The sequence below is a fragment of the Streptomyces sp. NPDC048565 genome (assembly GCF_040650935.1).
Lineage (GTDB): Bacteria > Actinomycetota > Actinomycetes > Streptomycetales > Streptomycetaceae > Streptomyces.
Window position 1 is genome coordinate 108,074 of the sequence record NZ_JBEZIH010000013.1, and the last position, 88,205, is coordinate 196,278.

Annotated in this window: 84 protein-coding genes, 2 pseudogenes and 1 riboswitch (1 of these 87 cut by a window edge); of the genes and pseudogenes, 35 read left to right on the forward strand and 51 right to left on the reverse strand. The window is 70.9% G+C overall.

Annotated elements, in window-relative coordinates:
• A protein-coding gene (locus AB0C75_RS17800; RefSeq protein ID WP_362891743.1) for an ATP-binding cassette domain-containing protein crosses the window boundary here: on the reverse strand, window positions 1–441 show its beginning. The gene continues 492 nt to the left of window position 1, outside the view; the window shows 441 of its 933 coding nt (coding positions 1–441); it begins with the start codon at window positions 439–441; the stop codon falls past the left edge of the window.
• Window positions 442–548: 107 nt separating this feature from the next.
• Between AB0C75_RS17800 and AB0C75_RS17805 the strand changes: the two genes are divergently transcribed.
• The 3 genes from AB0C75_RS17805 to AB0C75_RS17815 all read left to right on the forward strand — a co-directional run bounded on the left by AB0C75_RS17805 (window position 549) and on the right by AB0C75_RS17815 (window position 3,671).
• Window positions 549–1,727, forward strand: coding sequence for a histidine kinase (locus AB0C75_RS17805; protein WP_362891745.1), 1,179 nt, complete (start codon window positions 549–551; stop codon window positions 1,725–1,727).
• 4 nt (window positions 1,728–1,731) lie between these two features.
• On the forward strand, window positions 1,732–2,382 hold the full coding sequence (locus tag AB0C75_RS17810) for a response regulator transcription factor (protein ID WP_362891747.1): 651 nt from the start codon (window positions 1,732–1,734) through the stop codon (window positions 2,380–2,382).
• A gap of 131 nt (window positions 2,383–2,513) precedes the next feature.
• Window positions 2,514–3,671, forward strand: coding sequence for an ROK family transcriptional regulator (locus tag AB0C75_RS17815; RefSeq protein ID WP_362891749.1), 1,158 nt, complete (start codon window positions 2,514–2,516; stop codon window positions 3,669–3,671).
• Between the two features lie 68 nt (window positions 3,672–3,739).
• Here the strand turns inward: AB0C75_RS17815 and AB0C75_RS17820 are convergent, their stop codons facing one another.
• The 3 genes from AB0C75_RS17820 to AB0C75_RS17830 form a co-directional block, all read right to left on the reverse strand.
• On the reverse strand, window positions 3,740–4,507 hold the full coding sequence (locus AB0C75_RS17820) for a GntR family transcriptional regulator (protein WP_362891751.1): 768 nt from the start codon (window positions 4,505–4,507) through the stop codon (window positions 3,740–3,742).
• A gap of 279 nt (window positions 4,508–4,786) precedes the next feature.
• Entirely contained in the window at window positions 4,787–5,671 is an 885-nt protein-coding gene (locus AB0C75_RS17825) for an RNA polymerase sigma-70 factor (RefSeq protein ID WP_362891753.1), read from the reverse strand.
• Between the two features lie 67 nt (window positions 5,672–5,738).
• Window positions 5,739–6,683, reverse strand: coding sequence for a DMT family transporter (locus tag AB0C75_RS17830; RefSeq protein WP_362891755.1), 945 nt, complete (start codon window positions 6,681–6,683; stop codon window positions 5,739–5,741).
• A gap of 47 nt (window positions 6,684–6,730) precedes the next feature.
• Between AB0C75_RS17830 and AB0C75_RS17835 the strand changes: the two genes are divergently transcribed.
• From AB0C75_RS17835 to AB0C75_RS17845, 3 genes are all read left to right on the forward strand, one after another.
• Window positions 6,731–8,215 carry a PLP-dependent aminotransferase family protein gene (locus AB0C75_RS17835; RefSeq protein ID WP_362891757.1) on the forward strand — a complete coding sequence of 495 codons (1,485 nt, stop codon included), beginning with the start codon at window positions 6,731–6,733 and terminating at the stop codon, window positions 8,213–8,215.
• Between the two features lie 198 nt (window positions 8,216–8,413).
• On the forward strand, window positions 8,414–9,985 hold the full coding sequence (locus AB0C75_RS17840) for an alkaline phosphatase D family protein (protein WP_362891759.1): 1,572 nt from the start codon (window positions 8,414–8,416) through the stop codon (window positions 9,983–9,985).
• Between the two features lie 108 nt (window positions 9,986–10,093).
• Window positions 10,094–11,524, forward strand: coding sequence for a GNAT family N-acetyltransferase (locus tag AB0C75_RS17845; RefSeq protein ID WP_362891900.1), 1,431 nt, complete (start codon window positions 10,094–10,096; stop codon window positions 11,522–11,524).
• Here the strand turns inward: AB0C75_RS17845 and AB0C75_RS17850 are convergent.
• On the reverse strand, window positions 11,442–12,674 hold the full coding sequence (locus AB0C75_RS17850) for a PLP-dependent transferase (RefSeq protein ID WP_362891761.1): 1,233 nt from the start codon (window positions 12,672–12,674) through the stop codon (window positions 11,442–11,444). The genes AB0C75_RS17845 and AB0C75_RS17850 overlap by 83 nt on opposite strands.
• A 59-nt stretch (window positions 12,675–12,733) precedes the next feature.
• On the opposite strand from AB0C75_RS17850, the gene AB0C75_RS17855 reads away from it, so the two are divergent.
• The 3 genes from AB0C75_RS17855 to AB0C75_RS17865 all read left to right on the forward strand — a co-directional run bounded on the left by AB0C75_RS17855 (window position 12,734) and on the right by AB0C75_RS17865 (window position 15,978).
• Window positions 12,734–13,237 carry an Lrp/AsnC family transcriptional regulator gene (locus AB0C75_RS17855; protein WP_362891763.1) on the forward strand — a complete coding sequence of 168 codons (504 nt, stop codon included), beginning with the start codon at window positions 12,734–12,736 and terminating at the stop codon, window positions 13,235–13,237.
• A gap of 93 nt (window positions 13,238–13,330) precedes the next feature.
• Window positions 13,331–15,019: a DUF885 domain-containing protein gene (locus AB0C75_RS17860; RefSeq protein ID WP_362891765.1), complete on the forward strand. Its 1,689-nt coding sequence runs from the start codon at window positions 13,331–13,333 to the stop codon at window positions 15,017–15,019.
• Between the two features lie 89 nt (window positions 15,020–15,108).
• The gene (locus AB0C75_RS17865; protein ID WP_362891767.1) at window positions 15,109–15,978 is read left to right on the forward strand and encodes an ATP-grasp domain-containing protein; all 870 of its coding nucleotides are present in this window, start codon (window positions 15,109–15,111) and stop codon (window positions 15,976–15,978) included.
• A gap of 66 nt (window positions 15,979–16,044) precedes the next feature.
• Here the strand turns inward: AB0C75_RS17865 and AB0C75_RS17870 are convergent, their stop codons facing one another.
• From AB0C75_RS17870 to AB0C75_RS17880, 3 genes are read right to left on the reverse strand one after another with little or no spacing between them, the layout of a single operon-like run.
• Entirely contained in the window at window positions 16,045–19,176 is a 3,132-nt protein-coding gene (locus tag AB0C75_RS17870) for an SMC family ATPase (protein WP_362891769.1), read from the reverse strand.
• On the reverse strand, window positions 19,173–20,339 hold the full coding sequence (locus AB0C75_RS17875) for an exonuclease SbcCD subunit D (RefSeq protein ID WP_362891771.1): 1,167 nt from the start codon (window positions 20,337–20,339) through the stop codon (window positions 19,173–19,175). The genes AB0C75_RS17870 and AB0C75_RS17875 overlap by 4 nt, the downstream gene beginning before the upstream one ends.
• Before the next feature lie 40 nt (window positions 20,340–20,379).
• On the reverse strand, window positions 20,380–21,015 hold the full coding sequence (locus tag AB0C75_RS17880) for a YigZ family protein (RefSeq protein ID WP_362891773.1): 636 nt from the start codon (window positions 21,013–21,015) through the stop codon (window positions 20,380–20,382).
• Between the two features lie 82 nt (window positions 21,016–21,097).
• Between AB0C75_RS17880 and AB0C75_RS17885 the strand changes: the two genes are divergently transcribed.
• Window positions 21,098–21,514, forward strand: a complete 417-nt coding sequence (locus tag AB0C75_RS17885; protein ID WP_362891775.1) for a CoA-binding protein — start codon at window positions 21,098–21,100, stop codon at window positions 21,512–21,514.
• A 55-nt stretch (window positions 21,515–21,569) separates the two neighbouring features.
• Window positions 21,570–22,394, forward strand: a complete 825-nt coding sequence (locus tag AB0C75_RS17890) for an AAC(3) family N-acetyltransferase (RefSeq protein ID WP_362891777.1) — start codon at window positions 21,570–21,572, stop codon at window positions 22,392–22,394.
• Between the two features lie 54 nt (window positions 22,395–22,448).
• Here AB0C75_RS17890 and AB0C75_RS17895 read toward each other — a convergent pair whose 3' ends face one another.
• The gene (locus AB0C75_RS17895; RefSeq protein ID WP_362891779.1) at window positions 22,449–23,033 is read right to left on the reverse strand and encodes an XRE family transcriptional regulator; all 585 of its coding nucleotides are present in this window, start codon (window positions 23,031–23,033) and stop codon (window positions 22,449–22,451) included.
• A gap of 93 nt (window positions 23,034–23,126) precedes the next feature.
• Here AB0C75_RS17895 and AB0C75_RS17900 point away from each other — a divergent pair, with 93 nt between their 5' ends.
• Window positions 23,127–23,993: an EamA family transporter gene (locus tag AB0C75_RS17900; RefSeq protein WP_362891781.1), complete on the forward strand. Its 867-nt coding sequence runs from the start codon at window positions 23,127–23,129 to the stop codon at window positions 23,991–23,993.
• 33 nt (window positions 23,994–24,026) lie between these two features.
• On the opposite strand, the gene AB0C75_RS17905 is transcribed toward AB0C75_RS17900, so the two are convergent.
• Window positions 24,027–24,779: a DapH/DapD/GlmU-related protein gene (locus AB0C75_RS17905; protein ID WP_362891782.1), complete on the reverse strand. Its 753-nt coding sequence runs from the start codon at window positions 24,777–24,779 to the stop codon at window positions 24,027–24,029.
• Window positions 24,780–24,963: 184 nt separating this feature from the next.
• Here AB0C75_RS17905 and AB0C75_RS17910 point away from each other — a divergent pair, with 184 nt between their 5' ends.
• Window positions 24,964–25,497 (forward strand): gamma carbonic anhydrase family protein, encoded by a 534-nt coding sequence (locus tag AB0C75_RS17910; RefSeq protein ID WP_362891784.1) that lies wholly within the window; start codon window positions 24,964–24,966, stop codon window positions 25,495–25,497.
• On the opposite strand, the gene AB0C75_RS17915 is transcribed toward AB0C75_RS17910, so the two are convergent.
• Window positions 25,498–26,175 (reverse strand): DedA family protein, encoded by a 678-nt coding sequence (locus tag AB0C75_RS17915; protein ID WP_362891786.1) that lies wholly within the window; start codon window positions 26,173–26,175, stop codon window positions 25,498–25,500.
• Window positions 26,176–26,304: 129 nt separating this feature from the next.
• On the reverse strand, window positions 26,305–26,742 hold the full coding sequence (locus AB0C75_RS17920) for a DUF4442 domain-containing protein (RefSeq protein WP_362891902.1): 438 nt from the start codon (window positions 26,740–26,742) through the stop codon (window positions 26,305–26,307).
• Between the two features lie 109 nt (window positions 26,743–26,851).
• On the opposite strand from AB0C75_RS17920, the gene AB0C75_RS17925 reads away from it, so the two are divergent.
• Together AB0C75_RS17925 and AB0C75_RS17930 are read left to right on the forward strand one after the other, a co-directional pair.
• Window positions 26,852–27,883 carry a hypothetical protein gene (locus AB0C75_RS17925; protein ID WP_362891788.1) on the forward strand — a complete coding sequence of 344 codons (1,032 nt, stop codon included), beginning with the start codon at window positions 26,852–26,854 and terminating at the stop codon, window positions 27,881–27,883.
• A gap of 66 nt (window positions 27,884–27,949) precedes the next feature.
• Window positions 27,950–29,260: an MFS transporter gene (locus AB0C75_RS17930; RefSeq protein ID WP_362891790.1), complete on the forward strand. Its 1,311-nt coding sequence runs from the start codon at window positions 27,950–27,952 to the stop codon at window positions 29,258–29,260.
• Here the strand turns inward: AB0C75_RS17930 and AB0C75_RS17935 are convergent.
• The 4 genes from AB0C75_RS17935 to AB0C75_RS17950 all read right to left on the reverse strand — a co-directional run bounded on the left by AB0C75_RS17935 (window position 29,222) and on the right by AB0C75_RS17950 (window position 33,555).
• Entirely contained in the window at window positions 29,222–30,067 is an 846-nt protein-coding gene (locus AB0C75_RS17935) for a fused MFS/spermidine synthase (protein WP_362891791.1), read from the reverse strand. The two genes, AB0C75_RS17930 and AB0C75_RS17935, sit on opposite strands and share 39 nt — an antisense overlap.
• 68 nt (window positions 30,068–30,135) lie before the next feature.
• The gene (locus AB0C75_RS17940; RefSeq protein ID WP_362891792.1) at window positions 30,136–30,987 is read right to left on the reverse strand and encodes a patatin-like phospholipase family protein; all 852 of its coding nucleotides are present in this window, start codon (window positions 30,985–30,987) and stop codon (window positions 30,136–30,138) included.
• A gap of 71 nt (window positions 30,988–31,058) precedes the next feature.
• Entirely contained in the window at window positions 31,059–32,228 is a 1,170-nt protein-coding gene (gene tuf / locus AB0C75_RS17945) for an elongation factor Tu (protein ID WP_362891794.1), read from the reverse strand.
• Window positions 32,229–32,871: 643 nt separating this feature from the next.
• Window positions 32,872–33,555 (reverse strand): siderophore-interacting protein, encoded by a 684-nt coding sequence (locus AB0C75_RS17950; RefSeq protein ID WP_362891796.1) that lies wholly within the window; start codon window positions 33,553–33,555, stop codon window positions 32,872–32,874.
• Between the two features lie 452 nt (window positions 33,556–34,007).
• Between AB0C75_RS17950 and AB0C75_RS17955 the strand changes: the two genes are divergently transcribed.
• The 4 genes from AB0C75_RS17955 to AB0C75_RS17970 all read left to right on the forward strand — a co-directional run bounded on the left by AB0C75_RS17955 (window position 34,008) and on the right by AB0C75_RS17970 (window position 37,439).
• The gene (locus AB0C75_RS17955) at window positions 34,008–34,580 is read left to right on the forward strand and encodes a helix-turn-helix domain-containing protein (RefSeq protein ID WP_362891798.1); all 573 of its coding nucleotides are present in this window, start codon (window positions 34,008–34,010) and stop codon (window positions 34,578–34,580) included.
• 158 nt (window positions 34,581–34,738) lie between these two features.
• A complete protein-coding gene (locus AB0C75_RS17960; RefSeq protein ID WP_362891800.1) occupies window positions 34,739–35,410 on the forward strand; it encodes an alpha/beta hydrolase family protein in 672 nt (223 codons plus the stop codon).
• Window positions 35,411–35,608: 198 nt separating this feature from the next.
• Window positions 35,609–36,397, forward strand: coding sequence for a VTT domain-containing protein (locus AB0C75_RS17965; RefSeq protein WP_362891802.1), 789 nt, complete (start codon window positions 35,609–35,611; stop codon window positions 36,395–36,397).
• Window positions 36,398–36,566: 169 nt separating this feature from the next.
• Window positions 36,567–37,439: an undecaprenyl-diphosphate phosphatase gene (locus AB0C75_RS17970; protein WP_362891804.1), complete on the forward strand. Its 873-nt coding sequence runs from the start codon at window positions 36,567–36,569 to the stop codon at window positions 37,437–37,439.
• Window positions 37,440–37,449: 10 nt separating this feature from the next.
• On the opposite strand, the gene AB0C75_RS17975 is transcribed toward AB0C75_RS17970, so the two are convergent.
• Together AB0C75_RS17975 and AB0C75_RS17980 are read right to left on the reverse strand one after the other, a co-directional pair.
• Window positions 37,450–37,839, reverse strand: a complete 390-nt coding sequence (locus tag AB0C75_RS17975; RefSeq protein ID WP_362891806.1) for a VOC family protein — start codon at window positions 37,837–37,839, stop codon at window positions 37,450–37,452.
• Window positions 37,836–37,997, reverse strand: a pseudogene (locus AB0C75_RS17980) (helix-turn-helix domain-containing protein); the annotation flags it as partial. The pseudogene AB0C75_RS17980 and the gene AB0C75_RS17975, both read right to left, overlap by 4 nt.
• A gap of 73 nt (window positions 37,998–38,070) precedes the next feature.
• Here AB0C75_RS17980 and AB0C75_RS17985 point away from each other — a divergent pair.
• The 3 genes from AB0C75_RS17985 (at window position 38,071) to lnt (ending at window position 41,336) form a co-directional block, all read left to right on the forward strand.
• Entirely contained in the window at window positions 38,071–38,994 is a 924-nt protein-coding gene (locus AB0C75_RS17985; protein ID WP_362891808.1) for an LLM class F420-dependent oxidoreductase, read from the forward strand.
• Window positions 38,995–39,168: 174 nt separating this feature from the next.
• Window positions 39,169–39,639: a nuclear transport factor 2 family protein gene (locus AB0C75_RS17990; protein WP_362891810.1), complete on the forward strand. Its 471-nt coding sequence runs from the start codon at window positions 39,169–39,171 to the stop codon at window positions 39,637–39,639.
• A 101-nt stretch (window positions 39,640–39,740) separates the two neighbouring features.
• A complete protein-coding gene (lnt, locus tag AB0C75_RS17995) occupies window positions 39,741–41,336 on the forward strand; it encodes an apolipoprotein N-acyltransferase (RefSeq protein WP_362891812.1) in 1,596 nt (531 codons plus the stop codon).
• Here lnt and AB0C75_RS18000 read toward each other — a convergent pair.
• Both AB0C75_RS18000 and AB0C75_RS18005 read right to left on the reverse strand, forming a co-directional pair.
• On the reverse strand, window positions 41,260–42,165 hold the full coding sequence (locus AB0C75_RS18000; RefSeq protein ID WP_362891814.1) for a Gfo/Idh/MocA family oxidoreductase: 906 nt from the start codon (window positions 42,163–42,165) through the stop codon (window positions 41,260–41,262). The two genes, lnt and AB0C75_RS18000, sit on opposite strands and share 77 nt — an antisense overlap.
• Before the next feature lie 33 nt (window positions 42,166–42,198).
• Complete coding sequence (locus AB0C75_RS18005; protein WP_362891904.1) at window positions 42,199–43,410, reverse strand: FAD-dependent monooxygenase; 1,212 nt, start codon at window positions 43,408–43,410, stop codon at window positions 42,199–42,201.
• A 91-nt stretch (window positions 43,411–43,501) separates the two neighbouring features.
• Here AB0C75_RS18005 and AB0C75_RS18010 point away from each other — a divergent pair, with 91 nt between their 5' ends.
• Together AB0C75_RS18010 and AB0C75_RS18015 are read left to right on the forward strand one after the other, a co-directional pair.
• Window positions 43,502–44,203, forward strand: coding sequence for a TetR family transcriptional regulator (locus tag AB0C75_RS18010; protein WP_362891816.1), 702 nt, complete (start codon window positions 43,502–43,504; stop codon window positions 44,201–44,203).
• A 5-nt stretch (window positions 44,204–44,208) separates the two neighbouring features.
• Entirely contained in the window at window positions 44,209–44,721 is a 513-nt protein-coding gene (locus AB0C75_RS18015) for a DinB family protein (protein WP_362891818.1), read from the forward strand.
• Between the two features lie 122 nt (window positions 44,722–44,843).
• Here AB0C75_RS18015 and AB0C75_RS18020 read toward each other — a convergent pair whose 3' ends face one another.
• From AB0C75_RS18020 to AB0C75_RS18075, 12 genes and pseudogenes are all read right to left on the reverse strand, one after another.
• Complete coding sequence (locus AB0C75_RS18020; protein ID WP_362891820.1) at window positions 44,844–45,395, reverse strand: hypothetical protein; 552 nt, start codon at window positions 45,393–45,395, stop codon at window positions 44,844–44,846.
• 74 nt (window positions 45,396–45,469) lie between these two features.
• Window positions 45,470–46,189, reverse strand: coding sequence for a uracil-DNA glycosylase (locus AB0C75_RS18025; protein WP_362891822.1), 720 nt, complete (start codon window positions 46,187–46,189; stop codon window positions 45,470–45,472).
• 68 nt (window positions 46,190–46,257) lie between these two features.
• Window positions 46,258–47,838, reverse strand: coding sequence for an ABC transporter substrate-binding protein (locus AB0C75_RS18030; protein WP_362891906.1), 1,581 nt, complete (start codon window positions 47,836–47,838; stop codon window positions 46,258–46,260).
• 118 nt (window positions 47,839–47,956) lie between these two features.
• Window positions 47,957–48,712 carry an SDR family oxidoreductase gene (locus AB0C75_RS18035; protein WP_362891824.1) on the reverse strand — a complete coding sequence of 252 codons (756 nt, stop codon included), beginning with the start codon at window positions 48,710–48,712 and terminating at the stop codon, window positions 47,957–47,959.
• 22 nt (window positions 48,713–48,734) lie between these two features.
• Window positions 48,735–49,496, reverse strand: a complete 762-nt coding sequence (gene fabG / locus AB0C75_RS18040; protein ID WP_362891826.1) for a 3-oxoacyl-ACP reductase FabG — start codon at window positions 49,494–49,496, stop codon at window positions 48,735–48,737.
• Between the two features lie 156 nt (window positions 49,497–49,652).
• The gene (locus AB0C75_RS18045; RefSeq protein ID WP_362891828.1) at window positions 49,653–50,036 is read right to left on the reverse strand and encodes a DUF3037 domain-containing protein; all 384 of its coding nucleotides are present in this window, start codon (window positions 50,034–50,036) and stop codon (window positions 49,653–49,655) included.
• Entirely contained in the window at window positions 50,033–50,917 is an 885-nt protein-coding gene (locus tag AB0C75_RS18050) for a HipA family kinase (protein WP_362891830.1), read from the reverse strand. Before AB0C75_RS18050 ends, AB0C75_RS18045 begins: the two co-directional genes overlap by 4 nt.
• Before the next feature lie 76 nt (window positions 50,918–50,993).
• Window positions 50,994–51,155, reverse strand: a pseudogene (locus AB0C75_RS18055) (site-specific integrase); the annotation flags it as partial.
• A gap of 159 nt (window positions 51,156–51,314) precedes the next feature.
• A complete protein-coding gene (locus AB0C75_RS18060) occupies window positions 51,315–52,232 on the reverse strand; it encodes an AraC family transcriptional regulator (protein WP_362891832.1) in 918 nt (305 codons plus the stop codon).
• 69 nt (window positions 52,233–52,301) lie between these two features.
• The gene (locus AB0C75_RS18065) at window positions 52,302–53,210 is read right to left on the reverse strand and encodes a zinc-binding dehydrogenase (RefSeq protein WP_362891834.1); all 909 of its coding nucleotides are present in this window, start codon (window positions 53,208–53,210) and stop codon (window positions 52,302–52,304) included.
• Between the two features lie 366 nt (window positions 53,211–53,576).
• Window positions 53,577–54,269, reverse strand: a complete 693-nt coding sequence (locus AB0C75_RS18070; RefSeq protein WP_362891836.1) for a response regulator — start codon at window positions 54,267–54,269, stop codon at window positions 53,577–53,579.
• A complete protein-coding gene (locus tag AB0C75_RS18075; RefSeq protein WP_362891838.1) occupies window positions 54,266–55,954 on the reverse strand; it encodes a sensor histidine kinase in 1,689 nt (562 codons plus the stop codon). Before AB0C75_RS18075 ends, AB0C75_RS18070 begins: the two co-directional genes overlap by 4 nt.
• A 212-nt stretch (window positions 55,955–56,166) precedes the next feature.
• On the opposite strand from AB0C75_RS18075, the gene AB0C75_RS18080 reads away from it, so the two are divergent.
• The 4 genes from AB0C75_RS18080 to AB0C75_RS18095 all read left to right on the forward strand — a co-directional run bounded on the left by AB0C75_RS18080 (window position 56,167) and on the right by AB0C75_RS18095 (window position 60,306).
• Window positions 56,167–56,982 (forward strand): ABC transporter ATP-binding protein, encoded by an 816-nt coding sequence (locus AB0C75_RS18080; protein WP_362891840.1) that lies wholly within the window; start codon window positions 56,167–56,169, stop codon window positions 56,980–56,982.
• Window positions 56,972–57,874 carry an ABC transporter permease gene (locus tag AB0C75_RS18085; protein ID WP_362891841.1) on the forward strand — a complete coding sequence of 301 codons (903 nt, stop codon included), beginning with the start codon at window positions 56,972–56,974 and terminating at the stop codon, window positions 57,872–57,874. The genes AB0C75_RS18080 and AB0C75_RS18085 overlap by 11 nt, the downstream gene beginning before the upstream one ends.
• Window positions 57,875–57,939: 65 nt before the next feature.
• Entirely contained in the window at window positions 57,940–58,968 is a 1,029-nt protein-coding gene (locus AB0C75_RS18090; protein ID WP_362891843.1) for an ABC transporter substrate-binding protein, read from the forward strand.
• 132 nt (window positions 58,969–59,100) lie between these two features.
• Window positions 59,101–60,306: a cytochrome P450 gene (locus tag AB0C75_RS18095; RefSeq protein ID WP_362891908.1), complete on the forward strand. Its 1,206-nt coding sequence runs from the start codon at window positions 59,101–59,103 to the stop codon at window positions 60,304–60,306.
• Here AB0C75_RS18095 and AB0C75_RS18100 read toward each other — a convergent pair whose 3' ends face one another.
• Complete coding sequence (locus AB0C75_RS18100; protein ID WP_362891845.1) at window positions 60,307–61,233, reverse strand: LysR substrate-binding domain-containing protein; 927 nt, start codon at window positions 61,231–61,233, stop codon at window positions 60,307–60,309. It lies immediately after the preceding gene.
• Window positions 61,234–61,306: 73 nt separating this feature from the next.
• Between AB0C75_RS18100 and AB0C75_RS18105 the strand changes: the two genes are divergently transcribed.
• The gene (locus AB0C75_RS18105) at window positions 61,307–62,266 is read left to right on the forward strand and encodes a DMT family transporter (protein WP_362891847.1); all 960 of its coding nucleotides are present in this window, start codon (window positions 61,307–61,309) and stop codon (window positions 62,264–62,266) included.
• On the opposite strand, the gene AB0C75_RS18110 is transcribed toward AB0C75_RS18105, so the two are convergent.
• Window positions 62,257–63,588, reverse strand: a complete 1,332-nt coding sequence (locus tag AB0C75_RS18110; RefSeq protein ID WP_362891849.1) for an aminotransferase class I/II-fold pyridoxal phosphate-dependent enzyme — start codon at window positions 63,586–63,588, stop codon at window positions 62,257–62,259. The genes AB0C75_RS18105 and AB0C75_RS18110 overlap by 10 nt on opposite strands.
• Before the next feature lie 35 nt (window positions 63,589–63,623).
• Between AB0C75_RS18110 and AB0C75_RS18115 the strand changes: the two genes are divergently transcribed.
• Window positions 63,624–64,322: a pyridoxamine 5'-phosphate oxidase family protein gene (locus AB0C75_RS18115; RefSeq protein ID WP_362891851.1), complete on the forward strand. Its 699-nt coding sequence runs from the start codon at window positions 63,624–63,626 to the stop codon at window positions 64,320–64,322.
• Between the two features lie 37 nt (window positions 64,323–64,359).
• On the opposite strand, the gene AB0C75_RS18120 is transcribed toward AB0C75_RS18115, so the two are convergent.
• From AB0C75_RS18120 to AB0C75_RS18135, 4 genes are all read right to left on the reverse strand, one after another.
• Window positions 64,360–65,316 carry a DMT family transporter gene (locus tag AB0C75_RS18120; protein WP_362891853.1) on the reverse strand — a complete coding sequence of 319 codons (957 nt, stop codon included), beginning with the start codon at window positions 65,314–65,316 and terminating at the stop codon, window positions 64,360–64,362.
• A gap of 154 nt (window positions 65,317–65,470) precedes the next feature.
• Window positions 65,471–66,496: an EamA family transporter gene (locus AB0C75_RS18125; RefSeq protein WP_362891855.1), complete on the reverse strand. Its 1,026-nt coding sequence runs from the start codon at window positions 66,494–66,496 to the stop codon at window positions 65,471–65,473.
• A gap of 67 nt (window positions 66,497–66,563) precedes the next feature.
• A complete protein-coding gene (locus AB0C75_RS18130; protein WP_362891857.1) occupies window positions 66,564–67,109 on the reverse strand; it encodes a Clp protease N-terminal domain-containing protein in 546 nt (181 codons plus the stop codon).
• Between the two features lie 224 nt (window positions 67,110–67,333).
• On the reverse strand, window positions 67,334–67,933 hold the full coding sequence (locus AB0C75_RS18135; RefSeq protein WP_362891859.1) for a PadR family transcriptional regulator: 600 nt from the start codon (window positions 67,931–67,933) through the stop codon (window positions 67,334–67,336).
• A 359-nt stretch (window positions 67,934–68,292) separates the two neighbouring features.
• On the opposite strand from AB0C75_RS18135, the gene AB0C75_RS18140 reads away from it, so the two are divergent.
• Window positions 68,293–69,297: an SDR family NAD(P)-dependent oxidoreductase gene (locus tag AB0C75_RS18140; RefSeq protein WP_362891861.1), complete on the forward strand. Its 1,005-nt coding sequence runs from the start codon at window positions 68,293–68,295 to the stop codon at window positions 69,295–69,297.
• A gap of 78 nt (window positions 69,298–69,375) precedes the next feature.
• Complete coding sequence (locus tag AB0C75_RS18145; RefSeq protein ID WP_362891863.1) at window positions 69,376–70,242, forward strand: PhzF family phenazine biosynthesis protein; 867 nt, start codon at window positions 69,376–69,378, stop codon at window positions 70,240–70,242.
• Window positions 70,243–70,266: 24 nt separating this feature from the next.
• Here the strand turns inward: AB0C75_RS18145 and AB0C75_RS18150 are convergent, their stop codons facing one another.
• Complete coding sequence (locus tag AB0C75_RS18150) at window positions 70,267–71,046, reverse strand: type II CAAX endopeptidase family protein (protein ID WP_362891865.1); 780 nt, start codon at window positions 71,044–71,046, stop codon at window positions 70,267–70,269.
• A 103-nt stretch (window positions 71,047–71,149) separates the two neighbouring features.
• A complete protein-coding gene (locus AB0C75_RS18155; RefSeq protein ID WP_362891867.1) occupies window positions 71,150–72,655 on the reverse strand; it encodes a glutamate-cysteine ligase family protein in 1,506 nt (501 codons plus the stop codon).
• A 501-nt stretch (window positions 72,656–73,156) separates the two neighbouring features.
• Between AB0C75_RS18155 and AB0C75_RS18160 the strand changes: the two genes are divergently transcribed.
• Complete coding sequence (locus AB0C75_RS18160; protein ID WP_362891869.1) at window positions 73,157–73,762, forward strand: hypothetical protein; 606 nt, start codon at window positions 73,157–73,159, stop codon at window positions 73,760–73,762.
• A gap of 289 nt (window positions 73,763–74,051) precedes the next feature.
• Entirely contained in the window at window positions 74,052–74,258 is a 207-nt protein-coding gene (locus AB0C75_RS18165; protein WP_362891871.1) for a DUF5999 family protein, read from the forward strand.
• Window positions 74,259–74,354: 96 nt separating this feature from the next.
• On the opposite strand, the gene gcvP is transcribed toward AB0C75_RS18165, so the two are convergent.
• Window positions 74,355–77,240 carry an aminomethyl-transferring glycine dehydrogenase gene (gene gcvP / locus AB0C75_RS18170; RefSeq protein WP_362891873.1) on the reverse strand — a complete coding sequence of 962 codons (2,886 nt, stop codon included), beginning with the start codon at window positions 77,238–77,240 and terminating at the stop codon, window positions 74,355–74,357.
• Between the two features lie 192 nt (window positions 77,241–77,432).
• Window positions 77,433–77,528, reverse strand: a riboswitch (glycine riboswitch).
• Between the two features lie 133 nt (window positions 77,529–77,661).
• Here gcvP and AB0C75_RS18175 point away from each other — a divergent pair.
• Window positions 77,662–78,033 carry a PRC-barrel domain-containing protein gene (locus tag AB0C75_RS18175; RefSeq protein WP_362891875.1) on the forward strand — a complete coding sequence of 124 codons (372 nt, stop codon included), beginning with the start codon at window positions 77,662–77,664 and terminating at the stop codon, window positions 78,031–78,033.
• Here AB0C75_RS18175 and AB0C75_RS18180 read toward each other — a convergent pair.
• The 10 genes from AB0C75_RS18180 to AB0C75_RS18225 form a co-directional block, all read right to left on the reverse strand.
• Complete coding sequence (locus tag AB0C75_RS18180; RefSeq protein WP_362891876.1) at window positions 77,955–79,436, reverse strand: DNA polymerase IV; 1,482 nt, start codon at window positions 79,434–79,436, stop codon at window positions 77,955–77,957. The two genes, AB0C75_RS18175 and AB0C75_RS18180, sit on opposite strands and share 79 nt — an antisense overlap.
• Window positions 79,437–79,511: 75 nt before the next feature.
• Window positions 79,512–80,129 carry a MerR family transcriptional regulator gene (locus AB0C75_RS18185; RefSeq protein ID WP_362891878.1) on the reverse strand — a complete coding sequence of 206 codons (618 nt, stop codon included), beginning with the start codon at window positions 80,127–80,129 and terminating at the stop codon, window positions 79,512–79,514.
• Window positions 80,130–80,298: 169 nt separating this feature from the next.
• Window positions 80,299–80,772, reverse strand: a complete 474-nt coding sequence (locus AB0C75_RS18190; protein ID WP_006123076.1) for a bifunctional nuclease family protein — start codon at window positions 80,770–80,772, stop codon at window positions 80,299–80,301.
• A gap of 53 nt (window positions 80,773–80,825) precedes the next feature.
• Window positions 80,826–81,569: a MerR family transcriptional regulator gene (locus AB0C75_RS18195; protein ID WP_362891880.1), complete on the reverse strand. Its 744-nt coding sequence runs from the start codon at window positions 81,567–81,569 to the stop codon at window positions 80,826–80,828.
• Window positions 81,570–81,611: 42 nt separating this feature from the next.
• A complete protein-coding gene (locus AB0C75_RS18200) occupies window positions 81,612–82,388 on the reverse strand; it encodes an FHA domain-containing protein (protein ID WP_362891882.1) in 777 nt (258 codons plus the stop codon).
• Window positions 82,389–82,578: 190 nt separating this feature from the next.
• Window positions 82,579–83,442 (reverse strand): DUF881 domain-containing protein, encoded by an 864-nt coding sequence (locus tag AB0C75_RS18205; RefSeq protein WP_362891884.1) that lies wholly within the window; start codon window positions 83,440–83,442, stop codon window positions 82,579–82,581.
• Window positions 83,443–83,447: 5 nt separating this feature from the next.
• Window positions 83,448–83,780 (reverse strand): small basic family protein, encoded by a 333-nt coding sequence (locus AB0C75_RS18210; RefSeq protein ID WP_003970459.1) that lies wholly within the window; start codon window positions 83,778–83,780, stop codon window positions 83,448–83,450.
• Window positions 83,777–84,697, reverse strand: coding sequence for a DUF881 domain-containing protein (locus AB0C75_RS18215; RefSeq protein ID WP_362891886.1), 921 nt, complete (start codon window positions 84,695–84,697; stop codon window positions 83,777–83,779). The genes AB0C75_RS18210 and AB0C75_RS18215 overlap by 4 nt, the downstream gene beginning before the upstream one ends.
• 96 nt (window positions 84,698–84,793) lie before the next feature.
• Entirely contained in the window at window positions 84,794–87,289 is a 2,496-nt protein-coding gene (locus tag AB0C75_RS18220; protein ID WP_362891888.1) for a mannose-1-phosphate guanyltransferase, read from the reverse strand.
• A gap of 113 nt (window positions 87,290–87,402) precedes the next feature.
• Complete coding sequence (locus AB0C75_RS18225; RefSeq protein ID WP_362891890.1) at window positions 87,403–88,011, reverse strand: CDP-alcohol phosphatidyltransferase family protein; 609 nt, start codon at window positions 88,009–88,011, stop codon at window positions 87,403–87,405.
• Between the last annotated feature and the right edge of the window lie 194 nt (window positions 88,012–88,205).

Below are 88,205 nucleotides of genomic sequence, written 5' to 3' on the forward strand. Positions count from 1 at the left end.
CTCCCCCAGCAGCACCGCCGCGATTCCGAGGCGTTGCCGCATCCCGAGCGAGAACGTCTTGATCCTCCGCCCGGCGACCGCCACGAGGCCGGTCTCCTCCAGGACCTCGTCGGCCCTGCGGCCAGCTATACCGTTACTCACCGCGAGAGCGAGCAGGTGGTCACGCGCCGTGCGTGAGCCATGAGCCGCCTGCGGATCGAGCAGGGCCCCGACCCTGTGCAACGGGGCTCCCAATGTGGCGTACGGGTGCCCGCCGACGGTGGCGGTGCCGGCTGTGGGCCTGTCCAGGCCGAGGACGAGTCTCATGGTGGTGGACTTTCCCGCGCCGTTGGGACCGAGAAAGCCCGTCACGCGACCGGGTCTCACACTGAACGTGAGCCGGTCCACGGCCCTCGTGGGCCCGTAGTCCTTGGTCAGTTCGTCGACGTCGATGCTGGTCATGACCCAAGCCTGGCTCCCGGCCACCGTTGGGGTCCTCCCCCGTCAGGGTGGTTCGGCTCCCTCGCTCGGGGGAGCCGTCCGTGCCCCTGCGCTGAGACGATGGCGGCATGCGCCACTTCCTCGGGCCGCTGACCGCGCCCGTCACGTACAGCCGCTGGCTGCATCTGCTCATTCCGGCCGCTGTTGTCAGTGTGTGGATGTTCATCGCCCTCGACACCGCGTGGGTGCCTATGCCGTTCGTCTTCGCGATTCCGATCGGCCTGCTGCCCACGGTCCGCCTAGTCGAAGGTGCACAGGCGCGGTTCCTCCTCACACCCGGGGAACGCGGCCGGGCCGACCCCTCGATATCCGCCGCGCCTGCGGCCACGTGGGCGGACCGCTGGCGCACCGTGGCATGGCTGGAGGTCAGGCTGCTCCTCACAGCCGCGGCGGGCTTCGCCACCGTCTGGCTGCCTGTCACGACGCTCGACCTCATCCGGACCTCGGCTGGTGCGGACCCGAGCCTGGGGTGGCTGACCGGCCTCCTCGAAGTGCGGTGGCTGTGCGCGCTGCTCGCGCCCCTGCCGATCCTCGTACTTCTCGGATGGATCGTCCTGTGCGGTGAAGTGGCCACGGCAGCGGCCCGCGGGCTGCTGGGGCCGTCGCCGACCGAGCGGATGACCGCCCTTGAGGAGCGCACCGAGCAGTTGCTGGAGCGTAATCGGATAGCGCGTGAGCTCCATGATTCGATCGGGCATGCGCTGACGGTCGCGGTGGTACAGGCGGGCGCCGCCCGGACAGCGGGCAGTCCGGAGTTCACCGCGCGCGCACTGGCCGCCATCGAGGAGACGGGCCGGCACGCGTTGGACGATCTGGAGCGAGTCCTGCGCGTGCTGAGGGAATCGGACCTTCCCGTAGGGGCGCACCCCACCTTGGCCGAGGCCGACCGGCTGCTGGACTCGGCACGCGGCTCCGGCGTGAAGATGGACGTGGAGATGACCGGGCCGTTGGGCCTGGTCCCCGGCCCTGTGTCACGCGAGGGCTACCGGATTCTGCAGGAGTCGCTCACCAATGTGCTGCGTCACGCCGGCGCCGTTCCCGTACGGGTGAGGATCTCTGTGGCGAAGGAGAGGCTGGAGCTGGAGGTGGCCAATCCACTCGGGGCATCGACCCGCGGCCCGGGAAGCGGCAGCGGGCTGCGAGGCATACGGGAGCGGGCCGCTCTGCTGGGGGGCAAGGCCCGAACCGGCCCGCACGAAGGGGAATGGCTCGTGCGCGCGACCCTTCCGCTGGACCGCATACGCTGACCGGATGCCGGTTACCGTACTTCTGGTCGACGACGAACCCCTGGTGCGCGCAGGGCTCCGCGCGGTCCTGGAAGCGCAGGGCGACATCGAGGTGGTGGGCGAGGCGGCCGACGGTGCGGCCGTGATCCCACTCGTCAGCCGGCTTCGGCCCGATGTCGTGGCCATGGATGTGCGCATGCCCCTGATGGACGGCATCGAGGCGACTCGGGCGGTGCTGCGCACCGTTGCCGATCCACCGAAGATCCTGATGGTGACCACCTTCGAGAACGACGAGTACGTGTATGAGGCGCTGCGCGCGGGGGCGGACGGTTTCCTGCTCAAGCGAGCACGGCCCGCGGAGATCGTTCACGCGGTGAGGCTCGTGGCCGAGGGCGAGTCGCTGCTGTTTCCCGCCGCGGTCCGGCAGCTCGCCGCGGACTATGGCACAAGCAGGGCGCGCGACGCCATGGACCGGGCAGCGCTCACCGAGCGCGAAGCGGCAGTGCTACGCCTGATGGCACGGGGCCGGTCCAACGCGGAGATCGCCGCCGAGCTGATCGTGGGAGTGGAGACCGTGAAGACACATGTCAGTGCGGTCCTCGCGAAGTTGGGTGCCAGGGATCGCACACAGGCGGTGATCGCGGCCTACGAGTCCGGCTTCGTGTCTCCACGCTGACATGCGGTGGCAGAGGCGCGTGACAGGCGGCCGGGAGCGGTTCCGGTTGGCTCTCCGTGCCTGCTGGTCGCCGAGGTCGGGGTCAGCGAGTACGATCCGGCAGACATGGGCACGACCTGGGAGGACACACGGTGAGCCGGCTGACCGGTGGGGACCCGTCCCTGCTGCGGAGGATCAATTCCGCAGTGGTGCTGCACGCTCTGCGCGGGGCGGATTCGCCCACGCTCACGGACCTGACCCGGATCACAGGCCTGTCGCGTCCCACGGTCGAAGGCGTCGTCGAAGGGCTCTTCGCGGCCGGACTGGTGGTGGAGGCCCTGCCCGACGAGAGCGGGGCCAGGCGCCAGGGCCGGCCCGCGCGGCGTTTCAGGTTCCGTGCGGAGGCCGGGCACCTGCTGGGCATCGAGATCGGCCCGCACCGGATATCCGCCCTGCTGTCCGGGCTCGACGGCCGTATCGTCGGCGCAGGATCGCGGGACGTCTCCGAGACGGCGTGCGCGGACGACAGACTCGACCAGGTCAGAGGCATGATCGCCGATGTGCTGCGGCGCACCGGGGTGCAGCGCAGCAGCTTGCGCGCGGTGGGCGTGGGCAGTCCCGGCATCGTGGAGGCGGATGGCACCGTGCGGCTGGGCACGGCGCTGCCGGGCTGGACCGGTCTCGCGCTCGGCGAAAGGCTGCGGCGTTCCTTCCGGTGCCCCGTCCTGGTGGAGAACGACGCCAACGCGGCGGCCGTGGCCGAACACTGGAAGGGCGCGGCGACGGAGTCCGACGACATCGTCTTCGTTCTGGCGGGCTTGAGCCCCGGTGCCGGGTCACTCATCGGAGGGCGCCTGCACCGTGGGTTCGGCGGGGCCGCCGGGGAGATCGGGGCACTGCATCTTCTCGGCCGTGATGTCACTCCGGAGCATCTGCTCTCCACGACGGACACCCCTCTGGACCCTCTGGACGAGCAGGCCGTCGCCGAGGTCTTCGCCAAGGCCAGGCTCGGCGACGCCGGGGCGCAGGCCGCCGTCGCGCGGTTCATACAGCGGCTGGTGCACGATGTCGCGGCTCTGGTGCTGGCGCTCGATCCGGAGCTCGTGGTGATCGGCGGGTGGGCCGCCGGTCTTGACGGTGTCCTCGACCCGCTCCGCGACGAGCTCGCCCGCTACTGTCTGCGGCCGCCCCGGGTGACCCTGTCGCTCCTCGGCGAGGCGGCCGTCGCCACCGGCGCGCTGCGACTGGCGCTGGACCACGTGGAGGAGCAACTCTTCGCCGTGGAGGGGACGGTGACGGCCCGCCGCTGAGAGCGACGGGCCGGAGGCAGGGCCGCGCGAGCCCATGGATGTTACGAGCCCGCAGCGTCAGGAGGCCGTCAGGAGGCCTTGCGCTCCTGCTCCTCGTGGCTGATCTCCAACGCACCTGACTCCCCGAAGGTGAGCCGGCAGGTGTCCGCCCTGTACGTGGCGACGGAAACCGCTGCCGTGCCGGCGGCGGCGAGATACCGGGTGGTGACCACGAGGACCGGTGCGCCGGGCAGCCGATCGAGCTCCCTGGCGTCGTCCGCCCGCGCCGAGCCGAGTTCGACCGAGCGGTCCTGGCCGTCGAGGTCGAGGCGGTGCAGTTCCCGCAGGACGCTCCGCGCCCGGACAGACCCGGACGGCGCTTCGATGGCGGAGAGTTCGGGCACGGACGCCGTCGGTACGTACAGCAGCTCGGCCGCCACGGCCTGCCCCTGGGCGACACGGATACGGCGCACCACATGCACGGGCTCGTCGGCTTCCACGCCCAGCAGCACGGCGACCGAGGCGGGAACGGGGTCCATGGCGCAGTCGAGGGGCTGCCATGCCTCGTCAGGGTCGCTGCTCAGCCAGCCGTGCTGTGCGGTGGCGACGGCCACCTTGACCCGGGGCGGGGCGACGGTCGTGCCCACACCGCGCCGTCGCTGAAGCCGCCCTTCGAGCTCCAGCTGCTCCAGCGCCTGGCGGAGCGTGGCCCTGGCGACACCGAAACGCGCCGCGAGGTCCCGCTCGTTGGGCAGTACCTCACCCACCGCGAAGTCCGAGTCGAGCGCCTCACTGAGCACGGTCTTGAGGTGCCAGTACTTCGGCTCCTGCACCGATTCCAGCTGCGTGGTCCCCACCCTGTCCTCCGCATCCGCCCGGTGGCTTGTTTTCCCCGACGTTATTTATTAAAGGTTCCTGCCTTATCGTTCAGACCTTAGGACGGCGAACCACCTTGGTCAAGACCAATCCTCGCCCCGTCACCCAGCGGAACGGCGTGCTGCCGCAGAGCGTTCACGGGACGTTCGTGCCGCCGTGAGCCACGGCTACACGGATCACCCGGGGAACGGATCACCCGGGAACGGATCACCCCGGGAGGGGGCCCGGGGTGGTCCGAAGGTGATCCGAACGGAAGAGCCTCAAGCCGGGCGCACGCCGGCCAGCTTGTCCGGGTTGCGGATGACGTAGACGCATCGGATCGCTCCGTCGGCGACCTCGGTCTGGAAGACGGTGTCCACCTTCCCGTCGACGCTGAACACCAGGGCGGGGCCGCCGTTGAGCTCGACGATCCCGACCTGCGTGCCGGCCGGCCATTCCTTGCCCACGGCGAGGAGGAAGCGGCCGACCTTGTCGGCGGTCTCGATGATCCGCCGCGGCGCCTTCGCCTTGCCCCCGCTGTCACCGACCAGGCGCACGTCGGGCGCCAACAGTGCGAGCAGCCGCTCCAGGTCCCCGCCCGAAGCTGCGGCGAGGAAGCGCTCGGTGAGATCGCGCCGCACGGCAGGGTCCACGTCGTAGCGCGGTTTGCGCTCCTCCACGTGGAGCTTGGCACGGCCGGCGAGCTGTCGTACCGCGGCCTCGGACCGGTCGAGGGCCGCGCCGATCTCCGCGTACGGGAAGCCGAAGGCCTCGCGCAGGACGAAGACCGCGCGTTCCAGCGGGGAGAGGGTTTCGAGGACGACCAGTACGGCCAGTGACACGGAGTCGGCGAGCACCGCGCGCTCCGCCGAGTCGGGCACGGCCGGGCCGAATTCGGTGACCACCGGTTCGGGCAGCCATGGTCCGACGTACGCCTCCCGCCGGGAGTGCAGATGGCGCAGCCGGTCGATGGACAGACGGGTCGTGATCCGCACGAGATAGGCCCTCGGCTCCCGCACGTCCTCCCGGTCCGCCGACGACCAGCGCAGCCACGCCTCCTGCACCACGTCCTCCGCGTCGGCGACGCGGCCGAGCATGCGATAGGCGACCCCGGTGAGGAAGGGCCGGTGTTCTTCGAAGAGTTCGGTCACGGTCTCGGCAGTCACTTGCCCATCCCAGCCGACGGGCCTGGGGGTGTCCAGCGGGAAACGCGCTCGCGCCTTGAACTGGGTGCTACCCCACGGTAGTCACTACTGACACGGCGTCTCGTCTGCCGCCGGCACCCGGCCCCAGCACACCTGAGCCCAGGACCACCCCGAGACCCACCAGAAGGCTTCCCACGCCCTGCCCCGGGCCGTACGTCCCCGTGCCGACCAGCGGCGCGGTCAGCGCGGCCGATACGGGGATCAGCCCGGAGAAGAGCGTGGCACGCTCGGCCCCGATGCGCCGCATACCGCTGTACCAGCACACGAAGCCGATGACGGTGACCACGGCCGCCTGCCACAGCAACGCCAGTGCCTCCCCCGTGGTGGGCACCCGCAGAAGGCCTCCCCCGCCGGACAGGACGTCGAAGAGCACGCCGAGCAACGCGGATTCCACGGCCGCCACGGCGCACACCACCGCCGAGAGCAGCTTCGGTCCGAGGGGGCGCAGCACGGGTACGGCGAGGACGGCGAAACCGACCTCGCCGCCCAACGCGCCCACCGAGTAGAGGAGACCCGCCAGGTCGGTCCGGCCCCAGCCCTGGACGGTGAACGCGCCGACCGCCACGAGTCCCGCCGCGCACAGGACGGCCCGGGCCGGCCGGCGCCCTTCCAGGACGGGCACCAGAACGCCGACGACGATCGGCGCGCAGCCGACGAGCACTCCAGGCACCGCCGGTTCCGCGGTGCGTTCCGCGGCCAGTACCGCCAGGTTGAAGCCGACCATTCCGATGGCCGCGAGTGCCCCCAGCCGACCCCAATGCCTGCGGGTGAGCGTCTTCAGGACCGCCGAGGGCGCGGGGCCGCCGCCCGAGCGCAGGAGCGGCAGGAGCAGCAGCGCGGCCAGGCCGTACCGCAGTGCCTGGCCGCCCGCGTACGGAAAGTCTCCGAGGACGCTGTTCGCTGTGAACGAGGCGCCCACGAGGGTGCAGGCGAAGGCCGCGAGAAGGGCTCCGCGCAGGGAAGTCGCTTTCATGGGGTCGACGTTAGATTTCGCGGCGGTCCGGATTAAGGTCCACTTCCATGACGTCTTCGGGGACCAATCCACCACCGTCTCCGGCGTCCCCGGGCGGCGGAGGAAGCGCCTCCGCCGCCTGGGAACTGCTGCTCCCCGCCGTGTCGGCCCCCGCACGCCGCCGAGGTCGCGCCCTGCAGTCGGCCCTGCGCGATGCCGTGCGTTCGGGCCGGCTGCCGGCCGGGACCCGTCTGCCGGCCAGCCGTGAGCTCGCCGCCGATCTCGGGGTGTCGCGCGGCCTGGTGACCGAGGCGTACGAGCAGCTGACGGCGGAGAGTTACCTGCGCGCCGGACGGGGCGCGGGCACCTGGGTGAGCGGCGCTGTGCGGCCCGCCGCGCGAGTGGCGCGGGATCTGTCACCGCGCGGGCCCGGCGCGCGGGTGGACTTCCGGCCGGGCACCCCGGATCTCTCGCTCTTCCCGCGGAGCGCCTGGGCCTCGGCTCACCGCACGGTCCTGGACCGGCTGCCGCACAGCTCCCTCGGCTACCCGGATCCGCGCGGCCTGCCGGAACTTCGCGTGGCGCTGGCCTCCCTGCTCACCAGGCGCCGTGGCGTGGTGGCCGACCCGGAGCGGGTGGTGGTGTGCTCGGGAGTGGCCCAGGCGACGACCCTGCTCGGTTTCGTCCTGCGCGAGCGCGGGGCGACGTCGGTCGGTGTCGAGGACCCCGGCAGCCCTGAGCACACCTCGCTGTTCGCCTCCACCGGCCTGACCACGGTTCCGCTGCCGCTCGACGACGACGGTCTGGCGGTGGACCCGTTGCTGCGCTCCGGCGTGCGCGCCGTGGTCACGACCCCGGCGCACCAGTTCCCCACCGGCATCGCCTACTCCTCCGGGCGACGTGGTGAGCTGCTCGACTGGGCCCGGCGCACCTCGGGCGTGATCATGGAGGACGACTACGACGGCGACTTCCGCTACGACCGGGCGCCGGTCGGGGCGCTCCAGGGTCTGGACCCGGAACATGTCGTGTACACCGGCTCGGTGAGCAAGTCCCTTGCTCCCGGCCTTCGGCTCGGCTGGCTCATCGCCCCCGAGTCGATGACCGACGCCGTCGTCGCCCGCAAGCGCACGATGGACCTCGGCAACCCGGCCGTCGACCAGGCCGTACTGGCGGACTTCGTGGCCGGCGGCGGTTACGACCGGCAGCTTCGCCGCTGTCAGCGCGCGTACCGGGAGCGCCGTGACGCCATGACGGGAGCACTGGCCGCTCACTTCCCCGGGACGCGGGTCAGCGGGATCTCCGCGGGTCTGCACATCATCGCCCGGCTGCCCGAACGGTGGGGTCCGCAGGACGAGTTCCTGCGGCGGGCGACGGCCGCCGGGATCGCGCTGCGTCCGCTGAGCGACTGCACGGCGGGCGGTGCGAAGGACAGCACCATCCGTCTGGTGCTCGGTTACGCGCATATGGCGCCCTCCGCCATCGAGCACGGCGTACGTCTCCTGGCCGGGGCGGCACGACGCGGCCCGGCGCCCGGGCCCCGGCGGGGGGCGTAGGGAGCGGGTCGTAGCAAGCGGGTCGTAGGGAGCGGGTCGTAGCAAGCGGGTCGAGGGGCGGGGAGCAGGAGCGGACCGAACCGGTTGTTCATCTGCGGTTGGCGTACCGGCCGCTGCCGGGGACTAGGTATGGGTCTGCATCCAGCCCTGCACGACCCCGCTGTTCCGGCAGCCGCATCCGCCCCTGGAGGCGCATCGATGTCCAACCGTCCCCTCGTCCCCGGCCGTCGCACCGTACTGCGCGGCTCGCTCCTGGCCTCGGCGGCCGTCGCCGTGCCCGTAACGGCCGCCGCCCCCGCGTTCGCACGGTCGGGCCGGCCGAGCGCGTCCTGGGGCGTGCAGGTCGGTGATGTCACGGCGTCGTCCGCCCTGGTGTGGGTACGTTCCGACCGCCCCGCCCGGATGATGGTGGAGACGTCGGCGACCGAGTCCTTCCGTCGCGCCCGCACCTGGCACGGCCCGCTGATCGGCGCCTCCACGGACTACACGGGCACCACCCCGCTGCACGGACTGCCGGCCGGCGAGCAGGTGCACTACCGCGTCACGCTCGCCGACCCGGACGACCCCCGCCGCTCCGGCAAGCCGGTGTACGGCACCTTCCGCACGGCCCCGGCCCGCCGCCGTGACGGGGTGCGGTTCCTCTGGTCCGGCGACATCGCTGGACAGGGCTGGGGCATCAACCCCGACATCGGCGGCTACCGGGTGTACGACGAGATGCGCCGTCTGGACCCGGACTTCTTCCTGTGCAGCGGCGACAACATCTACGCGGACGGGGTGCTCGAACCCAGCGTGACGCTGCCCGACGGGCGGGTCTGGCGCAACATCACGACCCCGGAGAAGTCGAAGGTCGCCGAGACCCTGGACGAGTACCGCGGGAACTTCCGGTACAACCTCCTCGACGACAACCTGCGGACGTTCAACGCGCAGGTTCCCGCCATCATCCAGTGGGACGACCACGAGGTGCGCAACAACTGGTACCCGGGGCAGATCCTCGACGACGTCCGCTACACCGAGAAGAACGTGGATCTGCTGGCCTCGCGCTCGATGCGGGCGTTCCGCGAGTACTTCCCCGTCCCGACGCTCCAGGTGCCGCCGCAGGAGCGGCGCATGCACCGTGTCGTGCGGCACGGTCCGCTGCTCGATGTGTTCGTCCTGGACATGAGGTCCTACCGCAACGCCAACTCCCCCGGCCGGCAGCCCGACGACACCACGGGCATCCTCGGCGCCGAGCAGCTGACCTGGCTGAAGCGCGAGCTGTCGCGGTCGCGTGCGGTGTGGAAGGTGATCGCCGCCGACATGCCGCTGGGCCTGGTGGTCACGGACGGCGACACCGACTTCGAAGCGGTCGCCCAGGGCGACCCGGGCGCACCGCTGGGGCGCGAGCTGCAGATCGCGGAGCTGCTGCGCCACATCAAGCACCGGCGTATCACGGGCACCGTCTGGCTGACGGCCGATGTGCACTACACCTCCGCCCAGCACTACGCTCCCGAGCGCGCGGCCTTCAAGGACTTCGCGCCGTTCTGGGAATTCGTCTCGGGCCCGTTGGCCGCGGGCAGTTTCCCCGCCAACGCGCTGGACGGCACGTTCGGCCCCGACCGGGTGTTCGTCCGGGCACCGGACCGGGAGAACGTGTCCCCGATGGAGCAGCCGCAGTTCTTCGGAGAGGTCGACATCGACGGCGGGAGCGGGGAGCTGACCGTGCGGCTCCGGGCGCAGGGCGGCGCGGTCCTGTTCACCAAGGTGCTCCAGCCCGGGCGCGTCGGGCAGTGATCCATGCAATAACGCCCTGAAGGCGACCAGATCCACACGTAACCCATCAGTCACAGTGCGTTCGTGATCAGGCAACACCATTCGGTCAGAGTGGAAGACATGACTGATGTGACATCCGCGAAGAGTGCCCGCCGTCCGCACCACTGGCGGCGGGACCTGATCGAGCTGGCCGCGCTCTTCACCGCCGTGGCGGTGGCCGACGCGGTCGCCAACCTGATCGGGCACCAGCCCGACGGGCCTTATCTGCTCATGGCATCGGCCGTGGCCCTCGTCGCCACGGCCGCCTTCCACACATGGTGGGCAAGGCGGCACAGCCACGCGCCGCCCCCGGATACGGGGACCGGGCCCGAAGCGGCCGATGCCGTCGATGCCGTCGATGCCGTCGATGCCGTCGATGCCGTCGAAGGGACCGACGCCGAGGAGCCCGGCGAAACGGTGCTCTGGCGGATGCGGACGACGGTGCGGGACGCTCCCGGCACCCTGGCCGCCCTCTGCATCGCCCTGGCCGGGCACCGGATAGACATCCTGACCCTGCAGACGCACCCGCTGGCCGACGGCACCGTCGACGAGTTCCTGCTGCGCGCGCCCGCGGCACTGCCGGCCCAGCAGCTCACCCGGGAGATCTCAGCCGCCGGCGGGTCGTCGACCTGGATCGAGCGCGCCGACGCCCACGATCTGGTGGACACGCCCACCCGGGTCCTGGGGCTCGCCACCCGCACGGCGCTGGACGCGGCCGAACTCCCGCTCGCCCTGCGTCAGCTCCTTGGCCGGTGCACCATCCACTCGCTGCCCGCCCTGTCGATCACCGGCCGCCCGACCGGGGAGAGCTCACCGGTGGAGGGTGTCCTGGAGGACACCGTGATGCGGTTGCGCGATCCGTCGGGCGGTGTCATCACCGTCGAGCGCCCGAACCTCCCCTTCACCCCGACCGAGTTCGCCCGCGCCAGGGCCCTGGTCGAGCTGGACGCACGGCTCGGCCCGCGCGTACCGCGCAGCGAGGACGTCCTCACCCTGCCCGAGGGCAACGAGATCACCGTGCGCCGCGCGGACCGGGGTGACCTCGACGCGGCCCTCGCCATGCACGGCCGCTGCTCGGAGAGCACACTCGGCCTGCGCTACCACGGTCCGGTCCGTGACGCCGACCGGTATCTGGAGCACCTGCTGAGCCCCCGCTTCGGCCGCACCCTCGCCGTGCAGACGGCCTCGGGCCGACTGGTGGCGCTCGGCCATCTGCTGTGGGACGGCGACGAGACCGAGGTAGCCCTCATCGTCGAGGACGACTGGCAGCGCAGGGGCATCGGTTCCGAGCTCCTCGCCCGGCTGGTGGCCCTGGCCGTCGAGGCGGGCTGCGAGAGCGTCTACGCGGTGACACAGGCCCACAACACGGGGATGGTCGCCGCCATGCGGGCGCTCTCGCTGCCCCTCGACTACCAGATCGAGGAGGGCACCCTGGTCGTCACCGCCCGGCTCGCCGCGGCTCCTGCCCGGCAGTCCGCCCCGCCGGTGACGGAACCGGCAGATCAGCGCTTCCGGCGCTGAGCGCCTGGCACAGATCCGCCCAGAGGTCCTCGACGTCCTCCAGGCCCACCGACATCCGCAGCAGACGGTCACCGACCCCGGCGGCCCTCCGGTCTCCCTCACCCACGACGCGGTGGCTGATGGAGGCCGGATGCTGGATGAGGGTGTCCACACTGCCGAGGCTCACGGCGGGCGTGATCAGACGGACTCCCGCGATAATGCCGTGGGGATCCCCGAACACCTCGAAGGACACCATCGCGCCGCCCACCTCCGGGTAGTGCACCCGGGCGATACGAGGGTCGGCCGAGAGCCTGCGGGCCAGTTCCGCCGCGGCGGCCGAGGCGGCCCGTACGCGTACCGGCAGGGTGGCGAGACCGCGCAGCAGCAGATAGCCGGCCATCGGATGCAGCACTCCCCCGGTGGCGAAGCGCACCTGCCGCAGCGTCGCGGCGAACTCCTCGTCGCAGGCGACGACTCCGCCCATCACATCACCGTGACCGCCGAGGTACTTGGTGGCGCTGTGCAGCACGATCCGCGCCCCGTCCTCGATCGGCCGTTGCAGCACGGGCGTGGCGAACGTGTTGTCGACGAGGAGTGGCACGGAGCCGCAGGAGTGCGCCACGGCCCTGATGTCGATCTCGGCGAGGGTGGGGTTGGCGGGCGTCTCGACCATCACCAGACCGGTGTCCGGGCGGATCGCGTCGGCGATGCCCGCGGGATCCGTCCAGGTCACCTCGGTGCCCAGCAGTCCGGCGCCCAGCAGGTGGTCACTGCAGCCGTAGAGCGGGCGTACCGCGACGACATGGCGCAGCCCCAGGCTCGCGCGGGCCAGCAGGACCGCGGTGAGCGCCGCCATTCCGCTGGCGAAGGCGACGGCGCTGTCCGCGCCCTCGAGCCGGGCCAGCGCCGTCTCGAAGCGGGCCGTCGTCGGGTTGTCGAGGCGTGCGTACACGGGCGGGCCGTCGGGCCTGGCCCCGGTGGTGGCGAAGGCGTCGATGCGCGCGGCCTCACCCCTGGAGTCGTACGAGGGATAGGTGGTGGACAGATCGATCGGCGCGGCGTGCAGTCCGAGAGAGGCGAGATCGTCGCGTCCGGCGTGCACGGCTTCGGTGGCGAGCGCCCTGGACCGGAAGGAGGGCTGGGATGTCAGCGAGGAGGCTTCGGTGTCCATGTCACCAGCCTGAACAGCGACCGGGCGGTGGTGTCCATCGGCCGTGCTACGTTCGCCCGATGGCTGAATCCGTCGTTCTCGATCCGGTTGATCTGCACATTTTGCGTCTCCTGCAGAACGATGCGCGGACCACGTACCGGGAGCTCGCGGCGGAAGTCGGAGTGGCGCCGTCCACATGCCTGGACCGCGTGGCGCGACTGCGCAGGTCCGGTGTGATCCTCGGGCACCGGCTCCGGCTCGATCCGGCGCGTCTCGGCCGGGGCCTGGAGGCGCTGCTGCTGGTGCAGGTGCGGCCGCACCGCAGGGAGCTCATCGGCCCGTTCGTCGAACGGATCAGGGCGCTGCCGGAGTCCCTGGCCTTCTTCCACCTCACCGGTCCTGACGACTACCTGGTGCATGTGGCCGTCGCCGACCCGACGGATCTGCAACGCCTGGTGCTGGACGAATTCACCTCACGCCGCGAGGTGGCCCGTGTGGAGACCCGGCTGATCTTCCAGCAGTGGGAGTGCGGCCCCCTGATGCCGCCCGCCACGGGCACCTCGGACCAGGCCCGGCGCCCCTGAGCTGCCCGGCGTCTCCGCGCCACGAAGGATCTTCCTCCGGCCGAATCCTGTTCCCCCGTGACGTGGAGGCCCTCGCCGTACGAGGATGTCCCCATGTCAGACACATCGAGCAGCGCACTGCCGCGCCAGGTCGCCGACGCCTACGTCGACGCGTACATCGAACTCGACCCGATCACCGGTACCTATCTCGGTGTCGCGGAAAGCTCCCGCCGGCTGCCCGATTTCTCGCCCGCAGGCCAGGACGCCATGGCCGGACTCATCCGCGACACCCTCGCGCGACTCGACGCCGCCGAGCAGGTGCCGGGCGCGGAGACCGACGAGGAGAGGCGTTGCGCGCGACTCCTCAGGGAGCGCCTGACGGCCGAACTCGCCGTCCACGAGGCCGAGGAGGGCCTGCGCGCCGTCTCCAACATCCACTCCCCGGCGCACAGCCTCCGGGATGTGTTCTCGGCGACGCCGACGGCGACGGACGAGGACTGGGCCGCGGTCGTGGACCGGCTGCGGGCGGTCCCCGCGGCGCTGGAGGGCTACCGCGCCTCGCTGGCCCTCGGTCTGGAACGCGAGCTGTACGGCGGCCCGCGCCCGGCAGCGACGTTCATCGGTCAGCTGGGGGCCTGGGCCGGGGAGGACGGAGACCCCGGCTTCTTCCAGGACTTCGTGGCCGAGGGGCCCGGATCACTGCGCCTGGAGCTGGACGAAGCAGCGGAGCGGGCCGCCGCGTCCCTCGTCTCGCTCCGGGACTGGATGCGGGACGTGTACGCCCCCGCGATCGAGGGCGCCCCCGACACGGTGGGCCGGGAGCGCTACGCCCGCTGGGCGCGCCAGTTCAACGGCACGGACCTGGATCTCGACGAGGCGTACGCCTACGGCTGGTCCGAATACCGCCGGCTGCTGGCCGAGATGAAGACCGAGGCCGACAAGATCCTCCCGGGTGCGGGTCCCTGGGAGGCGCTCGCGCATCTCGATGTGCACGGCAAGCACATCGAGGGCGTGGACGAGGTCCGGGTCTGGCTGCAGAGCCTGATGGACGAGGCCATCGAGGCGCTCGACGGCACCCACTTCGAACTCGCCGAGCGGGTCCGGAAGGTGGAGTCCCGGATCGCTCCCGCGGGCGGCGCCGCCGCTCCGTACTACACCGGGCCCTCGGAGGACTTCTCGCGGCCCGGCCGCACCTGGCTCCCCACCATGGGCGAGACGCGCTTCCCCGTCTACGACCTGGTGTCCACCTGGTACCACGAGGGCGTGCCCGGCCACCACCTGCAGATCGCGCAGTGGACGCATGTCGCCGACAGCCTCTCCCGCTACCAGGCCTCGGTCGGCCAGGTCAGCGCCAACGCCGAGGGCTGGGCGCTGTACGCCGAGCGCCTCATGGACGAGTTGGGCTTCCTGCCGGACGCGGAGCGCCGCCTCGGCTATCTGGACGCACAGATGATGCGTGCCTGCCGGGTGATCGTCGACATCGGCATGCATCTGGAGCTGGAGATCCCCGCGGACTCCCCGTTCCATCCCGGTGAGCGGTGGACCCCGGCACTGGCGCAGGAGTTCTTCGGCAGCCACAGCGGACGGCCCGCCGACTTCGTGGAGAGCGAGCTGACCCGCTATCTGTCGATGCCGGGGCAGGCCATCGGCTACAAGCTGGGCGAGCGCGCCTGGCTGCTGGGCCGGGAGAACGCCAGGAAGGCCCACGGCGACGCGTTCGACCTCAAGGCCTGGCACATGGCGGCCCTCTCGCAGGGTTCGCTCGGCCTGGACGACCTGGTGGACGAGCTCTCCAAGCTCTGACCCGGCAGCGCGGGGCCGGTGCCCGTCACCGGCCCCGCGCCACCGGCGCGCCTGTGCCCTCCGCCGACCGTCCGAAGGACGAGATCCGTATGACTCGACCCGGCTTGCTCTTCTGCTGCGACCCGCTGCGGCCGCGGCATCCCGATTCCGAGTTCGCCCAGGAGGCGTCCGCGGCGCGGCGCGCCGGTGCGCGGACCGTCCTGATCGATCACGACGCGCTGCTCGCCGGGGAACCGGAGGCCGCCGTGGGCCGCGTCCCACGGGACTCCGGGCCGTACTGGTACCGGGGCTGGATGATTCCGCCCCTTCGCTACGCGGAACTGGAGCGCGCGCTCGCCGCCCGGGGCTGCTCGCTGCTCACCGACTCCGCCGCGTACCGCAGCGCCCATGAACTCCCCGGCTGGTACGCGGCGTTCACCGCGGTCACCCCGCACAGCGTCTGGCGCGTCCTGCCGGCGGGAGAGCCTGTGCCGGATCCGTCCGTGTGGTCGGGTCTCGCCGGGGATCTCGGCCCGGGCCCCGGCATCGTCAAGGACTTCGTGAAGTCCCGTAAGCACGAATGGCACGAGGCGTGCTTCGTGCCGGAGCTGAGGGACATGGAGCGGCTCACCGGAGTCGTCGGACGGTTCCTCGAACTGCAGGGGAATTACCTGGCCGGCGGAGTGGTGCTGCGCGCCTACGAGCCGTTCGTGCCCGGAGGTGAGGCACGGGTGTGGTGGCTGGACGGCCGGGCGGTGCGGGTGACAGCCCATCCGGACACACCCGGCCTGCTCCCGGTGCCCGAACTCGACGCCGTCGGCGAGGCCGTGCGCGCGCTCGGCTGCCGGTGGGTGACCACCGACATGGCCCTGCGGGAGGACGGCGCGTGGCGGGTGGTGGAGGTGGGTGACGGTCAGGTCAGCGGCCTGCCCGCCGGCGACGACGGTGAGGGCCTGTTCGCGGCGCTTCTCGGCGCGTGAACCGGCCTCCCCTGTTCGGCAGCCGCACCCGTGCGGTCTGCTCCTCGCCCCTCCCTCGTCGGGCGATCAGCCGCTGAGCGTGCCCGTGCCCGCGGCCCGATGGACCACCGCCGAACCGTGCCGTTCCTTGACCACTTCCAGCTGGGCGGGGATGCGGCGACGCAGGTCGGCCACGTGGCTGACTATGCCGACGCTGCGGTCGCGTTCGCGCAGGGAGTCCAGGACGTCCAGCACCTCGTCCAGTGTCTGGTCGTCCAGGCTGCCGAAGCCCTCGTCGATGAAGAGCGTGTCCAGACGCACCCCGCCCGCCTCGTCCGTCACCACATCGGCGAGGCCGAGTGCAAGCGCGAGCGAGGCGAAGAAGGTCTCGCCCCCGGACAGTGTCGCGGTGTCGCGCTCCCGGCCGGTCCAGGCGTCCACGACGTGCAGGCCGAGGCCCGCCCTGCGGCCGCCGCTGCGCTCGTCGGAGTGGACCAGCGTGTAGCGGCCGGCCGACATCCGCTGGAGGCGGGCCGTCGCCGCGGCGGCCACCTGTTCGAGGCGGGCGGCCAGTACGTACGCCTCCAGCCGCATCTTGCGCTCGTTGTCCGCGGAGGTGCCCGCGGTCAGCCCGGCGAGGCGGGCCACCCTCTCGTACTCCTGGCGCAGCGGGCCCAGGTCGCGCACCTGCGCCTCGGCACGACGTGACAGCCGGGCGAGTTCCGCACCGCGCTCCTGTGCGGCGGCATGCGCGGCGGCGCCCTCGCGCAGCGCCTGCACGGAGCGGTCGTACGCCTCCTGCGCGGCGTCCGGTGTCGCGGCCGGCTGGTCGGCGGCGGCCCCGGCGTCCTCCTCCGCGAGCCGGTCGGCGACCGTGGCGGCCTCCCTCTGCCAGGCGTCGATCCGGTGCTGGAGCTCCCGCTGCGCGGCGTCGTCGAGGAGCTCGGCTGCGGCCGCCTCAGGCGTGCCGAATCCGGCCCGGAAAGCGGCGTCGGCCAGTCTGCCGTCGGCCTCCTTGAGCCGCTCGGCCGCGCTCTGCTCGGCGCGCAGCGCCTCGGCGGCGTCGGCGAGCAACCCGGCGCGGCGCTCCAGCAGCGCGGCGTGCTCGGCCACGGAGGCGCAGGCGCCGCGGGCCTTCTCCAACTCGGCTTCCAGCGTAACCTGTTCGCGGTCAAGCGCTTCTCGTTGCGAGGTGCGGGCAGCCGCGCGCCGCTCGGCCTGCTGCCGGTCGTCGATGCGGCCCAGATGCTCACGCTCGGCGGCGGCGAGTGCTTCCCTCGCTGCGTGCGTTCCCGCGGCCAGTCGATGCGCCTGCGCGTGTTCCCTGCCCAGGCGGTCGACGGCCTCCTGCAACGCGGCCACCGAGGCGGGCGCCGGGGCGGGCGCGCCGGTCACGCCCTGCCGGCCCGCCGTGCCGGGGGCTGCTGCTCGGTCCTCCGTACCCACCGTGCCGGGGGCGGCTGCTCCGTCCTCCGGGTCCTCCGGGTCCGCCGCGTCCGCACGGGCCGCCGCGAGTCGCTCGCGCAGGACCCCGAGCTCCCGCTCCGCGTCCGCGCGTGCCCTGTCGGCCTGCTGGTGGGCGGCGAGCGCCGCCTCCTCCGTGGCCCGGTCGACATGGCCGGACTCCGCGCGGGCCGGCTCCGGGTGCTCCGCCGAGCCGCACACCGTACAGGCGACACCGTCGACGAGCTGCCCGGCCAACTCCGCGGCGATACCGCGCAGTCGCTGCTCCCGCAGCTCCAGCCACCTCTCGTGCGCGTCCATGGCACGCTCTCGGGCCGCGGTCAGAACTGCCGCCGCCGTCTCCTCCCGGGCGCCGAGAGCGTCACGGCGGCGCGCCGCCTCCAGCCTTCTGCGCGCGGGGGCGAGCCGGCCGGCCAGCTGTTCCGCGCGGGTCGCTGCGTCCCGGGCGGTCTCGATGCGTTCCGTGAGGTCGCGGTGGGTGACGTCCCAGCCCGCCAGCCACTGCGACGTCTCCTGGATCAGTTCGTCGTCGGCACGGGACTGCCTTTCCAGGCGGGACCGTTCGGCGTCGATGTCCCGGCTGCGGTGTTCGGCCCGGCGTGCGGCGTCGAGTGCGCCCAGCTCCGCCCGCAGCCTGCGTTCCGTTCCGGCCAGTTGCTCGAAGCCCGCTTCGGCCAGTTCGGGGGGCAGCCCGGCGCGGGAGCGTTCGCGGGCCTCGGCAGCCGTGCGGTGGGCCCGCCCGGCCTCCTCGCGCAGATCCAGTGCCGGGGCGACCAGGTCCGCCTTGCGCGCACGGGCCAGCTGTTCGTGGCAGCGGTCGCGTTCCGCGCGGCGGTCCTCGAGGCCCTCGGCACGGCGACGGGTCTCCTCGTACCGCTGCTGGAGCCGGGCGAGTTCACGCTGGGCTTCGAGCAGGTGGCCGGCGGCGGCGTTCCGGCCCTCGGCCGCGGTCAGGACGCACCGGGCGATGTCGAGCCGTTCATGGGCCGCGCCGCGCGCGACGGCGGCCCACTGCAGGACCCCTTCGGCGAGGCCGGGCTCTCCCGGCCTCTCCTCGGGAAGCGCCGCCTCCCCGGCGGCGGGACCGGCCGCCTGGGCGATGCGCTGGGCCAGGGCGAGGATCTGCTCGTCCGCCGCCCTGACCCGGGCCTCGGCCGTCCGTCGCAGCTCGGCAAGGCGCTCCTCGACGGCCGCGAACCGCCGGGTGTCGAAGAGCCTGCCGAGCAGCTTTCCGCGTGCCTCCGCGTCGGCGCGCAGGAACCGCGCGAAGTCGCCCTGCGGCAGGAGCACCACCTGGCAGAACTGGTCCCGGCTCATCCCGACGAGCCCGCCGATCTCCTCGCCGATCTCCTGGTGGGAGCGGCTGAGCGCCTTCCAGCCGTGCTCGGGGTCGTACTCCCGCAGCCAGCTCTGCGCCTTCTCGGTCGTGAAGCCGCCGCCCCTCTTCTTGGGGCGGGGCTGGGCGGGCCGTCGGGTGACCTCCAGACGGCGCCCCCCGACGGTCAGCTCCAGGCGCACCTCGGTCGGCCGGTCCACCTGGGCGTGGTCACTTCGCAGGGAGGTGCCGGGGCTCTGCCGGGCTCCGGGCACCGCCCCGTACAGGCCGTAGCAGACGGCGTCGAGCACGGAGGTCTTGCCCGCTCCGGTGGGACCGTGCAGCAGGAAGATCCCCGCCGACGACAGCGTGTCGAAGTCGACCTCCTGTGCGCCGCCGAACGGTCCGAACGCGGTCAGGGTCAGCTTGTGCAGCCTCAACGCGACACCTCGTCCACTCCGTCGCTCACCCGTACGTCGTCGAAGGCGGCGCGCAGCACCGTCCGTTCCTGTGCGCTGGGTCCGCTGCCGCCGCGTACATGGGCCACGAAATCCTCCGCCACCTGCTGGTCGTCACGCCCCTTCAGCCGCTCCGCGTACGACGCGAGGGGATCCTGCGGAGAACGCTCGGGATCGAAGACCAGGCTGAGCGTGTGCGGGAAGCGCTCGGTCAGCCGGGCCATCGGCTCGTCCGGCCGCGCCGGGTCGGTGAGGGTGGCTTCCACCCAGGATTCCCGGTGCCGTTCGAGGGCCGGGTCGTCGAGCAGCGTGCCGAGGTGTCCGCGGAGCCGGGCGAGCGGACGCGGCGCCGGACAGTCGACGCGCTCAGCGGCGAGGTCCTGGCCCGGGCCGAGGTCGATCAGCCACATCGTCTTGCGGTGCGCGTGCTCGGAGAAGGAGTACGCGAGCGGCGAGCCGGAGTAGCGCACGCGCTCCGTGACCGTCTGGCAGCCGTGCAGGTGGCCGAGTGCCGCGTAGTCGACGCCGTCGAAGACACCTGCGGGCACTGCGGCGACACCTCCGACGGTGATGTCGCGTTCGCTGTCGCTGGGTTCCCCGCCCGCTACGAACGCGTGCGCGAGCACGACGGACCGGGTGACTTCGGGCCGGGTGGCGAGATCCGCCCGTACCCGGTCCATGGCCGCCGTCAGGACGGCTTCGTGCCCGGCCTTCGCCGCACCGAGGCTGTCCTTGACGAGTGCGGGCTCCAGATAGGGCAGTCCGTAGAAGGCCACGTCGCCGTGTGCATCGTGCAGCACGACCGGGGTCGCGCAGTCCGCGGGGTCGGTACGCAGATGGATCCCGGCCCGTGCGATCAGCCCGGCTCCGACGCCGAGTCTGCGGGCCGAGTCGTGGTTCCCGGAGATCATGACCGTCGGCACTCCGGCGGCGGCGAGGCGGTGCAGCGCGTCGTCGAAGAGCTGGACGGCCGACAGCGGGGGCACGGCCCGGTCGTAGACGTCGCCCGCCACCACGACCACGTCGACCGCGTGTTCCTGGACGGTTCTCACGAGGTGGTCGAGGTAGGCGGCCTGGGCGTCGAGCATCGAGACTCGGTGGAAGGACCGCCCCAGGTGCCAGTCCGAGGTGTGCAGAATCCTCACGGTGTCACTCCGACCATGGCCACGGTCCGCATGTTCCCCTTCATCCGCCCGCGACCTCCCCGTACGCCTCGCCGCCCAGTTCGAGCGTCGCGGAGCCGGCGGTCGCGTCGGCAAGCCAGGCCCTGAAGTCCTCGACCTCGGCGTCCGGCAGCCCGATCGCGAGGGTCACGGCCTCCGCGTAGGTCACCTCGTGAACGGCCCGGCCCGTTGCGCGCAGATCGTTCTCCAGCTTGCCTGCCCGCTGGTGGTCCACGGTGATCGTCGCGAGGCGGAACCGGCGGCGGGTCGTCGTGCCCAGGGCGTCGAGCGCCTCACCGACAGCCCCTCCGTACGCCCGGATCAGTCCGCCCGCGCCGAGCTTGACCCCGCCGAAGTAGCGGGTGACGACGGCGACGGCGTACCGCACCTCTCTGCGCATGAGCATCTGCAGCATGGGGACCCCGGCCGTCCCGCCCGGCTCCCCGTCGTCACTGGCCTTCTGCACGGATGCCTCGGCGCCGATGACGTACGCGAAGCAGTTGTGGCTGGCGGTGGGGTGCTCCTTGCGGATGCGTGCGACGAAGTCCTGCGCCTCCTGTTCCGTGGCGGCGGGGGCGAGCGCGCAGAGGAAACGCGATCGGCTGACCTCGGTCTCGTGCACGCCCGCGTGGGCGACTGTCCGGTACTGCTCCTGCATCCGCCCACCCTATGCGCCGGTCCGCCCCGCGTTTTCACCCTTCCGTGGGGAATGGCCGACCCGTGCCGTCCGTTGTCAGGGCATGTACGCAGACGATGAGACGGTTCGCAGGATCCTCCAGGACACGGGCGACACCTGGGCGGTGGTGGGTCTGTCCACCAACCGCTCCCGCGCGGCCTACGGCGTGGCGGAGGTCCTCCAGCGCTTCGGCAAGCGGGTGGTGCCCGTCCACCCCAAGGCGGAGCCGGTCCACGGCGAACAGGGATACGCCTCACTGGCCGACATACCCTTCCCCGTCGACGTGGTGGATGTCTTCGTCAACGGCGACCTGGCGGGCGCGGTCGCCGACGACGCGGTGGCGGTCGGCGCGAAGGCGGTGTGGTTCCAGCTCGGCGTGATCGACGAGGAGGCCTACGGGCGCACGCGCGCGGCGGGCCTCTCCATGGTGATGGACCGCTGCCCGGCCATCGAGATACCCCGCCTGGGCCCCAGCCGCTGACCGGGGCCTCCTGCGGCGGGAGGCGTGGTGTCGCGCGAGTCCTCCGACGAGGAGAATGTCCACCGTGACATCGCATCTCGTGACGCCGCAGCCCCTCCTCGGGGATGAACGAACCGCGTCCCAGCTGTACGAGCTCGGCGTGCGGTGCGGCGGTGTGCTGCTGGTGCACGCCTCGATGCGCTCCGCGGGCGGGAGCGCCTTGAGCATGGCGGATGCGCTGCGCGGGGCTCTCGGCCCGGAGGGCACGCTGGTCGTCCCTGCCTTCACCCCGGAGAATTCCGACACCTCGCGCTCCTACCTGGACCGCGTCCGGAGTCTGAGCGACCGGGCCCGCGCGGAGGTCCGTGCGACGATGCCCGCGTTCGACCCGGCGGCGTCTCCCGCACCGACGATGGGGACATTCGCCGAGACCGTGCGGCAGTCACCTGGTGCGCTGCGCAGCGCCCACCCCCAGACCTCGTTCGCCGCGCTCGGCCCGGCAGCGGCGAAGCTGCTCGCAGACCACCGCCAGGACTGCCACCTCGGCGAGGACTCGCCCCTCGCCCGGCTGTACGACGCCGATGCGCAGGTCCTGCTGCTGGGGACGGGCTTCGACAGCTGCACCGCCTTCCACCTCGGTGAGTACCGCCGCCCCGCTCCGCCCCGCCGCCTCTACCGCTGCGTGGTGGCGCGGGAGGGCCGAAGGCGCTGGTGGGAGTACGAGGACATCGCGCTCGACGACAGCGACTTCGCCGCCATCGGTGCCGATTTCGGCCATGAGCGGACCGGGGCGGTCAGCACCGGCCGGGTGGGGGCGGCGCCCAGCCTGCTGTTCCGTCTCCGTGCGGCGGTGGATTTCGCCACGGGGTGGCTCGGGCGCCACCGTGCCGACGGCCGCTGACGTCGGAGCTCCGTCCCTCCCGCTCCCGGACCGCGATCCCGCGCCGGACCGGGCTCACCTGCTCTCCCGCCGGACGGGCGGAATCGTGACCGCCATGGTCATGCCGACGGGCTCGGAGCCGTCATTGCGGTAACTGTGCGGCACATGGGCCTCGAACGTCGCCGATGTGCCCGCCGGCACCGCGTGGGCCTCGCCGTCGACGATCAGGGTCAGTTCACCCGCCGTGACATGCAGGAGCTCCACCGTCCCCTCCGGATGCGGGTCGGAGGCGCTGGAGTCGCCCGGCATCAGATGCCAGGACCAGAGCTCGATCGGCCCCCTGGCCTCCGTGCCCACCAGCAGCGTGGTCGAACTTCCCGCCTCCGTCGACCACATGCGTACCGCCTGGCTCTCGGGCACCAGACGCACCTGGGACCCCTGCTCGTAGTCGAGCAGTGTGGTGATGCTGATGCCCAGCGCGTCGGCGAGTTTCACGGTGGTGCCGACGCTCGGGTTCGTACGGGCCTGCTCGATCTGGATGATCATGCCGCGGCTGACCCCCGCCCGGGCCGCGAGAGTGTCCAGGGTGAACCCGCGCTCACCCCGCCAGCGCTTGAGGTTGCGGGCGAGCGACTGGGTGAGCTGATCGAGGTCAGACACATTCCGTCCAATATTCTGGATTACAGGGTCGAAAATAATGCACTACCGTGTGGTGTACCCACCCGACCACCGCACTGTACTGCGAGGCACCCGATGACAGCGCTGTTCGCCCTGGCCACGAGCCTGCTCTGGGGACTGGCCGACTTCGGCGGCGGACTCCTGACCCGGCGCACGCCCGCTCTCACCGTGGTGGTCGTGTCCCAGTGCATAGCCGCCGCGGTCCTCGGGATCGTCGTGATGGCGACCGGTGGCTGGAGCGAGGCCGGGGGCCGCCTCTGGTTCGCGGTGGCGGCGGGAGCCGTCGGCCCGGTCGCGATGCTGAGCTTCTACAAGGCCCTGGCGCTGGGCCCGATGGGCGTGGTCTCCCCGCTCGGCTCTCTCGGCGTGGCGGTCCCCGTCGGCGTGGGGCTGCTCGTCGGTGAGCGGCCAGGACTGCTGCAGTTCGCCGGGATCGCGGTCGCCGTGGCGGGGATCGTCCTGGCCGGAGGGCCACAGCTGCGCGGCGCACCGGTGCAGCGCCAGGCGATCGTGCTGACCTTGCTGGCCGCCTTCGGTTTCGGTGCGGTGATGGCGTTGATCTCCGAGGCGTCCACGACCGTGACCGGCCTCTTCCTGGCCCTCTTCGTACAGCGGCTCACGAACATCGCGGTCGGCGGAACGGCTCTGTACGTCTCCGTGCGCCGGGGTGGCCGCGCCCTTCCCGAGGAGGGCGGGGCCGGCGTCGTACGGGCCGCGCTGCCCGCGCTGGCCTTCGTCGGGCTCGCCGATGTCGCGGCCAACGGCGCGTATTCGATGGCCGCACAGCACGGCCCGGTCACCGTGGCCGCCGTCCTGGCCTCGCTGTATCCGGTGGTGACGGCGCTGGCGGCACGGGGCGTGCTGGGTGAGCGGCTGCGCGGTGTCCAGGCGGCGGGCGCCGGCCTGGCTCTGCTCGGCACACTGCTGCTGGCGACCGGCTGAGGGCTCCTCAGGCATTTCCGGGACAGGCTCTGGTCAGCCCCCGTCGGTCACGTCCTCCAGCAGCACCGCCACAGCGGCCAGCTGCTCGGACGTGACCCCGTCGGGGATCGGGACCGGTGCGGGCGTACGCAGCGGCGGCTGCCAGCCCTTCTCCGCGTCCCAGCTCCGCACCACCCGGGCCGGCGCCCCCGCCACCACCGCACGGTCGGGGACCTCTCCGCGTACGACGGCCCCGGCCGCGACCACCACGTTACGGCCGAGCCTGGCCCCCGGAAGGATCACCGCTCCGGTGCCGATCCAGCAGCCGGGTCCGATCTCGACCGGCTCCATGCGCGGCCACTGCTTGCCGACCGGCTCGTGGGGGTCGTCGTAACTGTGGTTGGTGGAGGTGATGTAGACGTACGGACCGCAGTAGGTGTCCGAGCCGATCGACACCGTGGTGTCCGCGATGACATGGCTGCCCCGGCCCAGCACCACGCCGTTGCCCAGGGTCAGGACGGTCTCGGCTCCCAGGTCCAGATCGGGCATCAGCCCGGCCGTGAGGGTCACCTGTTCGCCGATGATGCAGTGATCGCCCAACTCGATCCAGCGCTCCCCGAACACGGTCCCCTGCGGGAAGGCGAGCCTGGTTCCCGTACCGATACGGCCGAACCGCAGCCGCCCGGGATGCTGTGCGGTGACCGCCCCCGTCTCCTGCGCCCAGGCCCAGACGCGGTGGACGGCGCGGGACATGAGACCACGCCGCAGAAGGGCCAGGGAGGAGAACGTGTTCCTGTTCGTCGGCACCCGCTCACGGTAGTCGGCCCGGCCTCAGCGGGTCCGCGCGGCGAGCTGTGATGTTCACCCCACCCGCCCGGCACGCCGGGACCGTCCATTACGGTTCGTGCGGAGCAAGGGGCCCCGAGACGGTTCGTACGGAGCGAGGGCCCCGGGCGCACCTCACCTCACCGTTTCACCGGAGGAGCAGACGATGGCATCGCAGGCATTGATCACCGGAATCGGCGGCAAGGAGCCGGACATCGACCCGGACGCCTTCCTCGCGCCGACCTCCGTCGTGGTCGGCGAGGTGACGGTGGCCGCGGGCTCCAGCGTCTGGTACCACGCCGTGCTGCGTGGCGACGGCGGTCCGATCTCCCTCGGCCCCGACAGCAACATCCAGGACAACTGCAGCGTGCACACCGACCCCGGCTTCCCGATGACGGTGGGCGCCAGGGTCTCGGTCGGTCACAACGCCGTGCTGCACGGCTGCGTCATCGAGGACGACGTCCTGGTCGGCATGGGCGCCACCGTGCTCAACGGCGCACACATCGGAGCGGGTTCACTGATCGCGGCGCAGGCCCTCGTACCGCAGGGGATGCGGGTACCGCCCGGATCCCTCGTCGCCGGCGTACCCGCGAAGGTCAAGCGTGAGCTGACCGCCGAGGAGCGTGAGGGCGTCACCTTCAACGCGGCCGGTTACGTGGAACTGGCGAAGGCGCACCGCGAGGCGCTCCGCGAGAGCTGATCAGTCGGCCGCGGGGACGGCGTCCGGCTCGGAGGACTGCGCCTGGCCGGGCTGCTCCGGCCCCTCGGCCTGCTCCGCGGCCTTCTTGGCACGGTTCTTCAGCACCAGCATGGAGATCACGCCGATCAGCACGGCGGCGAGCAGTCCCAGCCACGAGAAGCGCTTGAGCCACGCCTCGGCGACGACTCCCACCGAGTAGACGACGGCGGTCGTACCGCCGGCCCAGACGATTCCGCCGAGCACATTGGCGATGAGGAACTTCCAGTACGGCATGCGCAGGACGCCGGCCAGCGGTCCCGCGAAGATCCGCAGCAGTGCGACGAAGCGGCCGAAGAAGACCGCCCACATGCCCCACTTCTCGAACGACCGCTCCGCCATGGCGATCTGGGGAGCCCCGAAGTGTCTGGGGAACTTCCCGCCGAGCCAGGCGAGCAGGGGGCGCCCTCCCTTACGGCCGATGGCATAGCCGATGGAGTCACCGATGACCGCACCGGCCGACGCGCAGGCGCCGAGCACCACGGGGTCGATCTGACCGTGCTGGGAGGCGAGGAGCGCCGCACTCACGAGGACGATCTCGCCGGGCAGCGGAATGCCCAGGCTCTCGACCGCGATGACGACCCCCACCAGGAGGTAAATGCTGACCGCGGGGACGGTCTCGAGCCACTCCTGGACGTGCAACGCGGGTCCTCCCCGTAAGAGATCTGCAGCCGTGCACCACGGATGGTGCACGGCGGTCAGCTTACCGGGCCGGGCAGCCGTCGTGTCGGCCGCGCCCCCCTTGTCGGGGCACGGGGCGCGAGGCGGGGGTCAACGGTTCGGGCGCAGGGTCCAGATCACGCTCATCTCGCTGGTGACGGCGCCGTCGGCGCGCCGGATCTCGACGCTCACGGGAAACTCCGGGCGCTTCCCCTCGTCCAGTTCGGCGACCACGTCGGCCGCCGGGCGGCCCAGCACCGCCGTCGCGGTGAGGTCGCCCATGGCCACCTTCTTGAAGGCCATCTCCGTGGTGACGGGCAGCGGCACAGCCCTGGCCATCTGGTCGCCGAAGGCGGCGACGACGATCGCGCCGCTCGCCGACTCGGCGAGCGTGAACATCGCTCCGGCGTGGGGGCCCGCGAGGTGATTGTGGTACTCGGCCCGGTCGGGCAGCGAGAGGACGGCGCGCTCCGGGGTCGTCTCGAGGTACGTGATGCCGAGGGTCCTGACCATCGGGACGCTCGCGGTAAGGATCTCGCCGACTGTCATCTCTTCAGTGCTCATGGCGGCGATGTTACTAGCGGGTAGCAGTCTTTGACCATCCCCTCACAGGGGCGCCCGTAGCAGAGCACTCCCCACCCCTCTATGGTTACTGGCCATGTGGCCAGGACAGCAGCCGCCCGGGGGCGAGCAGAACCCGCAGGACCAGAATCAGAACCCGTACCAGCAGCCGGGGTACCAACAGCCGAATCCGTATCAGCAGCCGGGGTACCAGCAGCAGGGCCAGCCGGGATACCAGCAGCCCAACCCGTACCAGCAGCCCACGGTGCCGCAGTACGCCGTACCGGGCGGGCCTGACGGCCCGAAGCCGGACGACAAGAAGAAGACAACGATCATCGCCGTCGTCGCCGCCTCCGCGGTCGTCGTCGCGGCGGTCGTCACCGGTGTCGTCGTCATGAACAAGGACGACGACAAGGGCGGCTCGGACGTGGCCGAGGGCAAGGCGTCCCCGTCACCGTCCGCGAAGGCCTCCGAGTCCTCGTCGGCCCCCGCCGAGAACCCGCGCGGCGGCGAGGACGCCGCGCCCACGGTTCCTGGCTGGAAGGTCGTGACCAACCCCAAGTGGGGTACGCAGTTCGACGTGCCCGGCGACTGGGAGGTCTCGGGCTCCGGAGTGTTCGCGGGCTTCTCGGACGACAAGGACCCCGAGGGCGCGCCGGCTGTGGGCTTCTCCGCGCCCGCGTACTACAAGACCAAGTGGTGCACCGACGACGCCGACATGGACGGCACCAAGGAGGACACCGAGCTGGCCGGTGTCGGCACCAAGGGCGCGCAGGGCGCCAAGAGCACGGACGAGGCCGCCACGAACGAGGCGTCCAACTGGGTCTGGGCCGCCTTTGCGCAGTCGGACCCCAAGAGCAAGGTCAAGATCGCCAAGGCCAAGGCATACACGACCAAGTCGGGCCTCTCGGGAAGTGCCGTCACGGCCACCGCCACTGGGCTGGCCAACAAGGACAAGTGCGACACGGACGGCAAGTCGATCGCGTTCTCCTTCAAGAACGCCAAGGACGAGTACTCGACCTGGATTCTCTACGCGGCCGCCGGTACCGACGACGAACTCCCGGACGCCACCATCCAGAAGGTCCTCAGCACCGTACGTCTTGCGGAGGGTGCGGAGTCCACGTCCTGAGTCTTCGGCGTCGGCAGCCGGGGCATCCCATTTGCGGTGGGGCGCGTCGACGGGGATAGTCCCCTGGTGACTTCCGCCGACTCCTCGCACTCCCCCGCCACCCGCTCCCTGCCGGCAGGCCGCAATTTCGGTCTGCTGACCGGCGCCGCGGTCATCTCGAGCCTGGGTGCCAACGGCGCGCTGATCGCGGCGGCGTTCGCGGTCCTGGAGTCGGGCGGCGACGGGGGTGACGTCGGCCTGGTCGCCGCCGCGCGTACGGCACCACTGGTGCTCTTCCTGCTGATCGGCGGCGCGGTGGCGGACCGGCTGCCGCGTCACCGGGTGATGGTGGCCGCGAACACCCTCAACTGTGTCTCCCAGGCGCTTTTCGCCTGGCTGGTGCTGACCGGCAACGCCGAGCTGTGGCACATGATGGTGCTGACGGCCCTCTGCGGCACAGGTCAGGCCTTCTTCGGTCCGGCCTCCGAGGGCATGCTGATGTCCAGCGTCAGCGGTGAACAGGCCGCCCGCGCCTTCGCCTTCTTCCGGATGTCGATGCACGGTGCGGCCATCGGCGGTGCCGCGCTCGGCGGCGCCATGATCGCGGCCATGGACCCGGGCTGGGTGCTGGCCGTCGACGCCGCGGCCTTCGCGGTCGCCGGAGTGCTGCGGGCCTTCCTGGACGTGAGCCACATCCCCTCGCGGGTCCCGGGCGGCGGGCTGCTCGCCGACCTGCGGGACGGCTGGCGGGAGGTCGTCGGCCGTCCCTGGCTCTGGGCCGTGGTGCTGCAGTTCTCCGTGGTCGTGGCCGTCGTCGGGGCCGCCGAGGCGGTGTACGGCCCTCTGGTGGCGCGGGACGAACTCGGCGGTGCCCGCCCCTGGGGATTCGCTCTCGCGGCGTTCGGCGTCGGCACGCTGGGCGGCGCGCTGCTGATGATGCGGTGGAAGCCCAGACGGCTGCTGCTGGCCGGGACACTCTGCGTGTTCCCCCTGGCCCTGCCGTCCGCGGGGCTCGCGATCCCGCTGCCCGTGGCCGGACTCTGCGCGGTGATGTTCGTGACCGGGGTCGCCATCGAGGTGTTCGGCGTGTCCTGGATGACGGCCCTCCACCAGGAGATCCCGGAGGAGAAGCTCTCCCGGGTCGCGGCGTACGACTGGTTCGGCTCGGTCGCGATGGTGCCGCTGGCCACTGCGGTGGCCGGTCCCGTCGAGACGCTCGTCGGCCGCAGCCAGGCGCTGTGGGGCTGTGCCGCTCTGATCGTGCTCGTGACGGCGGGCGTGCTGCTGGTCCCTGATGTACGGAATCTGACGCGCCGCAGCACGGTCAGGAACATCAGCGTCCCTGCCCCGGCCCGGGGGTCAGCCGATGCTGAAGGCGCCGTCGGGGGGCTCCGGTGAGGCCACGGCCTCGCTGTCCCGCACCGGCTTCGCACCCCGCATGAACCGGGTCAGCCCCGCCCCGTACTCGACCCGCGCGGGGAAGACGTCCGCCGCGCACAGCCTGGTGAGCGGCGCGATGTCGAGCGGGGCGCGGGAGGCGAGCAGCACGGCGTTGCCGAAGCGCCGGCCGCGCAGGACCGCGGGCTCGGCGATGAGCGCGAGCTCGTCGAACACCTCGGCGAAGTTGGCCAGTTGTGATCGCAGGAAGGTGAAGGGAGCGCTGTCGGCCAGGTTGGCGGCGTAGACGCCTTCCGCTCGCAGGACGCGCCCCGCGGCTCGCGCGTACTCCACGGAGGTGAGGTGCGCGGGCACCCGCGCGCCCCCGAAGACATCGGCGATCAGGAGGTCGGCGGAGCCTTGGGGTGCCGCTTCGAGCCAGCCCCTGGCGTCGGTCGCGTGCACGGTGACGGCGGCCCGCTCGGGCAGCGGCAGCTGCTCGTGGACCAGCTCGACGAGCCCTCGGTCCGCCTCGGCGACCTGCTGCCGCGACCCGGGGCGGGTCGCCGCGACGTAGCGCGGCAGCGTGAGCGCGCCACCGCCGAGATGCACCAGGTCCAGCGGGGTCCCCGGTGCGGCGGCCCGGTCCACGACATGGCCGAGCCGGCGTACGTACTCGAATTCGAGGTGCTCCGGCTCGTCGAGATCGACGTAGGACTGCGGGGCGCCGTCGACCGTGAGCAGCCAGGCACGCTCCCGGTCGACGTCGGGCAGCAGCCTCGCGGTGCCGCGGTCGGTGTCGCGGATGACGGGTATCGACTCGTTCACTCCCCCATTGTGACGGGCTCCGGGCCCGCTTCCCGCCGGTTCTGGCAGCGCCGGGTCAGGCCCCGCGGTCAGCCGTTCCACACTGCGGCGACCGCTTCGGTGTGGGCGGCGGCCTGGGCGAGGCCTGCCCTGGCCGCGGCGGCCCTGCGCGCGGGGTCCAGGGAGTTGCGGCCGATGGCCTTCTTCGTGCCCGCGTCAGGGGTGATGACCTCGACCCGGGCGCCTGCGGCCTCCAGTTCGGCGGCCTGTGCACGGGGCGAGACGATCACCCTGTTGCCGCTCGCGGTGGGGGCGATCACGACGACACGTTCGTAGCCTGAGGCGAGGTGGGCGTTGGCCGGCGAGTGCACGCCCCCGTCGATCCAGCTCCCGCCTCCGGCGCCGGCCACGGGCCAGACCACGGGAACGGCGCAGCTCGCGGTGACCGCGTCCGTGAGCGGGACCTCGCCCGCCCTGCCGAAGGTGTGCAGCGCGCCGGTCGACGCGTCCACGGCGGTGATCAGCAGGTCGCGTTCGGGCCATTCGGGCGACGGGAGCCGGCTCGCGATCACCTCGCGCCGCTCGGCCGCGGTCGCTCCGGGCCGGCTGTCGCGCGCCAGGACGCCCAGCTTGCGGCCGTAGTCCTCGGGCGTACGGGAGGAGAGCATCGCTCTCGCGTACCGCAGGATGGTGACGGGTCCGAGCCGGGCCGCGGCCCCCCTGTCGTCCTCCGGGTCGGCGAGCTGCCGCTCGTAGAGGTCGCCGACGGCGACGAGTCCCGAGGCCAGCTGCGCCCCGACGATGGCTCCGGCCGAGCTCCCGATGATCAGATCGGCCGTGGAGAGATCGACGCCCGCTTTGGCGAGCCCGTGCAGGATGCCGGTTTCCCAGGCGGTGCCGGTGACGCCTCCGGCACCCAGGACAAGAGCTGTGTCTGCCAAGGCCCCAGTCTGCTGCACAGCGCGCGGCCCGCCTCCCCGGGGTGCTGGGGAGACGGGCCGCGTCGTGGCCGTCAGACCAGAGCGGTGACCGTGCCGGCGCCGACCGTACGGCCGCCCTCGCGGATCGCGAAGCCGAGGCCGGACTCCAGCGGGACGTCACGGCCGAGCTCGACGGTCAGGGTGACCGTGTCTCCCGGCCGCGCGACCGCCACGTCGCCGAGGTCGACGTCGCCGACGACGTCCGCCGTACGGATGTAGAACTGCGGCCGGTATCCGGTGGTGACCGGCGTGGTCCGGCCCCCTTCCCTGGCGGACAGGACGTACACCTGCGCGGTGAACCGCCGGCTCGGCGTCACGCTGCCGGGCGCCGCCACCACATGGCCGCGGCGGACCCGGTCGCGCTCGACCCCGCGCAGCAGCAGCGCGACGTTGTCGCCGGCCTCCGCGGACTCCATCGGCTTGCCGAAGGTCTCCAGGCCGGTGACGACGGTCTCGATGTCCGCGCCGAGCACCGACACCCGGTCCCCGACCCGCACGGTGCCACGCTCCACTGCGCCCGTGACGACGGTGCCGCGCCCGGTGATGGTGAGCACGTTCTCCACGGACAGGAGGAAGGGCGCGTCGGTGTAGCGCACCGGAATCGGTACGTACGTGTCGACGGCGTCCAGCAGCCCCTCGATGGACGCCGTCCACCGTGGGTCACCCTGGAGCGCTCCGAGCCCCGACACCCGTACGACGGGCACGCTGTCCCCGCCGTACCCGTGCGCGGAGAGCAGCTCGCGGACCTCCAGCTCCACCAGGTCGGTGAGCTCGGGGTCACCCGCGTCGGCCTTGTTGAGGGCGACGACGATGTGATCGACGCCGACCTGACGGGCCAGCAGCACGTGCTCGGCGGTCTGCGGCATGATGCCGTCGAGGGCGGACACGACGAGGATCGCCCCGTCGAGCTGCGCCGCTCCGGTGACCATGTTCTTGATGTAGTCGGCGTGCCCGGGCATGTCGACGTGCGCGTAGTGGCGGGTGTCGGTCTCGTATTCGACGTGCGCGATGTTGATGGTGATGCCGCGCTGCGCCTCCTCGGGGGCCCGGTCGATCCGGTCGAACGGCACGAAGGTGCCGCTTCCGCGCTCGCTGAGCACCTTGGTGATGGCGGCGGTCAGGGTGGTCTTGCCGTGGTCGACGTGCCCCATGGTGCCGATGTTCAGGTGCGGCTTGGTGCGCACGTATGCCGTCTTGGGCATGGCTCGTTCCTTGGATTCGAAGCTGAGAGAAGAAGACCCCAGGGCCCGGCCGACCCTCCCCTTACGGGGTCCGCCGGACTGTCGGGGGAGGGTCAGCTTCGGGCGCCGCCGAAGGGCGCTGCGGCAGCGGCGAACGCTGCGTCAGCGGCGAACGCTGCGTCAGCGGCGAACGCTGCGTCAGGTGCTGCTGCGGCACATGCGGCCACAAGGCTCAGGGCAGCCTTCGGCGCGTCCGCGACTGCGGACTGCGCTGCGAGGAAGGCGTACCGGAACATGCCCCTGAGCATGCCGGAGCGACGCGGGGGCGTCGAATGGTTTTCCGGCGGGCCGAACCTGCGGGATGTGCGGGAGGGTTCGGCGAACGGTCGACTCTGCGGCACTGATCCCATCGACAGTGGCCCAGGACGCCACCGAGTAGGACGACGTTTCCACGTCGGGCCGCTCCTGGCGGCAGTTGCCTCCGGTGTTCGGGCCTGCCCGGCCCACCGTGTACCGGCGTTTTGCGCGACGGAGTCAGCAGCGCCTCTGGGCCCGGCCTTGGACTGGTCACGTTTCGCCGTTGACTCCGTCAGTCCGGACGCGCCTGAGCGATGCTCAGCACCTGTGGATCATCAGTGGCGGACGGAGGCGTACGCCCTGGCCGTCAGTCCATGCCCTTCCTGCCCGGCGTCCAGAACGGCTTGGTCAGGACCGCGCGCCGGTCCCACCCCGCTTCCTGGAGCACCCGCCGCACTGCTTGCACGTCCCGTGCCTCCCCGGCGACATACGCGATCCCGCCGGGTTCCGGGGCGAGACGTCGTACCGCGTCCGGCAGTGACGTCTCGCCCCGGAGTACCCAGTCGAGCCGGTCGCCGCCCGCCAGGGGCAGCCGGTCCGCAGCCGTCGCCGTCTCGACGCAGCCGGAGATGACGGCTTCCCCTGGCAGTGCCGCGAGCATCGCACCGAACGCGACCGAGGCCGTCTCGTCGCCGACGAAGAGGTGGCGGGCTGCGTCGGGACGCAGCGTGAAGGTGCCCTCGGGTCGCCGCAGCCGCACCTGTTCGCCTGGTGCGACGGTGCGGCCCCATCGGGCCCCCGGCCCGCCGGCTGCGTGGTCCAGTACACACAACTCGACGCCGCCGGACGGGTCGTAGCGCCAGATCGAGTACGTACGGAGGGTGAGTCCGCCGACCAGGACCCGCACCTGCTGGCCTGGCTGGACCTCCAGACCGGCCAGTTGTCCACCGTCGATGCGCAGCCGACGCATCCGGGCGGTGACCTGCTCGGCCTCGGTGACGGTGCCGCGTACGGTCAGAAGATCGAGGACGGGGTTCAGGACAGCGGGCATGAAGGGCTCCTCAAACGGGGCGGGTTGTCGTACTCAGCGGGAGACTGAACGCGATAGTACGCGTTTGCGAGAGGTCGCGATAGTACGTGTTGGGGTGGCGTCGCCGAGCGGGCGACCGCAGCCGCCGTCGCCGCCGGCACCAGCGGAGCGACCGCGCGCGGGGCCGGACCCAGGCCGGAGGCCAGGCCCGCCCGATGCGGCCGGAGCGAGACCGCCACGCCGAGGTCGAGGACCGGCATGGCCAGGCCGGTACCGGCCGGGATGACCAGGATCTTCCAGGTCTTGAGCGTGGCGATCGCGCGCCGGGTGCCCGTGGCCCCTGCGACGAAGACGGCATGGCTTTCCACAACCGGTTTCGGTTCACCGCGTACCGAAACCATAGAAGTATCGGTACACGGTGTCTAGTTGCCGGCGGGCAATAACCAGTCAGGCTGTCTCGCTACCATGGCGGGATGATCGAGGTGAAGGGCCGCGGCGGCCGGCCCCGCAGCGAGCAGGCGCGCGAGGCCGTCCTGCATGCCGTCGACGACCTGCTGCTCGAGGTCGGCTACGCGGCCCTGACCATGAAGGGCATCGCCATGCGGGCGGGCGTCGGGCGGCAGACGGTCTACCGCTGGTGGTCGACGAAGGCGGAGATCCTCTTCGAGGCGTGTGTGGACGACGCCGAGGAAGAACTCGCCGTCGCGCCGTCGCGTACCCCGCTCGCCGAGATCACGTCCTACCTCGACGCGCTGGTGCGCTTCCTCGCCCACTCACCGGCCGGAGCCGGCTACCGCGCCCTGCTCGCCGCCGCGCAGCACGATCCGGCGGTGAAACAGTTGATCGCGACCAAGGACGTTCTCAGCGCCAGCGCGAGTGCCGTCCTGAATCGCATCGACGCGGCCCGACCGGCCGGCGATCAAGCGGGCGCCCGGCTGATCGGACCGGCCTTCTTCTGGATCATGAGCGGGCGCGACCCGGCGCAGCTCGACACGCACGAGCTGGCACGAAGCTTCCTCCATGACCTCGGATCTCAGGAATCCTGAAGGCGAGCCCGTTCGGGCTTTCGGCTGTGGCAAGCCACACCTAGACCGGGTGAGACTGCCTCCACGCGGAGTTCTCAGGTCGCACAGAACGCCCGACCGCACCCCGTGTCGTCGGGGTAGCGTGCTTCGACGGTGCGGCTCGGTGGAGGGGGAAACGCATGGCGACGTTCGTTCTGGTGCCCGGCGGTTGGCACGGCTCCTGGTCGTTCGAGGCGGTGGTTCCACTGCTGGAGCGCGCCGGTCACTCCGTTCACGCCCTGACCCTGACCGGTCTGCGGCCGGACGACGACACCGCGACGGTCGCGACCGCCAACCTCGACACGCACGCCGACGACGTACTGCGGCTCCTCGATCGCGCCCACATCACCGACGCGACGTTGGTCGGCCACAGCTACGGCGGAATGGTGATCGCCGCCGCCGCCGATCGCGCGGGGGGCCGGGTCTCGCGGCTGGTGCATCTCGACGCCTACGTACCGCGCGACGGCGAGTCGTGCTGGTCGTCGACGACCGAGCGCTACCGGGAAGCGTTCGCCGCCGGCGCTGCGACCACCGGCTACTCCGTCCGGCCGCCCGACGGCGGCGATCCTCGCCGCCGCCCCCACCCCCTCGCCTCGTTCCTGCAGACGATCCGGCTCACAGGCGTGCTCGACCAGGCCCCCCGCCGCGAGTTCGTCTACTGCTCCGGCTGGGAGGAGCGGACCCCGTTCGCCGGACTCCGCACCCGGCTACGAGCCGATCCCGGATGGCGGGTCCACGACCTCCCGACCGGCCACGACGCGATGCACGAGGCCCCGGAGGCGGTCGCCGCACTACTGCTCGGTGCAGGATGAACGCGCTGCCCGTCCCGTACGGGTTGCGGTGGACGTCGATGTCATGGGCAGTCAGGTCCACGCAGGGCAGAGCCGCCTGAGGCAACGTCCGGCGGGCACCGGGAGCGTCGGGGCCGAACTGCGGTCTCGGTTCCGATCCGCCGCCGCCCTCGTCCGCACATACGGCGATCACACACCTGTTTCGGTTACGCTCCCCAGATGCTCGACCCCGTCCCCGCAACACGGCCCTCAACCGGCCTCGCAGTGCGCTGTACGAGGGCACTGCTCTCCCCCTGGTCCCGGTTCTCCCTGCTCGTGGCGGTTCTGCTGGCCTCGGCCGTCACCATGTTGCTGCTCGAGCCACAGCGGCTGCTGGCCTCCGGCGGCTGGCCTCCACACCTTGACGGTTCCGCCGCCGCGATGCTGTTCGGGCTCGCGTACGGCGTGTGCACCGTGGCCTTCGTGCCGAGGCCGCTGCTCAACCTGGCCGCCGGTGCGCTGTTCGGTGCCCAGGCCGGGCTCGCGGCTGCGCTGGCCGGCACCGTCCTCGGTGCCGGTGTCTCCTTCCTGCTCGGCCGGGTGCTCGGGCAGGACGCGCTCCGGACGCTGCTGCGCGGCAAGTACCTGAAGGCAGCGGACGGACTGCTGAGCCGGCACGGGTTCAGGTCGATGCTCGCGCTGCGGCTCTTCCCCGGGGTGCCCTTCGCCGCGGCCAACTACTGCGCGGCGACCTCCCGTATGGGCTACCCGCCGTTCCTGCTGGCCACCGGGCTCGGCTCGATCCCGAACACGGCCGCGTACGTCATAGCGGGCAGCTCCGCCTCCTCCCCGACGTCGCCTGCGTTCCTGGCCGCGATGGGTTTCATCGTGCTGTCCGGGGCGGGTGCGGCACTGGTCGCCTGGCGCAGGCGGCACCGGCTGGGCCGGGCGGACGTCGCGGCGTCCGAAGCAACGCCGTCCGAAGCGACGACGTCGGAGGCAGGGGCACGCGCGGGCGACGCGGCGTAGTCAGGGGCAGACGGAGTCTGTTCACCTGTAGGCGATACGCTGCGCGCATCCGACAGAGGATGTCCGGGGCCGTGGCGTCCCGTCCCCTTTCTGACCGCATCCGCACGCCGCCGACGGCCTCCACGTCCGTCGGCCGTTGCATGAGTACCTCCGGGATGGCCTAAGCCCCATGAGCTGGTTCGAATCATTCGTCCTGGGCCTCGTTCAGGGACTGACCGAGTTCCTGCCGATCTCTTCCAGCGCGCACCTGCGGCTGGCCGCGGCCTTCGCGGGCTGGCACGACCCGGGAGCCGCGTTCACCGCGATCACGCAGATCGGCACGGAGGCCGCGGTACTCATCTACTTCCGCAAGGACATCGCCCGGATCCTCTCGGCCTGGTTCAGGTCACTGACCAATGCCTCGATGCGCAGCGACCACGACGCCAAGATGGGGTGGCTGGTCATCATCGGCTCCATCCCCATCGGTGTGCTCGGCGTGACGTTCAAGGACCAGATCGAGGGCCCGTTCCGCGACCTGCGCCTGATCGCGACGACGCTCATCGTGCTGGGCATCGTCCTGGGTGTCGCGGACCGGCTCGCGGCCCGCGACGAGACCGGCGGCAAGCACCGGGCGATCAAGGAACGCAAAACGCTGAAGGAGCTGGGCGTCAGGGACGGCCTGATCTTCGGCTTCTGCCAGGCGATGGCCCTGGTCCCGGGTGTCTCCCGCTCGGGTGCGACGATCAGTGGCGGGCTGCTGATGGGCTACACCCGTGAGGCCGCAGCCCGCTACTCCTTCCTCCTCGCGGTTCCCGCGGTGCTGGCTTCGGGCGTCTTCGAACTGAAGGACGCGGGCGAGGGACATGTCTCCTGGCCGCCCACGATCTTCGCGACCATCATCGCGTTCGCTGTCGGATATGCCGTCATTGCGTGGTTCATGAAGTTCATCACCACCAAGAGCTTCATGCCGTTCGTGATCTACCGCGTGGTCCTCGGCATCGCCCTGTTCGTACTGATCGCAGCCGGCGTGCTGAGCCCCCACGCGGGCGAGTCGGCCGGCTGATCCCGAGCCCCTACTTGCTGTCCATGATCTGGATGAGGTTGCCGCAGGTGTCGTCCAGGACCGCGGTGGTGACCGGCCCCATGTCCACGGGCTCCTGGGTGAAGCGCACCCCCAGCCCGCGCAGCCGGTCGAACTCGGCGCGTACGTCGTCCACGGCGAAGGAGGTCAGCGGGACACCGTCCGCCGCCAGCGCCGTCTTGTACGGCTTCGCGGCGGGGTGGCCGCTGTCGGGCTCCAGCGCCAGCTCTGTGCCGTCGGGGTCGTCCGGCGAGACCACGGTCAGCCAGCGGTACTCGCCGAGCGGGATCTCGGCCTTCTTCACGAAGCCCAGGACATCGGTGTAGAAGCGCAGGGCCTTTTCCTGGTCGTCGACGAGAACGCTCGACATGTTGATCCTCATGAGGTGCTCTCCGGTACGTCGGGCCTGAGCCATCGGTTCGCGATGCGCTCAAGTGGTTCGGTGTTCAGGTCATGGGACTTGTGACGCCCCTCGCGTCGCACCCCGACCGGCCCCACGCCTTCCAGCACGGCCAGGTGCTGGCTGACGGCCTGCCGTGACGCCGTTCAGCGTGTTCACACGACTGCCATACGGGACGGAATGCGGGGGCGACCGAGGCCGGTTCACTCTGACATGACTACTGGCGTAGTGCTCAACGGGAACGACTCGGACAACCAGATCGACGCCACCGTGCGGCTCGCGCACGAAGCCTCGGAGGCCGGGCTGCGGTCCGCCTGGTTCGGGCAGACCGTCGGCGTGGACTCGCCCCAGCTCGCTGCGATCGTCGGCCGGGAGGTCCCAGGACTCCAGGTGGGCACCTCCGCGATCCCGGTGTTCGGCCGCCATCCGCTGCTGGTCTCCAGCCAGGCCCAGACGGCCCAGGCGGCCACGCACGGCCGCTACCATCTCGGTCTTGCGCTCGGGACGAAGCACCTGACGGAGACCGGCTTCGGCATCCCCTTCGAACGGCCCATCGCCCGTCTGCGGGAGTTCCTCACCGCCCTGCGGCAGTTGACCGAGACAGGCCACGCCGACTTCCATGGCGAGCTGCTCACCGCGACCACCGCCCTGCCGGCCCGGGTTCCCGGCGCGGAGGCGGGCGTCCCGCTGCTCGTCGCCGCGATGGGTCCTCAGGCGCTGCGCGCGAGCGGGGAACTGGCCGACGGGATCCTGCCCTACCTGGCGGGCCCGCGCGCCCTCGCCGAGCACATCGTCCCGGCCGTCACCGCCGCGGCCGAGGCCGCCGGCCGGCCCGCGCCCCGCATCGTGGCCCTGGTGAGCGGCGTGGTCACCGACGATGCCCACGCCGTCCGCGAGAAGGCGACCGAACGGCTCGCGTTCTACGAGCAGATCCCTTCCTACGCCCGGGTGATCGAGCTGTCCGGGGGCCGTAGAGCCGCCGATGTGGCGGTGATCGGCGACGAGGCACGGGTCGCCGCCGAGGTGCAGCGCTACCGGGATGCCGGGGCCACGGAGGTGGTGTTCTCCGGCACGGAGATCGCCGGCGACCGCGACCGCCGCAGGACCTGGGACCTCCTGGGGTCGCTCGCGGGCTGACACCGGCCGGCACGACACGGCGCGCGGGCGGCGTCGCCACTGGGCACGTCACGCGGGCGCAGCGTCGACGCACGGCACGTCGGGCGGGCGCAGCGTCGACGCACGGCACGTCGCGCGGGCAGCAGAGACGCACGGCCCCTTGGCTTGCGGCTCCCGACAGCCGAGACTTGGGCGATGACACAGCGCGTGGCTCTGGCGACGGTGATGGACCGGCTCTCCATCGATGCAGTGATCACCGATTACGCCGTGGCGGTGGACGACGGCGTCTGGGAGGACTACGGCGCCCTGTTCACCCCGGACGGGCGCGCCGACTACCGGAGCGCGGGCGGTTCCGAAGGCTCGGCCGCCGAGGCCGCACGGTGGCTGGCGGAGAGTCTGCGGCTCTTCCCGGGTCGCCAGCATCTGATCGTCAACAGGCGGCTGGATCTCCAGGATCTGGGCGGATACCCCGGCGACCGTGCCCAGGTGCGGGCGGACTATCTCAGCCCGACGAGCCCGGAGGCCTGGGGCGGGGAGTCGGCTCCCGCGCTGGTCACCGGCGGCCGGTACGTCTTCGAACTGCGGCGTACGGAACCGGGCTGGCGGATCCGGAACCTCACCGCGCACCAGAAGTGGCGGTTCGCCCCGGGCGCGACAGCCGGCTGATCCACGGCCACGGAGCCCGGGGGCCACGGCACGCCCTCTGTGCACTGCTGATCTTCTGCACCACACTGGGATCAGGCGCACGACCGGCGAGGAGGGCACGCATGCCGATGTGGCGCGGGCGGCTTCCGTACGAGCGGTCGCTGCGTTCCGGTACCGGGCGCGGCGCCCTGGCCCTGTGCGCGGGCGCCCTGCCGGCCCTGACGTTTCCCGCGCCCTCGCTCTGGTGGTTCGCCTACGTCGCCCTGGTGCCCTGGCTGCTGCTGATCCGATCGGCGGACACGGGACGGCGCGCGGCGCTCGACGGCTGGCTCGGCGGTACGGGCTTCATGCTCGCCGTGCACCACTGGCTGATGCCGAGCCTCCATGTCTTCATCCTGGTGCTCGCCGCGCTGCTCGGGTTGCTGTGGGCGCCCTGGGGCCTGCTCGTGGCCCGGCTTCTCGGCGGTCCGCCGTCCGTCCGCGATTCCCTGGCCGCTGTCGCCGTGGTGCCCTCCGGCTGGCTGATGATCGAGCTCGTCCGCTCCTGGGAGGGACTCGGCGGCCCCTGGGGACTGCTGGGCGCCAGTCAGTGGGACGTCCCGCCGGCGCTGCGCGTCGCGTCGGTGGGGGGCGTGTGGCTGGTCAGTCTGGGCGTCGTGGCCGTGAACACGGTGGTCGCCGTACTGCTCGCCGTGCCACCGGCCCGTACTGCCGGGGCCGCGTGCCTGGTGGCGGGGGCGCTGGGCGTATACGCGACAACGCTCTGGGCGCCACGGCCCGAGGAGACCGGCACGACCAGAATCGCCGTGGTGCAGCCGGGTGTCGTCGAGGGCCCCGGCAGCATCGGACGCCGCTTCGCGCGCGGTGAGGAACTGACCCGTGACCTGGCGGGCCGGGACGTGGACCTGGTGGTGTGGGGCGAGAGCAGTGTGGCCGTCGATCTGTCCCGGAGCCCGGAGACGTCGGAGCGTGTCGCCGCGCTGTCGCGCCTGACCGGCGCCGATGTGCTGGTCAACATGGACGCCCGGCGGGCGGACGGTCCCGACCGCGCGGGGATCTTCAAGTCCGCGGTGCTGGTGGGACCTGACGGCCCCACAGGGGACCGCTACGACAAGATGCGCCTGGTGCCCTTCGGCGAGTACGTCCCGGCCCGCGCACTGCTCGGCTGGGCCACCTCCGTGGGCAAGGCTGCGGGCGAGGACCGGCTGCGCGGCAGCGGTCCCGTGGTGATGGATCTGACGGACGGGCTGCGGGTGGGCCCGGTGGTCTGCTTCGAAACGGCGTTCCCCGACATGAGCCGGCAGCTGGCGAAGGACGGCGCACAGGTGCTGGTCGCCCAGTCGTCCACCTCGACGTTCCAGCACGGCTGGGCCCCTGAGCAGCACGCCTCGCTCGGGGCACTGCGGGCGGCCGAGACGGGCCGCCCGATGGTGCACGCCACGCTCACGGGTGTGAGCGCCGCGTACGGTCCGCGGGGCGAGCGCCTGGGTGCGCCGCTCGGCACGGACGCGAGCGCGGCGGCCGTGTACGACGTACCGCTCGCCCGGGGCACCACCCTCTACGTCCGGCTGGGAGCCTGGCCCGTGTACGGCGCGTCGGCCGTGCTGGCCGCCTTCTTCGCCGCGGCGGGACTGCGGTACCTCAGGACGCCTGCTCCCACGCGTCCCGTACCACTCGCTCGCACAGCCGGTGGGTCTCCAGCGCGTCCCTGGCGCTGAGGACCTCACCGGCCCGCACCGCGTCCAGGAAGGACAGCGCGCTCTGCTCGATGCCGCGCTGCCGGGCGACCGGCACCCAGTCGCCACGTCGGCGCAGCGTCGGCTGGCCCTTGTGGTCGACGACGTCCGCGATGTTGAGGACCTGACGCTTGGTGTCCTGGCCCGACACCTCCAGGATCTCCTCCGTCGACCCGTTGAGCCGGTTCATCGTGCCGATGGCGGTGAATCCGTCGCCGGACAGCTGGAGCACCACATGGTGCATGAGCCCCTCGACGATCCGTGCCCGCACCACGACGCCGGACACCGGTCCCGGGGCCAGGAAGCGCAGGGTGTCGACGACATGGATGAAGTCGTCCAGCACCATGGTGCGCGGGGCCTCGGGCAGACCGACCCGGTTCTTCTGCAGGAGAATCAGCTCGCGCGGGTGCTCCGCACACTGCGCGTACGACGGGGCGAGCCTGCGGTTGAAGCCGACCGCGAGTGTGACCCCGCGCTCCTCGGCGAGGTCCACCAGCCGCTCGGAGTCGGCGAGTTCGTACGCGAGGGGCTTGTCGACGTACGTGGGGACACCAGCCTCCAGCAGCCGCTCCGCGATCTCCGGATGCGCGGCGGTCGGCGCGTGCACGAAGGCGGCGTCCAGCCCCTGGGCCAGCAGCGAGTCGAGGTCCTCGTGGCGCTGCTGCCCGGGAATCCGGTAGGCGTCGGCGACGGCCGCCAGTGTGGCCGGGGTGCGGGTCTGCAGATGCAGTTCGACTCCGGGCCGAGTGGTCAGTACCGGCAGATACGCCTTCTGCGCGATGTCGCCGAGCCCGATGCAGCCGACCTTCACGAGATTCTCCCTGTCGTCTTGACCAGGGACGCGTCACGGTCCGGCCGTCCGTCCTCCCCTGGCCCCGGCAGCATACGTGCGCTGCGGCGGCTGCCAGTCGCAGATGCCGTCGAAGGTGCGCAGGACGAGACCGGGTCCGAAGCGGGCGACCGCCGACATCAGTCCGTCCCGCAGGGCGACGGCCGGCGCACCTGACAGCCCGGTCATCCGGGAGATCTGCGCCGCCTTGCGGACCATGGCGGTCGTACGGGGATGTCTGTCCGCGCTGTAGGCCGCAAGGCCCGCTCCCAGGTCGCCGCCCGGCGTGACGTGGTGGGCGAGCACGACGGCGTCCTCGATGGCCTGGTTTCCGCCCTGGCCGAGGAAGGGCGCCATGGCGTGCGCGGAGTCACCGACGAGCACGGCGCGGCCCCGGTGGAAGGAGGGCAGCGGATCGGTCAGCTGGTACACGTCGTGGCGCAGGACCTGGTCCGGCTCGACGGCGTCGATGATGGAGGGGATCGGGTCGTGCCAGTCGCCGTACCGGCGCACCAGCTCCGCCTTCTCGTCGTCGGCGGCCCGCTCCCCGGCGGGCGCGACGGCCGCCGCGTAGGCGTAGATGCCGCCGTCCTTCAGCGGGTGGCTGCCCCAGAGCTCGCCTCGGCCCCAGGTCTCGTGCGAGCTGAAGGCCCGGCCCGTCCCTGGAGCGAGGACACGCCAGGTGGTGAATCCGCTGTACGAGGGGCCCGGGTGACGGGGGAACAGCTCGGTGCGCACGGCCGAGCCGACGCCGTCGGCACCGATCACCAGGTCGGCCTCGATCTCGCCGGAGTCCGTCCCGACGATCGCCGGGCTGCCACCAGGGCACCCCGGATCCACGAGCCGTGCCGGTGTTCCGGTGCGCACGGTGCCCTCGGAAAGCCGGGTGCGGAGCAGGCCGATGAGAGCCGAGCGGTGCAGCAGGACGAGCGGTCCGCCGAACCGTTCGGCCGCGGCGGCACTGTCCGTGCGGGCGAGCCAGCGCCCTGACGGTGTACGCATGCCACCGTCACCCTGCCAGGCCGCGAGTTCCCTGACCGCGTCGCCCAGTTCGATGACATCCAGGGCTCGCTGGGCGTTGGGGGCGAGGCTGATGCCGGCGCCGACGGGGTCGAGGGAGGGCGCCCGCTCCAGCACGGTGACCTGCCAGCCGCTCCGGTGCAGCGCCGCAGCGGTGGTAAGTCCACCGATCCCGCTGCCGATGACCACCGCTCGCAATGTCGTCATGCCCGTCATGACCGACCCCCTTTCGGAACTACATCTGTAGTGCCCTGGGTCCACTGTACTACAGGCGTAGTGGCGGCGGTAGATTGGTTCCATGTCCACACGCCCCACGCCGTCCACACGCCCCACGCCCACCGCGAGCACCCCCGCGTCCGCCAGCCCCGCCGCCCGGCCGGCCGCACCCTCCCGCGCCGAGCTGATCGCCGACGCCGCGCTCGCCCTGCTCGCCGAGCGCGGGATGAGGGGGCTCACCCACCGGGCGGTGGACGAGCGCGCCGGGCTCCCCCAGGGTTCGACGTCCAACCACGCCCGCACCCGGCAGGCCCTGCTGGAGGCCGCCGTCCGCCGGCTCGCCGAGCTGGAGGCACGGGTGCTGGCCCCCGGGGAACTGCTCACGGCCGGCGCTCCGGCCGGGGCGGCCGGAGCGGCCGCGGGGCTGGCCCACGTGCTGCACCGGTATCTGACCGGCTCCACCGATCTCCTGGTCTGCCGCTACGAACTGGCCCTGGAGGCCACCCGGCGCCCCGGCCTCCGGAGGTACTACGACGAGGCGGGCCGACGGTTCAGCGAACCACTGGTGGCCCTCATGACCGCGGCGGGATCTGCCGAACCGGAACGTCACGCACTGTCCGTCGTGGCCTGGGCGGAAGGAATGATGTTCGCCTGCGCGGTGGGCTCCTACCACCGGGCCGTCCCGACCGAGGAGGAACTGCGCAGGGGCTGCGGCGAGCTGCTTCGGGGGATGCTCGGCGGCGATCAACCCGTGCCGCCGTCGATCATCCGTGAGCGAGGATGAGGCGTATGACGACACAGGAACGCTCCCCGCCCGCGATCGACGCAGCCGAACGCCAGATGCTGGAGGGGTGGCTGGACTACCACCGCACGACTCTGGCCATGAAGTGCGAGGGGCTGACCGACGCCCAGCTGCGGGAGGCGTCCGTGCCCCCGTCGGAATTCACGCTGCTCGGTCTCGTCCGGCACCTGGCCGAGAACGAACGCGGCTGGTTCCGCGAGGTGCTGGCGGGCGAGGCCCTTCCGTCGATCTACGGGACGGACGAGGATCCGGACGGGGAGTTCCATCTCGCCGACACGGACACCTGGGACGAGGCCAGGACCACATGGCTCGCGGAGATCGAGGTGGCCCGGGCGAACGCCGCGAGGTTCGCGCTCGACGACCTCTCCGTCGGTGTGGGCAAGCGGGGCGAGCCCTTCAACCTCCGCTGGATCTACACGCACATGATCGAGGAGTACGCCCGGCACAACGGCCACGCCGATCTCGTACGCGAACGGATCGACGGCGCGACCGGCGCCTGAGGCCCCGGGGCCGTGGGGCGCGGGGCCGTGGGGCGCGGGGCCGTGGGGCGCGGGGCCGTGGGGCACGGGGCGCGGGGCGTCTCCCGCGAGGAAGACAGGTCACTCGCGCGGGGGAGGACAGGTCACTCCCCCGTCGCGCTCCCCCGCATCCGCTGCTCCATACGCCCGATAGCGGCACGGATCCCTCCGCCGTACCCGTCGTCGTCCTCCAGCACCCCGGCGGCGTCCCAGGCCCGGTCCAGATGGATCCGGGCGCACCCGAAGCGCTGGAGCTTCAGATAGTCCGCCGCCAGACTGAGGTGCAGCGAGGGGACGAAGGCCCGCACGGCGACCGCGTCCCGGTGCTCCGCGGCCGGATCGGTGTGCGCCGCCGGATCGGTGTGCGCCGCCGGATGCGTATCCGCAGCCGGATCCGTGTCCACCGCCCCCGTCAGACCCTCCGCGGCTGTCAGCGCCCGGAGGTCCCAGGCCAGTTCGTCCCCCGGATCGTCCTGGGCATCGGCCATGTAGTGGGCCAGGGTGCAGCGGTGCAGGGCCGCACCGCGCTCACCGATCTCCGACCAGATGATGCCGAGCCGATTGCGCGCCTCTTCCCTGTCCCCGGCGTGGAGCAGCATGATCGCCTGGCCGATCCTGGTCATGACGACGTCCCCCGACACTTCCCGCTGCTCCACTACAGAGGTCTCCCTGATCACCGCCGGCCTGTTCCGGTGGCTCAGACGCTAGCCGCAGCCACCGGCAATCCCGCTCAGGCGCGGGCCCCGGCCGTCGGCCGGGTCGCCCCGGTTCCCAGATCCGGGATCCGCCAGTCGATGGGCTCGTGGCCCTGCGCGGCGACGGCCTCGTCGATCTGCGTGAAGGGGCGGGAGCCGAACCACTTCTTGGCGGAGAGCGGCGAGGGATGCGCGCCCTTGACCACCACATGACGGTCCTGGTCGATCAGCGGGATCTTCTTCTGGGCGTAATTGCCCCAGAGGACGAAGACGGCCGGGTCGGGACGCTCGGCCACGGCACGGATCACCGCGTCGGTGACCTTCTCCCAGCCCTTGGCCTTGTGCGAATTCGCCTCGCCGCCGCGGACCGTCAGCACCGCATTGAGCAGGAGGACGCCCTGCTCGGCCCAGGGCATCAGATATCCGTTGTCCGGGACCGGCAGGCCGAGCTCGTCGTTCATCTCCTTGTAGATGTTGCGCAGCGACGGCGGCGTCTTCACCCCCGGCCGCACCGAGAAGCACAGGCCGTGTCCCTGGCCCTCGCCGTGATACGGGTCCTGGCCGAGCACGAGCACCTTCACCCGGTCGTACGGTGTGGCCTCCAGCGCAGCGAAGACCTGATCGCGCGGCGGATACACCGGCCCCCTGGCCCGCTCCTCCTCGACGAAGTCCGTGAGCTCCTTGAAGTAGGGCTTCTGCAGCTCTTCGCCGAGAACGCCGCGCCAGGACTCGGGCAGCAGGTCGGTGTCGGTCACGTCCACAACCTCCGGTAAGCAATCGGTTCTTGCGTACAGAACCTACCGGGGGCCACTGACATCGCCCCTTACCAGCTGGTCTTGCGGTACAGCTCCCACATCTGCATGACCGTCTGGGGGTCGAGTGCGCGCTCGCCGCCGCCGATGTCCTCGCCCGAGGCCACATAGAGCTTGCCCTGCCACAGGGGCAGCAGCCGGACATCCTTGACGAGGATCTCCTGGGCCCGCTGGAACTGCTGGGAGACGGCCCCGCGGTCGCTCTCCTTACGGGAGGACGGCAGCAGCTCCTGGGTGATCTCGTCGGTCAGGTACGGGGTGCCGGTCACGCTCTCCTTGCCGACGAAGGGGGCCACGAAGTTGTCCGGGTCCGGGAAATCAGGGAACCAGCCGCGTCCGAACACCGGGTACTCGCCCTTGCTGAAGCCCTCCTGGAAGGACGTCCACGGCGCGCTCTTCAGGGTGACGCGGAACAGTCCCGAAGCCTCCAGCTGACGCTTCAGCTCGGCGAACTCGGGGGCCGTGGAGGAGCCGTAGCGGTCCGTGGTGTACCAGAAGGTCATCTCGACCGGCTCGGTGATGCCCGCGTCGGTGAGTATCTTTTCGGCCTTCGCGACATCCGGGTCGCCGTAGGTGTCGAAGAAGCTGGTGGTGTGGCCGGCGATGCCCTTCGGAACCATGGAGTAGAGCGGTTCCGCGGTTCCCTGGTAGACCTTGGCGACCAGGGCGTCGCGGTTCACCACCTGGGCGATGGCCCGCCTGACAGGGAGCTTCCCCACGGCCGGGTCCTTGGGGTTGAAGACGAGGAAGCGGATGTCGGCGCCTACCGACTCCACGATCTGCAGACCGTTGTTGTCCTCCTTGTTGTCCTCGAGACCGATGACCTCCTCGGCGGTCAGTCCGCGGTAGGTGGCATCGATCTCCTTCTTCTTCAGCGCCTCCACCATGGGCGTGGAGTCGTCGAAGTAGCGGATCGTGACCGCGTCGTTCTTCCGGTCGGCGAACCCCTTGTAGCTGGGGTTCTTGGTCAGCTCGGCCCGCTTGCCCTGCTCGTAGGAATCCATGACGTACGGCCCGGAACCGGTGACCTTGCCGTCGTCGCGGATGCTGTCCGCGGGATAGTCACCGGGCGCGACGATCGACATCGCCGGCGTCGCCAGGATGAACGGGAAGGTCGCGTCCGCCTTGTCCAGGTGGAAGACGACCGTGTCGTCCCCCTTGGTCTCCACCCGGTCGAGAGACCCGAGGAGGCCGGCCGGACCGCTCTTGGCCTTGATCTTCGTGATCCTGTCGATGGAGTACTTCACGGCCTGGGCGTCGACCTTCTCCCCGTTGGAGAACTTCAGGCCCGAGCGGAGGGTGCAGCGGTACGCCATGCTCGTCGAGTCGGTGAACTGGCATTCCTGCGCCGCGTCCGGCTCGGGGCTGGTACTGCCGGTCGGGAAGCTCACCAGGGTCTGGAAGACATTCCTCATCAGCTCCCAGGAGCCGTCCCAGGCCGCCGCCGGATCGAGGGTCGAGGGCGAGCTCGTCGTTCCGACCGATATCTTCCGGTCGGTTTCCGAACCGCTGTCGGACAGCAGGCCACAGCCGGCCAGCAGTGAAAGGGAAGCAACGGCTGCAGCGGCCTGCAGCCCGGCCCGATAGAACACGTGCATGCCTCTCGATCGGCCTTGGCGTCGGCAGACCATACCGCAGCGCCCCGCCGGGCAATTGGCTGACCCGGAGGGGCACTTGAGGCAACCAGGGCCAAACTGGCGTGTGTGTCCCTCAGCCGACGCCCGCGTTCAGGAAAATACCGCCGTCGACCACGAGTGTCTGCCCCGTGACCCAGTCGGACTGCTCGGACGTGAGGAACGCCGCCGCCCCGCCGATGTCCTGCGGGACACCGAGCCGGCCGAGCGGGTAGGCGGCCGCCGCCTCGGCTTCACGGCCCTCGTACAGGGCCTCGGCGAACTTGGTCTTCACGACGGCGGGTGCGATCGCGTTGACCCGCACGACCGGCGCGAACTCGTGCGCCAGCTGGAGGGTCAGATTGACCATGGCGGCCTTGCTCATGCCGTAGGCACCGATGAACGGTGACGCGGAGACGCCCGCGACCGAGGCGATGTTGACGATCGCCCCGCCGTTCTCCCGCTGCCACGCCTTCCAGGTCTGCTGGGCGAATCCGAGCGCCGAGATCACATTGGTCTCGTAGACCTTGCGGGCGACGTTGAGGTCGAGCTCGGCCATCGGGCCGAAGACGGGGTTCGTACCGGCGTTGTTGATCAGATGGTCGACCCGGCCGAACACCTCCATGGCGCGCTCGACGGCCGCGGCCTGGTGCGCCTCGTCGTGCGCCTTGCCCGCGACGCCGATCGCCCGGTCGGCGCCGAGCTTCTCTACGGCCTCCTTCAGCGCGTCCTCGCCACGGCCGGTGATGACGACCCGGTCGCCTCGGGCGACGAGCGCCTCGGCGATGCCGTAGCCGATGCCCCGGCTCGCGCCCGTGATGAGCGCGACCTTGCCACTGTCCTGCACAGTCATGTTGTCCGTTGCCCTTCCGGGGTCAGTTGAGCGGTCCGCCGGCGACATACATGACCTGCCCGGACACGAAGCCCGCGTCCTCGCCGGTGAAGAAGGCGATGGCGTTGGCGATGTCCTCGGGACGCCCCACACGCTGCACGGGGATCTGCGTCGCGGCGGCGGCCTGGAACTCCTCGAAGCCCATGCCGACCCGCGCCGCCGTCTGGGCGGTCATCTCGGTGACGATGAAACCGGGGGCGACGGCGTTGGCGGTCACGCCGAACTTGCCGAGCTCCTTGGCGAGCGTCTTGGTGAAGCCCTGGAGGCCGGCCTTGACGGCGGAGTAGTTGGCCTGCCCGCGGTTACCCAGCGCCGAGGAGGACGAGAGCGAGACGATGCGGCCGAACTTGGCGTTCACCATGTGCGACTGGACGGCCTTGGCCATCAGGAACGCGCCCTTGAGGTGGACGTTCATCACGAGGTCCCAGTCGGACTCGCTCATCTTGAAGAGCAGGTTGTCGCGGAGCACGCCCGCGTTGTTGACGAGGATCGTCGGGGCGCCCAGCTCGGCGGCCACGCGCGCGACGGCAGCCTCCACCTGGGCACTGTCCGACACGTCGCAGCCGACGGCGAGCGCCTTGCCCCCGGCGGCGGTGATCTTCTCGACCGTGTCCTTGCACGCCGCCTCGTCGAGGTCGAGTACGGCGACGGCGCGGCCCTCGGCCGCCAGGCGTACGGCGGTGGCGGCGCCGATGCCCCGTGCCGCTCCCGTCACGATGGCGACGCGCTGCTCGGTGGTGGACATGCTTGGTTCTCCTCGCCCTTGGATCGCGGCTCAGCGGACGTCAGGAAGTTCCCGATAACTGAGCAACCGCTTAGTACCTTCAGCAGACGAGACGCTAGAAGCCCTGGCACCCGGTGTCAACGGCACACGGGAGCGCGGGCGCATGTCACATCCGGATCAGTGCACCAGCAGATCGAGGAGCCGCTCGGTCTCGGCGGCCGGGTCCATGGTCAGACCGCTGTGCACGACGCCCGGCTGCACGACCGTGGAGCGTGGCGCGATCAGCCAGCGAAAGCGCCGCCCCGCGTCGTCGCCGGCCGCCTGGCCCGCCGCGTCGCCGCCACCGCAAACCCCTTCGACCGCCCGCAGCGCGGCCCGCACCCCGACCACGTCGGCATTCGGGTCCAGCGCCTTGAGCTTGTGCTCGTCCAGGTGAGTCCGCGCGGCGACGAAGGACTTGGCCCGGCAGTAGACGAGCACGCCCGCGTTGAAGCACTCACCGCGCTCCACGCGCGGGACGACCCGCAGGACCGCGTACTCGAAGACATCGCGCTCGCTCATCGGCCGCCGTCCTTGCTGTCGCGTCCGGCGCCCGCAGACGCGTCGCGGTCCTTCTTGGTGGGATGCGGCCAGGGGGTCAGATGCTCGGTGAGCCATCCGGGGGCCTGGGAGGGCCGGGACTTCACGGGTTCTTCCGTGAGGATGCGCTCATGGATGCTCCCGGCACGCGCCAGCAGCGGCTCCACGTACGCGCGGCGCAGCTGGTCCGTGCTCTCGAAGCCCGGCTCGTCAGCCAGCCACGCGTCCGGCACCTCGGCCGCCACCTCGGTCAGGAGCTCTTCCGTGACGAGCGGCGCGAGCTCGGCGGCCGCGGCGGCGACGTCAGGCCCGAAGGGGGCGAGTACATGGTCGGAGGCGTTGTACGGCTTCGCCGCGGAGGCCTGCGCCCCGGGCCAGTTGTGGTGCCAGATCATGGTGGCCCCGTGGTCGATCAGCCACGGTTCACCGTGCCACACGAGCATGTTGGGGTTGCGCCACGACCGGTCGACGTTGTTGATCAGCGCGTCGAACCAGACGACCTTGCCGGCCTCCGCCGCGCCCACCTCGTAGGCCAGCGGGTCGAATCCGAGCGAACCGGGCAGAAAGTCCATCCCGAGATTCAGCCCGGCGCTGGCCTTCAGAAGCTCCTGCACCTCCTGGTCCGGCTCGGCGAGGCCGATGACGGGGTCCAGCTGAATGGTCACCAGGTCCGGCACCCGCAGTCCGAGCCTGCGGCCGAGCTCCCCGCAGATGACCTCCGCGACGAGGGTCTTACGGCCCTGGCCGGCTCCGGTGAATTTCATGACATACGTACCCAGGTCGTCGGCCTCGACGATCCCGGGCAGCGAACCGCCCTCCCGTAGAGGCGTGACATAGCGGGTTGCGGTCACTTCATTCAGCATTTTCCCAGGCCATCCATCTCTTCAACCTTACGATCCACGGTAAGTCCTGGAGGAGTGCACCAGCATGAATCACTCGTCAACGGGCCCGGGGAGAATCTGAGGAGTTACGAATCGCCTCCCGATCCACCCTCTCCCCGCGCAGTCCGTCGATGGCGGTGCGCCCGTCACTTCCCGCCTCCGGCATGAAGTGAGCATAGTAACCGAGGGTGATCGCGGGCGAAGAATGGCCCAGCCACCGCCCCCTTTGCCGACGGTGCCACGCAGCCGGCCATACCGCCGGCACATCCCTGCCTGCCCCGCAGAGCGACCCGACAGAAGAGTGCTGCTCGCGCTACGCCACCGATGTGGGCACTGAGGGGACGGCACCCGACTGGTGCTGACCTCTCCCGAGCCCGGATCACTTGCGAAGTCGAGAACGGTACTCGCCCGGGGCCGTGCCTCGGGCACGTCTGAACGCTCGGCTGAAAGCGTGCGGAGAGCCGTATCCGACCGCGCCGGAGATCGACTCGACCGGCTCATCGGTATCGCGGAGCCGGACGGACGCCAGGTCGATGCGCCACTGCGTCACGTACGCGCCCGGCGTCTGTCCGAGGGCGGACCGGAAACGCCTGGACAGCGTCGCCCGGGAGACGCTCGTCGCGGCGGCCAGGGTCTCCGTGGTCCAGGGGTGTTCCGGTTGGGCGTGGACACACGCCAGAGCGTCGCGCACGACCGGATCACGCATCGCCCCCAGCCATGAGCCGGACTGCTCCTGCGGGTGGCGGGCCAGCCAGGCGCGTACGAACTGGACGAGCAGAAGGTCGACGATGCTGTTGATGGCGGCGGTGGTGCCGATCTGCGGCTGTGCGAGCTCAGCGGCAAGAAGTTTGACGGTCCTTCTGAGCTGCGCGTTCTCCCGGGCTGTGACGTGCATCGGCCGAGCGAGGGAGGTAAGCACCGGTGTGCGCACCTCCGGGTCCTGCTCATAGTGCAGGACGATCACTTCCGTCTGCACCGGCGCCGAGCCCAGCCGCAGGGCCCGGCCATCGTCAAAGGCCCGGGCCGCCGCCTCACGGTCGCAGGAACCCATCGTCACGCCGGCGCCGCCGGCTAGCCCGTGTGCGGTGCCCGGCGAGACCAGGACGGCGTCTCCGGCCTGCACTTGAAGGGGTTCCTCGCCCGTGACGTGGAGCCACATCGTGCCGCGGGAGACCACGTGCAGTGCCGCTCCTGGGTAGGTGTCCAACCACAGGCCCCAGGTTCCTCCGGCCTTCAGCACGACCCCGAGGGCCCCACGCGCACCCGAGACACGCAAGACCTCCGCGAGCATATCCATGGGTCCATTCTCGTCCACCGCCGCGAACCGCCCACCGGCGGGCGAGGCGCATGCTTTTCGTCCGCAGCGTCAGGCCACGTCAAGGACGGCCTTTCCGTGCACCTTCCGCGCGAACAGCGCCTGGACGGCGTCGCCCACGTCCTGCCAGTCGCCTCGCAGTCCGACCGGTGCCGAGAGCCTCCCGGCGGCCATGAGGCCCAGCAGATCCGTCAGCTCCCCGCTGGTCGGCGTCATGTCGCCGTAGGTGGCGATGCTGCGGGGTTCGCCGAAGCCGAACAAGGCCCCTGACGGGAACGTGGTCTCCTGCCCCGAGGAGTGACCGACCAGGTGGATGGTGCCGCCCTCGGCGAGGGAACTCCACGCCTGGGCCACCAGCGGCCCGCCGACCGTGTCCAGGACGAGGTCGAACCGGTCCCCGGTCTCGGCCAGGTCTGTCAGGACCTTGTCGGCGCCGAGTTCACGGAGCCCGGCGGCCCGCTCCGGCGAACCGACGAGTGCCGTCACCCGGGCGCCCGCCAGCGCCGCCAGCTGGACGGCGAAGTGCCCCACGCCCCCGCTGGCACCGGTGATCAGAACGTTGCGCGCCAGCAGGGAACGCTTGCGCAGCACCCGCAGTGGGGTGACTCCGGCGATCCCCAGCGCGGCGGCGTCAGCCAGATCCACGCCCTCGGGGACGGTGCCGAGCGAGGCGGGGCTGACTGCCACCCGCTCCGCCCACGCGTGGCTAGCCATTCCCACTGCGACGCGGGTACCTTCGGGCGGCCCTGAGCCGTCGGATGCGGCGCGCACCACGACGCCGGCCGCGTCATGACCGTGCACGGCGCCGGCCGGCCACTGGTCCACGTAATTCAGCTCTCCGAAGTTGAGACCGATGTGTCGTATCTCCACCAAGGCCTCGCCGGTGGACGGTATGGGCTCATCGACATCGGCGAACCGGACGGGTCCGGCCTCACTGTGATCGACCACAAGGGCGCGCATAACGGGTGTGTCCTTCTCTCGTGGGTGCGCCTCAGCACTCGGCGCGGCAACAGATCGAGTGCGCAGATGCCGCACTGCCGCCTTCTTGAAACCCTACGCAGGACCGGGACAGCGACCAGTCCCGTGAGAATCAATCAGTTGACGATCTGTGTCAGTGCGACTCGCGGAGCGTCGAGCCCTGCACCCATCCCGTGGATCACTCTGTGACGGGCACAGACGTGCCCGGCAACGTCCACGCCCTGGAGCGGTACGCGCGTCCTGGCGTCGACGCGGTCGCCCGGGCACGCCGCCCAGCGGAGCCGAAGAAATCAGGGCGGTGGGTTTCTCGCGAACCGACCTGCGCAAGGTGAGCCCGTCCGCTCGCCTTCAGGGGGCTCCCACCCATGAGTACAGGTGTTCAGGACGGCCCGTGTCGCCGTACTTCAGGGTGAGCCTGATGTGTCCCACGCCCTCGAGGTACTTCAGATACCGCTGGGCGGTGGACCGGCTGACGCCGGTCCGCGCCGCGACCTCGTGGGCCGAGAGCGGCAGAGCGCTGCGCGTCAGGGCTCCGCGGATCAGGCCGACCGTGGCGGTCGAGTGGCCCTTGGGCAGGGCGGGCCGGGGTGGCTCGGCCGTCTTGAACGCGCTGAAGATCCGGTCGATCTGGTCCTGTCCCGCTTCACTGGTCCTGGCCGTGCCGTCGAGTGAGCGGCGCAGGGCCGCGTAACCTTCCAGCCGCGCGCGCAGGCTCGAGAAGGTGAAGGGCTTGACCAGATACTGCAGCGCCCCGTAGCGCTGCGCCATCTGTACGGTCGCCAGGTCACGGGCGGCCGTCACCATGATCACGTCTGTGTGATGGCCGAGCTGGCGCAGCCGGCGGATCAGGGTCACCCCTGTCTCGTCCGGCAGATAGTGGTCGAGCAGGACGAGGTCCACGGTGGTGCGTTCCACGCTGAGCAGTGCCTGGGCCGCGTTGTGCGCACGGCCCACCACCGTGAATCCCGGGACACGGGCCACATAGGCGGAGTTGATCTCGGCCACATGGAAGTCGTCGTCCACGACCAGGACGTTGATCATCGTGCACCACCGACCGTGCTGAGCCCGGCGCCGGCGCACTCTCCCGTGTCCGGACCCTGGATGATCATTTCAGGCAGGATCACGGTGAACACCGCGCCGCCTCCCGGTCGGGCGGTCACCCGGGCCGTCCCGCCGTAGCGCTCGGCCAGCCGGCGGACCAGGGACAGTCCGATTCCCCGGCCGTGCGGGCGGACACCGCCTCGCCCGACCGCCTCGGGACGGGGGCCGGCGCAGGCCGGGGGCTTGGTGCTGTACCCCTCGGTGAAGATGGCCTCCCGTGCCGCCGGGGGGACACCGGGGCCCGTGTCGGAGACCTGGAGCAGCACGGTGGCGCCCTCCGCCCACAGCTCCGCCTCCACGAAGGAGTCCGCGCCGCGCTTCTCCACGGCGGCGTCGAGGGCGTTGTCGATCAGGTTTCCCAGCACCGTCACGAGATCACGCGGGGCCACCACCCGGTCGGGCAGCCGGGTACGGGAGCAGACACGCAGCTCGACCGTGCGCTCCGCGGCCACCACGGCCTTCCCGACGAGCAGTGCGGAGACCAGGGGATCGTGGACCCGCTCGGCGATCTCCTCAGCGGAGCTCCGGTGATCACCCACGGCGTGCGTGACGAAGTCGGCCGCCTGCGCGTACCTGCGCAGCTCCAGCAGCCCGAGCACGGTGTGCAGTCGATTGGCGTGCTCGTGGCCCTGTGCGCGCAGGGCCTCGAGAAGGCCTTGCGTGCTGTCGAGCTCGCGCCCGAGCAGTTCGACCTCGGTCCTGTCCCGCAGCGAGACCACAGCGCCACCGTCGGCGGTCGGCATCCGGTTGACCACAAGCACGCGGTCACCGCTCACGGTCAGGAGGTCGGCGCCCTCGACCCGGCCGGCCAGGACGTCCGCGGTGCGGCCGGCGGGCATGACGGCGTCGAGGTCGTAGTCCGTCATGTCGGTGTCCAGACCGAGCAGCCGGGCCGCCTCGTCGTTGACGAGCCGGATCCTGCCGCGGGGGTCGAACGCGATCACACCCTCACGGATCCCGTGCAGCATCGCCTCCCGTTCGTCGAGCAGTGCCGAGATGTCGGAGAAGGCGATGCCATGGGTGCGGCGACGCAGGCGCCGGGAGACCACGACCGCCACTCCTGCCCCCACCGCCAGGGCCGCCGCCGCGCAGAGCAGGAGCGCGGGGAGTGCTCCGATCAGTCGGTGGCGCACGCTGTCGTAGGCGATGCCGACGGATACGGCTCCGACGACGTCGCCCGAGCTGTCGTACAGGGGGACCTTCGCGCGGGCCGAACGCCCCAGCGTGCCGCTGTCGATCTGCCTGATCTCACGGCCCGACAGCGGGTCGCTCGGGTCGGTGGACACGTGCCTGCCGATCTCGGCCGTCGTCGTGTGCGACCAGCGCACTCCCCGCACGTCCATCGTCACCACGTAGAGCGCCCCGGTGGCTCGCCTGATGCGCTCGGCCTCCCGCTGGACGGGACCGTCCGGTGTCGGCCTGGTCTCCAGGAGCCCTCGGGTGATGGCCGGGTCCGCCGCGGTCGTCTGGGCTATCGCCAGGGCTCGGTGCATGGCCTCCTCGTCGAGCTCGCGGGCGAGGGGCGCGGTGAAGAGGCTGATGGCCAGGACCACGACTCCGGTCGTGATGGCCAGTTGCACGGCCAGGACCTGTCCGGAGAGCCGTTGGGGCCAGCGTGGGCGCATGGTCTCCTCTTCCTTCCGTGGGCCTGTGCGGAGCCGTCCCCTTTGCTCCTGTGTAACCGCAAGGTAAACGGCCCACGGATCCCTGCCCACCCCTGTGCGCGGGATCGTGATTCTCGAGTGAGCACAACGAGCAGAACAGGTACTACGGGCACAACGGCGAGTTGTGCCCACAAGGCTGTCGCCGTGCGACGGCCGCTCCTACGGTCCCGGTCATGAGCATTCAGAAACGTCCGGTCATCGAGTTGCGGGGAGCGAGCAAGGTGTTCCGCACGCCGTCCGGTGGCCTGCACACTGCCGTACTCGATCTGAACCTCACCGTCGAGCAGGGCGAGTTCGTCGCCGTGGTGGGGCCCACCGGCTGCGGGAAGTCCACCACTCTGACCCTGGTGAGCGGGTTGGAGGAGGCCACCGAGGGCGAGGTCCTCGTCAGCGGGGCTCCGGTGTCCGGCATCGGCGACAAGGTCGGCTTCGTCTTCCAGCAGGACGCGGTGTTCCCCTGGCGGTCGGTTCTCTCCAATGTGATGGCGGGGCCACGGTTCCGTGGAGTGCCCAAGGCGGAGGCCAGGGACCGTGCTCGCTCCTGGCTGGCGCGCGTCGGCCTCAGCTCGTTCGAGGACCGCTACCCGCACCAGCTGTCCGGCGGGCAGCGCAAGCGCGTCGCACTCGCGGCCACCTTCGTGAACGACCCCGAACTCCTGCTCATGGACGAGCCGTTCTCGGCGCTCGATGTGCAGACGCGGGCTCTGATGTCCGACGAACTGCTGGACCTGTGGGCGGGCACCGGTGCCTCGGTCGTCTTCGTGACCCACGACCTGGAGGAGTCCATCGCCCTTGCGGACAAGGTCGTCGTCATGACGGCCGGTCCTGCGACCGTCAAGGAGATCTTCACCATCGATCTGCCGCGTCCCCGGCAGGTCGAGGCCGTACGGCTGGAACCGCGTTTCGTGGAGATCTACCGCGAGATCTGGTCCTCGCTCGGTGAAGAGGTCCGCATCACCCGTGAACGGAGTGCGTCCGATGCCGCTTGACAGCACCTCGGCACCCGCCGGGAAACCACAGGTCGAGAGCACGAGCGCGGGCACGACCGAGACCTCGGGCGGGACACGCGCGCAGGCTCGCGCCCGGGCCGCGCGTAATCGCCGCATCACCGTCTACAGCGCCCGTGTCCTCCTGCTGATCGCACTGCTGGGCCTGTGGGAGTGGCTGGCCAGGTCAGCGGTCATCGATCCGTTCAACTTCTCCATGCCGTCGAAGATCTGGGACCAGATAAGCCGGTGGGCGACGGACGGAACCCCGCAGGGCAGCCTGTGGGAACAGATCTGGTACACGCTGTACGAGGCTCTGGTCGGCTGGATCATCGGTGTGATCGGCGGTGTCATTCTCGGAATCGCGCTGGGCAGGGTCCGCTTCCTGTCCGATGTGCTGGGGCCCTACATCAAGGTGCTCAACGCGCTGCCCCGCATCGTCCTCGCACCGATCTTCCTGATCTGGTTCGGTCTCGGCCCCGCCTCGAAGATCGCCTCGGCCGTGGTGCTCGTCTTCTTCCCTGTCTTCTTCAACGCCTTCCAGGGCGCCCGCGAGGTGGACCGGAACCTGGTCGCCAACGCGCGGATCCTCGGAGCGACCAACCGGCAGGTCACCTTCCAGGTCGTCATTCCATCGGCGACCTCATGGATCTTCACCAGCCTGCATGTGAGTTTCGGCTTCGCCCTGATCGGCGCGATCGTCGGGGAGTACATCGGCGCCACCAAGGGCCTCGGCCTGCTCGTCTCGGCGTCCCAGGGCACCTTCAACGCCGCCGGGGTCTACGCGGCCATGGTGATCCTCGCGGTCGTCGCCCTGCTCGCCGAGGCGCTGCTGTCCTTCCTCGAACGCAGCCTCTTCCGATGGAAGCCTGCCGACGCCGGCGACGGCCGCTGACCCTCGCCGCCTCCCCGGGAAAACCCGGCAACCTCCGGCCTCATCACACTCACAAGGACGTGACCATGCGTAGCCATCTCAAGGCATCCGTTGCCGCTGCCGCGACCGTGCTGGCCCTGACCTCCGCCAGTGCCTGCGGCGGGGACTCATCCACCGGGGCCGACGGCGGCCGGCTCAAGATCATGGTCGGCGGCCTGGACAAGGTCATCTACATGCCGGCGATGCTCACCCAGAAGCTCGGCTACTTCGAGGCCGAGGGGCTCGACGTCCAGTTGCTGACCGAGCCCGCCGGCGTACAGGCCACCACCTCGCTCGTCTCCGGTGATGTGCAGGGTGTCGTGGGCTTCTACGACCACACCCTCGACCTTCAGGTGAAGGGGAAGGAGGTCGAGTCGGTCGTGCAGCTCTCGCACACCTCGGGCGAGGTGGAGGTGGTGTCCAACGCCGCCGCGGACGAGATCAAGTCCCCGAAGGACTTCTCCGGCAAGAAGCTGGGCGTCACCGGCCTCGGTTCCTCCACCGACTTCCTCACCAAGTACCTCGCGGTGAAGAACGGGGTGCAGACCGACCGGATCACCCCCGTGGCCGTGGGCGCCGGGCAGACGTTCATCTCCGCGCTCCAGCAGAACTCCATCCAGGCGGGGATGACCACGGACCCGACCGTCACACAGATCCTCGACAAGAAGGTCGGCAAGGTACTTGTCGACATGCGCACACCCGAGGGCTCGCAGGAGGCGCTCGGCGGCCCCTATCCGTCCTCCAGCCTGTACATGAACACGAGCTGGGTGAACGACAACAAGGAGACGGTGCAGAAGCTGGCCGACGCCTTCGTGAAGACTCTCAAGTGGATGGCAGGACACTCGCCCGAGGAGATCGCGGCGAAGATGCCGGCCGACTACGCACAGGGCGGCGAGGAGTTGTACGCCAAGGCCATCAAGAGCACCCTGCCGATGTTCACCGAGGACGGTGTGATGCCGAAGGACGGCCCGGAGACCGTCGAGCGGGTCCTGAAGGCGTTCAACCCCAACCTCAAGGACGCGAAGGTCGATCTCGGCAAGACCTACACCACGGAGTTCGTGGAGAAGGCGGGCTGACCACCACGCGGGGGGCGGCTGTCCCATAATCGAAGGGTGCCGTGGGCGGGCTGCGAAGCCCGCTTCCTCCTTCCGTCTGGAGCCCCGTTGAACACGCCACCGGTCAACTCCGCACCTGCCGGCCCGCACCGCATGGACCCCTCCGGCGGCTGTCCGCACGCGGCCAACGCCCGTCTGCTGTCGCGGGGTTCCGTCGCCCCGGTGGTCCTGCCCGGTGAGGTGCGGGGCATGGCGGTGCTGGGCCACGACGCCCTCAGGGACTTCCTCGCGCACCCCGATGCCGCGAAGGACGCACGGCACTTCGCGGCGCTCCAGGCCGGTGAGATACCTGACGGCTGGCCGCTGAAGGCGTTCGCGACGGTGCAGGGGGTGACCACCGCGGACGGTGCCGACCACCGGCGGCTGCGGTCCTTGATGAGCAAGGCGTTCACCGCACGCCGTGTCGAGGAACTCCGGCCGCGCATCGAGGCGTTGACGGCCTCGCTGCTGGACGGCCTGGACCGGGCCGCGTCCGCCGGTGACGGTGTCGTCGATCTGCGTACGCACTTCGCGTTGCCGTTGCCCATGGGTGTCATCTGCGAACTGCTGGGCGTGGACGCCCGGCACCACGACCGGCTGCACCATCTGTCGAATCGCGTCGTCGCCACCGACACGGCGCCCGAGGAGGCCATGGCGGCCAACCGGGAGATGCTGGAGGTGCTCGGCGCGGTCGCGGCCGCGAAGGCGGAGGATCCGGGTGACGACCTCATCAGCGCGCTGCTCGCGGCCCGCGAGGCGGACGGCGACCGGCTCGGCCCGCACGAGCTGATCGGCACCCTGATGCTCACCATCATCGCCGGCCACGAGACGACACTCAATCTGATCACCAACGCCGTACGTGCCCTGTGTGCCCACCGGGACCAGCTCACCCTGGTCCGCTCGGGCGGGGCGAGCTGGGCGGATGTGGTGGAGGAGACGCTGCGCTGGGACAGCCCGGTCAGCTACTTCCCGTTCCGTTACCCGACCCGCGACCTGACACTCGACGGCACCCTGATCCCCAAGGGGACCCCGGTGCTCGCGGGTTACTCCGCGGCGGGCCGCGACACGTCGGCGTACGGCCCGGACGCCGGGCGCTTCGACATCACCCGCGCCGGCGGGACCCGGCACCTCTCGCTCGGCCATGGTGCGCACTACTGCATGGGCGCCCCGCTGGCCCGGATGGAGGGCACCACCGCGCTGGCCCAGTTGTTCACGCGCTTCCCCGACCTCGATCTCGCCGTCCCGGAGGCCGAACTGCCGCGCCACGCCTCCTTCGTGGGCAACAGCGTGCGGTCGCTGCCGGTACGCCTGCGGAGCTGATCACTCCGAAGTGGCAGGCATCGGCGCGTGCAGGGCCAGGCCGGCGGCGCGCAAGGCCCCGACGGCGGCCCTGATCGACGGCCGCCGGTCCGCGTCCGCGCGCCACACCGCGTGGACATGACGTCGCATCGGCTGGCGCACCGGCACCAGGCTGACACCGTCCGGCACCGGCCCTCTTCCCAGCCGGGGTGCCACACAGACGCCGAATCCGGCGGCGATCAGGGCGAGCTGCGTGTGGTGCTCGCCCGCGAGATGCGCGATGCGGGGCTCGATGCCGGTGGACCGCAGGGTGAACATCAGCCAGTCGTAACAGAATTCACCCTCCGGCCAGGACACCCAGTCGTCGTCGGCGAAGTCCTCGATGTCCACCTCGGCCCGGCCGGCCAGGGGGTGGCCGACGGGCATGGCGATGTCCGGTGCGTCGTCGAGGAGTTCGGCCCTGGCCATACCCCCGGGGACCGGCAGGCGCTTGTTGCTCCAGTCGAGCACCACGGCGAGATCGACATCGCCCCGGAGCACCGCGCGGATTCCGCCCTCCGGCTCCAGCTCCGTCGTACGCAGCCTGAGCTCGGGGTGCTCGGCGCGAAGCGCGGTGAGAGCAGCGGGGAACAGACCACGGGCGGCCGTCGGGAAGGCCGCGAGCCGTACCTCGCCCACCACCTGGCCGCGCTGGGCCTCGATGTCGGACTGCGCGACCTCCACCTGCGAAAGGATCTTCGCGGCGTGGCCGGCGAGCAGCCGGCCGGCGTCGGTGAGGCGGATGCCACGCCCGTTCCTGGCCAGGAGCTGCTGTCCCACCTCGCGCTCCAGTTTGGCCATCTGCTGGGACACCGCGGACGTGGTGACGTGAAGGCCGTCGGCCGCGCCGCTCACGGAACCGTGCCGTGCCAGGGCGTCCAGGGTCCGCAGCCGCTCCAGATTCAACATGTAAGCAATACTACGCCAAGGAGCCAACGAACTCTCACTTGTTCTACGCGGTCCGGGTCGGCATGGTGGACGCATGAGCGCTCCCGCCGCACCGAGAATCCGGCCGCCATCCGACACCTCGCTCCCCGCTCCCCCGGCGCCGCGGCCGGTCCTGGACTGGCGGGTCCGCTTCGCCGCACTGTCGCTCATCTGGGGTTTCAGCTTCCTGCTGATCAAGGTCGGCACCGACGGGTACGCCCCGTTCCAGGTGACGTTCGGCCGGTTGCTGTCCGGCACGGCGGTACTCGCCGTCGCGATGGTGGTACGCCGCGAACGCCCACCCCGCTCCGGCCGGACCTGGGCCCACCTCTTCGTCGCCGCGTTCTTCCTCAACGCGCTGCCCTTCTCGCTCTTCGCGTACGCCGAGCTGACCATCCCGTCCACCCTCGCCGGGATCTGCAACGCGACCTCACCCCTGTGGGGCATGGCGCTCTCCCTGGTCGCACTCTCCGAGGACCGGCCCACCCGCCGCCGCGTCGCGGGGCTCGGCCTGGGTTTCATCGGCGTACTGACGGTGCTGGGCGCCTGGCAGGGCTTCACGGGCCTGGATGTGACGGGTACGGCGATGGCCCTGCTGGCCTCCCTCAGCTATCCCGTCGGCTGGATCTACGTCCGGCGCACCCTGGCAGGCACAGACTCGTCCACGCTGGCACTGACAGGTAGTCAGCTCTTCCTCGGCACCGCGCAACTGGCCCTGGTAGTGCCCCTGTTCACCACAACGCCCGAGCGCTTCCCTCTGCTGCCCACGCTCGCCGTGGTCGCCCTGGGGGCGCTCGGAACCGGACTCGCCGTCCTCCTCCAGTACGGCCTCGTGCAGGAAGTGGGCCCCACGACCGCCCAGATGGTCACCTACTTCATCCCGGTGATCGCCACGGCGGCCGGAGTGACCCTGCTCGGTGAGCAGTTGAGCTGGAACACCCCGGTGGGTGCCCTGGTGGTCATCGCGGGCGCCGCGCTCACCCAGCTCCGCCCCCGGGCGGCCACTCAGCCGTAGCTCACCGGGCGGACGGGTGTCACCGCTGCCGCCACCGCGTCGGCCAGCGGCTCGATGTCGGCGGCGGACAGCGTCGAGACGGTCAGGCGCACCGCCTGCGGCGAGGCCATCCGGAACCGCGCACCCGGGGCCACGGCCCAGCCCGCGTGCAGCATCCTGGACACCGCCCCGGTCTCGTCGCTCACGGGTACCCACACATTCATCCCGGTCCGTCCGTACGCGGGGATGCCCCGCTCCCCCAACGCCCGTGCGAGTGCGTCACGGCGCGCCGCGTAGGAGCGGGCGACGGCCGCCGTGTCGACCGCCCCCGTCGCCCACAGGTACGCCACGGTCCACTGCAGAAGTCCGCTGACCCAGCCGGGCCCCAGGCCCTGACGCCCCGCCACCCGGTCCACGGTGAGCCCGTCACCGGTGAGCACGGCGAGGCGCAGGTCGGGTCCGTACGCCTTGGAGGCGGACCGCACGAAGGCCCAGCGCTCCGTGACCCCCGCCAGGGGGTGCACCGGCAGGTCGACCATGGCGTGGCCGTGGTCGTCCTCGATCAGGAGGACGCCCGGGTGCTCCGCGAGGACGGAACGCAGCTCCGCCGCACGCTCGCTGCTCACCGTGGCACCGGTCGGGTTCTGCGCCCGGTCGGTGACCACCAGGGCCGCTGCGCCGTCCCGCAGCACCCGCTCCACCTCCCCGGGCAGCGGGCCCTCCTCGTCCAGCGCCATCGGTACGACGCGCATGCCGAGCGCCGGGACGAGGTCGAGCAGGGCGCCCCACCCCGGATCCTCGACGGCCACCGCGTCGCCGGGCCTGAGGTGCGCGGCGAGCACGCGCTCGATCGCGTCGAGGGCTCCGGAGGTGACCGCCAGCGGGCCCGCGGGCACACCGTCGGCGTCAAGACCGGCTCGTGCGAGCTCCGCCAGCCGGGGGACCACAGCCGCGTCCCCGTAGCGGCTCGCCCCACCGACGTACTCCTTCGCAGCCGTCGCCAGTGCCTCGCCGAGGTCCGGCAGCAGGGCGGGGTCGGGGTTGCCGTCGCCCAGGTCACGCACGCCCGCGGGGACCTCGACCCGGAGCGAACCGCGCGCCGTGCTCGCGGGGCGCGGCCGCACCCGGCTCCCCCGCCGCCCCGCCGTCTCGATCACCCCGCGCTCGCGCAGAGTCCGGTAGGCGGCGGCCACCGTATTCGGATTGACGCCCAGCACGGCCGCCAACTCCCGCATGGGCGGCAGCACATGGCCGGGTGCGAGGTCACCCGCTGCGACGCCTCGTTCCACACTCGCGGCAATGTCGGATGCACGCCGCCCACTGATCCGATACTCTCCTAGCACAAAGTCAACTATGCACTAGTGCAATGGAGTACGCAATGCCGGACACCACCACACCCGACGGCACCGGCCTCCCCGAGGCCGCCGGAGCGTACGACCCGACCGCGCGTACGGTGCCGAGCCGCGCCAAGCAGCGCGCCTCGTACGACCACGCGACGGTCCACTCGATACTCGACACGGCCTGTCTCTGCCATCTGGGCTTCGTCCGGGACGGGGCACCCGTCGTCCTCCCGACCCTCTTCGCGCGGGTCGGACAGCGGCTGTACGTCCACGGCTCGACCGGATCGCGTCCGCTGCGCGAGACGGGCGCGGCTGATCCGGGCCTCGCCGTCTGCCTGACCGTGACGCATCTGGACGGCCTGGTGCTGGCGCGTTCCGCGTTCCACCACTCGATGAACTACCGCTCCGTGGTGGTCCATGGCATCGCCAGGACGGTGACCGACCCGGAGGAGCGCCGCACCGCGCTCGACGCCATCGTCGACCAGGTCGTGCCCGGCAGGTCGAAGGACTCCCGCCCCGCCGACGCTAAGGAGCTCGCGGCGACCGCGGTCATCCGCCTGGACCTTGAGGAGGTCTCCGCCAAGATCCGTACGGGCGGCCCGAACGACGACCCCGCGGACCTCTCGCTGCCGCACTGGGCGGGCGTGGTCCCGCTGACCCCCGGATACGCGGCGCCTGTGCCGTCCGACGACCTGGACCCCGCGATCCAGGTGCCGGACTACCTCACCGCGCTCTGAGACCGCCGGCCGGCCCGCGCCCCGTGAGCGGGCCGGGTCAGGCCACCACGGCGGCCCTGCGGCGGGCGGCCGCCGCGCCGCGTGTCTCGGCGAAGGCGAGACCCGCAACAGCCGTGAGCAGGAGCAGCGTGCCGATGACCGTGGCCGCGGTGAGCCGCTCCCGCAGCACGGTCACCGCGATGACCGCGGCGCTCACCGGTTCGAGAAGCATGATCACGGAGACGGTCGCCGAGCGGACCACCGCGGCGCCCGCGAAGTAGAGGGCGTACGCGAGCGCGGTGGGCACCGCCGCCACATAGGCGAGCAGCCACAGCACCTCGCCCGTCTCGGCGGTGTGCGGTACGAGGCCTTCGGCCGCCGCCATGGGCAGCAGGCCCACGGCGCCGATACCGAAGGCCCATGCGCTCGTGGCGAGGGAGTCAACCGCCGCACCGTCCCGCCCGAGCCACCGGGTCAGCAGGGTGATCGCCGCATACCCGGCGGCGGACAGCACCGCCAGGAGCAGCCCCGTGGGCCGGACTTCGGCCCGCTCGCCGCCGAGCACCAGTACGACGAGACCGACGAGCGCGCCCGCCACGGCGGCGAGACCGCCCCTGCCCAGCCGCTCCCCCATCGTCAGCCGCGCGCCGACCGCGATGAGGACGGGCCCCGCACCCAGCGTGACGACGGTGCCCACGGCAAGCCCGGTCGCCTCGACCGCCGCGAAGTAGGCGCTCTGGAACACGGTGAGACCGATGCCGGTCCCCAGGATGCGCAGCAGCCTCCGACGACGCGACTCGGCGGGACCGCGGCGGCGGCGGGGGCGCAGCGCGAGCGCCCCGGCCAGCAGGACGAGGCCGCCGGCGCAGCGCCAGAACGACAGGGCGAGCGGCCCGAGATCGCTGATCCGGAAGAGCAGGGATGCGGCCGCGCCCGCCGTACCCCAGGCGATACCGGCGACGACGAGATAGACAAGGCTCCGCCCGACGGGCAGGCCGGAAACAGGGTGGGACACGTGACGCTCCAGAAGAAGAGTGGTGGTCGCTCGGCTCCGCGCGCGGGCAGCGACGAACCGCTCGGGACCTGCCCGAGCCCGGTCTTCGTCCGGAGTGGCCGCCTCGCGCTAAGCGACGGGAGGCGGAAGTACGGTCAGCGTCATGATCGGCACCCTACGACGACGGGGGAGGCCGGAACAACTCACCCTCGGCACCGGCCGACTCGGGCGTCTGAGCCGCCGGGACGCCCGCTCCCGATGCCACCGGCCCCGACGGCGGCCTGGGTGCGGACGACTGCGCGATCAGGGCGCCGAGCAGCACCACTCCGCCACCCACGAGCTGAGGCGCTGAGAGGTGCTCGCCCAGCAGCACCCAGGCGAGCACGGTCGCGATGACCGCTTCCAGACAGGCGACGACGCCCGCGACCTGAGGCGAGAGCAGTCGCACCGACACCACGCCGGTGGCGTAGGCCAGCACGGTCGCGAGCAGCACGATCCAGCCGAGCAGCAGCCAGGCGGGGACGTCGTGCCCGTCCATGTCCGCCGTGCCGCCGAGGACCGCCCAGTCCATGGCCCAGGGCCCGGCCACCACCGTGAGTACGGCCGCGCCGGCCAGCAGTCCGTACGCGATCACGCCCACCGGGTTGGGAGGCCGGGCGTCCGCCGTGCGCCCGTGGCCCGCGCCCTGGTCCGACAGGACGAAGTAGCCCACCTGGCAGCAGGCCGCACCGAGGGCGAGCGCCAGTCCGACCACGTCGAAGCTCAGACCCGCCCACACCTCGACGACGCAGGCGAGCCCGCCGACCGCCAGCACCACACCGGCAGCGGCGGCGCGGGTCACGGGCCGCCGCTGCACGAAACGCACCCAGCCGAGGACGAGTGCGGGGGCCAGATACTCGATGAGGAGGGCGACACCGACCGGGATGCGCGAGATCGAGGCGAAGTAGAAGGCCTGCACCCCGGCCACGGCGAACAGCCCGAAACCGGCCAGCAGTACGGGCCGCTCCCGCACCAGGCGCCGGTGCCGCCAGGCGACCGGCAGCATGACGAGGGCGGCGCCGGTCACCCGTAGCCACACCACGTGCAGCGGGTCGAGCCCCGCCTCGATCAGCGGCTTCGCCGCAACCCCTGAACCGCCGAATGCGAGGGCCGAGGCGAGGGCCAGGCCCAGACCGGCGCTTCTCCCCTGAGTCGCGTGCATCGGCACATCATGACAGCAGGCGTCAGTAGCGTCACCCCTGTGACACCTGTCCGCCGGGTGGTCATGATCACCCCTGCGGGCCCCCGGCCGCCGCACGGTCCCGCGCGCGGGCACGCAGCCGCTCGACCTCTACGCCGGCCCGCTGAAGCACCTCGACCGCACGGCAGCGGGAATCCGCGACCAGCGCCGCCAGCAGACCGAGGCCGTCGGCATGCCGCTCCCCGCGCCGAAGCGCGTCGCGGGCGGCGCGGTCCATGGCCGCTGCCGCCGAGGGCGACCAGCCCTCGCCCGCCGGTTCCCGTACGGCGGGGAACGCCCCCGAGTCCTCCTGCGTGCCCTGCCAGCGCAGGCCGTATCCGATGCTGCGCTGGACGAGATACCCGAGCACCCTGGCCAGCTGCGGCCCTCCCTCGAAGGCCTCCCGTACCTCCGGGTCGGACTCGACGAGGGAGTGCAGGAGATGCGCCGTGTCGACATGGCGGTCGCCGTCGCGCACCGCCCGCCTGCGCGCGCCCGTCACCACCGCGGTCATCGCGGCACTCAGCCCGTCACCTGCCCACGAGGCGTGGTTCGGCGCGGCTTGCTCGGGGATCCCTGACGTCCGGAATTGCACCTCTCCACCCCATCAGTCCCGGACGGCGAAAACATCCCCGTCACGGCCCATCCGTCATCCCGCGGAAGGCGGGGAACAGTAGGGGGTTGTCATCCCTGGGGATGAGAACGCGCCACTAGGGGCAGGACATCGGCCACGCAGGAGGCACATCCGGCACACGCGCGAGGCGCATGAGGAAGGGCCCCGCGACGGGGGCCCTTCTCCAGCTGCTCGTACCGCACGGCTCAGTGCTCGTCGGCGAGGATCAGGTAGAGCTTCTTGCGGGCGTCGTTGATCACCGCGAGAGCCTTCTCCCGCTGGTCGGCCGAGCCGGTCTTCCAGACCTGACCGAAAGCCTCCATGAGGCCGAATCCGGCCTGCCGGATCTCGTTCACGCCCTCCCAGTCGACACCGCGCCCAGCCTCTTCCCAAGGGGCGTCCGGGCCGGACTCGGCCTCGCTGCGGCCGAGGTCGGTGAGGGTGAACAGCTTCTTGCCGCCCTCACTGGCGCTGATGATCAGACCCTCGTCCTCCAGGAGCTGGAGGGTGGGGTACACCGAGCCGGGACTGGGCTTCCAGGCCCCGCCGCTGCGCTCGCCGATCTCCTGGATCATCTCGTAACCGTGCATCGAGCGGTCCTTGAGCAGCGCGAGGATGGACGCACGTACGTCGCCGCGCCTGGCCCTCCCCCGCCCGCCTCCGCGGCCACCGCGCCCGCCGCCGAAGGGTCCGCCACCGAAGGGCGGTCCGAACGGGCCGAACGCGGGCCTGCCGCCTTCGAAGTCTCCCCTGCCCGCGCCTCGGCGCCCGGGGCCGTATCCGTGGTCGTTTCCATGTGAACGCATGACTGCGCTCCTCTCATCATCGTAGTCACGCGACTCTTCTTTGAACGGTCGCGATGTCTCAACGATATATCGCAAGCTATCGCCTGGCAAGCCTCCTGGTGAAGGCCTGTCCCCTGCCGCCGAAGGGGACCGATCGCCGACGAAGTCGGACCGAACGCAATGTGTGCCACCGGAGTCGCACCGCCGCAGGTCAAGGGCGATGCGCCACTGCCGGCGCAATGTCGGTCGGCTGTCGGTGGGGACCGCGGCCTGTCTGCGAGATGTCGGTGGCGTCAGGGACGGTGGGAACTGGGCCTGGCCGACTGCGCATGTGCGGTCCTGCCCGCCTCCAGACCACACCGAGCCTCCGGGAGCACGCCATGCCCTCCGTACCCCAGGTCCCTCAGTGGGACGTCCACCGGCTGCCCCGCTCCGAGGGAAGGAGCTATCTGGTCACCGGCGGCAACGCGGGCATCGGGTACTTCGTCGCCGAGCAGCTCGCCGGCACCGGGGCCATGGTCGTTCTCGGTAGCCGCGACAGGGCGAAAGCCGCAGACGCGATCGCTTCCATCCGCTCGCGCGTCTCCGGTGCCAGAGTGAAGCACCTGCCCCTGGACCTGGCCGATCTCGCCTCGCTCAAGGCATCCGTGGACGCGCTCGGGCTGGATCGTCTCGACGCCGTCGTCCACAACGCCGGCGTCGCGCTCGACCATCCGCCGCGCCGCGAAACCACGGAAGGCCACGAGCTGATGCTCGCAACCAACCATCTGGGGCACTTCGCGCTGACCCACCACCTGACGCCCCTGCTCACCGCAACCCCGGGGAGCCGGATCATCACCACCGGCAGCTTCGCCGCCAAATCCGAACGCCTTGACCTCAACGATCTCCAGAGCGCGCACGACTACCGGCCCAAGCGCGCCTACGCCCGGTCGAAGTTGGCCCAGATGCTCTTCGCTCTCGAACTCGACCGCCGCCTGCGTTCGGCCGGCAGCACGACACTGAGTTTGGTCGTGCATCCCGGCGGCGCGCTCGACTCCCTCACGCCTTCGCGCCCGCCCTTCCATGTCCGGACCGCCGGCGAGCGGCTGCGCCATTTGCCGCTCGGCCTTCTCGTCCAGGGCAAGGACGCTGCCGCGTGGCCCGCTGTTCGGGCCGTGCTCGACCCGGGCGTCCGCGGCGGCCAGATGTGGAGCCCCCGGCAGTTCGGGCTGCGCGGCAAGCCCGAAATCGAACCTCTCTGGAACCACCTCACCGACACCACGACCGCGGCACGCCTATGGGCGGCCAGCTGCGACCTGATCGGCAACGACCTGACGTTCACCGCGCCGACGAGGTCCGGTGGGACTGAAGGCCCGGCGACGGGGCGCGGCGAAGTGGACGGCTGACCGAACGACCCGCCCCCGGGCCGCGGATCCGTGATTGGCCTTGGACCGTGGGGAGCCGCCCCGCCTACGGTCGGCTGCATGAAGATCCGCATCGTCGACGCGTTCACCGACCGGCGCTTCGCCGGCAACCCCGCCGGAGTCGTGTTCCTCGGCTCCGGGGGCTTCCCCGAGCCGGACCGCCTTCAGCGCGTGGCGCGCGAGGTCAACCTCTCGGAGACGGCCTTCGCCCACCCGCTACCGCCGGGAGGGGAGGCGGACTGGGCGCTGCGCTGGTTCACCCCCACCACCGAGGTCGATCTCTGCGGGCACGCGACGCTCGCCGCCGCCCATGTCCTGCACACGTCCGACATGGCGAGCGGCACCGTGCGCTACGCCACCCGCTCCGGCGTCCTGCGCACCACCGCGCACCAGGACGGCTCCCTGACGCTGGACTTCCCCACGGCGCCGCTGACAGCGGTGGACCCGCCGACCGGGCTGACGGACGCCCTCGGCCTGTCCGGCGTCTCCGGCGTCTCCGAGCGGTCCGGCAGCTCCGCCGGCTCCGTCCGCTCCATCCACGACACAGGGGAGCGCGTCGGCGACCTCCTGGTGGAGCTGGCCGACGAGGCGGCCGTACGGGCGCTGAGGCCGGACTTCCCCGCGCTCGCCTCCTGCTCCCGGCGAGGCGTCATCGCCACGGCGGCAGCCGCGGATCCCGCGAGCGGGTACGACTTCGTCTCGCGCGGCTTCTTCCCCGGGGTCGGCATCGACGAGGACCCGGTGACCGGCAGTGCCCACACCGCTCTGGCGCCCTTCTGGTCGGCCCGCTTCGGCCGCGACGACCTCGTCGGTCTCCAGGCCTCCGCGCGCTCGGGCCTGGTCCGCACCTCGCTGCGCGGCGCACGCACGCTGCTCACCGGCAGCGCCGTCACGGTGATCGAGGGGGAGCTGCTCGGCGGACTCTGAGGACCGCGGGAGCTGCCCGCCCCGTCATGGGGTGGGCAGCCAGTCCACCTTCCCGGCGAGCAGCGCGTATCCGACGAAGGCCCCGATGTCGATCAGCGCGTGCGCCACGACCAGCGGTCCGACCCGCCCCCAGCGCCTGTACAGCAGGACGAAGACGACACCCATGGCCAGGTTTCCGATGAAGCCGCCGATGCCCTGGTACAGGTGGTAGGAGCCGCGCAGCACGGAGCTCGCCACCAGGGCGGCCATCGGCGTCCACCCCAGCTGCCCCAGCCGTCGCAGCAGGTAGCCGACGACGATGACCTCCTCCACGACGGAGTTCTGCACCGCGGAGAGGATCAGTACGGGGAATTTCCACCAGACGTCGGGCAGTGACTCCGGGACCACCGTCAGGTTGAATCCCGCGGTCCGCGCCACCAGATAGAAGGCCAGCCCCACGCTGCCGATCCCCGCCGCGACCAGGGTGCCCCGGCCCAGGTCGGGCCAGGGCCTGGTGCGGTCGAGGCCGAGGGCCCACAGACCGGCCCTTTCCCGGATGAGCAGGTGTGCCACCAGCGCGACCGGCACCAGGGCGGTGGCGATGCCGAACAGCTGCCAGGCGAGGTCAAGCCACGGCCGCCCTATGGCGTAGGAGCCGTTGAGCGTGGCCGCCTGATCCTTGAGTCCCCCGGGTTTCGTCAGCGACCCGATGAAACTGATCAGGGCGGACACCCCACTGGCCCCGAGTGAGAGAGCCAGCACGAGCAGCGTCTCCGAGCGGAGGATCCGCCGGGACACCCCCTCGTGAGGAATGGATTCAGCCACGCGCCCCGCCTCCACCTGTACCCCTGCCGTCAGCCATGCGTCCGTACGTCGTCATAGCTTGCCCGACCGGGCCTGGGCGGCGGGACACCGGCCCGCGTCCCGCTCAGGGCGCGGGGAAACCGACGGGCCAGGTGTGCACCGGCTCCCCCGCCTGCATCAGCTCGCCGTAGCGCCGGGTGGTGGCCGCCAGGGCGGCCTCCCGTCCGAGGCCCGCCTCCAGGGCGCGGTGATAGGTGTCGACCTGCCAGGAGGCACCGTTCACCCGGAGCCGGCAGCGCTCCTCGATGACGCCGAGGTAGAGGTCACGGTCCGAGGGTTCGATGTTCCAGGCATCAAGCCCGGCGGCCGCGAGCGGCAGCAGTTCGTCCCGTACGAGCTTGGTCGCGGGCACCTTCGCCACGCCGCCGGAGCGGCCGGGACGCGGCCACAGCAGCTCGGCGTCGATCCCGTGGCGGCACGCGGCGTCGAAGTTGGCGGCCGCCGCCTCGAAGGGGAGCCTGCTCCACACCGGCCGGGACTCGTCGGCGAGCGCGCGCACAAGACCGTAGTAGAAGGCGGCATTGGCGATCACGTCGACGACCGTGGGGCCGGCGGGCAGTACGCGGTTCTCCACCCTCAGATGGGCGACACCGTCGGCGAGCCCGTACACCGGCCGGTTCCAGCGGTAGACCGTGCCGTTGTGCAGGGAGAGTTCGGCCAGGCTCGGGACACCGCCCTCGTCGAGGACCCGCAGGGGGTCCTCCTCGTCGCAGATCGGCAGCAGGGGCGGGAAGTAGCGCACGTTCTCCTCGAAGAGCTCGTACGCCGAACCGATCCAGCGCTCCCCGAACCACGTCCTGGGCCGCACCCCCTGATTTCTGAGTTCGGGCGGTCGCACGTCCGTGGCCTGCTGGAACAGCGGCGGCCTCGACTCGCGCCACAGCTCCTTGCCGAAGAGGAAGGGAGAGTTGGCTCCGAGGGCGATCTGTACGGAAGCGATGGCCTGGGCCGCGTTCCAGACGTCCGAGAAGCGGTCCGGTGTCACCTGCAGGTGCAACTGCACCGAGGTGCACGCCGATTCGGGGGCGATCGAGGCGGAGGTCGACACCAGTCGCTCCACGCCCTCGATGTCGAGGACGAATTCCTCGCCGCGGGCGGCCGCCATTTGCTCGTTGAGCAGCGTGTAACGATCGCCGTCCGACAGGTTCGCCGAAACCACGTCGTCGCTGCCGAGGGTCGGCAGGATGCCGATCATCACGATCCCCGCGTCCACCTCGGCGGCCTTCCGGTGAGCATATGCGAGCCCCGTACGCAACTCCTCCGCGAGCTGATCGAATACCCGGCCGCTCAGCCGGTGGGGAAGAATATTCACCTCCAGGTTGAACATCCCGAGTTCCGTCTGAAAATCCCGGCTCGCGATGCGCTGGAGCACCTCCGCATTTCGCATCCTCGGCATGCCGTCCGGTCCCGCGAGATTCAGCTCGATCTCCAGCCCCATGAGATTCCTGGGCCGGTCGAACCTCTGCTCCGACAGGAGCCTCTCCAGCCCGGCCAGGCACTGGGTGAGCTTCTCGCGGTACGCCTGCCGATCGGAGGCGGCAAAAGCGCCCGCCACGACCTTCTCGCCCATCGAAGGGTCCCTCCTCGAGTGGGCGGCCCGCGGCACAGGCCGCTCGTATCACGATCGATAATGCCCCGACGAGATGATCCGTAACGCCCCCGGCGGCCCCGCACACCCAGTAGTCTGGTGACCGAAGCCGGAGGCACATTCCGAAGGCATGGGGCATATGCAGTGTGCCTGATCGAGTTGCACGGTGGAAACACCGACGAGTTTCAGCCTACCGCCGGGTCGGAGAAGTGCCTGGGGATGAGGGTCGAGAGCGGATCGAACCCACATGAACCACACAATTCAAAGGCCGAAATCTCTCTTGCGGGCAATATGGGGGACGGGTAGCCGAAACACCGTGTGAACATTTGTCGTATAAACTCTGCGAACGAGGCAGAGATCTGACGGAGTTGACGCACCGGCCCGGCCGTCCCGTCACCGGCCTTCCTCTGGCCCCGCACGCCGACAGCGCCGTCTGCACCCGCCCACGCATCACCGTGTCTCCGAAGTGAGAGGCGACCCACTATGCCGCTGCATGTTTCCCCGGCCCCAGCGCCCGCACTGCGCAGCGTTCTCGCGGCACTCGGTTCTCCCACCGCAGTCCGCGAGGCCCACACGCCCGCTCTCCGGTCCGTCCAGGGATCGCTGAGCCCCGAACTCCCGCTTCCCGTCCACGTACTGGACCGGATCGTGCCGAACGACGCCGCACCGCGCACCCGCCTCGCCGGCTGGCGCTTCCTCGTCCGCAGCGGTGAGCGCGCCGTCGCCGCGGCGGACACCATGCTCACCGCCGACGGCTGGACCTTCTCGCACTTCTTCGAGGGCCCCTACATCGCCTCCACCGAACTCGCCGTACGCCAGGCGGAGTCGACGGCGACGCACTACCAGCCGCGTCTGCTGTCGGTGCCCGAGCTGTACATGCTCACGCTGTGGCTGCACCACGACGTCGACGCGGACGCGGGCGGCGGCACACTCGCACCGACCGACGTACTGGTGCCCCTGGCACCCGCTCCCCCGGGCATCACGGCACACCGCCCGCACCCGGTCGCGGACCTGCTCCCGGTGATGACTCTGCGTGTCACCCCAGCACCTCTCCCGGACCTCCCGGGCCTCCTCGGCTCGCCCGCCTGACCCTCATGCCCCACGCGCCCCTGCCGGCCCGCCCGGCGGGGGCGCGCAGCTACCCGTCCGGACTAGTCCGGTCCGGTCACCCCGAATCATCCGAACGGACAGCACAGTTGAACCGAACCGTCCGGCCGGGTGATGCGTCTCGGACGGAGAACAGCCGCTGCCGCGAAATCCCTGCGGAGTCAGGTCCGTAGGGCAACACTGGGACCGGACCGACCTGGCAGGGCGGCGGCCACTGAACGCGTCGCCCGAGCGCAGGACACGCGAACCGACGCAGCGAAAGAACCCACCCATGTGCCAGCACCAGCCACCCTGCCCGACCGCTGACTCCAACGACCGGGAAGCCGCCCGCCTGATGGCCCACCACCCGGAACAGGGCTGGAGCCTGCTGTGCAACGGCGTCCTGCTCTTCGAGGACACCGGTGAGCTGCTCCCGGACGGGCAGATCGTCGCCCCGCACCGCTCGCTGAGGAGCGGCAAGGTGGTGAAAGCCGCCTGAGCACGGCGGACAGCACCGCGGACAGCAAGGCGAACCGAACACGAGGGGCCGGCCCGGAGAAGTCTCCGCACCGGCCCCGACGCGTGTCCGCGGTGCCTACTGGTCGTACTCGTCCAGCGGCGGGCAGGAGCACACCAGGTTGCGGTCACCGAAGGCGCCGTCGATCCGGCGCACCGGCGGCCAGTACTTGTCCGAGGGGGTCACACCGGCCGGGAAGACCGCCTCTTCACGGGTGTAGGCGTGGGTCCACCCGCCACCGAGCGCCGCAGCCGTGTGCGGGGCGTTGCGCAGGGGGTTGTCGTCCGCGCTCCACTTACCGGAGGCGACCTTGTCGATCTCGCCGCGGATGGCGATCATCGTGTCGCAGAAGCGGTCCAGCTCGGCGAGGTCCTCACTCTCGGTCGGCTCGATCATCAGCGTCCCGGCGACCGGGAAGGACATGGTCGGCGAGTGGAAGCCGTAGTCGATCAGCCGCTTGGCGATGTCATCGATGGTGACGCCGGTCGCCTTGGAGACCGGTCGCAGGTCGACGATGCACTCGTGCGCGACCAGACCGGCCGGGCCGTTGTAGAGGACCGGGAAGTGCGGTTCGAGACGCTTGGCGATGTAGTTGGCCGCGAGCACGGCGACCTGCGTCGCACGCTTCAGGCCCTCGCCCCCCATGAGGCGCACGTAGGCCCACGAGATCGGCAGGATGCCGGCCGAGCCCCACGGGGCGGCCGAGATCGGGCCGACACCGGTCTCCGGACCCGCGGCGGGCTGGAGCGGATGGTTGGGGAGATACGGCGCCAGGTGGGCGCGCACACCGACGGGGCCGACACCCGGGCCGCCGCCGCCGTGCGGGATACAGAAGGTCTTGTGCAGGTTCAGGTGGGAGACGTCGCCGCCGAAGTGGCCCGGCTTGGCGAGACCGACCAGCGCGTTGAGGTTGGCGCCGTCCACGTACACCTGGCCGCCGGCATCGTGCACCTCCCCGCAGATCTCGGCGACGTGCTCCTCGAAGACTCCGTGCGTGGAGGGGTAGGTGATCATGAGGACGGCGAGCTCTTCGCGATGGGCCGCGATCTTGGCCCTGAGGTCCCGCACGTCGACCTCGCCGTCGTCGGCGGTCTTCACCACGACGACCTTCATGCCGGCCATGACGGCGCTCGCGGCGTTGGTGCCGTGCGCGGATGACGGGATCAGACAGACGGTGCGCCGGTCGTCGCCGTTGGCCCGGTGGTACGCGCGCACCGCAAGCAGGCCGGCGAATTCGCCCTGCGAGCCCGCGTTCGGCTGGATGGACACGGCGTCGTAACCGGTGACCTCGGCGAGACGCTCCTCCAGCTCCCTGATGAGGGTGAGGAAGCCCTCGGCCTGCTCGGCGGGCGCGAAGGGGTGCAGCGCACCGAATTCGGGCCAGGTGATCGACTCCATCTCGGCGGTCGCGTTGAGCTTCATCGTGCAGGAGCCGAGCGGGATCATGCCGCGGTCCAGCGCGTAGTCGCGGTCGGCGAGCTTGCGCAGGTAGCGCAGCATCGCCGTCTCGGAGCGGTGCTGGTGGAAGACCGGGTGGGTGAGGACCTCGTCGCCGCGCAGGAGCCCGTCGGGCAGCGCGTCGGCCGCCTCGGCGTCCAGCGTCTCGATGTCACCGCCGGCCCCGAAGGCCGCCCAGACGGCCTCGATCCGGCTGCGGGTGGTGGTCTCGTCGCAGGCGACGGAGACATGGTCGGCGTCGACGAGCCGGAGGTTCACCCCGCGCTCACGCGCGTCGGCGACCACATCGGCCGCGGTGCCCGGCACACGGACGGTGAGGGTGTCGAAGTACGCCTCGTGCACGACCTCGCTGCCCGCGGCCCGCAGGCCCTGGGCCAGGATGGCGGCGAACCTGTGGGTGCGCCGGGCGATGGTCCGCAGCCCGTCGGGCCCGTGGTACACGGCGTACATGCCCGCCATGACGGCGAGCAGCACCTGGGCGGTGCAGATGTTGCTGGTGGCCTTCTCGCGGCGGATGTGCTGCTCGCGGGTCTGCAGCGCCAGCCGGTAGGCCTTGTTGCCGTCCGCGTCGACGGAGACACCGACGAGGCGGCCGGGCAGGCTGCGGGCGAACTTCTCGCGCACGGCCATGAAGCCTGCGTGCGGTCCGCCGAAGCCCATCGGGACACCGAAGCGCTGGGTGGTGCCCACGGCGACGTCCGCGCCCAGCTCTCCGGGCGAGGTGAGTAGCGTCAGGGCCAGCAGGTCGGCGGCGACGGAGACGACCGCGCCCAGTTCGTGCGCCTGGTCGATGACGGGCTTGACGTCGCGTACGGCGCCGGAGGCTCCGGGGTACTGGAGGAGCACACCGAAGACACCGCGCTCGGCGACCTCGGCCGGGATGCCCTCGGAGAGATCGGTGACGACGACCTCGACACCGGTGGGCTCGGCGCGGGTCTCGATGACCGCGATGGTCTGCGGCAGGGTGTCGGCGTCGACCAGGAAGACACCGCCCTTGACCTTGCCGACCCGCCGCGCCAGCGCCATGGCCTCGGCGGCGGCCGTGCCTTCGTCGAGCAGCGAGGCGCCCGAGGTCGGCAGGCCGGTGAGGTCGGCGACCATGGTCTGGAAGTTCAGGAGAGCCTCGAGCCGCCCCTGCGAGATCTCCGGCTGGTAGGGCGTGTAGGCCGTGTACCAGGCGGGGTTCTCCATGACGTTGCGCAGGATGACCGGCGGGGTGAACGTGCCGTAGTAGCCGAGCCCGATCATCGGTGCGAGCACCTGGTTACGGTCGGCGAGGGTGCGCAGCTCGGCCAGGACCTCGGCCTCGGTGCGCGCCTGGGGGAGGTCCAGCGCCTCGGCACTCCTGATCACGTCGGGCACAGCGGCGGCGGTGAGCTCGTCGAGGGAGCCGTAACCGACCTGGGCGAGCATCTTCGCCTGCGCCCCGGCATCGGGCCCGATGTGGCGCTGCTCGAACGGAATGCCCTGCTCCAGCTGGGAGAGCGGAGTGCGACGGGGGGTCATGATGGAGGCCTCCTGGTCTGTGACGACCTGCGAGGGGAGCCACGGCGTGGCTGCCCGAACGGCCTCCCCCTCTGTCATCTCGACCTGAGAGCTTCACCAGCACGCCCTGGGGCATACCGGCTTTCACCGTCGGTGAGGACGGTGCCCGGCGCGGCACGTGCCGCACGGTCCCGCCCTGCTTTCCAGAGTGACCTCGTCCGTGCGGTACGGGGGCCTGAGAGATTCCGGGGAGGAGTTGCTCCTTCGGCGCCTCCGGATCGCTCCGGAGGACTCTCCCGCACAGGGTCAGCAGCCGTCTTCCAGCCTACCAGCGGGGTAGGGGCGGGCCGTCTCGAGTGGCCGACTGCCCGGATCTGTCCTTTCGTAGTGCCTGTGGAGCAGCCGCGACCACCTGATGCAGCCGTGACCAGTGGGAGGCACCGTGCAGACGGACATCGATCCACGCAGCCTGATCGGCCGCAAGGCCTTCGACCGGCAAGGTGCCAAGATCGGAACGGTGGACGAGGTCTATCTCGACGACGCCACCGGGGTCCCCGAGTGGGCCGCCGTACGCACCGGGCTCTTCACCCGGGACGCGTTCGTCCCCCTGGAGCCGAGCGAATTCGTCGACGGCACTCTCGTGATCCCCTTCGAACGGGCCCTGATCAAGGACGCTCCCGACTTCGGTGTGGGCCGCCATCTCTCACCCGAGCAGGAACTCCAGCTCTACCGTCACTACGGTCTGGACGTCTCCTCCTCCGACGTCCCCGGCCCCGACAGGGATTTCGGCAAGCTCGCCGGCCACGAGGAGTAGTCCACCGGGTCACGCACCAGGCGCAGCGGTTCGGCCGGCCGCAGCCGCGGATCGTCGATCCTGAACGTGCGCACCCGGCCGGGCGGCGACCACGGCTCCTCGAAGCGCACGGTGACCCGGCCGACGCCACTGCCCTGCACCCAGCCGTGGCCGTGCTCCTCGTGCCGTACGTCGTGACCGGCCGGCCAGCGCCGCGAGGCCAGGGGCTCCTCGCTCTCGCCCGCGTCCGCCCCGGCCGCCGCCCCCTCCCCCGCACGCTCCCCTGCCGGCTCCCGCTCGTCCGGCTCCGGGGCCGCGGCCGCGGCGGACTCCTCGGCGGCGTGCTGCGCGTCGGCGGCCTGCGCGAAGAGGTCCTCCTGTGTGAAGTCCGCCAGGCCCGTGACACCGACTCCGAGCAGCCGGACGCCGCCGGTCGTGTCCACGGCCTCCAGAAGCCGCGCAGCGGCCTCCCTGACCACCGTGGGGTCGTCTGTGGGGCCGCGCAGCGTCTCGGATCTGGTGAGCGTCGAGAAGTCGTAGCGGCGGACCTTGAGGACGACGGTGCGCCCTGACCGGCCGGCGCCCCGCAGCCGCTGGACGCACCGGTCCGCGAGCCGCTCCACCTCCGACCTGACGCGCACACGGTCGTGCAGGTCCACGTCGAAGGTGTCCTCGACCGACACGGACTTGGCGTCCCGCTCGGCGACGACGGGCCGGTCGTCGTGGCCCAGGGCCATGCGGTGGAGCGCGACGCCGTGCGCCTTGCCCAGCAGCCGCACGAGCTCCGCCTCGCCCGCCTCCGCCAGGTGACTGACGAGGGTCATCCCCGCACGCCTCAGATGGTCACCGGTGGCGGGCCCCACGCCCGGCAGGATGCGCACGGACATGGGCGCCAGGAGCTCCCGCTCGGTGCCCGGCTCGATCAGCAGCAGCCCGTCGGGCTTCGCCTCCTCCGAGGCGATCTTGGCCAGCATCTTGGAGCCGGCCAGGCCGACGGAACCACTGAGTCCGGTGACCGCTCCGATCACGGTGCGCAGCTGCTCGCCGATCGCACGCGCGGACGCGGAGTCGTCGGCGACCCCGCCGGCCTCCAGGTCGACGAAGGCCTCGTCCAGGCTGAGCGGCTCGACGAGCGGCGACAGCCGCCCGAGCAGCTCCATCACCTGGTCGCTCACCGTCCGGTAGAGCGCGAAACGCGGAACCAGATAGGCCGCGTTGGGAGCGAGACGCCTGGCCTGCGCCATCGGCATCGCCGAGTGCACACCGAAACGCCGCGCCTCGTACGACGCGGTGGCGACCACGCCGCGCGTCCCCAGGCCGCCCACCACCACCGGCTTGCCGCGCAGGCTCGGCTTCGCCGCCTGCTCCGCAGAGGCGTAGAAGGCATCCATGTCCAGATGCAGGATGGTGGGCGCGGCTCTCACATGGACCGATGCTGCCCTACGCCACTGACAACCGCCCCACCCGGCGCACGCGTCGCGCCGTGCCGCCCCGGTGGCTCAGCCCGCGCGATTGCGGCGCCGCGCCAGTTCATCGGCCGGGTTGTGGCCGATCAGGGTCTCCCCCGTGTCGACACGCTCCCCGTGGAGCTGGGACAGCGCCGCGTCGACGTCACGCCAGACCACACCGACGGCGATACCGAAGACGCCCTGGCCGCCCTGAAGGAGATTCACGACCTCGTCGGGCGATGAGCACTCGTAGACCGTCGCCCCGTCACTCATCAGGGTCATCCGCTCAAGATCCGTGAATCCGCGGGCCCTGAGGTGCTGGACGGTGGTCCTGATGTTCTGCAGAGCGACACCCGTGTCCAGGAACCGCTTGACGATCTTGAGGAGCACCACGTCCCGGAAACTGTAGAGACGCTGTGTCCCCGACCCGTACGCCGGACGTACGCTCGGCTCCACGAGCCCCGTACGCGCCCAGTAGTCGAGCTGTCGGTAGGTGATCCCGGCCGCCGCGCACGCTGTCGGCCCCCGGTAGCCGATGTCCCCTGCCACTGCCGCACCGTCCGCTGCCACCACTGCCGGCTGAACCGGCTGTCTGATGGAGTGGTCGGCCGCACTGCCGTGCTGCCGGTACGGCCCACCCACAGCCGTACCGTCGCCGCTGCTTCTCACGCCGACCTCCGTCCTTGACCTGCCACCTCGAAGGTAGGCAGTCACCAGGGGTGCGTCAACGATCGCCACACTCGGCACGCCGAGTGATAACCACCCTGAGGGTGGTTTCCCGTGACTGATTACCGGGAACGGCTTGTCGGATGCGCTGGCACCACCACCGCGGACGGGGTCACTGACTGTTGGTGCCGAAGTCCTCCGGCGAGATCTGGTCGAGGAACTCGCGGAACTTCTCCACCTCGTCCTCCTGCTCGTCCGGGATCGCGATGCCCGCGTCGTCCAGCACCCCGTCACTGCCGTAGATCGGCGTGCCGGTGCGCAGGGCGAGCGCTATGGCGTCGGAGGGACGCGCGCTCACCTCGACCCCGCTGGCAAAGACGAGCTCCGCGTAGAAGACCCCTTCTCTCAGGTCCGTGATGCGGACCTCGGTGAGCTCCTGGCCCACGGCCTCGAGCACATCCTTGAAGAGATCATGGGTCAGCGGCCTGGCCGGAGCCATGCCCTGCTGGGCGAAGGCGATCGCGGTCGCTTCCCCAGGGCCGATCCAAATAGGGAGGTACCGGTCGCCTCCCACTTCACGCAGGAGCACGATCGGTTGGTTGGAGGGCATTTCCACCCGGACACCCACAACGTCGAGCTCGTTCACACAGCAACCCTAGGACGTGCCCGCCATGTTTGGATAGTCGGGCTCCTCCGCCCTCAGAGGAAGCTTGCCTTCAGGGCGGTCTGCACGAGCGCGGCGTGGAGCCGGACGGAAAGCTCCGCGAGCTCCTTCGCCGTGGCCTCCGCATGGGCTCTGGTCTGCGGATTCCGGTGCCGGCGCAGGGGAGCCACCACCTGCTCGACCAGCCCGGCCTCACGCTCGGCGGCTGCCTTGACGGCCCGCAGATGCCGAGGTTCGAGACCGAATCTGCCCAGATCCGCCACCAGCCGCGCCACGGTCACCGCCTCGGCGTCGTAGCTCCCGCCGGTGGCCGGCACGATCAGCCCGTACGACTCCCACTCGACGAGCTGCTCCTCGGTGGCCCCGGTGGCGGCCAGGAGCTCGGCGCGTCCGATACGGCCGGCAGTGGCCTGCCCCGGGTCCTGGCCCCCGGGAGGACCGGTGGGATCGCTCCGGCCGCCACCGGCCGGCAGAGCGGCCTGCTCACCCCGTTCCACGGCCTCCAGGTGCTCACGGATGACCTTGAGCGGCAGGTAGTGGTCCCGCTGCATGCGCAGCACCTGCGCCAGCCGCTCGACGTCGGCAGGGCCGAACTTCCGATAGCCCGACGGCGTTCGCTGGGGCTCGATGAGCCCCTCCGTCTCCAGGAACCGGATCTTGGAGATCGTGACTTCGGGAAATTCGTCGCGCAGCTGCGTGAGCACCGTACCGATGCTCATGGCGCGCTTGCCCGCGGCGGCGGTGCCGTGACCGGCACCGCCTGTCGGTGTTCGCAGCATGGACCTTCCTGGGGGTCTCCCCGGACGCCGTCCGGGGGAGAGTCACACGCCCCGCTGGCTCGCGTAGAAGACCAGCCGGTACTTTCCGATCTGGACTTCGTCGCCGTTGGTCAGCGCGACGGAATCGATCCGCTCGCGGTTGACGTAGGTGCCGTTGAGGCTGCCGACGTCGCCCACGGTGAAACTACCGTCCGCACCCCTGTGGAACTCCACATGGCGCCGCGACACGGTCACATCGTCGAGGAAGATGTCGCTCTGCGGGTGGCGGCCTGCCGTCGTCAGGTCGCCGTCCAGCAGGAAGCGGCTGCCGGAGTTCGGGCCTCGGCGCACCACGAGCAGCGCTGAGCCTCCAGGCAGGGCGTCGACCGCGGCCTGGGCCTCCGGGGAGAGCGAGGGGACGGCCGTCTGGCCCGTCGCCTCGGCCTCGTACGCCTCGATACCGGAGATCGAGATGGTCGAGGTCGTCTCGGAGGCACGCTCGGGCACGCCGCCCCTCAGCGGCGCACCGCAGTTGGAACAGAAACGGCTGGCCTCGGCATTGCGATGCCCGCACCTCGTACAAACCGGCATGGACGAGCCCTCCGGAGCGGGGGCGAACCCTCCACCCGTACTTGAGGTCGATGGTTCCCCAGAACCTATGCGCCCTGCACCTCCGGGGTCAACGGACGACGCGCCGGAGCCGGCGCCCTGGACCTCGTCGCGGAAGAGCGGGCGCTCCGAGCCCTGCTCCTCGGCACTCTGACGTGGAGCGCGGTGGCGGGCAGCGCTGTTGCTGTCCTCGCGGGCGCTCTTTCCGAACAACTTCGCAAACAACTTCACGGGCGTTTCCCCTTGACCGAAATAGACCCGCCCGTGGGGCAGGACGAACCCTGAATGAACACACCTGCCGACCCGGACATTCTCACAACGTCCGTATCCACCCGACAGTTTCCACCACACGTCACCGATCCGTTGCGCCGACCCCCCGCAACCTGGTGCCCGTGTCCTTCGAGCACGGCGCGACACCGCCTCACCGCGACGACGACCGAGCGTGATCAGGCTGCTTCGCCGGCCGCAGGGCGTCCACGACGATGTCGTCGGCACGCACCACCTCCGCCGTGGCCTGCTCCTTCTCGAGCGTCTGCACCACACCTCCAGGGATGTTCAGCGCCGGCTCCAGGTCCTGCGGCTTGCCGATGACCTTGAACTCGTAGGGGGCCTCGACCTTCCGGCCGTCGACCCTCAAGTCTCCGGCATCACCGGAGAAATAGGTGTTGGCCACCACCCGTACACCATCGATCTCGATGGCCTCGGCGCCCGCCGCGCGCAGCTCCTGGATGGTGTCCAGGAGCATGTCGGGCTCCACCGAACCGGCCGGGTCGCTGATGGTCAGGGTGATGCCTGGGCCGTGCGCGGCGACAGTGCCCGCGAGGATCCCGAGCTGCCGCTCCTTCTCGAGCGTCTGCTTACGGGCCTCCTCCGCCTGGTCCGAGCTGTTCTCCAGCTCCGTGCGCTGGTCGTCGAGGCGCTGCTTCTCGTCCTCGAGACGCTGGGTGCGGTTGTCCAGCTCGTCGAGGATGCGCACCAGGTCCTCCTGCCGGGCTCCACGCAGCGCGCTGTTGTCGCTGTTCGACCTCACCTGGATGGCCAGGCCGAGACCGAGGACGAACAACAGGAGCGCCACGATCAGTTGGGCCCTGCTCACCCTCGGCGGCCAGAGACCCGCGCGCAGCCGCTGACGCCCCGAGGCCCCCTCGGAAGGGGCAGGCCGGGACTGCTCGGGGCCGGGCGCCGACGCAGGCGTCTCGGGCGGGAGCGCCCCGGCGTGGTTCACGCCGCGCCACTGTTCCTTGTCGGGCCGCTGCTCGTCGTCCGGGTTCTGTTCGTTGCTCATCGGCCTCACGCCCGGAAGACATGCCGGCGGATGGCCGCGGCGTTGGAGAAGATCCGGATGCCGAGCACGACCACCACACCGGTGGAGAGCTGGGCCCCGACGCCCAGTTTGTCGCCGAGGAAGACGATCAGCGCGGCCACCACGACGTTCGACAGGAACGACACCACGAAGACCTTGTCCACGAAGATTCCGTCGAGCATGGCCCGCAGACCACCGAAGACGGCGTCGAGCGCGGCCACCACGGCGATCGGCAGGTAGGGCTCGACCACCGCCGGAACTTCGGGCCGGACCAACAGTCCGACCACGACTCCCACGACGAGGCCCAGTACGGCGATCACGATGTGCCCTTCCCTGTGTCTGCCGCACCACTGCCCGTGTCTGCGGCCTGAGGCTCTGCTGTACGTACGATCAGGCTGGGCGCCGCCGGAAGGCGCACCTTCTCCTGTTCGGAGAGGCTGGTGCGGACGTCGAAGCCATCGTGCAGCGCCTGAAGATACTGGCCGTCCGCACTGTTCCGGAAGGCGGTGGCGAGCTTCTTGCCTTCCCCCACCGCCTGCACCGTGTACGGCGGCACGAGCGGCCTGTTGTCGACCAGTATGGCGTCGCCGGCTGCCCGGATCGCCGAGAGGGCCGTCAGCCGCTGCCCGTTGATGGCGACCGCCTCGGCGCCCGACTGCCACAGCCCGTTGACGACGCGCTGCATGTCCCGGTCGCGTACACGTCCGGTGTCGGCGAAACCGGTGGACTCGCGGGGTCCGCCACCGCCCTGGTCGGTGTCCTCGGCGTCGTCCACGACCAGCTTGATGCCCGGCCCCTCCACGGCGGTGGCCCCGGACAGCAGCGCCACCAGACCACCCTGGTCCCCGCCGTGCTTCTGGAGTGCCTTGCGCTGCCGCTCGCCGACGTCCTTGCGCAGCTTCTCGACATCCGCTTCGAGCGTGTCAGCCGTGGCTGTCTCGGCGTTCACCCGGTCGATGAGCTCTTCGCGTTCCTTGGCCACGACCGGGGCCGCGACCCTGGCCTCCGCGGCACCGAGCGTCACGACGAGAGCCGCGAGCACCAGGCCGGCGGCGAGGCCGAGCTTCGCCTTCAGTGTGCGCGGCAAGCCGTCGCGGCCCTCGGACCTGCGCCGAGCCGATGCCTCGGCGTATCCCTCGTCGAGGCTGTGTTCCATCACCGTGGTCAGCAGCGACATGGACGCGTCGGGGCGAGGACGCGGCGGGGCGCTGCTCCGATCGGGGGGCGGCTGCGACATGCCGCACATCGTCGCACGTCATGCCTGCTACCGCCGAATGGCCCCACCGTCGGTCCGGAAGCCATGACATCCGGCTTCCGGACCGGGGTCGTCCGCTCAGTCGCCCGCGCTGTCCACGACCGCCGCCCACTCGTCGAGGAGCGCCTGGGCCGAGGCGTCGTCGGGGCCCTCCGCCCACAGATGCGTGACCGCTTCCGCACGGTCGGGCAGCACCATCACCCAGCGGCCGTCGGTCTCGACGACGCGCACCCCGTCGGTGGTGTCCACACTGCGCTCCCCCGCGGCCTCCACCACCCGGCGCATGACGAGCCCCTTGACCGCCCACGGGGTGGCGAGGTCCCGGCGCAGCACGTGCGCACGAGGGATACGGGCGTCGATCTGGCTCAGGGTGAGCTGTGTCCTGGCCACAAGTCCGATGAGCCGGACGAAGGCCGCCGCACCGTCGAAGACGCTGCTGAACTCCGGGATGATGAAGCCGCCACGCCCGTCGCCGCCGAAGATGGTGGTGTCCTCACGACCCACCCGGGTCAGATCGTCGGGTGACGTGGTCGTCCACTCCACCTGCGTACCGTGGTACGCCGCGACCTGCTCGGCGACACGGGTGGTCGTGACCGGCAGAGCCACCCGTCCGCTCCTGCGCTCGGCGGCCACGAGGTCCAGCATGACCAGCAGGGCCCGGTCGTCCTCGATGATGCGGCCCCGCTCGTCCACGAGGGACAGCCGCTCACCGACGGGGTCGAACCGCACGCCGAAGGCGGCCCGCGCGGACGACACGATCTCGCCCAGCCGCACAAGACCGGCCCGTCGGGACTCGACGGACTCGGTGGGACGGGACTCGTCGAGTCCCGGGTTGATCGTCAGCGCGTCCACACCGAGGCGTCCGAGCAGGCTCGGCAGAACAAGACCCGCGCTGCCGTTGGACGCGTCCACGACCACCTTGAGGCCGGCGTCGGCGATGCCTCCCGTGTCGACGTTGCGGAGCAGTGACCCGGTGTAGGAGTCGAAGACGCTCGACGGGAAGTGAAGGTCACCGATCTCACCGGGGAAGGCCCGGCGGAATTCCTGACGGGCGTAGACGCGGTCCAGCTTCTTCTGACGTGCCTGGGAGAGGTCGGATCCCCGCTCGTCGAAGAACATGATGTCGACCGAGTCCGGCACCCCCGGGGACGTACGGATCATGATGCCGCCGGCGCTGCCCCGCGCGGTCTGCTGCCGGGCGACGGGCAGCGGGACGTTCTCCAGGTCGCGGACGTCGATGGCACTGGCCTGGAGGGCCGAGATGACCGCTCTCTTCAGCGCGCGCGCACCACGGGAGTGGTCACGCGCGGTCGTGACGGTCGCGCCCTTCTTCAGGGTCGTGGCGTACGCGCCGGCGAGCCGGACGGCGAGCTCCGGGGTGATCTCGACGTTCAGGATCCCCGAGACTCCGCGGGCACCGAAGAGGTGCGCCTGCCCGCGCGACTCCCAGATCACCGAGGTGTTGACGAAGGCACCGGCCTCGATGGTCTTGAACGGGTAGACGCGGACATTGCCCTGAATGATCGACTCTTCGCCGACCAGACATTCGTCGCCGATCACGGCGCCGTCCTCGATACGCGACGCCCGCATGATGTCGGTGTTCTTCCCGATCACGCACCCGCGCAGATTGCTGTGCTCCCCGATGTACACGTTGTCGTGCACGACCGCGCGGTGCAGGAATGCGCCCGTTTTCACGACGACGTTGGAGCCCACGACGGTGTGTTCGCGGATCTCGGCACCGGCTTCGATCTTGGCGTAGTCACCGATGTACAGAGGCCCCCGCAGTACCGCGTCGGGATGGACGTCAGCCCCTTCCGCCACCCACACTCCGGGCGAGATCTCGAAGCCGTCCAGCTCCACGTCGACCTTGCGCTCCAGCACGTCGGCCTGGGCCTTCACATAGCTCTCGTGCGTGCCGACGTCCTCCCAGTAGCCCTCTGCGATGTAGCCGCAGATCAGCTTGCCTTCCTTCATGAGCTGGGGGAACACATCACCGGACCAGTCCACGGAGGTGTCGGCCTGGACGTAGTCGAAGACCTCGGGCTCCATGACATAGATGCCCGTGTTCACCGTGTCCGAGAAGACCTGGCCCCACGTCGGCTTCTCCAGGAAGCGCTCCACTTTCCCGTCTTCGTCCACGATCGTGATGCCGAATTCGAGCGGGTTCGGGACTCGGGTGAGGCACACCGTGACGAGTGCGCCCTTCTCCTTGTGGAATGCGATGAGATCCGTGAGGTCGAAGTCGGTGAGGGCGTCGCCGGAAATCACCAGGAAGGTATCGTCCTTCAGGGCTTCCTCGGCGTTCTTGACGCTTCCCGCGGTACCGAGTGGCTTCTCCTCGTTGGCATAGCTGAGCTCCATCCCGAGCTCTTCGCCGTCGCCGAAGTAATTCTTGACGAGAGAGGCGAGGAACTGGACGGTAACGACTGTCTCGTTGAGCCCATGCCTTTTGAGTAGCCGCAGCACATGCTCCATGATCGGCCGATTGGCCACTGGAAGGAGCGGCTTGGGCATGCTCGAGGTCATGGGGCGAAGGCGGGTGCCCTCACCGCCTGCCATCACGACGGCCTTCATGTCGGAAACGTCCTCCTTGAAGAGACGACGGTCGAGCCGACTTCACCCGTCGGGGCACCACCACAGCACATCCGGTGCGGGCCGGCGACTTTGCGCGGCCCCACATCAACGAGCTAATCGGCTACTTGATCCGCCTTGACGAGACGGCGGACCTGGACCACGTAGAGGATCCCTGCCCACCAGTAGAGGGTTGTACCCCACCCAGCGAACGCCCATCCGAAAATGGTGCCCAGCGAAGCTAGCCAACCACTTCCGTCGCTGAGCAGCAACAAGGGGAAGGCGTACATCAGGTTGAATGTTGCAGCTTTTCCTAGGAAGTTCACCTGGGGCGGCGGATAGCCGTGCCTCCGGAGGATTCCTACCATCACGAGGAGCATCAGCTCACGGGCGAGGAGGGCCGCTGTCAGCCAGAGTGGCAGGATCTCTCGCCAGGTGAGCCCGACGAGGGTCGAAAGAATGTAGAGGCGGTCGGCGGCCGGGTCCAGAAGCCGGCCGAGGTTGCTGATCTGATTCCACCGGCGGGCGAGCTTGCCGTCGAGGTAGTCACTGACACCGCTCAGCATCAGAACCAGCAGGGCCCAGCCGTCGCTGTTGGACCCGCCGAACACGGGGCGGAGAATCAGCCACAGGAAGAGCGGTACGCCGACGAGGCGAGCCATGCTGAGGATGTTGGGGATGGTGAGTACTCGGTCCGTCTGAACTCGAGTCTCCTGGACCTCCACCCGGGGGCCTCCTGTGAAGAACGTGCCAATGATGCCCCCTGACCTTACCCTCAGTCCCCGAGCACCGGTGCACAGGGGTGGAGGAAGGGGCTGTGGAATGCAGAAAAGCCCCGTGCCACAAGGGCACGGGGCTAGTCCGTAATATTTGTTCGGCGGCGTCCTACTCTCCCACAGGGTCCCCCCTGCAGTACCAT

What these genes read in the sequence shown, in the direction of transcription:
- AB0C75_RS17805 (WP_362891745.1), top strand. Translation starts at nt 549, where the DNA reads ATGCGCCACTTCCTCGGGCCGCTGACCGCGCCCGTCACGTACAGCCGC.
- AB0C75_RS17810 (WP_362891747.1), top strand. Translation starts at nt 1,732, where the DNA reads ATGCCGGTTACCGTACTTCTGGTCGACGACGAACCCCTGGTGCGCGCA.
- AB0C75_RS17830 (WP_362891755.1), bottom strand. Translation starts at nt 6,683, where the DNA reads ATGAAAGCGACTTCCCTGCGCGGAGCCCTTCTCGCGGCCTTCGCCTGC.
- AB0C75_RS17835 (WP_362891757.1), top strand. Translation starts at nt 6,731, where the DNA reads ATGACGTCTTCGGGGACCAATCCACCACCGTCTCCGGCGTCCCCGGGC.
- AB0C75_RS17840 (WP_362891759.1), top strand. Translation starts at nt 8,414, where the DNA reads ATGTCCAACCGTCCCCTCGTCCCCGGCCGTCGCACCGTACTGCGCGGC.
- AB0C75_RS17850 (WP_362891761.1), bottom strand. Translation starts at nt 12,674, where the DNA reads ATGGACACCGAAGCCTCCTCGCTGACATCCCAGCCCTCCTTCCGGTCC.
- AB0C75_RS17855 (WP_362891763.1), top strand. Translation starts at nt 12,734, where the DNA reads ATGGCTGAATCCGTCGTTCTCGATCCGGTTGATCTGCACATTTTGCGT.
- AB0C75_RS17860 (WP_362891765.1), top strand. Translation starts at nt 13,331, where the DNA reads ATGTCAGACACATCGAGCAGCGCACTGCCGCGCCAGGTCGCCGACGCC.
- AB0C75_RS17865 (WP_362891767.1), top strand. Translation starts at nt 15,109, where the DNA reads ATGACTCGACCCGGCTTGCTCTTCTGCTGCGACCCGCTGCGGCCGCGG.
- AB0C75_RS17880 (WP_362891773.1), bottom strand. Translation starts at nt 21,015, where the DNA reads ATGCAGGAGCAGTACCGGACAGTCGCCCACGCGGGCGTGCACGAGACC.
- AB0C75_RS17885 (WP_362891775.1), top strand. Translation starts at nt 21,098, where the DNA reads ATGTACGCAGACGATGAGACGGTTCGCAGGATCCTCCAGGACACGGGC.
- AB0C75_RS17890 (WP_362891777.1), top strand. Translation starts at nt 21,570, where the DNA reads ATGTCCACCGTGACATCGCATCTCGTGACGCCGCAGCCCCTCCTCGGG.
- AB0C75_RS17900 (WP_362891781.1), top strand. Translation starts at nt 23,127, where the DNA reads ATGACAGCGCTGTTCGCCCTGGCCACGAGCCTGCTCTGGGGACTGGCC.
- AB0C75_RS17910 (WP_362891784.1), top strand. Translation starts at nt 24,964, where the DNA reads ATGGCATCGCAGGCATTGATCACCGGAATCGGCGGCAAGGAGCCGGAC.
- AB0C75_RS17920 (WP_362891902.1), bottom strand. Translation starts at nt 26,742, where the DNA reads ATGACAGTCGGCGAGATCCTTACCGCGAGCGTCCCGATGGTCAGGACC.
- AB0C75_RS17925 (WP_362891788.1), top strand. Translation starts at nt 26,852, where the DNA reads ATGTGGCCAGGACAGCAGCCGCCCGGGGGCGAGCAGAACCCGCAGGAC.
- tuf (WP_362891794.1), bottom strand. Translation starts at nt 32,228, where the DNA reads ATGCCCAAGACGGCATACGTGCGCACCAAGCCGCACCTGAACATCGGC.
- AB0C75_RS17950 (WP_362891796.1), bottom strand. Translation starts at nt 33,555, where the DNA reads ATGCCCGCTGTCCTGAACCCCGTCCTCGATCTTCTGACCGTACGCGGC.
- AB0C75_RS17955 (WP_362891798.1), top strand. Translation starts at nt 34,008, where the DNA reads ATGATCGAGGTGAAGGGCCGCGGCGGCCGGCCCCGCAGCGAGCAGGCG.
- AB0C75_RS17960 (WP_362891800.1), top strand. Translation starts at nt 34,739, where the DNA reads ATGGCGACGTTCGTTCTGGTGCCCGGCGGTTGGCACGGCTCCTGGTCG.
- AB0C75_RS17965 (WP_362891802.1), top strand. Translation starts at nt 35,609, where the DNA reads ATGCTCGACCCCGTCCCCGCAACACGGCCCTCAACCGGCCTCGCAGTG.
- AB0C75_RS17970 (WP_362891804.1), top strand. Translation starts at nt 36,567, where the DNA reads ATGAGCTGGTTCGAATCATTCGTCCTGGGCCTCGTTCAGGGACTGACC.
- AB0C75_RS17975 (WP_362891806.1), bottom strand. Translation starts at nt 37,839, where the DNA reads ATGAGGATCAACATGTCGAGCGTTCTCGTCGACGACCAGGAAAAGGCC.
- AB0C75_RS17985 (WP_362891808.1), top strand. Translation starts at nt 38,071, where the DNA reads ATGACTACTGGCGTAGTGCTCAACGGGAACGACTCGGACAACCAGATC.
- AB0C75_RS17990 (WP_362891810.1), top strand. Translation starts at nt 39,169, where the DNA reads ATGACACAGCGCGTGGCTCTGGCGACGGTGATGGACCGGCTCTCCATC.
- lnt (WP_362891812.1), top strand. Translation starts at nt 39,741, where the DNA reads ATGCCGATGTGGCGCGGGCGGCTTCCGTACGAGCGGTCGCTGCGTTCC.
- AB0C75_RS18005 (WP_362891904.1), bottom strand. Translation starts at nt 43,410, where the DNA reads ATGACGACATTGCGAGCGGTGGTCATCGGCAGCGGGATCGGTGGACTT.
- AB0C75_RS18010 (WP_362891816.1), top strand. Translation starts at nt 43,502, where the DNA reads ATGTCCACACGCCCCACGCCGTCCACACGCCCCACGCCCACCGCGAGC.
- AB0C75_RS18015 (WP_362891818.1), top strand. Translation starts at nt 44,209, where the DNA reads ATGACGACACAGGAACGCTCCCCGCCCGCGATCGACGCAGCCGAACGC.
- AB0C75_RS18035 (WP_362891824.1), bottom strand. Translation starts at nt 48,712, where the DNA reads ATGACTGTGCAGGACAGTGGCAAGGTCGCGCTCATCACGGGCGCGAGC.
- fabG (WP_362891826.1), bottom strand. Translation starts at nt 49,496, where the DNA reads ATGTCCACCACCGAGCAGCGCGTCGCCATCGTGACGGGAGCGGCACGG.
- AB0C75_RS18045 (WP_362891828.1), bottom strand. Translation starts at nt 50,036, where the DNA reads ATGAGCGAGCGCGATGTCTTCGAGTACGCGGTCCTGCGGGTCGTCCCG.
- AB0C75_RS18050 (WP_362891830.1), bottom strand. Translation starts at nt 50,917, where the DNA reads ATGCTGAATGAAGTGACCGCAACCCGCTATGTCACGCCTCTACGGGAG.
- AB0C75_RS18060 (WP_362891832.1), bottom strand. Translation starts at nt 52,232, where the DNA reads ATGGATATGCTCGCGGAGGTCTTGCGTGTCTCGGGTGCGCGTGGGGCC.
- AB0C75_RS18065 (WP_362891834.1), bottom strand. Translation starts at nt 53,210, where the DNA reads ATGCGCGCCCTTGTGGTCGATCACAGTGAGGCCGGACCCGTCCGGTTC.
- AB0C75_RS18070 (WP_362891836.1), bottom strand. Translation starts at nt 54,269, where the DNA reads ATGATCAACGTCCTGGTCGTGGACGACGACTTCCATGTGGCCGAGATC.
- AB0C75_RS18075 (WP_362891838.1), bottom strand. Translation starts at nt 55,954, where the DNA reads ATGCGCCCACGCTGGCCCCAACGGCTCTCCGGACAGGTCCTGGCCGTG.
- AB0C75_RS18080 (WP_362891840.1), top strand. Translation starts at nt 56,167, where the DNA reads ATGAGCATTCAGAAACGTCCGGTCATCGAGTTGCGGGGAGCGAGCAAG.
- AB0C75_RS18085 (WP_362891841.1), top strand. Translation starts at nt 56,972, where the DNA reads ATGCCGCTTGACAGCACCTCGGCACCCGCCGGGAAACCACAGGTCGAG.
- AB0C75_RS18090 (WP_362891843.1), top strand. Translation starts at nt 57,940, where the DNA reads ATGCGTAGCCATCTCAAGGCATCCGTTGCCGCTGCCGCGACCGTGCTG.
- AB0C75_RS18095 (WP_362891908.1), top strand. Translation starts at nt 59,101, where the DNA reads ATGGACCCCTCCGGCGGCTGTCCGCACGCGGCCAACGCCCGTCTGCTG.
- AB0C75_RS18100 (WP_362891845.1), bottom strand. Translation starts at nt 61,233, where the DNA reads ATGTTGAATCTGGAGCGGCTGCGGACCCTGGACGCCCTGGCACGGCAC.
- AB0C75_RS18105 (WP_362891847.1), top strand. Translation starts at nt 61,307, where the DNA reads ATGAGCGCTCCCGCCGCACCGAGAATCCGGCCGCCATCCGACACCTCG.
- AB0C75_RS18115 (WP_362891851.1), top strand. Translation starts at nt 63,624, where the DNA reads ATGCCGGACACCACCACACCCGACGGCACCGGCCTCCCCGAGGCCGCC.
- AB0C75_RS18125 (WP_362891855.1), bottom strand. Translation starts at nt 66,496, where the DNA reads ATGCACGCGACTCAGGGGAGAAGCGCCGGTCTGGGCCTGGCCCTCGCC.
- AB0C75_RS18135 (WP_362891859.1), bottom strand. Translation starts at nt 67,933, where the DNA reads ATGCGTTCACATGGAAACGACCACGGATACGGCCCCGGGCGCCGAGGC.
- AB0C75_RS18140 (WP_362891861.1), top strand. Translation starts at nt 68,293, where the DNA reads ATGCCCTCCGTACCCCAGGTCCCTCAGTGGGACGTCCACCGGCTGCCC.
- AB0C75_RS18145 (WP_362891863.1), top strand. Translation starts at nt 69,376, where the DNA reads ATGAAGATCCGCATCGTCGACGCGTTCACCGACCGGCGCTTCGCCGGC.
- AB0C75_RS18155 (WP_362891867.1), bottom strand. Translation starts at nt 72,655, where the DNA reads ATGGGCGAGAAGGTCGTGGCGGGCGCTTTTGCCGCCTCCGATCGGCAG.
- AB0C75_RS18160 (WP_362891869.1), top strand. Translation starts at nt 73,157, where the DNA reads ATGCCGCTGCATGTTTCCCCGGCCCCAGCGCCCGCACTGCGCAGCGTT.
- AB0C75_RS18165 (WP_362891871.1), top strand. Translation starts at nt 74,052, where the DNA reads ATGTGCCAGCACCAGCCACCCTGCCCGACCGCTGACTCCAACGACCGG.
- gcvP (WP_362891873.1), bottom strand. Translation starts at nt 77,240, where the DNA reads ATGACCCCCCGTCGCACTCCGCTCTCCCAGCTGGAGCAGGGCATTCCG.
- AB0C75_RS18195 (WP_362891880.1), bottom strand. Translation starts at nt 81,569, where the DNA reads ATGCTGCGAACACCGACAGGCGGTGCCGGTCACGGCACCGCCGCCGCG.
- AB0C75_RS18205 (WP_362891884.1), bottom strand. Translation starts at nt 83,442, where the DNA reads ATGAGCAACGAACAGAACCCGGACGACGAGCAGCGGCCCGACAAGGAA.
- AB0C75_RS18215 (WP_362891886.1), bottom strand. Translation starts at nt 84,697, where the DNA reads ATGTCGCAGCCGCCCCCCGATCGGAGCAGCGCCCCGCCGCGTCCTCGC.
- AB0C75_RS18220 (WP_362891888.1), bottom strand. Translation starts at nt 87,289, where the DNA reads ATGAAGGCCGTCGTGATGGCAGGCGGTGAGGGCACCCGCCTTCGCCCC.